Source organism: Coleofasciculus sp. H7-2 (genome assembly GCF_042747725.1).
In the GTDB taxonomy this organism is placed as follows: domain Bacteria; phylum Cyanobacteriota; class Cyanobacteriia; order Cyanobacteriales; family FACHB-T130; genus FACHB-T130.
Genome location: NZ_JBHZGO010000115.1, coordinates 1 through 81,798 on the forward strand (window position 1 = coordinate 1; position 81,798 = coordinate 81,798).

74 protein-coding genes and 1 pseudogene are annotated in these 81,798 nt (G+C 46.8%); 49 read left to right on the top strand and 26 right to left on the bottom strand.

Annotated features, from left to right (window positions below; translation table 11 throughout):
* Positions 1-104, top strand: a pseudogene (locus ACFW2W_RS27115) (IS1 family transposase); the annotation flags it as partial.
* 8 nt (positions 105-112) lie between these two features.
* On the opposite strand, the gene ACFW2W_RS27120 reads toward ACFW2W_RS27115, so the two are convergent.
* The 4 genes from ACFW2W_RS27120 to ACFW2W_RS27135 form a co-directional block, all read right to left on the bottom strand.
* Complete coding sequence (locus ACFW2W_RS27120; protein ID WP_378185159.1) at positions 113-805, bottom strand: tol-pal system YbgF family protein; 693 nt, start codon at positions 803-805, stop codon at positions 113-115.
* A 403-nt stretch (positions 806-1,208) separates the two neighbouring features.
* Positions 1,209-1,370 (bottom strand): hypothetical protein, encoded by a 162-nt coding sequence (locus tag ACFW2W_RS27125; RefSeq protein ID WP_378185161.1) that lies wholly within the window; start codon positions 1,368-1,370, stop codon positions 1,209-1,211.
* Positions 1,371-2,254: 884 nt separating this feature from the next.
* Entirely contained in the window at positions 2,255-4,483 is a 2,229-nt protein-coding gene (locus ACFW2W_RS27130) for a transglycosylase SLT domain-containing protein (RefSeq protein WP_378185163.1), read from the bottom strand.
* A 42-nt stretch (positions 4,484-4,525) separates the two neighbouring features.
* Positions 4,526-5,632, bottom strand: coding sequence for a class I SAM-dependent methyltransferase (locus tag ACFW2W_RS27135; protein ID WP_378185165.1), 1,107 nt, complete (start codon positions 5,630-5,632; stop codon positions 4,526-4,528).
* Positions 5,633-5,786: 154 nt separating this feature from the next.
* On the opposite strand from ACFW2W_RS27135, the gene ACFW2W_RS27140 reads away from it, so the two are divergent.
* Positions 5,787-7,262 carry a leucyl aminopeptidase gene (locus ACFW2W_RS27140; protein WP_378185167.1) on the top strand — a complete coding sequence of 492 codons (1,476 nt, stop codon included), beginning with the start codon at positions 5,787-5,789 and terminating at the stop codon, positions 7,260-7,262.
* A gap of 106 nt (positions 7,263-7,368) precedes the next feature.
* On the opposite strand, the gene ACFW2W_RS27145 is transcribed toward ACFW2W_RS27140, so the two are convergent.
* Entirely contained in the window at positions 7,369-7,557 is a 189-nt protein-coding gene (locus tag ACFW2W_RS27145; RefSeq protein ID WP_378185169.1) for a hypothetical protein, read from the bottom strand.
* An 893-nt stretch (positions 7,558-8,450) separates the two neighbouring features.
* Here ACFW2W_RS27145 and hpsE (ACFW2W_RS27150) point away from each other — a divergent pair.
* The 20 genes from hpsE (ACFW2W_RS27150) to ACFW2W_RS27245 all read left to right on the top strand — a co-directional run bounded on the left by hpsE (ACFW2W_RS27150) (position 8,451) and on the right by ACFW2W_RS27245 (position 29,392).
* Positions 8,451-9,497, top strand: a complete 1,047-nt coding sequence (hpsE, locus tag ACFW2W_RS27150) for a hormogonium polysaccharide biosynthesis glycosyltransferase HpsE (protein ID WP_378185171.1) — start codon at positions 8,451-8,453, stop codon at positions 9,495-9,497.
* Positions 9,498-9,602: 105 nt separating this feature from the next.
* Complete coding sequence (gene hpsE / locus ACFW2W_RS27155; RefSeq protein ID WP_378185173.1) at positions 9,603-10,580, top strand: hormogonium polysaccharide biosynthesis glycosyltransferase HpsE; 978 nt, start codon at positions 9,603-9,605, stop codon at positions 10,578-10,580.
* A 187-nt stretch (positions 10,581-10,767) separates the two neighbouring features.
* The gene (locus tag ACFW2W_RS27160; RefSeq protein WP_378185175.1) at positions 10,768-11,937 is read left to right on the top strand and encodes a glycosyltransferase; all 1,170 of its coding nucleotides are present in this window, start codon (positions 10,768-10,770) and stop codon (positions 11,935-11,937) included.
* Positions 11,938-12,012: 75 nt separating this feature from the next.
* Positions 12,013-12,879, top strand: a complete 867-nt coding sequence (locus ACFW2W_RS27165; protein WP_378185177.1) for a glycosyltransferase family 2 protein — start codon at positions 12,013-12,015, stop codon at positions 12,877-12,879.
* 40 nt (positions 12,880-12,919) lie between these two features.
* Positions 12,920-14,221, top strand: coding sequence for a hypothetical protein (locus ACFW2W_RS27170; RefSeq protein WP_378185179.1), 1,302 nt, complete (start codon positions 12,920-12,922; stop codon positions 14,219-14,221).
* A gap of 148 nt (positions 14,222-14,369) precedes the next feature.
* Positions 14,370-15,785: a glycosyltransferase family 87 protein gene (locus ACFW2W_RS27175; protein WP_378185181.1), complete on the top strand. Its 1,416-nt coding sequence runs from the start codon at positions 14,370-14,372 to the stop codon at positions 15,783-15,785.
* Positions 15,786-16,351: 566 nt separating this feature from the next.
* Positions 16,352-17,332 (top strand): decaprenyl-phosphate phosphoribosyltransferase, encoded by a 981-nt coding sequence (locus tag ACFW2W_RS27180; protein WP_378185183.1) that lies wholly within the window; start codon positions 16,352-16,354, stop codon positions 17,330-17,332.
* A gap of 53 nt (positions 17,333-17,385) precedes the next feature.
* Positions 17,386-17,970: a YqeG family HAD IIIA-type phosphatase gene (locus ACFW2W_RS27185; protein ID WP_378185185.1), complete on the top strand. Its 585-nt coding sequence runs from the start codon at positions 17,386-17,388 to the stop codon at positions 17,968-17,970.
* 49 nt (positions 17,971-18,019) lie between these two features.
* Positions 18,020-18,367 (top strand): SMR family transporter, encoded by a 348-nt coding sequence (locus ACFW2W_RS27190; protein WP_378185187.1) that lies wholly within the window; start codon positions 18,020-18,022, stop codon positions 18,365-18,367.
* A 293-nt stretch (positions 18,368-18,660) separates the two neighbouring features.
* Entirely contained in the window at positions 18,661-19,434 is a 774-nt protein-coding gene (gene rfbF, locus ACFW2W_RS27195; protein WP_378185189.1) for a glucose-1-phosphate cytidylyltransferase, read from the top strand.
* Positions 19,435-19,486: 52 nt separating this feature from the next.
* A complete protein-coding gene (gene lhgO / locus ACFW2W_RS27200) occupies positions 19,487-20,734 on the top strand; it encodes an L-2-hydroxyglutarate oxidase (protein WP_378185191.1) in 1,248 nt (415 codons plus the stop codon).
* Between the two features lie 99 nt (positions 20,735-20,833).
* Positions 20,834-21,865 (top strand): NAD-dependent epimerase/dehydratase family protein, encoded by a 1,032-nt coding sequence (locus ACFW2W_RS27205; RefSeq protein ID WP_378185193.1) that lies wholly within the window; start codon positions 20,834-20,836, stop codon positions 21,863-21,865.
* Positions 21,866-21,868: 3 nt separating this feature from the next.
* Positions 21,869-23,110, top strand: a complete 1,242-nt coding sequence (locus ACFW2W_RS27210; protein WP_378185195.1) for a methyltransferase domain-containing protein — start codon at positions 21,869-21,871, stop codon at positions 23,108-23,110.
* A complete protein-coding gene (gene rfbC / locus ACFW2W_RS27215; protein ID WP_378185197.1) occupies positions 23,107-23,655 on the top strand; it encodes a dTDP-4-dehydrorhamnose 3,5-epimerase in 549 nt (182 codons plus the stop codon). Before ACFW2W_RS27210 ends, rfbC begins: the two co-directional genes overlap by 4 nt.
* Positions 23,656-23,750: 95 nt before the next feature.
* Entirely contained in the window at positions 23,751-24,692 is a 942-nt protein-coding gene (locus tag ACFW2W_RS27220; protein WP_378185199.1) for a hypothetical protein, read from the top strand.
* A gap of 344 nt (positions 24,693-25,036) precedes the next feature.
* A complete protein-coding gene (locus ACFW2W_RS27225; RefSeq protein ID WP_378185299.1) occupies positions 25,037-26,314 on the top strand; it encodes a DUF4910 domain-containing protein in 1,278 nt (425 codons plus the stop codon).
* Positions 26,315-26,345: 31 nt separating this feature from the next.
* Complete coding sequence (locus tag ACFW2W_RS27230) at positions 26,346-27,068, top strand: SDR family oxidoreductase (RefSeq protein ID WP_378185201.1); 723 nt, start codon at positions 26,346-26,348, stop codon at positions 27,066-27,068.
* A gap of 163 nt (positions 27,069-27,231) precedes the next feature.
* The gene (locus tag ACFW2W_RS27235) at positions 27,232-28,533 is read left to right on the top strand and encodes a glycosyltransferase family 87 protein (protein ID WP_378185203.1); all 1,302 of its coding nucleotides are present in this window, start codon (positions 27,232-27,234) and stop codon (positions 28,531-28,533) included.
* 48 nt (positions 28,534-28,581) lie between these two features.
* On the top strand, positions 28,582-28,878 hold the full coding sequence (locus ACFW2W_RS27240) for a glycosyltransferase family A protein (protein WP_378185205.1): 297 nt from the start codon (positions 28,582-28,584) through the stop codon (positions 28,876-28,878).
* Positions 28,879-28,915: 37 nt separating this feature from the next.
* Positions 28,916-29,392 (top strand): hypothetical protein, encoded by a 477-nt coding sequence (locus ACFW2W_RS27245; protein WP_378185207.1) that lies wholly within the window; start codon positions 28,916-28,918, stop codon positions 29,390-29,392.
* 49 nt (positions 29,393-29,441) lie between these two features.
* On the opposite strand, the gene ACFW2W_RS27250 is transcribed toward ACFW2W_RS27245, so the two are convergent.
* A complete protein-coding gene (locus ACFW2W_RS27250) occupies positions 29,442-30,134 on the bottom strand; it encodes a hypothetical protein (protein ID WP_378185209.1) in 693 nt (230 codons plus the stop codon).
* Between the two features lie 405 nt (positions 30,135-30,539).
* On the opposite strand from ACFW2W_RS27250, the gene ACFW2W_RS27255 reads away from it, so the two are divergent.
* Genes ACFW2W_RS27255 through ACFW2W_RS27270 form a run of 4 tightly spaced genes read left to right on the top strand, consistent with a single transcriptional unit; the run spans position 30,540 to position 37,267 of the window.
* A complete protein-coding gene (locus tag ACFW2W_RS27255) occupies positions 30,540-31,340 on the top strand; it encodes an alpha/beta fold hydrolase (RefSeq protein WP_378185211.1) in 801 nt (266 codons plus the stop codon).
* Positions 31,325-32,347, top strand: a complete 1,023-nt coding sequence (locus tag ACFW2W_RS27260) for a hypothetical protein (protein WP_378185213.1) — start codon at positions 31,325-31,327, stop codon at positions 32,345-32,347. The genes ACFW2W_RS27255 and ACFW2W_RS27260 overlap by 16 nt, the downstream gene beginning before the upstream one ends.
* A complete protein-coding gene (locus ACFW2W_RS27265) occupies positions 32,313-34,877 on the top strand; it encodes a response regulator (RefSeq protein WP_378185215.1) in 2,565 nt (854 codons plus the stop codon). The genes ACFW2W_RS27260 and ACFW2W_RS27265 overlap by 35 nt, the downstream gene beginning before the upstream one ends.
* Before the next feature lie 2 nt (positions 34,878-34,879).
* Positions 34,880-37,267 carry a response regulator gene (locus tag ACFW2W_RS27270; RefSeq protein WP_378185217.1) on the top strand — a complete coding sequence of 796 codons (2,388 nt, stop codon included), beginning with the start codon at positions 34,880-34,882 and terminating at the stop codon, positions 37,265-37,267.
* A gap of 252 nt (positions 37,268-37,519) precedes the next feature.
* Here the strand turns inward: ACFW2W_RS27270 and ACFW2W_RS27275 are convergent, their stop codons facing one another.
* Positions 37,520-38,479, bottom strand: coding sequence for a glycosyltransferase family 2 protein (locus ACFW2W_RS27275; protein ID WP_378185220.1), 960 nt, complete (start codon positions 38,477-38,479; stop codon positions 37,520-37,522).
* A gap of 361 nt (positions 38,480-38,840) precedes the next feature.
* Between ACFW2W_RS27275 and ACFW2W_RS27280 the strand changes: the two genes are divergently transcribed.
* The 3 genes from ACFW2W_RS27280 (at position 38,841) to ACFW2W_RS27290 (ending at position 40,904) form a co-directional block, all read left to right on the top strand.
* Complete coding sequence (locus ACFW2W_RS27280; RefSeq protein ID WP_378185222.1) at positions 38,841-38,966, top strand: hypothetical protein; 126 nt, start codon at positions 38,841-38,843, stop codon at positions 38,964-38,966.
* A 136-nt stretch (positions 38,967-39,102) separates the two neighbouring features.
* A complete protein-coding gene (locus tag ACFW2W_RS27285) occupies positions 39,103-40,509 on the top strand; it encodes a pentapeptide repeat-containing protein (protein ID WP_378185224.1) in 1,407 nt (468 codons plus the stop codon).
* Positions 40,510-40,640: 131 nt separating this feature from the next.
* Positions 40,641-40,904: a hypothetical protein gene (locus ACFW2W_RS27290; RefSeq protein WP_378185226.1), complete on the top strand. Its 264-nt coding sequence runs from the start codon at positions 40,641-40,643 to the stop codon at positions 40,902-40,904.
* Between the two features lie 239 nt (positions 40,905-41,143).
* Here the strand turns inward: ACFW2W_RS27290 and ACFW2W_RS27295 are convergent, their stop codons facing one another.
* Positions 41,144-42,244, bottom strand: coding sequence for a RuBisCO accumulation factor 1 (locus tag ACFW2W_RS27295; protein WP_378185228.1), 1,101 nt, complete (start codon positions 42,242-42,244; stop codon positions 41,144-41,146).
* A gap of 245 nt (positions 42,245-42,489) precedes the next feature.
* On the opposite strand from ACFW2W_RS27295, the gene ACFW2W_RS27300 reads away from it, so the two are divergent.
* From ACFW2W_RS27300 to ACFW2W_RS27315, 4 genes are all read left to right on the top strand, one after another.
* A complete protein-coding gene (locus tag ACFW2W_RS27300) occupies positions 42,490-43,437 on the top strand; it encodes a response regulator (protein ID WP_378185230.1) in 948 nt (315 codons plus the stop codon).
* Between the two features lie 68 nt (positions 43,438-43,505).
* Entirely contained in the window at positions 43,506-44,207 is a 702-nt protein-coding gene (gene ubiE, locus ACFW2W_RS27305; RefSeq protein WP_378185302.1) for a bifunctional demethylmenaquinone methyltransferase/2-methoxy-6-polyprenyl-1,4-benzoquinol methylase UbiE, read from the top strand.
* Between the two features lie 126 nt (positions 44,208-44,333).
* Positions 44,334-45,563: a DUF445 domain-containing protein gene (locus tag ACFW2W_RS27310; RefSeq protein ID WP_378185232.1), complete on the top strand. Its 1,230-nt coding sequence runs from the start codon at positions 44,334-44,336 to the stop codon at positions 45,561-45,563.
* Positions 45,564-45,609: 46 nt separating this feature from the next.
* The gene (locus ACFW2W_RS27315) at positions 45,610-46,995 is read left to right on the top strand and encodes a GUN4 domain-containing protein (RefSeq protein ID WP_378185234.1); all 1,386 of its coding nucleotides are present in this window, start codon (positions 45,610-45,612) and stop codon (positions 46,993-46,995) included.
* A 68-nt stretch (positions 46,996-47,063) separates the two neighbouring features.
* On the opposite strand, the gene ACFW2W_RS27320 is transcribed toward ACFW2W_RS27315, so the two are convergent.
* Positions 47,064-47,477 (bottom strand): hypothetical protein, encoded by a 414-nt coding sequence (locus ACFW2W_RS27320; RefSeq protein WP_378185236.1) that lies wholly within the window; start codon positions 47,475-47,477, stop codon positions 47,064-47,066.
* Between the two features lie 160 nt (positions 47,478-47,637).
* On the opposite strand from ACFW2W_RS27320, the gene ACFW2W_RS27325 reads away from it, so the two are divergent.
* The 4 genes from ACFW2W_RS27325 (at position 47,638) to ACFW2W_RS27340 (ending at position 49,348) form a co-directional block, all read left to right on the top strand.
* A complete protein-coding gene (locus tag ACFW2W_RS27325; RefSeq protein WP_190413812.1) occupies positions 47,638-47,859 on the top strand; it encodes a helix-turn-helix transcriptional regulator in 222 nt (73 codons plus the stop codon).
* 122 nt (positions 47,860-47,981) lie between these two features.
* On the top strand, positions 47,982-48,113 hold the full coding sequence (locus ACFW2W_RS27330) for a DUF4258 domain-containing protein (RefSeq protein WP_378185304.1): 132 nt from the start codon (positions 47,982-47,984) through the stop codon (positions 48,111-48,113).
* Complete coding sequence (locus tag ACFW2W_RS27335; protein WP_378185239.1) at positions 48,082-48,321, top strand: YgiT-type zinc finger protein; 240 nt, start codon at positions 48,082-48,084, stop codon at positions 48,319-48,321. Before ACFW2W_RS27330 ends, ACFW2W_RS27335 begins: the two co-directional genes overlap by 32 nt.
* A gap of 127 nt (positions 48,322-48,448) precedes the next feature.
* The gene (locus ACFW2W_RS27340; RefSeq protein WP_378185241.1) at positions 48,449-49,348 is read left to right on the top strand and encodes a class I SAM-dependent methyltransferase; all 900 of its coding nucleotides are present in this window, start codon (positions 48,449-48,451) and stop codon (positions 49,346-49,348) included.
* A 227-nt stretch (positions 49,349-49,575) separates the two neighbouring features.
* Here the strand turns inward: ACFW2W_RS27340 and ACFW2W_RS27345 are convergent, their stop codons facing one another.
* The 8 genes from ACFW2W_RS27345 to grpE form a co-directional block, all read right to left on the bottom strand.
* The gene (locus ACFW2W_RS27345) at positions 49,576-50,481 is read right to left on the bottom strand and encodes a hypothetical protein (RefSeq protein WP_378185243.1); all 906 of its coding nucleotides are present in this window, start codon (positions 50,479-50,481) and stop codon (positions 49,576-49,578) included.
* Positions 50,482-50,849: 368 nt separating this feature from the next.
* Complete coding sequence (locus ACFW2W_RS27350) at positions 50,850-50,984, bottom strand: hypothetical protein (protein WP_378185245.1); 135 nt, start codon at positions 50,982-50,984, stop codon at positions 50,850-50,852.
* Positions 50,984-51,208, bottom strand: a complete 225-nt coding sequence (locus ACFW2W_RS27355) for a type II toxin-antitoxin system Phd/YefM family antitoxin (protein WP_378185247.1) — start codon at positions 51,206-51,208, stop codon at positions 50,984-50,986. The genes ACFW2W_RS27350 and ACFW2W_RS27355 overlap by 1 nt, the downstream gene beginning before the upstream one ends.
* A 17-nt stretch (positions 51,209-51,225) precedes the next feature.
* The gene (gene rsgA, locus ACFW2W_RS27360; protein WP_378185249.1) at positions 51,226-52,362 is read right to left on the bottom strand and encodes a small ribosomal subunit biogenesis GTPase RsgA; all 1,137 of its coding nucleotides are present in this window, start codon (positions 52,360-52,362) and stop codon (positions 51,226-51,228) included.
* On the bottom strand, positions 52,359-52,634 hold the full coding sequence (locus tag ACFW2W_RS27365; protein WP_378185306.1) for a sulfurtransferase TusA family protein: 276 nt from the start codon (positions 52,632-52,634) through the stop codon (positions 52,359-52,361). Before ACFW2W_RS27365 ends, rsgA begins: the two co-directional genes overlap by 4 nt.
* Entirely contained in the window at positions 52,634-53,758 is a 1,125-nt protein-coding gene (gene dnaJ / locus ACFW2W_RS27370; RefSeq protein WP_378185251.1) for a molecular chaperone DnaJ, read from the bottom strand. The genes ACFW2W_RS27365 and dnaJ overlap by 1 nt, the downstream gene beginning before the upstream one ends.
* 101 nt (positions 53,759-53,859) lie before the next feature.
* Positions 53,860-55,815: a molecular chaperone DnaK gene (dnaK, locus tag ACFW2W_RS27375; protein WP_378185253.1), complete on the bottom strand. Its 1,956-nt coding sequence runs from the start codon at positions 55,813-55,815 to the stop codon at positions 53,860-53,862.
* A gap of 145 nt (positions 55,816-55,960) precedes the next feature.
* Positions 55,961-56,740, bottom strand: a complete 780-nt coding sequence (gene grpE, locus ACFW2W_RS27380; protein WP_378185255.1) for a nucleotide exchange factor GrpE — start codon at positions 56,738-56,740, stop codon at positions 55,961-55,963.
* 829 nt (positions 56,741-57,569) lie between these two features.
* On the opposite strand from grpE, the gene ACFW2W_RS27385 reads away from it, so the two are divergent.
* The 4 genes from ACFW2W_RS27385 (at position 57,570) to ACFW2W_RS27400 (ending at position 62,911) form a co-directional block, all read left to right on the top strand.
* Positions 57,570-59,561: a GspE/PulE family protein gene (locus ACFW2W_RS27385; RefSeq protein WP_378185257.1), complete on the top strand. Its 1,992-nt coding sequence runs from the start codon at positions 57,570-57,572 to the stop codon at positions 59,559-59,561.
* A gap of 110 nt (positions 59,562-59,671) precedes the next feature.
* On the top strand, positions 59,672-60,778 hold the full coding sequence (locus ACFW2W_RS27390) for a type IV pilus twitching motility protein PilT (RefSeq protein WP_378185260.1): 1,107 nt from the start codon (positions 59,672-59,674) through the stop codon (positions 60,776-60,778).
* 192 nt (positions 60,779-60,970) lie between these two features.
* The gene (locus ACFW2W_RS27395) at positions 60,971-62,197 is read left to right on the top strand and encodes a type II secretion system F family protein (protein ID WP_378185262.1); all 1,227 of its coding nucleotides are present in this window, start codon (positions 60,971-60,973) and stop codon (positions 62,195-62,197) included.
* A gap of 126 nt (positions 62,198-62,323) precedes the next feature.
* A complete protein-coding gene (locus ACFW2W_RS27400) occupies positions 62,324-62,911 on the top strand; it encodes a hypothetical protein (protein WP_378185264.1) in 588 nt (195 codons plus the stop codon).
* A 52-nt stretch (positions 62,912-62,963) separates the two neighbouring features.
* Here the strand turns inward: ACFW2W_RS27400 and ACFW2W_RS27405 are convergent, their stop codons facing one another.
* Positions 62,964-63,986, bottom strand: a complete 1,023-nt coding sequence (locus ACFW2W_RS27405) for a saccharopine dehydrogenase-like oxidoreductase (RefSeq protein ID WP_378185267.1) — start codon at positions 63,984-63,986, stop codon at positions 62,964-62,966.
* Positions 63,987-64,357: 371 nt separating this feature from the next.
* Here ACFW2W_RS27405 and ACFW2W_RS27410 point away from each other — a divergent pair, with 371 nt between their 5' ends.
* The 3 genes from ACFW2W_RS27410 to ACFW2W_RS27420 are packed head-to-tail and all read left to right on the top strand — an operon-like array spanning position 64,358 to position 65,459.
* Complete coding sequence (locus tag ACFW2W_RS27410) at positions 64,358-64,573, top strand: DUF2997 domain-containing protein (RefSeq protein ID WP_378185269.1); 216 nt, start codon at positions 64,358-64,360, stop codon at positions 64,571-64,573.
* 41 nt (positions 64,574-64,614) lie between these two features.
* Positions 64,615-65,001: a DUF1257 domain-containing protein gene (locus ACFW2W_RS27415; RefSeq protein ID WP_378185271.1), complete on the top strand. Its 387-nt coding sequence runs from the start codon at positions 64,615-64,617 to the stop codon at positions 64,999-65,001.
* The gene (locus ACFW2W_RS27420) at positions 65,001-65,459 is read left to right on the top strand and encodes a ferredoxin (RefSeq protein ID WP_378185273.1); all 459 of its coding nucleotides are present in this window, start codon (positions 65,001-65,003) and stop codon (positions 65,457-65,459) included. The genes ACFW2W_RS27415 and ACFW2W_RS27420 overlap by 1 nt, the downstream gene beginning before the upstream one ends.
* 96 nt (positions 65,460-65,555) lie before the next feature.
* Here the strand turns inward: ACFW2W_RS27420 and ACFW2W_RS27425 are convergent, their stop codons facing one another.
* The 3 genes from ACFW2W_RS27425 to ACFW2W_RS27435 all read right to left on the bottom strand — a co-directional run bounded on the left by ACFW2W_RS27425 (position 65,556) and on the right by ACFW2W_RS27435 (position 68,954).
* Positions 65,556-68,138 (bottom strand): DUF3769 domain-containing protein, encoded by a 2,583-nt coding sequence (locus tag ACFW2W_RS27425; protein ID WP_378185275.1) that lies wholly within the window; start codon positions 68,136-68,138, stop codon positions 65,556-65,558.
* A 121-nt stretch (positions 68,139-68,259) separates the two neighbouring features.
* Positions 68,260-68,376 carry a photosystem II reaction center protein I gene (locus ACFW2W_RS27430; protein ID WP_190413836.1) on the bottom strand — a complete coding sequence of 39 codons (117 nt, stop codon included), beginning with the start codon at positions 68,374-68,376 and terminating at the stop codon, positions 68,260-68,262.
* A 455-nt stretch (positions 68,377-68,831) separates the two neighbouring features.
* The gene (locus ACFW2W_RS27435; protein ID WP_378185278.1) at positions 68,832-68,954 is read right to left on the bottom strand and encodes a hypothetical protein; all 123 of its coding nucleotides are present in this window, start codon (positions 68,952-68,954) and stop codon (positions 68,832-68,834) included.
* Between the two features lie 103 nt (positions 68,955-69,057).
* Here ACFW2W_RS27435 and glgP point away from each other — a divergent pair, with 103 nt between their 5' ends.
* The 4 genes from glgP (at position 69,058) to ACFW2W_RS27455 (ending at position 75,559) form a co-directional block, all read left to right on the top strand.
* Complete coding sequence (glgP, locus tag ACFW2W_RS27440) at positions 69,058-71,760, top strand: alpha-glucan family phosphorylase (protein ID WP_378185280.1); 2,703 nt, start codon at positions 69,058-69,060, stop codon at positions 71,758-71,760.
* A 724-nt stretch (positions 71,761-72,484) separates the two neighbouring features.
* Positions 72,485-73,492: a tryptophan--tRNA ligase gene (gene trpS / locus ACFW2W_RS27445; protein ID WP_378185282.1), complete on the top strand. Its 1,008-nt coding sequence runs from the start codon at positions 72,485-72,487 to the stop codon at positions 73,490-73,492.
* A 50-nt stretch (positions 73,493-73,542) separates the two neighbouring features.
* On the top strand, positions 73,543-74,550 hold the full coding sequence (locus tag ACFW2W_RS27450; protein WP_378185284.1) for a methylenetetrahydrofolate reductase: 1,008 nt from the start codon (positions 73,543-73,545) through the stop codon (positions 74,548-74,550).
* Entirely contained in the window at positions 74,504-75,559 is a 1,056-nt protein-coding gene (locus ACFW2W_RS27455; protein WP_378185286.1) for an isochorismatase, read from the top strand. The genes ACFW2W_RS27450 and ACFW2W_RS27455 overlap by 47 nt, the downstream gene beginning before the upstream one ends.
* A 78-nt stretch (positions 75,560-75,637) precedes the next feature.
* On the opposite strand, the gene ACFW2W_RS27460 is transcribed toward ACFW2W_RS27455, so the two are convergent.
* The 3 genes from ACFW2W_RS27460 to ACFW2W_RS27470 all read right to left on the bottom strand — a co-directional run bounded on the left by ACFW2W_RS27460 (position 75,638) and on the right by ACFW2W_RS27470 (position 77,289).
* Positions 75,638-75,820, bottom strand: coding sequence for a hypothetical protein (locus ACFW2W_RS27460; RefSeq protein WP_378185288.1), 183 nt, complete (start codon positions 75,818-75,820; stop codon positions 75,638-75,640).
* 103 nt (positions 75,821-75,923) lie between these two features.
* Complete coding sequence (locus tag ACFW2W_RS27465) at positions 75,924-76,694, bottom strand: anti-sigma factor domain-containing protein (protein ID WP_378185290.1); 771 nt, start codon at positions 76,692-76,694, stop codon at positions 75,924-75,926.
* Positions 76,695-76,701: 7 nt separating this feature from the next.
* Positions 76,702-77,289 (bottom strand): sigma-70 family RNA polymerase sigma factor, encoded by a 588-nt coding sequence (locus ACFW2W_RS27470; protein WP_378185292.1) that lies wholly within the window; start codon positions 77,287-77,289, stop codon positions 76,702-76,704.
* Positions 77,290-78,067: 778 nt separating this feature from the next.
* On the opposite strand from ACFW2W_RS27470, the gene ACFW2W_RS27475 reads away from it, so the two are divergent.
* The gene (locus ACFW2W_RS27475; RefSeq protein WP_378185294.1) at positions 78,068-78,259 is read left to right on the top strand and encodes a hypothetical protein; all 192 of its coding nucleotides are present in this window, start codon (positions 78,068-78,070) and stop codon (positions 78,257-78,259) included.
* Between the two features lie 46 nt (positions 78,260-78,305).
* On the opposite strand, the gene ACFW2W_RS27480 is transcribed toward ACFW2W_RS27475, so the two are convergent.
* Both ACFW2W_RS27480 and ACFW2W_RS27485 read right to left on the bottom strand, forming a co-directional pair.
* A complete protein-coding gene (locus ACFW2W_RS27480) occupies positions 78,306-79,559 on the bottom strand; it encodes a sensor histidine kinase (RefSeq protein ID WP_378185296.1) in 1,254 nt (417 codons plus the stop codon).
* Positions 79,560-80,076: 517 nt separating this feature from the next.
* The gene (locus ACFW2W_RS27485) at positions 80,077-81,609 is read right to left on the bottom strand and encodes an ABC transporter ATP-binding protein (protein ID WP_378185298.1); all 1,533 of its coding nucleotides are present in this window, start codon (positions 81,607-81,609) and stop codon (positions 80,077-80,079) included.
* Positions 81,610-81,798: the final 189 nt, after the last annotated feature.

The following is an 81,798-nucleotide window of genomic DNA, read 5'->3' on the forward strand; positions in this document are numbered from 1 at the left end:
ATCGAAAAACGTTGTGTTACTCGAAGTCAGAAGAAATGCTGAAACACTCTATTAGATTGCTACTTCACTACTTGAAACACCAATCGATACCAGCATTTGCGTAATTCATACTTCATTCAGCAACGCCCAATTTTGTTTGGTGGGGATTGTCTTTGAGTAGGGCGCGGGCGATTTCCAGGGTGCGGGGATGGCCCGGAAATTTCTCAACGGCTTCTTCCCAATATTTCGGTTCTGTCTTCCCCAGCACATATAAAGCTTCGACTGACGCAGTATCTTGAGAATGGTGTTTTAGCAAACCTTCCCAAGCTGCCTTGGCTTTCTTGGTGTTGCCGGTGAGTTCGTAAGCTTGCGCTCGCTTGAGAGCAATCTGTCCGTTTAGGACGCGATATTCAAACTCTAGTCCTTTTAACCGTTCCAGTGCCTTTTCTCCCTGCTTAGAGGCAATCAGATCGCTTGCCAGGAGATAACGGGCGCGGCTGCGGTCGAGGGATCTTGGCCCTGCGGCGATCGCTTCTAGCTGTGATGCTCGCTTTTGTGGGGGTAGCGAGATTAAAGACACAACCGCAGAGTTGTCGTTCTGATTTCCCGACATCAAGAAACTACCGTACCCATGCATCGGCACCCAGCCAACGACTTTTTCCAGCCAGACGCCATACTTAGTTGGCAACAAGGTTGCTCCCAACAGTATTGCGCTTAGTCCCACACTAGCAGCGATCGCTACTTTGTTTCTCCATCTCGATTGATGGGAGCGGGAAAAACTAAACTGTGACTTTCTCCGGGCAAAAATCGAACGTGACTTCCTCATGTAACCTCCTTGCGGCGGACATTGCTCTGTCCATCTAGCATTTCCGTAACGCCGATCTAGTTATTCGCTTTTTCCAGATGGAAGACCAAATCGGTCGTATTATTTACAAGCCATCCTTCTAGTAACCGACGGCTCGTTGACTCTCGATCGCTAATGGGTAAAAATACTTTAGAGAAAAAAGAATGGAAGGAGAGCGTGACAGACACGCCGCGTTTGCACTTGCGGGAGATCCCCTGGCAATTGGATGATTTAAGGAAGCGATGGAATTGACCAGCATTCTAAATTTGAGCGATGAGAAGCTCGCGAGTATTTTGCAGTCCCTGATTTGAGAGCCTAATTTTAAAGTTGGTAGCAGTGCCATCATGCGGGTGGGTTCTGGTAGCCCGATTCGCTGCCATCATGCTTATGGAACTAAACGATAAACGTTGAAATTAGACAGCTCGTACAAAGCGATCGCTGTTTGTGCCCGATTAATTAAGAAGCACAAGCGCAAAACTCTTTGAATTCGCTGGCGGTGTGCCATTTTGCTCCCGCGCTGACTGCTCCATTCAGCAGCCATTGACATGGAACTCTATTTAAACCAGGATAATCGATTTAAGCGAGCAGCCGAATATAAATGATCCCCGTCAGTAGGCGTCAGAAAGATTAATGAGGACTGAGGACTGAGGACTGAGGACTGAGGACTTGAGGACTGAGGACTGAGGACTGAGGACTGAGGACTGAGGACTGAGGACTGAGGACTGAGGACTGAGGACTGAGGACTGAGGACTGAGGACTGAGGACTGAGGACTGAGGACTGAGGACTGAGGAAGTGAGGACTGAGGAAGTGAGGACTGAGTAAAGCCCCTACTTAAAAGTATGGGCTTGAAACAAGGACATTTTAAGTCTCGCAGTGCGTGTCTCTACCTAATTTTTTTCTTTCTTCTCCATAGAATCAAGCCAGGGGCTTCAGATTTAGTGTGAATAATGATTAAATCTTTTGTCTACTCAGTCCTGACTCCTGACTCCTGACTCCTGACTCCTGACTCCTGACTCCTGACTCCTGACTCCTGACTTCCTCAGTCCTCAGCCCTCAGTCCTCACTCCTCAGCCCTCAGCCCTCACTCCTCAGCCCTCACTCCTCAGCCCTCAGTCCTCAGTCCTCAGCCCTCAGTCCTCTCTATGAGAACATCGGTGTTCAAAATTGATTAACACAAATTTCCGAAAAATTTATATTATCCCCCCACATCTGGGAGAAAATCCCCCAGCAGAGAGTAGACACGCGGCTGTCTAGGTAATAAATGGATAGCCGCATATATCACCTGCTAGAAGCTGCCGAGAAACTCTTAAAAATTCTTCAATTTTTTAGGATGCAGGAAACTTCTTGCAAAAATGGCAAAGCCTGACCAGAGCAGGCTAAAGAAGTTGTATTGCTACACTATTTAAAAGATTTTTGCAAGAAGTCTTTAGTTAATTTTTGAGTGCAGTCGGCTGACCATCCGAATATTTAGCGACCAACTGGGCAACCTGTGGATTGTACAACCTGAGGTAATTCCAGTAGTTTCCAAAAACCTGCCTGACGTAGCCTTTAGTTTCCTCAAAGGGAATTTCTTCGACAAATTCATCTGGATCGATAGACGGCCCTTTTTCTTTTAGCCATTTCGATACATTACCGGGACCCGCATTGTAACTGGCAACGGCTAACAAGGAATTATTGTTGTATTCCTTGTGGGTATAATCCAAAAACCAGGTGCCCAGCTTCACGTTATCGTTGGGATTTTCGGTGTTAAATTGCTTGACGCCAATTTTATCCGCCACCCATTTGCCGGTTCCGGGCATTACCTGCATTAAGCCAACTGCACCCGCAACCGAACGAATTTTTGGCTCAAATCGGGACTCTTGCCGAATCAGGGCGGTGACAAGCAGGGGATTGAGCTGGCGCTGTTGCGACCAGTTTTCGATAATTTCCAAGAACGGGAACGGATACAAGGTGTGCCAGTAAACGGGTTGTTTGCGGATTGTTTTGTATTCAGCTTGCTCTTCGGGTGTTTCTCGGTCTTCCAGAGTAGAAACCAGATTCATTCCTTTGAGGTGGTTGCCCAATCCCACCTGCATGATGCCGTTGGTAAATTGTTCGGCAACGGTTGGCTGCATCCGGTTCTGAAATTCTGCCTGCCAGAGCGTCCAAGCATCCCATTTTTGACCGAGCTGGTACAATTCCTTCAACGTTTCAGACCCGGCAGGTAGGATGGGATGCTCGACGGGTCGCACCACTTGCGGGGACAATTGACGCATGGTGGTAAAGTCTCCGACGTCCCAGCCCAACAAGACGGCAGATCGCCACGCATAGTAAGACTGGGGGTATTTCGCCAGGACGTGTTCGTAAGCGGCTTTCGCATCCTGCTGACGCCCTAGTTTGGCGGCCCATTTGCCGACCCAAAAGCCAGCTCTGGGAGCCAAAATATGATCGGGGTTTTGGTTGGCGATTGGCTGCGCCCATTGCCAAGCCCCTAAGAAATCCCCTAGCGTCGCTTTGGCTTGGGCGACTTTCCAGCGGTATTCTGCGGCGACATCGGAATTGCCATATTTAGTCAGTAGCAATTGACGAGCTTCAGCGGCTGATTTGTCGCTGTTGAGACGATCGAGGATTTCGGCTTTGGCGAGGAGTGCCTCACCGGCTTCGTCGGGAAATTTGCTGATGACGAGGTCGAGATAGGCGATCGCTTCTGGTGGCTGCGATGATAAAGAAGCCAGACGCCTCAAAGCTAGTCCGGTTTCTTTGGCATCGGGAAATTGCTTAATCATCTGTTGATAAGCAATTTTAGCTTCGGTTCGTTTGTCGCCGAGATGGAGTCCGCGCCCAATGCGGTAGGCGTGGAGGGAGGTGCGGGGGGCTTTGGCGTAGGCTTGTCCGGCTTTGCGGTACTGACGGTTTTCCCAGTAGCTATAAGCGATCGCTTGCCAATCTTCTGGCTTGAGCAGCGCTGTGCCTTTCTGCTTGAGTGCCGCTTCATGCAAAGTCACCAGCCGATCCAGAATTGGGAGAATGCCGGGGTCGTCTGGGGCGTTTTTGGCTAAATGTAAGAGCAATCTGGGTTGATTGGGATTCTTACTCAGGGAAGAACGCACAATTTCCAGGGTGCGGGGATGGCTTTTGAACTGAGCGATCGCTTGTTCTCTGTACTTGGGATTCTTTTGCCCCAGCACAAACAACGCTTCTGCAGCGACGGGATTATCAGGATAACTTTCGAGCAAATTCTGCCAAGCTGCTGTGGCTTTTGCTTTGTCCCCGGCAAGTTGGTAAGCTTGGGCGCGTTTCAGGGCAACGTAAGGAGCAAGAACCCGATAGTCTGCCTCCAATCCTTCCAAAGACCTGAGGGCAACTTTAGGCTGTTGTTGCATCAAATCTGTAGCCAACAGATAGCGGGCGCGGCTGCGTTCTGGGGATGGGGTGCCATTGGCGATCGCTTCTAGTTGTGCGACCCGCTGTGCCGCCGGTAGCGACGCCAATGGCAAAACAGAAGTCGTGGATTGACTCCCCTGGCTCAAGAGGGTTTTATCGGGGGACTGACTGTTCAGTGTTAATTTCTCCAGCCAACTGGTCAATTGCGGGACTGACAGCGTTGCCCCAGCGACTAGCGCCAGTAGCCCTGCTCCAACACTCAGCAAAATTTTATTTTTCTGTGCAAGCTTTAGCATCGATCCTTACCAACCCCAAAAGGGCAACAACCTTGTATTCCGTTAGCACCGTCTACAGAGAATCCAACGCAACTCCATCGGAGGGGTTTCTTGAATGGGAAACAAGTCACGTCCGCTCGTCCAGGATACAAACCAATTGGTCGGGGGCCATGCCTCTTGCGGAAGGTGAGTGCGCTCATAGTCAAGCACAGACTCATCCGACAGCATTTCCAGAGGTAAGTCCTCCATCGCTAGCTTCAGCTCCGATCGCGTCATGATATACGATCCTGCTACCTGTGACATTTCCCGCACCCGATCGTTCGGCTCATATCCATCCACAGCTAGAAAGACGTTGAACAACAACAGACCGCCACCTTGGATAACATCGCACATTTTCGCCAGGAGTAAGCGGACTTGATCGTTATCCCGAAAGTGAGAAACCACTTCCGCCACAATTACTAATTTGTAATGAGCGGGTCGCATTCTCACGAGGGGGTCGAGGATATCACCCTGAATGACTCGAATCGGTAAATTTTCCGCAATTGCCGCATTTAACAATTGTTCCGCCAAACCGGGAGTCAGTTCTAAGGCATCAACCGGATGACCTTTTTGAGCCAAGGGAAGGCTATTGCGACCCGTTCCCGCTCCCACATCAAGAATGGGGTTCCGAGCCGGATCTCCCAATTCAGCAGCCGTTGCCATTACTTTCGCGTCTGGGTGGCTGCCAAATAGGGGCGGCTCTCGGTTCTGAATCCACTGCTGGTACTGCTGGGCAACCGATAAAATCGTGGTTGAGACGTTACAGTTGAGGCTATTTGAGGAAGCGGGATCGGGTTCGTATTGAATGACTAATCGAGCATGAGGAGAAGCCAGAAAACCTTCTTGAATCTTAGATGCAATCAGATCGCGCAATTTTTGCAGCTCTTCGGGAGAGAGTTGGCGACCAATCGCCTCAAACAGCCGCTCCAGCCGATTGAGTGCATAATCTAGCATTGATGGCACGCATGGCATCGTCAGTTCGCCACGGGCAGAGGAATGATGATTAAACTGTCTCTGGAGATTCTTCTGTAGCAGGCTCGGATCGAGGCTTGCTGCCAACTGGTTGCTAGGAACTGGCGCATTGGATGGCGACGAAAGAGGTTGGGGTTCTCTCTTAGCTTTGGAAACCATCAATCCGCTCCTAAGTCCATTGGATGATTCGCAAAAAGTGCATTCCTATAAAGTGTATCTACAGGGGACAAGTTACGCGGGTGGGCGGACAGGTCTTGTTGATGATTTTTTGAGCAATACTGTTACAGGTAGTGCTTTAAGGTAAGAGCCGGGGATGGATATTCGAGCGATTGATACGCCACGTTTGGACTGGACTGGGGACGCTCTCGCCCTTGGGTTTTTTGAGGACGCGGTGGAGGTGACAGACGATTTAGCGGCGCTGGATGAGAAGTTTGCCGGTACGCTGAACGAACTGATTGCAGAAACTGAATTTAAGGGAAAAGAAGGGAGTAGTGCTGTCACCCGCGTGGGTGCGGGTAGCCCAGTTCGGAAAATTATTCTGGTAGGACTGGGGAAAGCAGACGCTTTTAAACCGGATACTCTGCGGCGAATCGGTGCAGCGATCGCTCGGTTAGCGAAGAAGGAAAAGAGCAAAACTCTGGGGATTAGTCTGCCGGTGTGGAATCATGCCCCCGATGCAACGACTGGGGCGATCGCGGAAGGGATACTGCTGGCTCTTCATCAGGATAATCGCTTTAAGTCAGAACCGGAGGATAAGGAGCCACAGCTAGAGCGGGTGGATTTACTGGGATTGGCAGGTCAGGAAGAAGCCATTACTCGCGCTCAATCCCTATGTTCGGGCGTGATTCTGGCGCGGGAACTGGTTGCTGCACCGCCGAATGAATGCACTCCCATGACGATGGCCGAAACTGCACAAGCGATCGCTTCTAACCACAACCTCCAGTTAGAAATTCTGGAACAAGAAGAGTGCGAAAAATTGGGCATGGGTGCGTTCTTGGGTGTTGCCAAAGCTTCCGAGATGCCGCCTAAGTTTATCCATCTCACCTACAAGCCGGAAGGCACTCCCCGCCGTAAATTGGCAATCATTGGTAAGGGTCTGACTTTCGATTCTGGCGGTCTAAACATTAAAGGCGCGGGTAGCGGCATCGAAACCATGAAGATGGACATGGGGGGTGCTGCGGCTACCCTAGGTGCGGCGAAGGCGATTGGTCAACTCAAACCAGATGTCGAAGTTCACTTTATCTCAGCGGTTACTGAGAATATGATCAGCGGTGGCGCTATGCACCCAGGCGACATCCTCAAGGCATCCAACGGCAAAACGATTGAAGTGAACAACACTGATGCGGAAGGTCGATTGACTTTAGCAGATGCGCTGGTATTTGCCGAAAAGCTCGGCGTTGATGCCATTGTCGATTTAGCCACGCTGACGGGTGCTTGCGTAATTGCCCTAGGCGATGATATTGCGGGGTTGTTTACCCCCAATGACACAGTTGCTCAAGAGTTGCTGCAAGCATCGGAAAAGGCAGGTGAAAAGCTATGGCGGATGCCGATGGAAGAGAAATACTTTGAAGGCATCAAGTCCCCCATTGCCGATCTGAAAAATACGGGACCTCGTCCGGGTGGTTCGATTACGGCTGCCCTCTTTTTGAAGCAGTTTATCCAAGAGACTCCTTGGGCGCACCTCGACATCGCCGGTCCCGTCTGGACGGATAAAGAGAACGGGGTCAACAATTCCGGTGCTACGGGTTACGGTGTCCGCACCCTAGTCAACTGGGTACTGAGCAACTGAATCTCAGATGCAAATTACCCATGATCAAGGGCTTTGTAATGGGTAATCGTCAGTCGTCTTAGGGACACAGACATTGCCTGTGTCCCGACTTTTCCTCAATCACCCATTAATTACCGTCTTTTGTTTTTTGCTTTTCACCCTCAACAGCTTGTTGAACGCCAGGGCTATCGAGAATCTCTTTTGCCATATTCATAAATTTTAGGCTGTCTGGATGAACAGTGCGCCTGAGCTGCGGCACTGGTTCTGGCGGTGACTGAGATTGTTCTGGTGTAAATTTGTGGTCTTCTGAATTCATCAAATACTTGCGCGACCTACACCCCAATTTGTTCGGGATTGAGAACTGAGTGAAGCATGAGAACGCTCAACACTCAGCACATTTTGAGGGGAGAAGCCGCACCCTCCAACTCAAAGACATTAAGCATTTGCTTTTCCAAATATTTTAACGGAACGAGCGTAATTTAGGTCGTGCCTCGCGCAAGTGTGAAGTAGACAAGTTGCCTTGTACCACGTCTAGGAATTCGCAAATTTCTGCCGCACGCTTGGGGTGATGCACATTACCTACTAAGCCCGATTGGAGCTAGCCCGCATCCTCACTGCCAAACTCCTCACTGCCAGACTATGGCTGCGGGCTAGCTCCAAAACCACGAGAATTTAGGCAATTTATCCGCCCTATTGCCATTGTGGAGTATACGAGTATCCCAAAACCCTCGATTGCCGAATCCTACTTATGTCCTATGACTGATGATATTATTTACCTATCTTTTTAAAATCTTGGGTGAAGATAAGAGACGTTTTTATAACCATTCTAATCTAACTTTATCTAAACTTCACAAAAGTTCCTGCAAAACCCGGCAATTTTAAAGATTAAGTAAAGATACTTGCCCTTGCATAGATGAGTTCGTAAGTATTGGGTAAAATTTTATGAATATTTAATAAAGTTCTCAGTAAAAATCTTGAGCAAATGCTGTAGATTTAACCAAGGAAACTGAGGTTGACTGCTGAGAGCGATCGCTCCGCTGTCAGTCTACTCAAGTAGGATGACGGAGAAGATTCAGAGGCATCCTAAGACGCTCGACGTACCCCCAAGCAATTCGGCGGCAAGCGCCAGGGCGGTAGGTAGAGTTACCAATCTGCATCATTACTAACACAACATCGGCATCTATCTACTCAAAAAACCGGTCAAAACTTATGGTTGACGTTACAGTAGCCATTCCCACCTTTAATAGTGAAAAGCGTTTACCCGAAGTTCTCGATCGACTCAGAGAGCAGATCAACACCGAACACTTTTCGTGGGAAATTCTTGTTGTTGATAACAACAGCACCGACAAGACAGCAAAAATTGTTCGAGAGTATCAAGCCAACTGGTCAGAAATTGCTCCGTTATACTACACGTTGGAAGTTGAGCAGGGAGCAGCATTTGCGCGACAACGGGCTGTTGAAGAAGCCAGAGGCACTTTAATTGGCTTTTTAGATGATGACAACCTACCTGACTCTAACTGGGTTGCCGCTGCTTATGCCTTCGGTCAAGCGCATCCAGAAGCGGGTGCATACGGTAGCCAAATCCACGGAAATTTTGAAGTCGAGCCACCTGAGAATTTTAAAAAAATCGCTTGTTTCTTGGCATTAGTGGATCGAGGCGCGGACGCCAGCCGCTACGAACCGCGCCAGAAGATCCTGCCTCCAGGGGCAGGATTAGTGGTTCGCAGACAAGCTTGGCTGGAGAACGTTCCCAAGCGCCTCGTCCTCAATCACAAGGGGAGAGAAGCTAAGTTAGCCAGTGAAGATTTGGAAGCCACATTGCATATTCAGCGGACGGGTTGGGAAATCTGGTATAATCCCGAAATGCGTGTTTACCATCAAATTCCCCGTTGGCGATTGGAAAAAGATTACCTGATTTCTGTCGTGCGTTGCGTGGGTTTAAGTCGGTATCACATTCGGATGCTCGGTCTTAAGAACTGGCAAAGACCTATAGCTTTTCCAGCTTACCTGCTCAACGATCTCCGCAGGCTGATGCTTCACCTGATTAAATATCGAGGAGAGAGCCAAATAGACTTGATTGCGGCTTGCGAGCGGGAACTACTGTTATCTAGCTTGATTAGTCCTTTTTTCCTTTTAAAAAATAAATACTTAGAAATTGGGCAAGCTAAAATATTTGGCTTGAGAGAAGACATTAATTCCTTGCCAGGACTTGGTAGATCAAAAAGTATCTACTGCCCCATAAGTAAGCAAGGTTAACCACTCAAAAATTCGACTGGATACAACATTTAGCCGTGGGGATTGATGATAGCTTACACGGCTACTGTGAAGGCAACTTCCGAATCCCAAGCAGGGCTTGTAAATATGTCTCAGGTGGACTTTACTGTAGCAATTCGCACTTACAATGGGGAAAAGCTTCTACCAGCAGTTTTGGAGCGATTGCGATCGCAGATGGGCACCGAGCAGATTTCTTGGGAAATTGTTGTCGTCGATAACAATAGCACTGACAACACCGCCAAAATCCTTCAAGAATATCAATCTAACTGGTCTCAAGCGTATCCGCTCATATATTACTTTGAGCCACAGCAAGGCGCAGTGTTTGCAAGACTACGCGCCATTAAGGAAGCAAGAGGTACTTTTATTGGTTTTTTGGATGATGATAATTTTCCGACCCCTAATTGGGTAGCAGCAGCCTATTCTTTCGGTAAATCTCATCCCAAAGCGGGTGCTTTTGGAGGTCAGATAAAAGGAGAATTTGAAGTTTATCCGCCAGAAAACTTTGAAAGAATACAATCTTTTTTGGCACTGAAAGAACGGGGTTCAAAACCTAACTTATATGACCCGGAAAATTTAAGCCTTCCTCCAGGAGCCGGATTAGTTGTCCAAAAACAAGTTTGGCTGGATAACGTTCCCGCTCAACTCGTTCTTCAGGGACCAGTTGGGTCATCTTTGGCAGCCAAAGGAGAAGATTTTGAAGCGCTACTATACATCGGACGCGCTGGTTGGGAAATTTGGTACAACCCCGAAATGTGTATTTATCATCAAATTCCCAAGTGGCGACTAGAGAAAGATTACTTAATAACCCTGATTCGGGGGGTAGGCTTAAGTATTTGTCAGCTCCGCATGATTAATGCTAGTAATTGGCAAAAGCCAATTATTATTACCAGAATCCTTTTAGGCAACCTGCGTAGAGCCATTCTTCAACTGATTAAATATAGAGGCAAGTTGAAAACTGACCTAGTTGCTGCCTGCGAAATGGAATTTTTCTTGAGCAGTTTAGCGAGTCCATTTTATTTGTTTAAAAAGAGTATGCAAATAAAATTTCTAACCTGGAAAAATTAGTAGGGATGTAACTCTCAGCAACTAAGTAGTTCGTGTAACTTTGGTGAAATAATTTTATTAAGCTCAGACTCGTTTACGTTTAACAATGTTCAATTAATCAAACGAACGCCTATTGAACTAAACTTGACATAAACGTGCCAGATTTTACCTGGTTGAACTGTTTTTAAGAAGGGTAGTCGCATCAACCATGTCAATTTTTAAGAAAAGAATTAAGGTTTTGCTCTATGGAAATGTACATGGAGCTTATCGCTGCGAAAATTTGATCAAGTTTTTGTTAGATTCTGGATACTATGTTTCCTTCGTCTATCCAGACTTTTACCTCCGAGGAAGAGGAAAACAAACCTTTTTTACTCAATTTATTCGCAAAATTTTCTCTAAATTTTATCTCATAGAGCTTTTTGTAAAAGCTGCTTTGGCAGACGTAATCTACGTATTGCCAATGAGTGCTAATTTTATTCAAAGTGCTTTGTGGGTATCAAAACTCTTTAAAAATAAACTGGTCATAGAACCATACATATCGATGTATGACACTTATGTAAGAAATAAGGATGACATCAAAGAAGGAAGTAAAGCAGCCAAAGAAATATTGAAGAAAGATATACTAGCGTTTACGAAAACAGATTATATTATTCACTTGTCCGCTTATGAACTTGCCTACTGGGCAAAAGTTTTAGAAATTGAACTCGATCCAAATAAAGTTTTTATTGCTCCTTTGTTTACAGAATCGAGACTTAGCCTTAAAAGACAATTTATGCAGGAGGGTCTCCTAAATATCTGTTGGTGGGGAACAATTCTTCCTCTACACGGCGTAGATAATATATTACAAGCTATGAAAATTTTGAAGGAAAAAGAGCTACTGTTTACCTGCAATTTATTTGGTGCCTATGGATCTGGATATGCAGAACGGTTTCATGCCTACGAAAACAAAATTAAGCAAGATGAACTAAGCGATCGCGTTTTTCTTAGAAAAGATTTAAAGTTTTCTGATCGATCTCTACCTAAATATCTAGTAGAAAACTGCGACGTAGCCTTGGGTGTATTTGGTAATAACGAAAGGGCGCGTAATAGTGCAACCCCCAACAAACTGGTCGAATCCCTGGCAATGGGAATACCAACCTTGAATATGAACTTTCCTGGGTTAAAAGAATTCTTTAACCCAGAAGTAGACTTTTGGACTTGCGAACCTACAGGTGAATCCATAGCTCAAACAATTCTGGCAATCGTCAATGGTACAGCCCCTGCCGTAGACTGGGAACAGACTCGCCAGAAGGCATTGAATACTTTTAGCCTAACTCGATATCAGGAGGTAGTAACTAAAGTCTTAGATAAAGTTGAAGATGACTTGCAAAAAGAATAAGTGTCAAATTATATTGAGTAGCCAGGATAGAAAATTACTGAATGTAACTACGGGTGCGAATGGGAAGATTGATTCATGAAATTAAGTGTGATTATTCCCTGTTTTAATGCAGCAGATACCCTTCCTATTCAACTTGAAGCATTGGCAAACCAAGACTACTTTGACTCATGGGAAGTAATTATCTCTGATAACGGCTCCACTGACGATTCAGTAGCAATTGTGGAACAATATAAAGAACGGTTACCCAATCTCCGCATCGTTGATTCATCTAAACAGCAGGGGCGTTCCTTTGCACGTAATACTGCTGCAAAAACGGCGACTGGGGACGCATTGGCGTTCTGCGATGCTGATGACGAAGTGGCTCCTGGATGGGTCGCTGCTATGGGCAAGGCGCTCTCGAAGTATGAATTCGTTGCGGGTCGCCTCGAATATAAAAAACTTAACGAACCTTGGGTACAAAAAGCTTATACACTTAAGCAGAAAAATGGGCTTCTTGAATACAAATATCCCCCTTATCTGCCTTTTGCAGGTAGCTGCAATCTTGGTCTTAAACGCTCGTTGCATGAATCTGTCGGCGGTTTTGATGAAAACATGATCCGGCTGCAAGATGTAGACTATTGTTGGCGGCTCCAACTTGCCGGAATAAAACTTCACTTTGTAAAAGACGCAGTCGTTCATTACCGGCTCCGCAGCACTCTGAACGGTATGTACGAGCAGGCACGCTTGTGGGGAGAGTACGATGTTTTTCTATATAAAAAGTATCAACCATTGGGTATGCCCCAGCTTTCATGGAAGACCAGTGGAAAAGCTTGGTTGCACTTGTTGAAGCGCCTTCCGAAGGAATTTTTTACTAAGGAAACCCGTAGTAAATGGGTAAAAGATTTGGCTTGGCGCATCGGACGGTTACAAGGTTGCGTCAAGTACCGGATTTTAGCCTTCTAAACGTTGCAATTATTCTCTGAGATGCAGGACAGGAGCTTTAATGTTTTCAAGAATTAGAGTTGTAACATTTGTAATTTTTTGGGTGCTTTACCTTTTCTCCAGCTTATCTCTTTTTTTTACGGGAGTATTTGGAATCAAGCGTTCCGACGTACTATTTCATTCAGATTATCATCGAGTTATTACTCAACTAACAACGTATAAAATAAGTTTTTGGCGCACTCATACTCATCCCTTATTCATTCTCATCTTTAATCCTTTAGGGTTTTTACTCAAAAAAATAATTGGTTCTGCGGAAATTGTTGGCATACTATTCAGTACCTTTTTTGGAGCTGTTTGCGTTGTTTTAGCTTTAGTTTTTTTCCAAAAATTGGGGTTTAAATCTTTTCACGCCATACTGTACTCGGCTATCTTAGGATTATCTACATCTCATATATTTTTCAGTTCGGTTCCCGATACGTTTATTTTTGCTGCATGTAGTCTAATTATTATTTATTTGTTGGCAGTTGCTTACCCAGGCAGCTTAATATACATGGTTCCAGCAACTATTTTTGCGCTCGGCATGGTAATAAGTAACGTAGTGCAGGGTATTCTTGTCTATTTTTTCAGCATCTATCAGAGTAGATTTAATAAAAAACTTTTTATAAAACTGATTACTTTCATCGGGTTAGTTTTATCTGGTGCCATTGCTTTAAATATCTTGCAGAAGTTGATATATCCAAGTGCCGATCTGTTTTTTATTCCAGGAAGCTATTATTCTAAAGAAGGGAATTATGTAAATTTGCCCGATCAATCTGGTCATATTTCTAGAATCCTAAAATTGTTAGGATATATTTTTATATTCAATTTTATTGCTCTTAAGCCGCATATATGGAGAACTGCTGAAGATAACCCACCTTCTTGGGTAAAACTTAATTCTGAACCTGCACCTTGGGTGAACTTCGATCCTCCATCTATTACAGCACTTTACATACCAGGCATTATCGCTTTTTTGCTTTGGACAATATTACTTCTTTGGAGTCTTTATGCCTTTATTAAGTTTCGCTCCGATAAAATACCGATAATGAGGAGTTTAGTTTTTTGTATATTATTTAATTTTTTACTACACAACATCTATGGAAAAGACTATGAGCTGTTCTTGTTTACACCCAACTGGACTTTTTTGGTATTGAGCTGGGTAGCTCTTTCTCTAAAATTCTACAGTCATGCAGAAGGGATTGCCCCTAAAGTATTGAATGCCTTATTATTGCTGTTTGTAATCAGCCAACTTTTGAACAATGCACAATTTGTTGAAACGTTAGTTTCATTATATCAACAATCAAATTTAAGCTTAAACAAAGCATAACAAGTTTCGTATCCAAGATAGAATACACTTAAGTATTGCCAAATTGCCGTAAGCTAGCTTGAACTGATTAAAGGAGTTGATACGGCTAAAAAAACTAACTAGCAAAAGTCTAAAATTAAAATTGAGTTAAGGACTACAGAAGAAGCCTATGTATTTTTCGCTTATTTTAGTCAATTTACTTAACTATTGGCGAAGATTAAATTCTTTAACCCGAAACCTCTTGCTCTTTACCTTTGCTAATATTGTCATCGTAAATTTTATATTAATAGTCCTATTTTTTACAGACTGGAAAGATTTAGGACTATCTAGAACTGAAATATTTTTGCGATATGGGCGAACCATCAATGACTCATGGGAACCCATGCTAGAAGCGTTCAACTATATTCAATCCGAGCATCAGGAATTATTGTATTCTAAAGTTTTTTTTGAAGGACAAACAAAGTTTCAGTATCCCCCTACCTCTCTGCTAGTCTTTTACTTTCTAAAAATAAATGTGGTTGAGAAATTCCTAGGAAGTATTGGATTATCTATATTTAATACTTTAAAATTAATTTCATGGAATTTTATCCTACTAACGATCTTCTTTGTTATCCAGATATTTAATTTAAGTTTAAAGAAGCACAAGGGTAAAGAAAACGGAGATATATCGAGATTCGAGCTGATTGCTATCAATGTTCTCCTGGTTTGTTTAACTTTGACTTTTTATCCGGTAGTGAAAGCCTATACATTAGGGCAAATTCAGTGTTGGCTCAATGCTCTGTTTGCTGTGCTTTTTTGGTGTTGGATGACAGATAGGAAAAAAATTGCAGGCATTTTAGGAGGGGTAATGTGCCTGATTAAGCCTCAGTATGCTCTAATTTTGATATGGGGAATTTTGCGTAAACAATGGAGCTTTACTCTCGGCTTTGTAGCCGCCAGTTTGCTGGGACTGATAGTTTCAATATCGCTAATCGGCTTTGCAGATCATGTTAACTACTTAAGTGTATTATCCTTTATTTCCAAGCACGGCGAAACTTTTTTTACAAACCAATCAATGAATGGGGTTTTAAATAGATTGCTATTTAACGATCCCATTCTTAATTTTAAGAATAATTCTTTTCCGCCTTATAACCCTTGGGTTTACTTGGGAACAATACTTAGTTCAATCGCTTTAATTTCAGCGGCTCTATTCTTGCCAATGCTAACGAGCGAGAAAGGAAGTATTACGGATTTCTCTATTATTGCATTAACCTCCACAATTGCTTCTCCAATTGCCTGGGAACATCATTATGGTATCCTTTTGCCAATTTATGCTTTCCTACTTCCTTATTTATTAAACAGAAAAATCTTTGGAAAATTTACGATTTGTTTCTTAGCTATAAGTTATTTATTAACCAGTAATTATTTGGCGATCGCTAAGTATTTAGCATACAAGAAAATAGCTTTTATCCCCTTAAACATTTTTCTATCTTATCTACTGGCTGGAGGTTTGATGGTTTTAGTATGCTTATACATTTTAAGAAGCACGAAATATGAGGTGAATGAGAGTAAGGATAAGCTTCAAAATAACGTGGTTAGTGATTAGCAATAATTAGTGGTATTATGTGCCGCAAATAGCCTTTTAAAGTATCAGAGCCTACTTGACATACTGGTTATCAACGATTGAGCAACTTACTTTCGTATTTTCCTCAGATACTCTCCCCAAACTGGGTATCTAGGTAAGAAATTGCCTTCTTTGCCAAGTCTTTATATAAAAAACTGTATATTTACGGAATCTTGATAGTCTGTTGACGCTTTTTCGACTAAAATCATTACGGAAGAAGCTATTAAACTTTTTCTTATCTAATCTCGCCTCAAACTGGTATACCCAGATAAAAAAGCTAGTTTCTGTGAGAATTATAAGGTTATTGCATGAAAGCAGTGCTGCTTGCTGGAGGACTTGGTACTGGGCTAAGTAGAGTGGGTATTTAGTTCTATCGGAAATCATTGACTACATTGCAGATGCATCCACAGCTTGGAGTAAGAGCCAACTTAAACAGTAGCGTTGTTGACTTTAGTATTCACTACAAGCCAGGATATTTTAAAGCTAAGTTTTGCAGTAAATCTGCCTTACAGGAATTGATTTTTATCATAAAAGAGGTTTAAAAGCAAATGAAAATCCCCCGATTTCCCAGTGGTAAACAAACTTCAACTGAGCTAGCTGCTAGTCCTATAAAATTTCCTTATATTAAAGCTTTAAGACCACGCCAGTGGACCAAAAATCTGATTGTTTTTGCAGCACCCTTGTTCGCTTTCAGTATTAATCTGGAATCCTTGCTAGGCTGTTTACTGGCGTTTGTTTTGTTCTGCTTGACTTCGAGTAGTTTCTATCTACTCAATGACATCGCAGATGTAGAATCTGACCGTCAACATCCAGTCAAGAGTAAGCGACCCATTGCCGCAGGTAAGGTCAGCGTGCCAGTGGCGATGGGAATGGCAGTATGTTTGTTGGGTACTGGTTTAATTGTCGGCTGGTGGCGATCGCCCTACTTGGGAGCAACCATCACAGCATACGCACTGCTGCAAATTGCCTATAACCTGCGGCTGAAGCGGACTGTGATTTTGGATATTATTGCGATCGCGATGGGTTTTGTCTTGCGAGCCTACGCAGGTGCTGCCGCCACAAACATTGTTTTATCCCCCTGGTTTCTCCTGTGTACTGCTATGCTGGCTTTGTTTTTGGGTGTGGAAAAGCGCAAAGCAGAACTGCGGCTATTGTCAATTAGAGGTGGCAAGACCCGGTCTGTACTCAAGCGCTACTCCTTGCCTCTACTCAGCCGCATGGAGAATACAGTGACAACTGGCGCAGTCATGACCTACGCCATTTGGAGTTCCGGGCCTCAAGTCCGTGGAGCATCAACACCTTGGATGTTACTCACATTACCCTTTGTTATATACGGGATTTTTCGCTATCAGCTACTGAGCGATCCGCAAGAAATCGCTCGGCGAAGCGATATAGATGAGCAAGGAGGACAGACTGAGCGTCCGGAGGAAATTTTATTAAAAGACTTGCCTATTCTCCTGACGGTGATCGCTTGGATCGTTACAAGCTTTGTCATTCTATTACTGAAACGTCAGGGGCTAATCGAGTAATTTTTTGGGTTGTAAGTCTCTGAACTTGTTGTGGCTGTGAGTGAAGTGACCAAATGTTAAACCGAGTGGCTCTGTTTTTTTCCCGCCCTGTTAAACAGAAATCCAAAAAATCAGTTATCAACGAGGGACTTTACAGTTTTCCGCGAGAAGAGTACAGCTTGGCATCTATAGAGCTTGACTGGCTGAAGCTTTGCGGCATACAAGGTGTTATTCTCGATTTAGACAACACCATTGTTTCTGAAGACGATCGCTACTTGTCTCCCGGTGCCGAAGCTTGGATCGAACAGGCAAAATTACAAGGATTTCAATTTTTCATTCTCTCTAATGGCAAGCGCCGGTATCGGGTAAAGGCTTGGTCACATCGTCTAGATATTCCAGCTATAAATCCAGCCAAGAAACCCTTTCCTTTCGCCTTCCGTAAAGCCATCAAATATATGCGGCTGAAACCAAAACAAGTTGTCGTTATTGGTGATAGCCGCCATACAGATGTGTTAGGGGCATGGCTAAGCGGCTGTGCTAGCATCCAAGTTGCCACGCTCCCTCATCCCTTTCGATGGTGGGAAAAACTCCTGGGAAAACGAGTCCAAACGCCGTGGCCTAACGACCGCGAACTTTGGGATTTTGATTCTTTTTATTAAGCTGATTCTGGCTTAAGCAAGCTGAATATCCAAGAAAGTGTAGTTGTTTATGTTAGCTAATCTTTTGTTTCCTTTTTTAATCGTGCTGACCGTTGGCTTAAATACTCTCGCACAAACATTTTTGAAATTGGGAGCCGGTCAAAATCCCTTAAATGTTTACTTGCTGGGTGGGATTTTAGTTTACGGTCTCAGTACAGTTTTCTATATTTTGGTTTTGGGCAAGTTTAACTTATCAGTTGCTTATCCAGTTGTGATTGGCTTAACGGTGGTGGCAACGACGATTGCCGGAGCAGTTATTCTCAAAGAGAAAGTTTCCCCGGTTGATTGGGTGGGAGTGGGATTGATGCTCAGTGGAATTTGCGCGATCGCTTTTGGCAGATTGTCTTCAATAACATAGTTAGTATTCTATCGGAAGCCCTCTGGGTAACTGCTCTAATCGCAAAATTAGTCAATTTTGCGAGTTTTTTGCCCTTTTATGAGTTTAAAGTCTAAAACTACTAGAGACTCAATTTTTTAAAGTTTTAATAAAGCTCCTATATTTGTTTATCGTATCTTTACAGATATCTCAGTATTTTCCGCTTAGAATATTTACTTAGAGAAAATAGATTTTGCAGATTAATAATACATCCCAATTATACATGAATCTATCTAAAGATATAGATTATTTTTCATAAAAAACGAGGTAATCGCATGAAAGCAGTGATACTGGCTGGAGGGCTTGGAACTCGACTCACGGAAGAAACCACAATCAAACCAAAGCCGATGGTGGAAATTGGTGGACGACCCGTGCTGTGGCATATTATGAAAATTTACTCAGCTCATGGAATAAACGATTTCATTATCTGCTGTGGTTATAAAGGCTACGTAATTAAGGAGTATTTTGCCAACTACTTCTTACATATGTCTGATGTCACATTTGATATGCGGTTTAACCAAATGAATGTGCATTGTGGCTATGCCGAACCCTGGCGAGTCACGTTGGTAGATACCGGAGATCAAACGATGACCGGAGGACGCTTGAAGCGAGTCAGAGAGCATATTGGGAATCAAACCTTTTGCTTTACCTATGGAGATGGCGTAGCGAATGTCAATATTCAAGAGCTAATAGACTTTCATCGAGAGCAAAAGTGTTTGGCAACATTGACTGCAACTCAGCCACCGGGACGATTTGGGGCGATTTCTTTAGAACCCGATCAACATAAAATTACCACTTTTCGGGAAAAGCCGGAAGGGGATGGTGCTTGGATTAATGGGGGTTACTTTGTTCTAGAGCCGGAAGTGATTGATTATATTGACGATGACTCCACAATTTGGGAGCAAGAACCCCTGAAAAAATTATCTCAAAATGAGCAGTTGGCTGCTTACAGACATCCTGGATTTTGGCAACCGATGGATACTTTACGAGATAAAAATTACCTGGAAGAACTTTGGAAGAGTGGGAATGCTCCTTGGAAAGTTTGGTGACAAATTTCAGGAGTAACACTCATCCATTTCAGTTTCAGGGGCAAGAAAATTTATGTATGATTTTGCAATTATCGGCGGCGGAATTATTGGGCTTTCTACGGCAATGGCTTTGGGAAAACGCTATCCCTCTGCCCGTATAGTAGTGCTGGAAAAAGAAAGCCAGTGGGCTTATCATCAAACAGGCAATAATAGTGGCGTGATTCACGCTGGCATTTATTACAAGCCAGGAAGTTTCAAAGCGAAATTTTGCCGGGAAGGAAGTCGCTCAATGGTGGAATTCTGCCGGGAGCATGGCATTGCACATGAAGTCTGCGGCAAAGTAATTGTGGCAACTGAGGAAAAAGAGCTGTCACGATTAGAAAGCCTTTATCAACGCGGCTGGGAAAATGGTTTAAAGACTAGCAAGATTAGTGCAGAGGAAGTCAAAGAAATTGAACCTCATGTCGCCTGTCTAGCCGGAATTCGGGTGTACGGAACTGGGATTGCCGATTACAAGCAGGTGGCTCGAAAATATGCCGAGCTAATTGAAGCACAAGGTGGAGAGCTTCGCCTCAATACCAAAGTTGAGAAAATTGTTGGAACGGGTGAGAATCAGGTACTTGAGACAAATAACGGCACGTTTGAAACGCGCTTTGTCATCAATTGTGCCGGACTGCATAGCGATCGCGTTGCCAAATTAGGAAACGTCGATCCGAAAGCGAAAATTGTCCCATTCCGGGGAGAATACTACGAACTCACGCCAGAAAAACGCTATCTCGTCAAAACCCTGATTTATCCGGTTCCTAATCCAGATTTTCCCTTCTTGGGCGTTCACTTCACCCGGATGATTGATGGAAGCGTTCATGCAGGGCCAAATGCCGTTCTCAGCCTCAAGCGGGAAGGTTACAAAAAGACAGACTTTAATCTACGTGATTTTGCTGAGGTGATGACTTATCCCGGTTTTTGGAAACTAGCAGCAAAACACGCCGACGAAGGCATTCAGGAAATCATTCGTTCCTTCAGTAAAGCCGCCTTTGTGCGTAGCTTGCAAAGGCTGATTCCGGAAGTGCAATCGGACGATCTAATTCCCACTCACGCCGGGGTTCGCGCTCAAGCTTTGATGAATGATGGCAAGTTAGTGGACGACTTTTTAATTGTTAAAGGCAATAACTCCGTCCACGTTTGCAACGCGCCTTCCCCCGCTGCTACATCTTCCCTGGAAATTGGCAAAGCAATCGTAGAGCAAATTCCGGAAAGAACCCTGGCGACTACAAGTCGCGGCTACACAAACAAAACCCGACTACACGGGTTTCAAGATTAATATGTTTTTAGTCCGCGTAGGCGAACTTTATCTGTGTAGTTGCGAATTCTATTCGCCCGGTACTTTCAAACACAAAATTAGTGTATAAAAAGTGAACAAATGAAAGTATTAGTAACAGGAACAGAAGGCTATCTCGGCTCGTTACTCGCCCCCATTTTGATGAAACGCGGACACGAAGTGATTGGGGTGGACACCGGCTTCTACAAAGTGGGTTGGCTGTATAACGCCACCGATTTAACTGCCAAAACCCTCAACAAAGATTTGCGGCACATCACAGCAGAAGACTTAGAGGGTGTCGAGGCAATTGTTCACATGGCAGAACTTTCTAACGATCCCGCCGGACAACTCTCACCCAATATCACCTACGACATTAACCATAAAGGTTCAGTTCGCCTTGCCAATCTAGCTAAGGCAGCGGGTGTGCGGCGCTTCGTTTATATGTCTTCTTGCAGCGTCTACGGCGTAGCAACAAAGGATGATGTGACTGAAGAATCTCCCGTCAATCCTCAAACCGCTTATGCAGAATGTAAAACCTTCGTAGAACGAGATGTCAAGCCACTCGCCGATGACAATTTTTCTCCTACCTTTCTGCGAAATGCCACCGCTTTTGGGGCATCTCCCAGAATGCGTTTTGATATTGTTTTAAATAACTTGGCGGGCTTAGCTTGGACAACGAAAGAAATCAAGATGATCAGCGACGGAACTCCTTGGCGTCCGTTGGTTCACGCCCTTGATATCTGTAAGGCAATTATCTGCACCCTAGAAGCACCCCGCGACATTGTTCACAACCAAATTTTCAACGTAGGGGACACTTCTCATAACTATCGAGTCAAAGAAATTGCTGAAATTATTGCCTCAGTCTTCCAAGGATGTCAGCTAACCTTTGGAGAAAATGGCTCAGACAACCGCAGTTATCGAGTTTCTTTTGAGAAGATTAACAAAACTCTACCGGGATTTAAGTGTGAATGGGATGCCCAGCGGGGTGCCCAGCAGTTATTCGATTTGTTCAAGCAAATTGATATGACTGAAGACATCTTTTTGTTTAGAGGGTTCACTCGTTTGAAGCAGCTAGAGTACCTGATTCGCACCCAACAAATCGATCAAAACTTTTTCTGGAGTAAGGAGTTATAAATCATGGCGATCGCTAAGTGTCGTTTTTGTAGCAAATCCCTTCAGCACACCTTTGCCGATCTAGGGATGTCACCCATTGCAAATGACTACCTAACGCCAGAACAGCTGCGTCGGGCAGAAAAAAGTTACCCACTTCATGCCTATGTTTGCGAAAGTTGTCTTTTAGTGCAGCTAGAAGAGTTTGAATCTCCCGATCATATCTTTGGGGATGGTGACTACGCTTACTTTTCTTCTTACTCAGAAAGTTGGTTGCGTCATGCCAAACTTTACACGGATTTGATGGTAGAAAGGTTTGGGTTTAACAAAAATCATCAAGTCATTGAAATTGCTAGTAATGACGGCTACCTGTTGCAGTATTTCCATGAAAAGGGAATCCCCGTTTTAGGAATAGAACCAGCGGCAAATGTAGCAAAAGTTGCAGAGGAAAAAGGAATTCCCAGCTTAGTTAAGTTCTTTGGGGTTGAAACTGCTAAGGAACTGGCAGCAGCGGAGAAACAAGCCGATCTGTTGTTGGGCAACAACGTCCTCGCTCACGTTCCGGATGTGAATGATTTTGTAGCGGGAATGAAGATAGCCCTGAAGCCAGATGGCATCTTGACAATGGAATTTCCCCATTTGTTACAGCTGATGCAGCAAAATCAGTTTGACACGATTTATCACGAGCATTTTTCCTACTTTTCCTTCTTAACCGTTGAAAAAATCTTTGCGGCTCACGGTTTGACCTTATTTGATGTCGAAGAAATCCCGACTCACGGCGGTTCGCTCCGAATTTACGGCAAGCATGACAATGCGGCTGAGCCAGCCATGAGCGATCGCGTTAATCAGTTAAAATCCCAGGAAATCCAAGCTGGCTTAGATAAGATAGACACTTACCTGACCTTTGGAGAAAAAGTCAAAGAAACCAAGCGCAAGCTACTGAGTTTTTTGATTGAGGCGAAAGAACAGGGGAAAGCGATCGCCGGTTATGGTGCCCCAGCCAAAGGAAACACCCTCCTAAATTATTGTGGAGTTCGCACAGATTTTATCGATTTTACCGTAGATCGCAGTCCTCACAAGCAAGGAACCTTTCTACCAGGAACTCATATCCCCGTCCTCAACCCCGACGAAATCCGCGAAAGACAGCCTGACTACCTGCTAATTTTGCCTTGGAACCTCAAAGAGGAAATTATGCAGCAAATGGCATTTATTCGAGAGTGGGGAGGCAAGTTTGTAGTCCCAATTCCAGAGGTGCAAGTTTATCCATGATCTTTACTGAAACCAAGCTCAAAGGTGCCTTTATTATTGACATAGAGCAACGAGAAGATAATCGAGGATTATTCGCTCGGACTTTCTGTGCCAATGAATTTGCCGAGCGCGGATTAAAGCCAAACGTTGCCCAATGCAACCTATCCGTGAACTACAAAAAAGGGACGTTGCGAGGTATGCATTATCAAGCAACCCCCGCCAGCGAAACAAAATTGGTTCGTTGTACCCGTGGTGCTATCTACGATGTCATCATCGATATGCGTCCTAAATCTCCCACGTATCTGTGCCATATTGGCGTCGAGCTAACCGCTGAAAACCGGCGTGCCCTGTATATCCCTGAAATGTTTGCCCACGGCTTCCAAACCCTAACCGATGACGCCGAAGTGGTATATCAGATGAGTGAGTTCTACACACCAGGGTATGAGCGGGGGCTACACTATGACGACCCTATCCTAGGGATTGAATGGCCCCTACCAGCCAGTGAAATTTCCGAAAAAGATGTATCCTGGCCTTTGTTCAGCTCTTATGTTCTTGTCGGGGCATAATTTTTATCTAGATCGATGAACCAAATACAAAACTGCCCGCTTGATGTGGGGACGATGTAGAGTGCCTGAATCGTTGCAACCCATAAAGAAACAACATGAACACAATCTTTTTCGATTCTGATGTTAACGATGAGGTGAGGCGAAAACATCTCTTCAACGGACAGATTTTCGTCTTTTCACCCCGCCCAAGTGCGATCGCGTTGTGCGAATTAGCTCGCGAACTCACCCAAGAAGCGTTTGGTTCTCTAGATCCAACAGAGGCACAATTTAGCCTCCCCGTCGAGAAGTTTGTGGAGATTGTCGCTCCACTCAAGCCTAGATTTATCCATCACCCCAAGTCAAAGCAGCTGATTCGGGAACTACTAGAGGATCTTGGCTGCGAGATGAACAAAACCTATTTCGACGTTCCGCGTATGAGGATCGTGTGTGATGGCACCTACCTCAACGCAGGGGTTGCTTATCCGCTGCACCCGCATCGTGACACCTGGTACGCGGCTCCCCTCTGCCAGATGAACTGGTGGCTTCCCCTCTACGACTATGAATCCGAGAGTTCGATGGCATTTCAGCCCCGCTACTGGAGCCAGCCGATAAATAATGGCTCTAGCGAGTACAACCACTATGAGTGGAACCGGGAGGGTCGGAAAAACGCCGCCCAGCATATCAAGAAAGATACCCGCAAGCAGCCCCGCCCATTAGAACACGTCGATCTCGATCCGCAGCTCCGAGTCGTTACCAAACCAGGCGGAATCATCCTCTTCTCTGGCGCACAGCTGCATTGGACAGTGCCCAACACCTCCGGACGCACGCGCTTTAGCATCGACTTCAGAACCGTACACCTCGACGATGTCATCTCCAAGGGCGGCGCACCGAATCTCGACTCCGCTCCTCAAGGAACTACACTCAGAGAACTCATGCGGGGCAGCGATCTCGCCCGCATTCCTGATGACATCATTGCCCTCTATGAGAATGAGCCACCACCCAGTGAGGAGGGGCTTTTGTTCCAACCTCCGGCGGAAGTCTTAAACTCTGTTCGTTAGGAATTAACGAGCATTTAACTAACACTTCCATTTGATGCTAGCCGTCAGCAACCCCGTAAAACTTGCCAAAATTTGGTACTAATTTTACGGGTGCTGAAGCTAGTAAGTAGATGGATATAGTTATTTGTAGGATGGGTAGAGCGACTAAGTGTTACCTCATCAAACCCATATCAATGTTGGGTTTCGTTCCTCAACCCAACCTACCTCAGATGCGCGAGTTTAATTATGTCTACCTACTTATTAAGGACGTTCAAGTTGCCCTTGACTTTTTGTAAAAGAGGCTTAAAGCTGTGAACCTCACCGATCTGAAGAGAGTTCTTAACCCTAATGATATTGGCAACGAGATGTACCAGATTATCTCAAAGCTATATCCGATTTGCCGCAGTATTACGGGCAATGGCTTTCGAGAAACTCTCAAGATTATTCAAGAACTCATTCCCTTAGAAATTCACGAGGTACCGACGGGAACGGAAGTGTTCGACTGGACGGTTCCGAAGGAGTGGAATATTAAGGATGCCTACATCAAAAATTCTCAGGGTGAGCGAGTCGTAGACTTCCAAAAATCTAACTTGCACGTTGTCAATTACAGCGTGCCGGTTCGGAAAAAAATGCCTTTTCAGGAACTGAAAGAACACCTATTTACCCTACCAGATACTCCTGAGTGGATTCCTTATCGGACTTCTTATTACAAAGAAACTTGGGGCTTTTGTTTGAGTCACAAGCAATTTTTAGAACTGAAAGATGGCGAATATGAAGTCTGCATTGATTCCTCTTTAGAATCAGGAAGCCTGACTTACGGCGAGTATTACATCAAAGGAGAAAGCCCAGACGAAGTTTTAATCTCTTGCCATGCTTGTCACCCATCTCTGTGTGACGATAATCTATCGGGCATCGCTCTCAGTACCTATTTGGCAAAACATCTCAGCTCGATTTCTCGGAGATACTCTTACCGATTTCTATTTATTCCGGGAACGATTGGTTCCATTACTTGGCTGTGTTTAAATGAAGCCCAAGCCCAGAAAATTAAACACGGATTGGTAGTAACGTGTGTGGGAGATCCAGGCAAAGTTACTTATAAGAGAAGCCGCCAAGGTGATGCAGAAATCGATAGAGCCAGCCTTCACGTTTTAAAGCATTCGGGGCAAGAGCATGAAATTATTGATTTCTTCCCCTATGGCTACGATGAGCGGCAGTATTGCTCTCCGGGGTTCAATCTGGCTGTGGGTTGTTTTATGCGATCGCAGCACGGTGAGTTTCCCGAATACCACACATCGGCAGATAATCTAGATTTTGTGCAACCTGAATATCTGGCTGACTCCTTCTCTAAATGTTTGTCAATTTTCCACGTTTTGGAAGGCGATCGGACTTACTTAAATCAAAATCCTAAATGCGAGCCGAGACTGGGGAAAAGGGGTCTTTATAAAGGAATTGGCGGGCAGAAAGAGGGGGCACTTAATGAAATGGCAATCCTGTGGGTGTTAAATTTGTCGGATGGCAATCATACCCTTCTAGACATTGCCGATAGGTCGGGTTTAGCATTTGATGAGATTAAAAGAGCAGCAGATGCTTTAGTAGAACATGATTTATTGAAAGAGTGTTTGAAATCAGCAACCGTCAGCTAAGATTAATCCAAATCCTTGCAACCAAAATTGAATGTCAGCCTTAAAAGACCAAATTGCAGTTGTAACGGGAGCTAGTAGCGGGATTGGCAAAGCGATCGCGCTCGGTTTGGCAGAGCAAGGAGTCACGCTTTGTCTGGTGGGACGTAATTTAGAAGCGCTAGAGACAGTCGCCGAAACTGCCACCACTGCATCCAAAGTTCTGCTTTATCAAGTTGATCTCACGCTAGACGAAGACATTGAGCAGCTAAAAACTCGTCTTGAGCAAGATGTAGGAAATGTTGATCTGCTCGTTCATAGTGCTGGTGTCATCACCTTAGGGGACATGAAAACCGCCTCCCTGGAAGACTTTGACTGGCAGTACCGCGTCAATGTTCGCGCTCCTTATGCGCTGACACAAGCCTTGTTACCGGCGATCGCACTCCGTCAGGGTCAGATCGCGTTCATCAACTCGACGGTGGGTTTGAATGCTAGAGGCGGTGTGGGACAATATGCTGCAACCAAGCACGCACTGAAGGCGATCGCTGACAGTCTGCGAGAGGAAGTCAACGCAGATGGCGTGCGCGTTCTCAGCATCTATCCCGGACGCACTGCTAGTCCCATGCAAGCATCGGTTCAAGAGATAGAAGGTAAGACATATCATCCAGAACGACTTCTGCAACCAGAAGACGTAGCCGCAGTGGTACTCAATGCCCTCAGTTTGCCCCGAACCGCCGAAGTGACTGACATTAATATTAGACCTTTAAAGAAAACTTAAATTCAGTTGAAGCTTAGATTCTCCAAGCTACATTCAGAAAATGACTAGATGCTCAATAAGCGCACTATCATAAAACTTGATATTTTCACGCTTTGAGCTGTAATCCGTAAGTCTTTAGGTTCATAATTTTTAATAGCATTTTTAGGAGTTGAAGCATATTTTTATGGAAGTTTACTTTTTTTTCATTTGTTTTATTTTAGTGACAGTTGGGCTAAATATCTTAGCTAAAAAATTTCTAAAGCAGCGATGGAATTTATGGTTAGGCTATGGATTGCCTGCCTTGCTGTTCATCTTATTTATGTGGAATGTTTCCGCTCCACACAATCTATTTAGTGACTTTAATAAAGCCTATTATCCGGCTGGTCGTCAAGTGATAGAAAATCCATCCAGCTTGTATGACAAAAATTGTGCTGATAATACTATTTGCTTTGTCAACATTCCAATTATTGCCTATTTGTTTACTCCTTTTTCTCCATTTCCTCTACATAGAGCGCAATATTTACTTGCTGTTTTGAGTGTTTTAGCTGTTGTTGCATCTTGCTATTTTACAGTTAAGCTAACGAAAGTTAGTGGGGACAAACGAATAGCTATAATTGGACTATTTGCAATAAATGGACCTTTGTATTACAGCTTTCGATATGGAAACGCTACTCATTTTGTATTTCTATTGCTGATAGGGGCATTTTTTTGTATTCAGAATAAGCGTGAGGTTTTTCTAGGAATTTTAGTAGCGATCGCGGCTCTAATGAAAATCCCTCTAGTTCTTTTTGGCGTTTATTTCGTATTAAGAAGACGATGGCAAGTGGTAGCGGGTTTTAGTGCAGCACTGTTGGTAATTGGGGGTGCATCTCTACTTTTATTTGGGGTGGATTTACATTTAACTTGGTTTCGGGAATGTATCCAATCTTTTGCTGGTAAACCACTTGCTGCCTACAACGTTCAGTCAGTAGATGGTTTTTTAGCTCGCCTGCTGACCGATGGCAATCTCAAAAACTGGCTACCCCTTGAAGTAGGTTGGGATTTTAAAGTGATGCGGTACGCATTATTATCACTTCTGTTTGGTACAACTTTCTGGGTTTTTTGGCGCTCAAAATCACCCACCACACTAGAAGAAGAAAACTTGGAATTTTCTATTGTTCTTTGTTTAGCACTGGTAACAAGTCCTATTTCTTGGACACATTACTATTTATTTCTACTGCTACCTTTATCCCTCTATGTTGGCAACAAATTAGTAGTTCCTAATCAGCGGCTATGGTTTAGCCTTATGATACCGAGCATCCTGTTAATATCCTTTCCTGTAACATCGATTCTGGTTGACTTTAAACCTCTCACATTTTTTACATCCAAGTTGCTCATCTCCCATTACTTCTTTGGTGGTGTGTTACTACTGGGAGTCTTGTTGGCAGCTCAATGGCATAATTCAAAACGCTTTCAGCAATCTCAAAGTGGTGTTGGTTCTTTGTGACAGTGCTTTGTGATTATGCTTTGTGGCATTAATCCTTAAGGTGTCAGTATGATTGTTTTTGTTGTACCACTCAGAAGTCAGCAATCCTCAAATTCTTGGGATCGCGTTCTTAAGTTATTTGAAAGATGTATCAAGGCAATCTGCAATCAAACTTCACCAGATTTTAGGGTGATTGTTATTTGTCACAAAAACCCACATATTGAGTTTAATCATTCTCACATCACCTACATTGAAGTAGATTTACCACCGCCAGCTCCAGCTTTAAAAACTGCGGCTTTGAAGAAATGGGAAGATCCAGATTTTGCATTTAAGTATCTAGACAAGTTGCAAAAGGTGCTGACGTGATTCATGTATGCTCAACAGCTAAAGCCGTCTTAATATAATGATTGTTGATGTCGATGACTGTGTAAGTAAGCATTTGGCAGAATTTGTCAGTCAGCATTCACAATCTAATGGATGGTATGTGGATAAGGGGTATGTATATCAGGATGGCAATCGATTCATATATTACAAAAAATACGCTTTTAATAGATCGTGCGGAACCTGCCGAATTGTTCGGTACAATTTGTATGACTTGCCTGAAAAGATGGAAGATGCCAATCTAACTTCTCTTATTCATCTTGATTATCATAAATTAACTGAGATAAAGCAAGGAGTAAGACTCAAGCAATTGCCTTTTGAAGGTGCTGTTTATATTATTGGAAATGGAGAAAATATTTATCAGGCAGGTTTCGACACGTTTTTTGGTGCTAAGGTGGGAATCACGTTAAGCATTCGTTCTCGGATAAGAGAAGCCTTTAATTATCGACTTCTAACGAAATCAATTCGTCGTGAATTTGGCTTGTATAACATCAACTAACCATTTGAATTTTGCGACCAAGGCTGGTAAAGCTAGTTTTTGATTGAAGTCAATAGCTGCGCGATCGCGTTATCTCTCCTTGGCATACAGACCAAAAATAGAGAATAATATTTATTAAACCTAAGAACTTGGTTCCATCTTCTAAAATTAATGGAGTTCCTATTCCTTTTAGATCCAATAAGTCCGTCATCCCTGAAACTACAAACAGAGCAATAGCTATTAGTAGCAGAATATAGGGTGTTGACCGGATTCTGCGCCAAAATAAAAAACTATAGCTAACAGCAGCAATCCCGTATATTGAATACATCAGTACTTTGGGAACACCAGCCGATAAGGTTAGCTCCAGGGTAAAGCGAAATATATCATCAACTAGCAAAACTGCCAGTCCAATTGCAGAAAATAGGATAAATAAATCACCTTTGCGCCTAGGGTGAAGACTTTTTAACAAGCCAAAGCTAAACAAACAGATTGCGAATGATATGCACCACAATATTTCAGAAAGCTGAGTAAAAAAGCCTACGTGGAGTTGTCCTTTAAGGAAAGGTGGTTCGGAAAATAAAACTGTTAGTAACCCTACTCTTGCAAAATAGTCTGAGCCGTAGTAACTACCTGCAAGTTTGACATAGACTGCCATTGTAATAAACAGTAGGAGAATCAGACCATTGAGAATAAGAACAAAACGGTCTTTTATTATTTGATTTTTGATATCTTGTAAGATTTTTTTAATCAGATAAGCTGGCATTTTAATTCAAATTTATTTGATCCTAGGAAAAAGCTAGAAAAACAGTCTCATGCGCTACAAAATTTGGACGTTTCTTTCGATTCCGATCCGTTATTTGTCGAGTATAAGTCAGTCTAGCTAAATAAGTCCAGACAACAGGTGAAAATATATATAGCATTCCTAACTGAAGGCGAGATCCCCAACTTCTCTAAGAAGTCGGAGATATAAACTGCTGGCATCTCACAGCAGGCGTCTCGCCTGCGCTAAAACCAAAAAAATATTTCATAACTTCCTATATGACTGCTGTTACCTGCCTGGGCTTTTAGGGAACGCTAAAATATAACCTCATTGAGGTGAGTCTTTTATTTAGATTCTGTTACAGTTCTTATCTTGTATTAAGGCAATGGAGAGAAGGAGTAACTACCTATGGGAACTAGCATCATACAACGTAATAATGTCCAGATGCTGGGTAATGGCAGCCAGACAATTATCTTTGCCCACGGTTTCGGCTCGGATCAGACGGCTTGGCGACATCAGGTAGCAGCCTTCGCACCTGATTTTCGCATTATACTGTTCGACCATGTAGGGGGGGGAAAGTCAGATTTTTCTGCTTATAGTCCGCGCCGCTACAGCAGCTTATACAGCTACGCAGAAGATTTGCTGGATTTATGTGCCGAGTTAAAGTTAACCAAGAGCATCTTGGTGGGTCACTCGGTCAGCGGGATGGTTAGTTTATTGGCAGCATTAGTCGAGCCTGATTGCTTCAGCCAACTAATCTTTCTGGATGCGTCCCCCCGTTATCTCAACGATGTGGGATATGTGGGTGGCTTCGAGCAGTCTGACCTAGATGCGCTCTATGCAGCCATGTCAACCAACTATTATGCTTGGGCCAGCGGTTTTGCTCCCATCGCAATGGCTACTCAGGATAAACCGGAATTGGCAGCCGAGTTTGCCAATACGCTAGCAGCTATCCGTCCGGATATCGCGCAAGCGATCGCTAAAGTGATTTTCCAGTCAGACCATCGAGATGAGTTACCGCGATTGAATGTACCGACTGTGATTTTACAGGCAAGCGATGATATTGCCGTACCGCCTCAGGTCGGTCAGTACATGGCAGAAAAAATTCCTCAAGGTAAGCTGATGAATATCGCCGCTAGAGGGCACTTACCGCATATCAGCGCCCCCGACGTGGTAACGAATGCGATCGCCCAATGTCTCGTCGCCTAAACTTAAACTTAAATCTTCGACCGTCACGGTTGCTCCTTTGTCCTCCTGACCGACTACCGACATTTAGACCCTTCCTACTAGGGCTAACCCTCTTTTTCGGAGGACTGGGCGTGCTGGATGGATGGACGCCTATGCAGATCGTCGCCCCAGTCATCTTGACAATATGTACGCTTTTGCCCCTACCAGCGGTGCAAGTCGCACCCGCCGTAGGGCTTTGCATTCTGTTCTTGGGACTGCTGCATGGCGATTGGCGGCTAACACGCCAGTCACTTGAGCTGGGTAGTGTGGCTGTGTTCGGCACGCTTGTAGGCTCTTTTCTGCGGGGAATCGAGTGGCGGTTGGCGTCTCAATCGGTGCTGAGTACTCTTACCAATGCCGACACCAGAAATTCTCCCAATACACCGATCCGGCAAGCCCTGATCTTACTACGGGACTCGGTTTGTGCCGACGCGGCGATCGCGCTGCGCCAACTTGATGATGTCACCGCTGAAGCCTTGGTGTGCATTCCCCAGCAGGCGCTGCCAGATCAACTGACGACACCCGCCTTGTTTGAGGAAGCGATCGCTCAAAATCGCTGTCTCTACTATCCAAACTACCCCGCTACCCCCGGTGCTTCTCATGTCTTGCTCGCCAAAGGTACTCAATCCCTCGCCATCCTTCCATTTCAGTATCCCGGTAAAGGCACGATGCCAGCACCCCATAGCGGTGCAATTTTGCTGATCTGGCATCGCCAGACAAACATCTCCTCACGTCTGCGCCAATTTATCGAGTCGCTACTTGCCGAATTACGCACCCTTTTACAGTTCTGCGATACCACCCTACGGATGGAGAATCTGCAAGCACGCTTTGGTGCCATGTTAGAGACAATCCATCAGGGAGTGGTATTTGTAGATGAAAGTGGCGAACAAGGCTGGATCAATCAAGCCGCTGCCGAGCAACTGGGACTCACCCCTGGGGCTGTAGAAACCCCCCATGCTGGCTCAGGCGATGGCATTGCTACGCACTAGCGCTGATAATCAACAGGAAATCGTGGCGCAGGCAGCAACGTTTTTTTCCCAACCTCAAGCAGTCATTCGCAACTGGATCTGGGTGTTCAAAGGCGACACGCCAAAAACGCTGAGTATCTCTAGCACGGCGACGCGGGTACACGACGTGCCCGGTCGCCTCTGGATATTCGATGATATTACCGAGCGATATTTCGCGCAATTGGCGCTTGTCGAGCGTACTCAAGAATTATCTCAGACGAATCTGGAACTGGAAAAGGCAAAAGCAACTGCTGAAGCAGCAACTCGCATCAAGAGTCAATTCCTCGCCAATATGAGCCACGAAATCCGCACCCCGATGAATGCGATTATCGGCATGACGGGACTGCTACTCAACACTGAGCTAACCCCCCAGCAGCGGGATTTTGTTGAAACAACCCAAAGTAGTGGCGATGCATTGCTAACGCTGATCAACGACATTCTTGACCTTTCTAAAATTGAGTCAGGCAAGCTGGAGTTAGAAAAGTATTCTTTTAATCTGCGAGTTTGTGTTGAAGAAGCCCTCGATTTATTAGCTTTCAAAGCAGCCGAAAAAAATCTGGAATTAGCATATTTAATTCATCCAGAAACCCCAATAGCGATTGTGGGAGATGCCAATAGGTTGCGCCAAATTTTAGTCAATTTGCTCAGTAATGCGGTCAAGTTCACCCAAGCTGGAGAAGTGATTGTATCGGTAAGTGCAAAAGAGGCGATCGCTCATGAAGAATCGGGAATCGGTGATCAGCAAACCAACCGATTACCGATTACCCATTACCAAATCCAATTTGCTGTTAAAGACACAGGCATTGGGATTGCCCCAAACCGTATAGATCGCCTGTTCAAATCTTTCAGTCAGGTCGATGCTTCTACGACTCGGCAGCATGGGGGAACCGGGTTAGGACTAGCGATTAGCAATCATCTCAGCGAAATGATGGGCGGTCAGATGTGGGTCGAGAGCATGGGAGCGATCGCCCGAAATCCTCCTTCTGACTGGGAACCTACCCTAAAAAAAGATCCGGGCGCAAGCAGCAACCATGAATTTCATTCTCCACTTCCTCCCCCCCTTCAAGAAGGCGAAAGCATTGCGGCGGCAAAGCAGCTAGCGCCTACATCCCGTGCTACGCTCTCGGTAGCTAACAGCCCTCATCCAGACGTAGGCTCTACTTTTTATTTCACCATTGTTGCGGCATCAGCTCCCAATGTATCTGCGATCGCTTCTCAAAATCCTCAACCTCAGTTAGATGAAAAGCGACTCCTGATAGTAGATGATAACGCTACAAATCGCCAAATATTGACGCTGCAAGCCCAATCTTGGGGAATGCTGACTTGGGCAGCTGAATCTGGTTCTGAAGCCCTCGACTGGCTGAACTTAGGGGAACCGTTTGATATCGCCATTCTGGATATGCAGATGCCACACATGGATGGTCTGACTTTAGCGGCTAAAATCCGCCAGCTGCCTAACTACGAAAAATTACCCTTAATCGTGTTGACCTCCATCGACAGACCAGAAAGGAGTCATCATGTCCTAGCAGTATTCGCGGCATTCCTCACCAAACCAGTTAAACAATCCCATCTCTATAATGTCTTGAGCCATGTCCTGGGTGGACCGATCCAGGTGAAGCCTTCGCGCACCGATACACCTCCAATAAATCCGCAACAAGCAGCACAATTCCCCCTGCGGATTCTGTTAGCAGAAGACAATGTGGTGAATCAAAAGGTAGCCTTGTACTTACTATCACAGATGGGCTATCGAGCAGATATCGCCAGTAATGGATTAGAAGTGCTAGAAGCTCTACATCGCCAATCCTATGACGTGGTGCTAATGGATGTGCAAATGCCAGAAATGGATGGATTGACAGCGACTCGCCACATAGTTAGGGAATGGTCGCCAGCTTCTCGTCCCCGCATCATTGCCATGACAGCGAATGCGATGCAAGGAGATCGGGAAGAATGTCTGAATGCAGGCATGGATGACTACCTGAGCAAACCGATCCGCATAGAGGAACTTATCCAAGCTTTGAGCAAGTGTCAGCCCTCCCTCCTCAGTCCTCAGCCCTCCGTCCTCAGTCCTCCTATTGATGCATCCACTCACCCCTCCCTTCCTACTCCCCAACTCAGTCCACCCTTCGGGAAGGCGAAGCGCCTACAGCCCTCAGTCCTCAGTCCTCCTATTGATGCCAAAGTGTTGCAATCATTTCGCAAAATGGTCGGTGAAGATGCCGAGGTGATTTTAGGGGAGATGATCGATTGCTACCTCGAAGATGCGCCAAAACTCATGATCGCGATCGCGATCGCAGTTGCACAAGAAAATCCACCCCAGTTGCAACGCCCCGCTCACACGCTCAAGTCAAGCAGTGCCACCCTGGGTGCCACAACCCTCGCCCAACTCTGTAAAGAGTTAGAAATCATGGCTCGTACTGGAAATATTCAAAATGCATTAGACAAATTGCCGCAGCTTGAAGCTGAGTATGAACGTGTTAAGGCGGATTTGCACTCTCAACGCCAGCCAAATTAGCTATGAACACCACCGACGCTCATCAACATACTCCCCTCATCCTCGTCGTAGATGACGACAAATTCATGCGGCTTCAACTTCGCCGAGCGATGGAACAAGCCGGATACCAGGTAGCAGAAGCAAGCGACGGAGAAGAGGGTTTAGCCGCCTACACGCGGCTAAACCCAGATATTGTGCTGCTGGATGCCATGATGCCAGTGATGGATGGCTTTACCTGCTGTCATCTATTGCGTACACTTCCAGAGGGCGATTCTCATGGAGAGACGTTTGGCGATTCGGCTACAGCGACGCGAACTGCTGAAAAAAATCGCCCCCTAGGAGGATCGCGAAACACACCCGTATTGATGATTACGGCTCTTGAAGATCAAGAATCGGTCGATCAAGCATTTGAGGCGGGTGCCATCGATTACATTACCAAACCGATTCACTGGGCTGTCCTGCGTCAGCGCGTGCGTCGTGTCCTCCAAGCTAGTCAGGCAACAGAGGAATTGCGACAGCAAACTGAGCGGGCGCAACTGAGCGAGGAGCGACTGAGGTTAGCCCTAGAAGCTGCCCACATGGGCACCTGGGACTGGAATATCCAAAGCGGCAGAGTTGTTTTCTGTGGGACTACGGAAGCGAATTTTGGTCTTACTCCAGGCTCCTTTGACGGCACCTATCAAAGCTTTCTCACCAGAATCCATCCTCAAGACCTCGAATTAGTCACTCAAGCTTTGGTACGCACCGTGGAAGAAGGGGCGGACTATGACATCGAATACCGCATTATTTGGCCTGATGGTAGCGTTCATTGGATAGCAAGCAAAGGTCAAGTTTATTACGACCAAACCGGCAAAGCCATCCGTGTGAATGGCATCAACATGGACATCACCGAACGCAAGCACTCGGAACAAAAAATTGGCGAACAAGCTGCCCTACTGGATATCGCCACAGACGCAATTCTGGTTCAAAATCTAGACAATCAAATCTTATTTTGGAACCAAGGTGCGGAACGTCTCTATGGCTGGAAGCAAGAAGAAGCCCTCGGCAAGAACACCGCTCAGCTTTTGCATAAGCAAATTTCACTAAAATTTCAAGCAGCCCAAAAAACTCTCATCGAGGAAGGAGAGTGGTATGGGGAGTTGTATCAAATCACCAAATCCGGTCGGGAAATCATTGTTGAAAGTCGCTGGACGCTAGTGCGCGATGAGGCGGAAAACCCAAAAGCAATTCTGATTGTCAACACAAATATTACCGAAAAAAAACAACTAGAAAGGCAGTTTCTCCGCGCTCAGCGCATGGAGAGCTTAGGAACGCTGGCTAGCGGCATTGCCCACGATTTAAACAATGTGCTAGCGCCTATTTTGATGTCAGTTCAACTTCTGCAAATCAAGATCCAGGATCGTCAGAGTCAACAGCTGCTTTCTATCCTCGAAACCAATGCCAAACGCGGAGCTGATTTGGTTAAACAAGTGCTTTCATTTGCGCGGGGCATGGAAGGCGAACGGACAAATCTCCAAGTCGGGCACCTGATTTTTGAAATTGCGAAGATCGCAAATGAAACTTTTCCTAAATCAATCGAGATTCATACTGATATCCAGACGAGAGAACTTTGGGCTGTTTCTGGCGATGCCACACAACTACATCAGGTACTCATAAATCTTTGCGTCAATGCTCGTGATGCCATGCCAGATGGCGGGACGTTGAAGATTTCTGCCGACAATATAGTAATTGATGAAAACTATGCCAGGATGAACACAGGTGCAAAAGTGGGTTCCCATGTTCTTATTAGTGTCTCTGATACTGGAATGGGGATGTCTCCTGAGATGCTTGATAGAATCTTTGAGCCATTTTTTACCACTAAAGAAATTGGCAAAGGTACGGGTCTGGGTCTTTCAACTGTGCTTGGCATCATCAAAAGCCACGGCGGTTTTTTGAATGTATATAGCGAAGTGGGAAAAGGCACCGAATTTAAGGTTTACTTGCCAGCAGTCCAGGGGAAATCAACACCGCAAGTTATAGAAAATCAATCTAATCTGCTAACTGGGAACGGCGAGTGGATTCTGGTTGTTGATGACGAAGCTTCAATTTCTCAAGTGACTCAAGCATCTCTAGAAACCTATGGTTATAGAGTTTTAACTGCTAGCGATGGGATTGAGGCAGTCGTACTGTATGCCCAGCAGAAAAAAGAAATTAGTGTTGTACTCCTCGATATGATGATGCCGTCTATGGACGGACCAACAACGATTCGCACGCTACAAAAAATTAACCCGCAAGTTAAAATTATTGCGGTTAGCGGACTCTTATCTAACGATAGGGTGAATGAACTGGCTCGCGCTGGGGTCAAAACCTTTTTGTCAAAACCCTACACTACAGAAGAGTTGTTGAAAACTCTACATGAGGTAATTATCTAATGCAAGAGTTACAGCAGCCGCTCAACTCAGGACTCGCCGCACATCACCACATCTGCCACCGCAACTACAGGGGGATTGCCCCTACAAAACGCTATATGTATAAGCTTTGCATAAGTCCTGAACTGATGTCATACTTCATCTGCATGATTTCCTGACGACAAACGTGCCAAAAGTAAAATGCGATATTGAGGATTCCCAATAACTTCGTTCCATCTTTTAGCATTGCCGGAGTACCATGACCCCGGCTACAGTTTAGGTAGAAGCCGTCCTGTAGGTGGCATTTTCTTGGGGAACGGAGGGAGCCTGAGAATTAATTTTTCTGGAATAAGTAACTCTGGCTAAAGAACTCCAGGCGGCAGGTGAAAACATGGCTGGATATGCCATCTTCAGTGCCATTAGGATTTTTCCTTGCTTCAGTCCTACTAAACTCCAATGCAGCTTGAGAAACGCCTTGATTTCCTCAAGTTTCGGAATAGATGAGCGATATTTTTCATGCACTAACGGGTAGATTCTTTCCTTGATTAAGATATTTGTTTCTAACCGTTTTTGCAGTGAAAACTTCTGATTGCATCCACCAGGCCATAATGTCCGGAAGGTAAGATACTGATTAACAAATGCAGCATCCCCATATTGGGCAATTTTCACCCAAGAGTCGATGTCGTCGCAGTTGCCATCTAAAGCCGAATCCCAACCGCCTGACTTGATAAAGGCATCTTTTTTGAAGGCAACTTGAACGGGTGTACCAAAAGGAACCACTTCCATCAACATCCCGTAGTGGATATCCTCTTGTTTCACGTAAAATATTTTGCCAGGACCGCTTGGCTTGGTGCGGGTAACTTCTTCACCGTTGACATCAACTTGAACGGCTTGACACGAACAAATCGCTGCTTGGGGACGTTGAGCGATCGCTTTTACCATTTCCCAGATGCAGTTGGGTGCCAGATAGTCATCATCATCCAGCGGTTTGATCCAGTCTCCCGTTGCCACGGCAACCCCAGCATTTACGGTCGCAGAGTGACCGCTATTGACTGGGTTGCGGTAATAAACCACGCGCTCGTCGCCCAAGCTGCGGACGTATTCTTCTGTACCGTCCGAGGAACAGTCATCTGCTACTACCACTTCGCAGGGCAAAGTTTGCGCTAGCGCCGATTCAATAGCCCGCCGCAGTAGCGGTAAACGATTATAAGTTGTAATTACGATGCTAAATTTCATTATTCAGCGCCTCTCCTGAGTTGTTATAAAGCGATTTGATATTCAGCGATTATTCTACGATGCAGTTTTCTGTCTAAACCATGAGCCTATTCTATAGTTTGTCAATCCGTTGTTCTACTTTTTTCAGTCCTTAGGAAGATGAACCAACTGCTTCTTGCTTACGTATATATACAAGGATCAGTTCGTAGATAGAGGAATTGACGGTAAAATTTTTCCGTGTAAACACTTATCTTAAACATTTTTGTTAAAGAAATCATCAAGCTAAGTTAAAGATAATGTAGAATCCGGAGACTTTTCTTAAAGTTTTCGTGAAGATTCAGAGCAACCATTATAAACTCGGATTTTTGTATCACTTGATACAGTGAAGTTTCCAAAAGAGGCGAGCGATCGGGAACCCGATTCTACAGCATCAACCATGTTTTTACGGACGATAGTCTCGGCAGGTGTCCGGGAACTCAGCCAAGGAAAGAAGTTTCTATTGCTTTAGAGACGCTGCCGCCAGTTAGTCGGAGCGATGTCCCATCATCTGCTTTTCTAGGCAGCTATAGTGGGATGCAAATGCCTACAGCACGCTGCGCTTACCGCGTAGCGATACTTGTAGCGGTTATCGCCGCCTAACCATCATGAGCGAATTCCCAGATTTTTCCGATTTAGGCTATCAAGTCGAAAGGGAGCTAGGGCACAACCCTTGCGGGGGTCGAGTCACTTACCTAGCAAGCCGTACCAATACACAGCAGCGCGTCGTTATCAAGCAATTTCAGTTTGCCCATTCCGGTGCCCGCTGGTCAGACTACCAAGCTTACGAGCAAGAAATTAAGGTGCTACAGCAGCTGAACTCACCCAGCATTCCCCACTACCTCGATTCCTTTGAAACCCCAAGCGGCTTTTGCCTGGTTCAAGAATATAAACCTGCTTCCTCTGTCTCTACATCGCGTCACTTTACCCCAGAGCAAGTTAAGCAAATTGCCGTTGCCTTGTTAGAAGTTTTAGTCTACTTACAACAGCAAAATCCTCCGATTATCCATCGAGATATTAAGCCGGAAAATATCTTAGTGGATGAACAACTGAAAGTTTACCTGGTAGATTTTGGCTTGGCTCGCATCGGAAGTGGGGAAGTCGCCGCCAGCAGCACCATTAAAGGCACGTTGGGATTTATGCCGCCAGAACAGGTATTCAATCGCCAACTGACCCAAGCATCCGACTTATATAGTCTCGGTGCAACGCTGATTTGCTTGCTCACCCAAACCAAATCCACTGAAATTGGCAATTTAGTTGATGAAGCTTATCGGATCAATTTTAAGCAAATGGTGCCGCATCTGAGTCGGCAATTTGTGGACTGGCTCTCAAAAATGACGGCACCCAACTGCAAAAATCGCTATCCCAATGCTGTCACTGCCATAGAAGCACTCAAGCCGATTGATGTTCGCCGCCGCGTCCTGGTGCCAATTGATATTGTCCGCTATGCTACGTCATTCGGAACTCTAGACCGTCCCACAAAAACCAAGATTCTCGCCGCCGGATTAGTGCTAACATCCCTGGGGTTTGCCACGATCAAGGACAGACCCAGTTTAGTCAAAGCGGATCTCGTCAGGCAGTTGTTGGAAACTAACCACTGTGACAGATGCGACTTAAGCAGTGCCAACTTGGGTCGAGCCGATTTGAGTAACGCCTATCTAACGGGTGCCAACCTTCGGGATGCCTATCTCAGGGGTGCCAACCTCATCGGTGCCGACTTGACGGGTGCCGACCTCAGGAATGCTTACCTGGCAGTTGCCGATTTAACCATTGTTGACTTCAGGGGTGCCAATCTCAGAGGTGCTGACCTCCAAGATGCGTACTTGGGGAGTGCCGACCTCAGAGGTGTCAAACTCAGGGATGCCAATTTAGAAGGCGCTGACCTGGAGGGTGCCGACCTAACGGGTGCCGACCTCAGGGGTGCGAACCTCAAAGATGCCAACTTAGAGGGTGTCAATATAACTGGAGCCAAGCTGACAGATACCATCATGCCCGATGGCTCGATTCATCGATAGCTCAATGCAAGTGGGTTTTCCAACTAGCGGTATGGATGCGCTGATAGTAAGAATAGAGCGATCGCATCCGCTACTTTTACAGCCATCTGTTATAAAAAGCTCACCCCCTACATCTATCTATAGGTAGGATTATGGGGAATTTAGCAGACTTTTCCAGCCAAGGCTATCAAGTAGAGCCAGAGCTAGGACAAAACCGCGCCGGGGGTCGAGTCACCTATCTGGCAACGAGTACAAAAACCCAGCAGCACGTTGTGATTAAGCAGTTTCAGTTTGCCCAATCCGGTGCCAGCTGGTCTGATGATGATGCTTCAGGACTTACGCAACTTGCGCGACATCTGGGGGCACCCACAAGGGGATTGCCCCTACAAAACGCTATGTGTATAAGCTTTGCGTAAGTCCTGTGCTTGCGAGCAAGAAATTCAACTACTGCGCTGTCTGAATCATTCCAGCATTCCCCAGTACCTCGATTCCTTTAACTCCATTCTTTTGTAGTTGTAGTTTGAAAACACGCCCTAGCCCTCTTCCTTACGAGGGAAGGGGAATCTTCAAACCCCTCCCGTGGTTGGGGAGGGGTCAGATCGGGACTTGACCAACAGCATCAATAACTAATGACTAATGACCACTAAAAGAATGACTATTCTTCAATTTGCCATAAATCCTTGGTCATGTCTTCATCGACAATTTTCTTCGGACGCAACACTAGGAGGATTTGTCCCAGGATGGGGACGGTAGGAGCATCGGGGAACCAGTGAAGTTGCAGGTGTCCTGACTGGTCAACTACAAAATAGCTGCTGGCATTCCATTCCTGTCGAGACCTATCAATAAGAACCAGAATTTCTTCCGGGTTGTTGGTATGTTGACTGGGCAACTGGCTGCTGTTGCAGAGAATGACGACGGGATCTTGTGCTTTCAAGACGACTTGCCAACCGGGTAGAGACACCCAAGATCCACTCCAAGAAGTCTGTACTAGCCGGAATGGCTCAATTTGTTCCACTGGGGGAACTAATTGTAAGTCTGCGGGTGTCAAGGGCAGGGCACCGGCGACTGGTATCGTGCGAGGTAGTTGTTCTTCCTCGTCCAGTCGGTACAGGGGTAAAGCAGGGGCGCGACGAGGGGTAGCGCCTGCGACTCCTTCGGTTAGCATCTGTTCGATCTGATTTCGGGCAGTTTGGCTGTGAGCAAACATTAAGCCGCGAGCAACAAAACGCGATCGCTCTTGCACATTACTTAATTGTTTTGCCCGTCTCCAATACTGATAAGCAACCGCGTCTCCAGGATGGTCGGTAAATCCCTGCGGCAGAGTCCGCATCCGGGACAATTCTTTCACATCTTTGGCGACTTCACGGGCAACATCGGCGTCGAGGTTTCTGGATCGGATAAAGTCTGCTGTTGCTACCCGTTCTGGCTCAGTGAGAATCCGCAATTCGTATAAAATATCACTACCAGTGCGAGAATAGTGCGATCGCACTTCTTCCGATGCCCCACCATTGACTAGAGATGTGTATACCTGTGCGCCCACAATTACTTGATTCTGATGCACTGGCTCAAAGCCGGTTGCCTCAAAAATCGCTTGGGTATTGTAACCGGCTTTTTGCAATTTGGCACAGGCTTGTCCCCAGTCAACCCAGGTTCCTTGTTTGCGGCGGAGCAAGAACAGTAAATCTTCAACATTCACGTTCGCTGACTCTGGTTGAAGGCTACGATCGGGAGTGTCTGAGGAAGGTGTTTCAGTCATAATGACCCCAAAAAGCTTTTCATCGCTATCAAGCGACCAGGAACGTTTTTAAATGTATCGCGTTCGGGTCACGAATATATTTACATGGCAAGTTTAGTTTGGATGTCTGGTCTGTTTGACGCAAACCGGGAATTCCTGGTTACGTCATTTGTTCCGAAAGTGCTACTGAACAATCGGTCTTAAGATAGATGTTTTTCGCATCTAAATTTGCATTAACAAGTTGACCAAGAGTTTGTTGTATCGTTATGGACAATGCTATTCCAGAGCTTGATAGTATCAGCCGTCAGTTAATGAGTCTAGAACGCCCCAAGAAGCCCAAAATGTTGGTGGTAGACGATGAGCCAGATAATTTAGACTTGCTCTACCGCACTTTTCGACGAGATTTCAATGTGCTGAGAGCCGAAAGCGGTATTCACGCCCTGGAAGTGCTGGCGACAGAAGGGGAAGTAGCCGTGATTATCTCCGATCAGCGGATGCCAGAAATGAAGGGAACGGAATTTTTGAGCAGAACCGTGCCCAAGTTCCCGGATACGGTACGAATCATCCTCACGGGTTTTACCGATGTGGAAGATTTGGTAGAGGCGATTAATTCAGGACAAGTCTACAAGTACATCACCAAGCCTTGGGACCCCAACGAATTGAAGGCGGTAGTCCAGCGGGCAGCAGACACCTATGAATTGCTGAAGCAACGCACGGAGGAACTGCATCGCGCTCAAGCACAAACGGCACTGCTGGCAACGATTGTGCAAGTGGCTCAGGAGTCTCCCAATGTGGAAGCAACCCTGGAACCAATCGCCAGTGCCTTTGGCAATAATTTCTCAGCAGATGGCTGTATTTTGCAGCAGGTAGAGGGCAATCAGCTGGTGGCGGCAAAAGGAACCTATAATGCCGTAGGCGACACGGAAAACTGGCTGGAAAAAGACCCTCTAGTAGAGGATGCGATCGCATCTGGGAAACTTCAGGTTTGGGTGAATACTCCGGGAAATCCTCCTCCCACAGATATCGGACAATACCAAAGTTCCGGTCTCCAGGCGCATCTGATTATCCCCGTCATCTACCGAGGTAACGTGCTGGCGGTGCTGTCGCTCCAGTGGAAACGACCCTGTAAACTGCGCGAAGATGAGTTGAAATTCATTCACTTATCCGCCCAGCAGGTGGCTCTGGTTCTGACCATGACCCGCACTCATCAGTAATCGTTAATGGAAGAATGGTAATTCCCCAATTAGCGATTCTTCCATTAGCCGTTAGCAACTGTAACATCATGACCTCTGAGCATATCCAAGCCATCTTTGACCGCATTGCACCCGTTTACGACCAGCTTAACGATCGCTTAAGTCTCGGACAGCACCGCGTATGGAAGCTGATGACGGTGAAGTGGAGTCATGCGAGTCGGGGAGATATTTGCTTAGATGTCTGCTGTGGTAGTGGTGACATTGCGACTCTACTGGCGCGACAGGTGGGAGAAAAGGGTCAGGTATTTGGGTTAGATTTTTCACCCGCGCAATTAGCGATCGCTCGTCAGCGATGCGAAAATAGGGACAGCCAAAAGGAATGCCCCATCACCTGGATAGAAGGAGATGCCCTGAATCTCCCCTTCCCCGACAACTATTTCGACTGCGCCACAATGGGTTACGGACTTCGCAACGTCACCAATATTCCCCGCTGTCTTGAGGAATTGCACCGCGTCCTCAAGCCGGGTGCCAAAGCCGCTATCCTAGACTTCCATCGTCCCAGCAATCCTCAAATGCGAAGCTTTCAGCAGTGGTATCTCGATACCATCGTCGTCCCAACCGCCAACCAAATGGGATTGACTGAAGAATATGCCTACATTAGCCCCAGCTTAGATAAATTTCCCACGGGCAGCGAACAAATGGATTTAGCCAGGAAAGCGGGATTTACCGCCGCTATCCACTATCAGATTGCGGGTGGGGTCATGGGCGTATTGGTAGTAACCAAAGCCTAAGATGGTAGTAGAGGGTAGCAGATGAGTTTTGAGTTTTGAGTTATGAATTGACCCTAACTCAACACTCAACATTCAACATTCATAACTTCCCTTAAAACGTAACCTCTGCCTAATTGGATCGCCGCCTTGAATTGGTCTAACCTCTGGCTTTACGTCAGTCCCCCGATTGTTGGTGCAATTATTGGCTATTTCACCAACGATATCGCCATTAAAATGTTATTCCGCCCCTATCGGACTCTTTACATCGGTAGGCGGCGCGTCCCTTTCACGCCTGGATTGATTCCCCGAAATCAGGAACGCCTAGCCAACCGGGTTTCCGACACGATCATGGGGTCGCTGCTGACGCCAGAGGAATTGCAAAAGCTGGCGCGACGGCTGCTGCATACAGAACGGGTGCAAGGGGCGATTCTTTGGTTACTGCGACTGGCGCTAGAGCAGGTCAAACCCGATGCCGAGCAGAAAACCGCTAAAATTATGGCGGGAATTCTGCGGGATTTGCTGGGTGAATCGTTTCCCCGCCTGCTGAAAGTTTTAGCCCGCCGCGAGGATTTTCTGGAAGTCCAACTCAACCAAATTTTTGATAAGGTTTTGCTGGAATTTCAGCTGAGTGACGATCAGGCAAAGAAGCTTTCTGACTGGATATTGCAAGTGGTGCTACCACCAGATATGGTGCGGCAAGCTTTGGTGGATTTCCTGACTGACCGCAATATTCAAGTCATTGATGAAGGCTTTCGGGCAAAGACGAGTGGCACTTACTGGGTGGTGGCGAATTTGTTTGGTCTTCGCAACACTCTGACGCGCCTGCGGACGTTTTGCTTGGACGAAAAAGAGGAAACAAATCAACGTTTGACAGAGTTGATTGTCTCGTTAGGAATTCGAGAACGTTTGCAGGAATGGCTGCAAAATCTCTCTTTACAAAATTTGCCGGTTTCGACGGTGCGCCAGTTGCGTAAAACGATGCGCGACAGCGTCCGCAGTTATATTCAAGAGCATGGCGCTGACTTGTTGCAGGGATTGAGTGACTCTGTGGACTGGGAAAATATTGCCAAGTTAATCCTGGCTCGGCTGCGAACATCGCCTGCTGTGAATGCTTCTTTAGAAGTGGTTAGCAAAGAATTGGCTTTAATTTTAGAGCGCTATTTGGAGCGGGATCTGGAAAAAATTGTGGCTCAAGTGATTCCGATTTTGTCGATCGATCAGGTGATTATTGACCGAGTGAAGGGAACATCGGCGGCGGAATTGGAAATGGCAATTCAAGGCATCGTCAAAAATGAGCTGCAAGCAATTGTCAATTTGGGGGGCATCTTAGGGTTTGTCGTGGGTTTGTTGCAGGGGGTTTTGCTGTTGCTGCGTTAAGGTGTGCAAAAATTAACACGGTTCGTCTCGGAGTCGTTGGTAAGCTATGGCTTGGGCAGCTGGGCAGAGGTTATACGGCGATCGCTATATCATCGAAAGACCGCTCGGTCAGGGTGGTGTTGGGATTACCTATCTTGCTAAAGACAGAAAAGGCAATCAAGTTGTCATCAAGACGCTGAAAGAGGATGTCCTCAACAACCCAGAACTCGCTTCGTTCCGGGACAAATTTCAGCGGGATTTTCGAGATGAGGCGCTACGTCTCGCTTTGTGTCGTCACCCTCATATCGTGCAGATTGAAAACGCTTTTCAGGAAGGCTCGCTTCCCTGTATGGCGATGGAATATGTGGAAGGGGAAGATTTATGGAAGCGGGTGAACAAGTGGGGACTCCTGTCGGAAACAGAAGCACTGCGCTACATTCAGCAGATTGGCGAAGCGCTTACCGTCGTTCACGATAAAGGTTTGCTGCATCGGGATGTCAAGCCGCACAACATCATGCTGCGTTCTGGGAAATTAGAGGCGGTTTTGATTGATTTTGGGATTGCACGGGAGTTTATCCGGGATACTACCCAAGCTCATACTCAAGCCTTAACTCACGGTTTTGCACCCATTGAGCAATATGCTGAGGAAGCGAGACGAGGCGAGTATACGGATGTCTACGCCCTAGCCGCAACCCTGTATTATTTACTCACGGGAAAGCGTCCGACTCCGGCTTTTGCCAGGGCTGCGAAAGTTCCCTTAGAGGCACCGAGGCAAATTAATTCTAGTATTAGCGATCGCGTTGAGCTGGCAATTCTCCTGGGGATGGAGTTTGAACCCGAAAATCGCCCTGCTTCAGTGCAAGCTTGGTTGGATTTATGCAATTTCAGCAGCCTGAATCAAGATGCGGCGACGTTACCGATACGAAACGTTGAATCAGTCATCACTATGCCTGATACCACGCTTTCCACGACAATGTTTGTCCCTTTGGACGCTTTCCACAACAATCTGAGTCCGGAGGCGGGGGAAAATTACCGTCAATTGCGAGATTTATTGGCAGCAGGGAAGTGGAGAGAAGCCGATTTGGAAACGGCGGCGATTATGCTGAAGGTAGCCCATCGGGACGAAGAAGAGTGGCTGGATTACGAACACATCGAATCGTTTCCAGGGCAAGATTTACGTACTATCGATACTCTTTGGGTAAATTACAGCAACGGACGCTTTGGCTTGAGTGTCCAGAAGCGCATTTACCAAGAGTGTGGAAATAATTTTGTCACGTTTGGCGATCGCGTGGGTTGGCACATTAACGAAACTTGGTTGTGGTGGAATGACCTCAATTTCACTTCGGATGCTCTCCCCGGACATCTTCCGGGGTGGCGAGTCGGGGGTTCGGGGGGTGTCTGGGGTTGTTTTGTAACGGTTGGCGAGTCGCTGCTGGCGCGTCCCGATTTGTAAGCCGATAAACAAAGAGCGATCGCTTTGTTTTGAAGAAGCTGGCTAGCAATATATCTAGAAATGAATTCTTAAACAAGTTGAGTTTGAAACTTTTCCATTGCTTGTTTTTTCTGAGAATAGACACTCCGCAACCTCCGCAATTGAGCCTCTGACAGCACAGATTTAATGACGCCCAGCAATTCACCCCATCTGTACATTTCTGCCAAGGAAGGGACTGTCTGTAGTTTCTGCTCGTAAAATTTTACCCAAAAGCCGGGGGCTTTATATTGATTCTTTCGCCAACGCTTGCGCCATCTGAGGAAATCTTTGGCAGTGGGTGTCTCGACGTTTAAAATCGGTGGCAGATCCGCATAGCTGACAAACGTACTCACGCCTTTGCCAACAACGTGGATAACATATTGCCAGCAGTCGATCCGATATATCTGTTCGGGGTTGAGATTGAGGAGGAGGGCGATCGCTTCTTTCGTAACAAACCGAGCCAATTGATGAACAACCCTTGATCCTGGCTGTGAGCTTGATATCATAAGAATTAACTCCAATATCATGGAGTTTTTGTGGAATTAGCGATCGCTCTTCAGTTTCCGACGCCAAAGGGCGATCGCTTTTTACTGGATAAAATATTTTAGTCGAAATTTAAACTCTATGTCAAGAACAGAATTAATAAAGTTGCGGATTAGGGAGTTTGCCGCCAAAGAGGGCTGGACGCTGAAGGAAGTTTCCGAACGTTCCGGAGTGTCGTACAGCACAATCAAAACTTATGCAGTGTCGCCGGGAATGGTGATGGCTGACTTAGCTGCTTTACGAAAGTTAGCGCGAACCTTTGATGTGTTGATTGAAGATTTGTTGGAAGTGGTGCAGGAATAAGCGATCGCATCGGCAAGTTAAAAGGATTAAATGCGATCGCTTCTAACTACCAATTGTGGACAATAATGCAATGAATTAACATCAACGACATCATTGCAGCAATCCTAGCGAATCGGGTTCGGATTACAGATCATGCTGATGAAGAAGCAGAGGATGACCAACTCTTATTTGATGAAATCTACTTTTCCGTCCTTTATGGCGAAATCATAGAACACTACCCAAATGATGCTATTAGAAAATTGCCCGGTTTGTAGTGGTATGGTCAAAAAAGAAGTAGAGAAAATACTGCGTGGGGGCAACCACACGGCTGTTTTAAAAGTATCGGCAGAAGTTTGTCTAAGCTGCGGGGAAAGATTGTATTCTGTGGAAACGGTTAGGCGATTTGAAAACATTAGAGCCAAACTGAAGCGTCAAGAGACAGAAGATTTTCAACCGATAGGGCAATCTTTTCGAGTCAGGTAAGGAGGCGAGAAGCCGAATCATCGCGGCATAAGCTTTGCGATCGCTCTCTCCAAATCTAAGTGTTCACAAGCGATCGCTTCTGGCAAGATAAGGAGAAACGTCACATTCACAAAGGTGATCAGATGCTATGCGCTTGAAGCGAATCCTTGGCTTTTTAGTGTTGTGTGTGGGGGTTAGCAGCCTCTTCATCTGGCGAGAAGGGCGATCGCTACCTGTCTCCCAAGCTCAACCTCCACCTCTGCCGGAGGGGGTGCGATCGCAGACTGATGTGCCCTATGTGCCAACGCCTAACCAGGTGGTGACAGCGATGCTGAAGATGGCAGGCGTCACAAAAGATGATGTCGTCTACGATCTGGGTTCTGGCGATGGAAGGCTGGTTATCGCAGCAGCGAAGCAATTCGGCGCGAAGGGTGTCGGTTTCGAGATTAACCCCCGACTGATTCAGGAAAGTAACGAAAAAGCTAGATTAGCAGGTGTGAGCGATCGCGTGAAGTTTGTCGAGCAAGATTTGTTCCAAACTGACCTTAGTGACGCTACCGTAGTGACGCTTTACCTGCTGCCTAAAGTTAACATCCAATTGCGACCGAAACTGCTGCGCGAACTCAAACCGGGAACGCCCGTTGTCTCTCACCAATTCGACATGAAGGAATGGAAACCTGACCGCACTGAAGTGTTGCGGGTCGGTTCTCGCATTCACAGAGTTTTCTACTGGGTGATTCCAGCACAGGTAACAGGAACCTGGCAATGGAATATGCAATCCGTCGGGAGCAAAAATCCCTACACGCTGCAACTACGTCAACAGTTTCAAGAAGTTACGGGAACGGTGAGAATGAGCAATGGGGAAATACCGATTACTGAGGCAAAATTAACAGGCGACCAACTTAGCTTTAAAGTTACACAGCCGAAGCAAGGGAAGCTAGTAACAATGCAGTTTAATGGGCGCATTTCTGACAACACCATTATTGGAAGCGTGGATATTTTAGGCGGTGCGAAAGTAGACAGACGCAACTGGGCAGCCCGACGCTAATGCTAAATTGGTCAAATTCCTTTGGTGCAAGGGTTTTACATTCTACTGTAACCAGAGTAACAAACATCCCGATAATTACCCGAATTAGGGGAGTTAGAAAGATTGTGTCAGTCTAAGTCTAAATAATAGTTAACCTGCTTCGTCTCTCGGTGGGCGCGTACCCTAAGATTGCCTGTAGGGTGTCATCATTATTATTCGTGAGGGCATAACTTTTATTTACCGAGAAACTAATATACTTGATCCTTCACGTCCTGTTCTTCTTTCAGATATCTGTAGTGTTCCACAAGAGGACTCGTAATTAACTGGTTTAATTCTCCCCTATTCCTCACAGATTCAATCATTCTGTAAGCATTTCTAATGTTTTTTCTAAAAATCTCAATTTCACTTTGGTGAACTTCGGAATCATCTATTTTAAAAATATCTTCTAGACCAACGAATGAGCCTACAACGTGAACTGTAATTGCCTCATCCAAATAAAAACTATGTTCATCTGTTAACATAGCGACTTCTAGACCTACAAAATATGCAATTCTTTGCTTCTCCTTAATTGAGAAATTTTCTAATTCAAGTAGTTCTTCGATGACGCCAACAGCTAGTTTGATTTTATAAAAAAGAGTTTCATAACTTTCCAAACGATGGTTAGATAATTTATGATTATTTTTGAATTTATCTTCGTTTGAAATTGGCAATAAAGCTGGTGGGAAAATTTGAGGATATTCAAATTTAATTGCAGGATGCTTTACATCTAGAAGAAGCCTAAGCCATTCAATTCCATATATTTTAAGTTTCCAACTGTATTGATTACAAATATCAGCAATAGCTTTATCTCTTTCACCTGCTGTTGGTTGAGAAGTCGTAATAAAAACAAGCTCATGACAGGTGTGACTATGACCAGCAATTTTTGCAGCATCGGTTGCGAGCTTATACTTCCAATCGTCACGTACACTGTAAGCAAATATTGTGACTTCTTGAGATTTGTTAACGTGTATGGCGTCTCTTCCTTTGTCCTTGAAACCACCAAGCGGCTCAACAGATGAATATCCTTCTAAAAACATCAGGTCGTGACAAAGACGCTCAAACTCAGAATAGTCTGTCAGCTTTTCGAGACAGTAAATAGTTAGGTTAGCAGCCATCCAAGTACTCGTGGTTAAGATACGTTAGTACTAAAATATTTTAGCAACGTTATTGGTAAAGTTGAGAGTATAGCAGTCCTAAATGATTCGTGAAGGCGAGATCCCCGACTTCTCCAAGAAGTCGGGGATCTGAGGCGCTGGCATCTCACGACTCAAATAGGATTGCTATAGTTGCATTGCAGCATGCTAACACGGCAGTGCAGCGGACGGTCGAAAGCCACTGGTGCCTAGTTCGGTATTATCTGCCGCAGCTGGCTTTAGCCGTTAGTGTAAAACTTTGTTTTTGCTCAGATGAAGAACGTTATTTTCTAGCACTCAGAAACTTCATACATAAACTCAGTAGTTACCAGCACTTCTGATTTACAAGTTTATTTTTTGAGGACATCTGTACTGAGCAAAATTTCGTTATTTTCATCGTCAATTAGCGATCGCACTCTGGTGCTAAGTTTAGGGCTGTCTATGACGTACCAAATAAATGTATGAGTGTCCAGCAGTTGCCTCATTACATATAATCCTTGAAGTCTTCTAGCGTCTCGTCAAAGTCATCAGATATTGTAACTAACCCTTTAGCACTCCCAGCTTGGCGGCGACGCTTAACTGGCGACACTGGCACTAATTTGACAACAGGTTGGTTGTCTTTCGAGATCGTGACTTCTTCACCACGAAGTGCCGCCTCGATTAAGTTGGGCAGATATTTAGATGCCTCAGCGAGATCGATTTGTTGCATAACTGTTACCCTCTTTTTTATTCATCTTCCATCTTTTCTGAAAAATCCGTGTCTTGATACACTTGGTCAAGCGCCTGCTGTTGAGTACGACGAGAAGGACGACGGTATTTTTTGGCTTCTAACCTGGGTTCGTATTGACTGTGCCCTTTACCCTTGGTTTTCATTTTCAGGGTGGCGTCGGGATCGGCTTGTTGGTTTAGGTGAGTAGAAAGAGCGATCGCATCTTTCAGAAAATCTAGATAATGCTCGTAACGTTCCCAATCCCCCCGCACCGCACAATTCGGCTCATCCCGATGCAGGCAATCACTAAATTGACATCGGGCAACGGCTAAGCGCTGCCGTGCTTCTGGGAAATAATGCACCAACTCTTCCGGAGTCGCATCCAAGTCTGGTTGGTTGAAGCCTGGGGTATCTGCAATGAATCCGCCTGTCGGTAATTCAAACAGTTCAACGTGTCGCGTAGTATGACGCCCTCGGCTGAGTTTGCCGGAAACTTCCCCGACGCGCAGATTGATACTGGGAATGAGATAGTTGACGATGCTCGATTTCCCAACGCCAGAAAGACCAGCAAAGATAGTAATTTTATGATTCAGCTGATGCTGGAATTCTTCAAGACCTGTGCCTGTGTGGACGCTGATAAATATCGGTTGGTAGCCCCACCCTTGCAAGCGATCGCGCCATTGGTTGAGTTGGTCAGTTGTCACCAAATCGCTTTTATTTAAGCAAAGGCAGACATCTAAGCCAGTAGTCTCTCCCTTTACCAGGAAACGACTCAATTGATAGGCATCCAACGTGGGTTCTTCCAGGGCAAAAACCAGAATAATTTGCTGGGCATTTGCCACTGGAGGACGATCCAGTTCAGTTTTGCGGGGTAAAACTTCGGCGATCGCACCCCGTCCACCTGCCCAGTCGGCTTCCTCAATCAGAACGCGATCGCCTACCATCACCTTCTGACCTATTTTTTTCAGTCTTGCCCGACGAGTACACAACAGAAAGGGAGTTATGGGTGGGGTGTGAACTCCCAACTCCGGACTGCTGAAATCTAGCCGCACTTGGTAGAAATTCGCCTGCACAGCCAGCACCGTCCCAATTAACTCTGAAAATTGCTCCTCCGTCTTCTCTCTCGGCGGCAGCGAAGGGGGTACAGAACTCATAGGGAAGCTGGACGCCGCACCCTCAGGGCAAAAAAGCCTGTGCGGTCTTCAGACGCAATGAATCGCGTCTCTACAATTGTGTAGCCTGCCATCGCTAAACTATCAGGAACCTGCTCAATTGGCTCACCCGGATCTAGCCACACTTCTAATAAGGTGCCGGGTGCCATTTGTTCCAGGCGGAGTTTAGTCCGAACGAAGTTAATCGGGCAAGGCGTCCCCCGCAAGTCCAGCTGAGCGTCCGGCACATCCGTTGCAGTCGCTGGATTGTTTATCACTTGAACAATCCTCCCAAAAATCCTTCTAAACCGCCTTTCCCAGTGCGATCGCCTTTGATTTTAGCCAACTTCTCTAGCAGTTCCCGTTCTTCAGCCGTAATCCGATTGGGAATATCAATTCCTACATTAATCAGGTGATCGCCCCGGCTGACTGGGTTCCCTAGTTTGGGTACGCCATGATTTTCTAGCGTCAGCACCGTATTCGGTTGCGTTCCCGCCGGAATTGTTAACTCTACCGGCCCATCAACTGTATTCACTTCCAGACGGCATCCTAAGATCGCCTGCAAGTAGCTAATCTTAATCTCTGACAGGACGTTAATCCCATCCCGCTGAAACTCTGCGTCTTCCTCGACAAACAAATAGACGTACAAATCTCCCGGAGGGCCACCGCGCAGACCGGCGTCTCCTTCTTTAGAAACGCGCAGGCGGGTTCCATTGTCTACCCCTGGAGGGATAGTAATTTTAAGCTTTTTCGTCTCCTGTTTGCGACCGACGCCTCCGCAAGTTTCACACTTGTCCTCAATTACCTGCCCTTCACCGTTACAGGTGGGACAGACTGAGACTTGGGTAAAGCTACCAAACGGAGTCCGTGTCGCGCGACGCACTTGACCGGAACCACTGCAAGTCGGACAGGCTCGCGGTCGCGTTCCCGGCTTGGCACCCGCACCGTTGCAGGTAGCACAGGTTTCTAGATGGGGAATCCTGATTTCTTTTTCGCCCCCAAACACGGCTTCCCGAAATTCCAACTTTAAATCTAACCGCAGGTCGTCACCGCGAACCGGGCCGCTACGTCGGCGAGCAGCAGTTTGACCCACGCCACCCCCAAACCCACTGAAGAAGCTTTCAAAAATATCGGCAAAGTTCCCGATATCGCCTAAGTCTGGGCCAGCTCCGACACCAGAAGCCACCCCGGCTTCCCCATAGCGATCGTAGCGAGTCCGGGTTTCTGGTTCCGAAAGGACTTCGTAGGCGCGATTAATTTCTTTGAAGCGTTCTTCCGCCCCTGGCTCTTTATTGACATCCGGGTGATATTTCCGGGCCAGACGGCGATAGGCACGCTTCATTTCCTCTTTGTCTGAGTCACGGGAGACCCCGAGAATTTCATAGTAGTCGCGGGCCATAGAACACTGCTTCTTTAGGGGTTAAGGGTTAGGAGAAATGAAAAATTAAAAATTTAGAGATTCTTCAATTTTTCATTTTTAATTATTCATTTTTAATTGATTTAGTCAACTGGCTCGTAGTCAGCCTGAACGGTATTATCGTCATCAAACTTAAAGTCGTCGTCATCGGGTGTGGAGTCAGGCTCACTAAACTCTTGGGATATGCCACTTTCCAGGCTTTCGTAATCATCCTGTGACTCCCGTCCGCTGGCTTGCTGGTACACGGCGGCACCAATCGCAAACAGTGTCTGTTGAAAATCGTCAATCTGTTGTTTGATCTCCTCAACACTGATTGAGGGGTTAGCCAGCGCCGCTCGCACCGCTATAGCCTTCTTATTTGCCTGCGTCTTGAGATCCTCGCCAACCTGAGCCCCGTTGTCATTCAACGTTGATTCATAGCTGTAGAACAAGCTATCAGCTTGATTTTTCAGCTCCACTACTTGTATCCGACGCCGGTCTTCTTCGGCATAGGTTTCAGCTTCGTGCCGCATCCGTTCGACTTCGCTGGCATTCAAGCCGCCGGTATTGCTAATCCGGATACTCTGCTCTCTCCCAGTGCCTTTGTCTTGAGCCAATACTTTGAGAATTCCATCAACGCCGATTTCAAAGGACACTTCAATTTGAGGGACGCCTCTGGGAGCGGGGGGAATTCCTGCTAGTAGGAATTTGCCAAGACTTTTGTTGTCTTTCGCCATCGCCCGCTCACCCTGCAAGACGTGAATTTCCACGCTTGTTTGTCCGTCAGTGGCGGTGGAAAAAACTTGAGATTTCGTGGTGGGAATTGTGGTGTTGCGCTCAATAATTTTTGTGAACACTTCTCCCAAGGTTTCAATGCCCAAGCTCAGGGGAGCAACATCCAATAGCAGCAGATCCTCGACTTCGCCGCTTAAGACGCCACCTTGGATCGCCGCTCCCAGCGCCACTGCTTCATCCGGGTTGATCGACCGATCGGGTGCTTTACCGCCAAAAAACTTCTTAATCGCATCTTGAACGGCAGGAATTCGGGTTGAACCTCCTACCAGGATAATCCGGTCAATCTCATTGGTCGTCAAACCGCTGTCTTTGATCGCCTGAGCCACTGGCTCAATGGTACCTTCCACCAACTGGTTGACGAGTTCTTCAAACTGGGCACGGGAAAGTTCCATCTCCAAATGTTTAGGTCCGGTTTCATCGGCGGTGATGAATGGCAAATTGATGGAGGTGCTGCCCATGTTGGAAAGTTCTATTTTGGCTTTCTCCGCTGCCTCCCGCAGCCGCTGGAGAGCCATTTTGTCGGTTCCCAGGTCGATGGAATCTTGCTGTTTGAAGTTTTCGATCATCCAGCGGACAATGCTGTTGTCAAAGTCATCTCCGCCTAGGTGGTTGTTTCCAGAGGTAGCTTTGACTTCAAAAACGCCGTCACCCAATTGGAGTACGGAAACGTCGAAGGTGCCGCCGCCTAAGTCAAACACCAGAATGCACTGCTCTTCATCTTGTTTATCCAAGCCGTAGGCAAGAGCGGCTGCCGTGGGTTCGTTGATGATCCGTAAAACTTCCAGTCCGGCAATGGTACCGGCGTCTTTTGTCGCCTGCCGTTGGGCGTCTGTGAAGTAGGCAGGTACGGTGATTACTGCCTGGTCTACCTGTTCGCCGAGAAAGTTTTCTGCATCCTGCTTTAGCTTTTGCAGGATCATCGCTGAGATTTCTTGGGGGGTGTAGTTGCGTCCCCGAATTTGGACATCGACGGTATCATCGCGACCTTTGATACAGGTGTAGGGCACGCGCGATCGCTCTATTTCGGTGTCATCCCAGCGGCGACCGATAAAGCGTTTAATGCTGTAAACCGTATTTTCGGCATTGGTGACAGCTTGCCGTTTCGCCAGTTGACCGACCAAGCGATCGCCTCCCTTGCCAAATCCCACGATACTTGGGGTCGTTCTCCCGCCTTCTGTGTTAGAGATGACAATGGGTTGACCCCCCTCTAAAACAGCCACGCAACTATTGGTCGTGCCCAAGTCGATGCCAATGACTTTTCCCATAGCTAGCTGTAGTAAAGGTGTGCAGGATTTGTTGAGTAGCCGTTGAATTGTTTGCCTGGTATGGTTCGGACCAGGCACCAAATTTCCATCAACTTGATTGTAATTTCTGACGCCTCCAACCGTCGATGCAGTGCGTCAAACTCCATTAACTTTCGCCAGAAAGCGGATGACCTTCCTCTGAGGGTACCACGGGCTCCATAGCCGCAGCAACTTTGACTAGGGCGTGGCGCAAGACGCGATCGCCCAAGAAATAGCCCCGCACTAGCTGTTCGCTCACGGTGCCTTCTGGATACTCATTCGTTGGCTCCCGCATTACGGCTTCGTGGAGATTGGGATCGAATTCTTGACCCTCCGGACGCATGGGAGATACTCCAATGCGCTTGAGAGCGTCCGCCAGCTGTTTGTAGACACTCTGGTAGCTTTTGTGGATGCTCCATTCGCTATCAGTTTGCGGCTTGATCTGCGATCGCGCCCGCTCAAAATTATCCACTACGGGCAGTAACTCAGTAATGGTGGCGCACTTGATCTGCACCTCCGAGTCTTCCTTCTCTTTGAGAGTCCGCTTGCGGAAATTTTCAAAATCTGCGGCTATCCTCATGTACTGAGTTTTGAAAGAATCACACTGTTGCGTGCGTTCTTCCACTTGCGCTTTTAAAGCCTCCACTTCCCGCGTCAATGCTTCTATAGCCGCTGAGTTGCTGGCTGCTTCTGCGTTACTTTCTTCTCCTCCGATTGCTCTGGATGTTGCAGCGGCTTCTGATACCGCATCAGTTTGGCTTGTTCCATACACTGACGCATCAGATGAAGGTTCTCCATTCACGGTTCCCGTTTCCGATAATGGTTCATCCCCCATTCCCTGTGCCACCGCCTGGTCATCAACCATTGGAGGTAAAGTATTGTCTTGCTGATTTTCTTCCTCGTTCATTGGGCTCTCATCCCAGTTAAGAGACTGCTCGCGCTCATTTTATTGGTAGTCCTGTCTATGTCGCCAGTACCACCTCCCCTTCTGTATCAGGTTGGTGTCTCACCGCTCCCTAACTTAGGGATGGAGAGAACAGGCGCATCGCCACAAAACTTTCCCCTTTTTAGAATCATAGTGTGCCCAGGCATCCTGCCAATACTATTTACGGCTTTTAGCTTAATTTTATAACCAGGCTTGGGTGGGAAAACCGTATAAACACGCCAACCCTACATTGTGCCAAGCTATGCCATCTGCTAGCATTTGCACAAAATTTTCTTTATAGAAGCGATTGCCTACTTTCAGATTGTAACGTCATCTTCACGAATTTCCGGACACCCCTTGAGCGAGTGGGCGTGCCAGACACCAGAATCCAGACACTAGACTATATATGAATCGCAAAATAAATTAAGACAATCCTGCGCCTAAGACTTGCTTAAGGCTATTATCGTGAATGTTCCATACCATGTTCAGCCTTACACGCTCTTTGTCATTAACCAAGTCATGCCAGAGTCTTCCAATGCTCCGGCAGGTCTTACATCTTATAAACTTACAGCATCGTTGTACGGATATTACTGCTTGCGGCTAGTGAGGAGCAACATTGGCCAGTAGCGTCAGCTTTGCCCCCAAATGCGCCGCAACGACTCAGAATAAATGATGAAACGGTTTGGGGATACGGCGGGGGTGCCAGCCCAAGTCGGTTGTCTAAACCGTAAAAATTTGGTTTTTGGCTGAAGATAGCAATTTTGACTCATGGTTTTGGGAACAATTTGTAAAGAGGTATTCTCACGGATCTATGACTCAATCCTCACCACGAAATCGCGCCCTTGCTGTCCGCAATGAGTTTTCGCCCTTCGGCAACCAGCTGATTCAGGCAGGCTATGTTGACACCGACCAAATGCGGCAGGCTATGGTCGAAAGCCGCAAGTCTGGTAGACCCTTAACCGAGGTTCTAGAAACGATTACTGGGCGATCGCTTCCTCCAGATTTGCTACGTCAGTATAAAAAACAACAGCTTTTTGAACTCAAAATTCTTTACGGAGTTGAATCTCTAGATCCGGAAATCAGCCAAATTCCCACTCCTCAAATTGGGTCTTTGATTGAAACCCTGATTCCGATTGATATCTGTAGTCGCTATAAACTGGTACCCTTAACGAAAAATGACACCCAGCCCCCTTCGGTGCTGGTGGCAATGGTCGATCCGGATAATTTAGCGGCTCAAGACGATCTCAACCGCATCTTGCGACCCCAGGGCATCGCCTTGCAGCGAATGGTGATCACTCTGGAAGACTGTTTGAATCTGATTAACCAATACAAAGATGAGCAAACAAGGAAAGAGGAAGTAGCGCGAATCCAAAAGTCTGTAGATGTCTCAGACGTTCTGGATAATTTGAACGACTTAGGAGATGCGCCTCCGGAAGTTGAAGATGACCTGAATGTAGCGGATGCACAGGGCGCTCCCGTCATCAACCTGGTCAATAGAATCCTCCTCAAGGGGCTGCAAGAGAATGTTTCAGACATTCATATTGAACCCCAAGAAGAATTCTTGCGCGTTCGCTTTCGCAAGGATGGGGTGCTACAACAAGCCTTCGAGCCGTTCCCGAAAAAAATCATCCCAGCCGTCACAGCTCGCTTCAAAATCATGGCTGAGCTAGACATTGCCGAGCGGCGGATGCCTCAAGATGGGAAGATACGGCGGGTGTTTGAAGGGCGCAAGGTTGACTTTCGGGTGAATACCTTACCCAGCCGCTACGGCGAAAAGGTGGTGTTGCGAATTCTCGATAACTCTGCCACCCAGCTAGGTTTGGACAAGTTAATTTCCGATGCAGAATCGCTAGCAATTGTCAGAGAAATGGCAAGCCGTCCCTTTGGCTTGATTTTGGTAACTGGCCCAACCGGGTCTGGTAAATCTACCACCTTATACTCGGTGCTGTCAGAACGGAACGATCCGGGGATTAATATCAGTACGGCAGAAGATCCGATTGAGTATGCCTTACCTGGGATTACTCAGGTGCAGGTGATTCGAGAGAAGGGGATGGATTTTTCCTCGATCTTAAGAGCCTTCATGCGCCAAGACCCGGATGTGATTCTGGTGGGTGAAACGCGGGACAAAGAAACGGCAAAAACCGCAATTGAAGCAGCACTAACCGGACACTTGGTGCTGACAACCCTGCACACCAACGATGCCGCTGGTGCGATCGCCCGTTTAGACGAAATGGGCATTGAGCCATTTATGGTATCGGGTTCGCTGATTGGCGTCCTGGCGCAACGCTTGATGCGGCGTGTTTGTACCGATTGTCGCCTTTCCTATCCACCCACTTCACAAGAACTCGCTCGATTTGGTTTATCGGTTTCTGGAGACGGGGATATTACCTTCTACAAAGCCAATACTTTACAACCCGATGAAGCGAAAGAAGCCAAAAGCAGAAATGCTCTGTGCCAAAAATGTAATGGCATTGGCTATAAGGGACGTGTGGGTGTTTATGAGGTCATGCGCGTGACCGAACGGTTGCAAGGTTTAATCAGCCAAGGTGCCCCCACCGAGCGCATTAAAGAAGCAGCCGTGGAAGAAGGGATGAAGACATTGCTGGCCTACAGCTTAGACCTGGTACGCCAAGGTTATACCACTCTCGAAGAAGTAGAACGGGTGACATTTACAGATTCTGGTCTAGAGGCAGAACTCAAAGCCAAGCGCAAGAGCGGTCTAGAATGTCTAACTTGCACTGCTGAGTTAAAACCAGAGTGGCTAGATTGTCCTTACTGCATGACGCCTCGCTTTTCCGAATAAATGTCAATCGTCATATCGCTAATGGCGAATGGCACGTCCCCTAAGCTACGCCCTTAGTCAAGGAAAAATTAGCAACTGAGAAATCAAGAATCACCCCAGGAGACAGCCTCATGGAATTAATGATTGAAGACTTGATGGAGCAACTCATTGAAATGGGCGGCTCAGATATGCACATTCAAGCAGGAGCGCCGGTTTACTTCCGCATCAGCGGGAAACTCAACCCCATCGGTGACGAACCGCTTCCTCCCCAGGAGTGTCAGAAACTCATCTTCAGTATGCTGAACAATACGCAGCGTAAGGAATTAGAGCAAAACTGGGAACTAGACTGCTCTTATGGAGTTAAGGGATTGGCTCGCTTCCGCGTCAATGTGTACAAAGAGCGGGGTTACTATGCGGCGTGCTTAAGAGCGTTGTCTTCTAAAATTCCGAACTTTGACCAGTTGGGTCTGCCAGATGTCGTGCGGGAATTGACTCACAGACCGAGAGGAATGGTGTTGGTGACTGGACAAACGGGTTCTGGTAAAACTACCACCCTTGCTGCCATGCTCGACTTGATCAACCGGACGCGGGCAGAACACATTCTAACGGTGGAAGACCCGATTGAATATGTTTACCCGAACATCAAGAGCTTGTTTCACCAGCGTCAAAAAGGCGAAGATACCAAGAGCTTTGCAAATGCCTTGAGAGCCGCGCTCCGGGAAGACCCGGATATTATCCTGGTGGGGGAAATGCGCGACCTGGAAACGATTGGTCTGGCGGTGTCAGCGGCTGAAACTGGTCACTTGGTGTTCGGCACCCTGCACACCAGCTCCGCAGCAGGCACTATCGACCGGATCTTGGACGTGTTCCCCCCAGAGCAACAGCCCCAAATCCGCGCTCAGTTGTCTGGTTCGTTATTGGCAGTTTTCAGCCAATGCTTGGTGCCCAAACACAACCCGAAACCCGGTGAATATGGTCGGGTGATGGCTCAGGAAATCATGCTGGTAACGCCAGCGATCGCTAACTTGGTTCGAGAAGGAAAATCTGCTCAAATTTACTCTGCTATCCAGACTGGAGCAAAATTGGGAATGCAGACGATGGAACAGTCTCTAGCTGGCTATGTCAAAGCTGGCTCCATCTCCTTTGAGGCGGCGATGAGCAAATCATCTAGACCTGAAGAATTACAGCGTATCCTGGGAACATCGCCAGCGACGGGGGCAAAAGCTGGCGCTCGGTAGGTTCGAGGCGGTGTAAAACCTATTGCACTAAGCTTGTGTGATGCCGGTTGACAGACCGAAACATATTCGGTCTGTCTGGACTACCTGGCAGCGCTCAGCAGAAATTGTCAAAAACCTCCCCGGAAGACACCCTCCAATTACAAAAAATTTCCTTTGAAAAGCCATTCTTCTTCTTTCATTTAGAGGTGATTGATGCCTACCTATATTGCTGATGTTCGGGACTCTAAAGGAGCCGCTAAGAAAGACAAAATTGTTGCCGACTCCCTTGGCAATGCCCGCGACGCCCTGCGCGAAAAATGGGTTTCTGTTGCAAATATCAAAGAAACTCAAAGCTTTGACCTGAGCAAATTAAACCTAAAAGACTTCCAAACGTCTTTATCGAAGGTTACAGTCAAGGATAAAGCCGTCTTTTCTCGTCAATTTGCCGCGATGGTCAACGCGGGTGTGCCGATTGTTAGATGCTTGGGTGTGCTTTCCGAACAATGTACCAATCCCAAGCTCAAAAAAGCGCTTGTGGAAATTAGCTCTGAGGTTCAACAAGGTGTGAATCTCTCGGATGCTATGCGTAAACATCCGGATTGTTTCGATAATCTCTACGTCAGTATGGTGCAAGCCGGTGAGGTCGGCGGTGTCCTTGATGAGGTACTCAACCGATTAGCCAAAGTCCTAGAGGATATGGCACGCCTGCAAAACCAAGTCAAAGGGGCAATGGCATACCCCGTGGCGGTGGGAATCTTGGCCATCATTGTGTTTATTTGTATGACGGTGTTTTTGATCCCGATCTTTGCTGGCATCTTCAAAGATTTGGGGACAGAATTGCCTGCGCTGACCCTGTTCATGCTGTGGATCAGCGAAATCCTCAGAAGTTGGAAGATCATCATTCCTATCATCACTGTCATCGTTGCCTCTTTTCTTTACAGGCAGTATTACAAGACGCCGGTTGGTCGTGTGACGATGGATCGCTTTTTCTTGAAAATGCCGCTATTGGGTGACTTGAATGAGAAATCATGCATTGCTCGCTTTTGCCGCATTTTTGGAACCTTGACTCGTTCTGGAGTGCCCATTCTCACTTGCATGGATATTGTGAGAGATACGGCGGGGAACCAGGTAATTGCCAACGCGGTGGATGCAGCCAAGCTAGACATTCAACAGGGTGGGATGATGAGCTTAGCTTTGCAAAAAGAGCAAGTTTTCCCAATACTGGCAATTCAGATGATTAGTATTGGGGAAGAGACAGGTCAGTTAGATGGCATGATGATGAAAGTGGCAGATTTCTATGAAGATGAGGTTGAGCAAGCGGTGAAAGCACTCACCAGTGTTCTGGAACCCATCATGATGGTGGTATTAGCGGGGATGGTAGCGGTGATTTTGCTTTCGATGTATCTCCCCATGTTTGCAGTGTTTGACAAACTAGGCTAATCAATTTCAGGTTTTGGATTTTTCTCATTCCTAGTTTTGTCTGGGAATGAGATTTGGGATGGAGGGCTGATGGTACTTAACGATGACCTAATCTCCAATCTAAGATTGAAAATTTAAAATCAAAATATGTTTGTTAAGCAATCCTATTACGAAGCTAGCTTGGCGGAGTACAGTAACCTGTCTGGAGCGATCGCACTGCTCAAGCAGCACCGACCTTATCTGGAGATGATTCCCAGTATGCGCCGGTCTGAGGAGAGCGCGATCGCCATTCCTTTGCCGGTGGTGCGGATTCGCCATGCCATATCTAAAGCAGAAAGCGGTGGCGTTGTCACATCTAGAGGGGAAGCGATTCGCTTGCCCTGTGATGTGGCAATTTTAATGTGTGACCCCGAATGGAAAATCAAAATGGGGGTGGAGATTTTTGTCTTCATCCACCGTCCCCAAGAAGACTTCTCCGAGTTGTTGAGTCGTTGGCGGCAGACGCAGGTGTGGCTGGACAAAGAATATGAGTGGTTGATGCCGCCTCGCCATCAACACATTTTCAGCGAGGGCGCTGACAAGCTATATCCCTTGTTTGTGGGATTTCCAGAGACGCCAGAACGAATTAAGCGAGGCTTAATGGGAGCCTGTCTCCCCTTTGTCATCCAGACACCAATGTTAGATGTTGAGGAGCAGGCACAGGAATCTTTTTTGCCTGAAAGTCCAAACCTTTGAAGGTTGAAGCAGGTTGATGTGAGCTTCAACCTGCCCACTTTCAACCTGTTAACTACTTGACAAACTGCGGCATGACTTCGGCGGCGGTAAACAAACCGTAGATGCCTCGACGATGGAGTGCTACTCCAGCTTTGAGATAACCGAAGGCAGGGCCGCAGACATTGGCTGCCATACTGGTTTCATCGCCAAGCGTGAAGGTATGGGTAGAAATCTTGCCTTCAAAGGTGCGACCCGTCACTTGGACATTTGTGCTGAGTGGTTTTTTGGGATTGCGGGTATCGACGACGCCGCCGACCGTAACGCGATCGCGCGGACAAATCCCAGCCAGCTCCAGCATCACATCATCAGCGTGTTCCATATTCTCCAGAGCCAGGATGCCGTTGGTTTGATCCAGCAATGCTTCCACCTCGGCATCACTCATGGCTCTGGCGCGTTCCACATCGTAGCCTGGTAGATGGGCAATATCTTCCCGAATCGTCGCTCGGTAAGCTTCCCAATTTGCAATTCCTACCCCAAACGTAATCTTGACGCTGTGGATTTCGGCGTAACTTTGGGCGGCAAGAGCTGCTGCTGCTGTCAACAATCCAGGCGTCGCCCCACAGCCAGTCAGATAAGTAATTCCTGCTGCAAGAAGTTCCTCTTGCAGCTCCAGTAGCTGCTCGACAGCGCTGGTACGCTTCAGGGCGTCTACCAGAACACCCTGCCAGCCGGATTGAATAAATTGCCGCGCAATGGACGCCATAAAGGTGTTGGGCAGATTGGGTAGCGCCAGGAAATATCCATCCACCGGCTTTGCTCGTTCCATTAAGTCCTGAATGCTCTGGCTGCTGAGGGTGCCTGTAGGCTCTAAATAGCCAAGCGTTCCTTGTGTCTGGTAAATCGCAATGCTGGCATCTGGATCTAACCCTTGGGCGGCGTAGGCATAACCTTTCTGGTCAGCCGCTGCCACCCAGATCATCTCGCGTTTTGGTGCCAGCACTCTGGCGGCAGCCTGCCCCAGTCCACCGAAGCCTAAGACGCCCACTCGAAGGGGGGTTGGGGAGTTGATTGAACCTGTGATTTGCTCTGCACTCATAGCGTCTTCTTGCAATTGAACAAACTTTAATTATCCTGGCTTCTGGACGCGCCGTTTCGTTCACTTAGATGAGCCAGCGCGATCGCATCTTTGCCAGAAGTATGTTGGCTTTTTTGCCCGATTCCAGACAATTTCTCTATCTTGACGCAGATGGAAAGTTAAGCGACACTGACAAATAATCAAAGTACAACTCGCTTTATTAATTAAGTTTTGTTACCTTTTAACTCGTTGTGACTCAATTGCTCAACACTTAAGCAACATTAATTTATTAATACCCCAGCGAGTCAGTTCTTAGAAAGATGTCTTATACGGCGGCATCAGCAGTACGGTTCGTGCCGTCGCCTAACTTGAGCAATCCCTAACAAATGAGCATGGAAACGCTAGAGTTTATCATTTATCCGGATGGTCGGGTGCAGGAGAAAGTCACCGGAATTACTGGAAAATCCTGTGCCGAAGTGACTGCTGCTATTGAAGCCCAGCTGGGTCTGGTACTAAATCAAGACCCGACTTCTGAATTTTTTGCCTCAGCCTCAGCCATTCATCAGACTGCGGCGGCGACAGCCGGGGCAACATATAGCGAGTGGTAAGTTTTTTTTGAGTCCAGCTTAATTCATTTGAAAAAATCGCCATGTCACACTTTAGCAACATCAAAACTCAAATCCGTAACCTTGTTTCTTTAGAAGCTGCTTTAACAGACCTGGGAATTGACTGGAAATCTGGCCCGCAAACAGTGCGCGGCTATCGCGGTCAAACCCGTACTGCTGAAGTTGCCATTGAGCAAGAAAATGGTTATGACATCGGCTTTAGTTGGAATGGTCAGGAATACGAACTCGTTGCCGACCTACAATATTGGCAGCAAGCGGGTTCTGTAGAGCGTTTTCTGAACCGAGTGACTCAGCGTTATGCTTACCACACGGTTGTCAAGGAATCGGCGATGCAGGGCTTCCAAGTTGCCGAGCAAAAACAAAATGAAGATGGTTCAATCCGCCTAGTTGTACAGCGCTGGAGTGCCTAATGTCTGATTCCCCAACTCCTGGACAGCCAACTCCCGAACGTTCTGGCCTGGAGCCTGAGTTAGGTGGTATTTGGCGGGATGCGCCGGAGCGTTCGGGTCTGGAGCCGGAGTTGGGTGGCACCCTGCGGCAAAAAGGTGTATATGTTGATGAAATAACCTGTATTGGCTGCAAGCACTGTGCCCATGTCGCTCGCAATACTTTTTATATTGAGCCAGATTATGGGCGATCGCGTGTAGTTCGGCAGGATGGAGACTCGCAAGAAGTCATTCAAGAAGCCATTGATACCTGTCCGGTCGATTGTATCCACTGGATCGATTACACGGAGCTGAAAAAGCTCGAACAAGAGCGGCAATATCAGGTGATTCCATTAATCGGATTCCCGACTGACCATGCGATTACTGCTGTGAAGAAGCGGCAACAGAAGTTTAAGAAAAAGCAACAGAAACCCGTAGACTAAAGGTTTGCTGGTATAAAAAAGCCTGTTTGCACGGGCTAAATAAATAAAACCCCCAACAGCACGCAGCTGTTGGGGGTTTTATTTAAAACTCAGTTTCTAACGAGAAACCCCTTGCACGACTGGACGGACGCCAGAGCCAGGGAACGGTTCTGGAGTACCCAACCAGTTAAAGTCATTAATCCGAAAACTGATGGAACCCAGCTCCAAAACCGGGTTGTAACGCAGGACAATGTTGTAGGTGCGGCGGCTGTATTCCAGAAAGTAGTCGGTACTGATGCGTTCGCTAGTATTTAAATTGACCGAAGTTTGAAAACCAAGGCGAAACGGACCATAAATCTGTTGGGTAATCCCAGCGGAAAGGACGCTGGTATCCACGAGGCGGTCAAATAAGAAAGGTGATGTGCCACCACGAGCAACTTGAGAGTAAGTAACATTAAACCCGGTGTAATCTAAAAAAGGTCGGGAGAAATGACCGAATTGCCCTTGCAGCCCAATGTTCCCGCTCAGGGAGTCCTGGCTATCCCCACTGCTGTAACCACTATAAACGCCGGTGACGCCCGTCGTTAATTGCAGGTAGGGAACAACTGGCACGGGTGTGTAGCGCAATCCTTCGGTGGGGGTGGCAGGCAAAGCTTTACCCTGCCAAAGTAAAAAGTTGCGGTTGAGGGAGGCACTCGCTTGATAGCGACTGAGACTGACGCGATTGTTGGTTCGCACGGGATCGAGCAAGTCTAAACGGTCTGTATCTGCATTAATGAACTGGGCACCAGCTTGATAAGTGAGGCTGACGCCAGTATTTCCTAAGGGAATGACCGGAGAAGTCAGAACTGCGCCTAAACTACTCTGAACGGTTTGAAAGCCGAGGGAGCCGTTGAACAGGCGATCGCGGTAGCTATATTCTAAATTCAGAGTGTGGGGGTAACGGGTGCCGATAATCTGGCGCAGCCGCAGGCTCGCTCGTAGCTGGTCTTCTGCGATCTCGTCCGGATCTAGACTGGTGAAAACAGCCGACCCTCTCAGGGTCGTAGTGGGACTGAGGGTGGCATCCAGTCTAGACCTGAGACCAAACACGGAGGGATCGAGGAAACTCCCCTCAGAAACGGCTTTTTGAAGAAAATATTGCGGTGTCACGCGCAATCGCACGCGGTTATTAGAAATCAGTTGAAAGGTGCGTTCCGCAAACACACCACCTCGGTCTTCAGCATCATAGCCGAAGGTGACGAGACCCGGTTCGCTCTCGCTCCGGTCAATCACTCTGCGATCTTGAAAAATGGGGATCGAAAAACCCTGGTCAAAAACGGCGCGAGAGCGAGTGGTGGTAATTTCATCTACCAGGGGCGAAATCCGCCTGAATCTGGCTGTATCTGCCCGTACCTCAAGTTCTGGTGGCGAAAAGGGGTCGTTGGTTAGCCGAACATTGGTGGCAAACGCTCCTTCGGAGTCGAAATCTACCCGATCGGCTTGAAAGCGCAGTCGGTTAATTGCGCCCCCTTGCTGAAAGGACTGCTGGTTTTGGATGTTCCGGTTAGTCCCAAAGACCAGTCCATAGCCGCCGGGACTGGTGATATTCGAGACGGGTTGGTTAGCGGTAATGCGATCGCTTAACGGTCGCACTGAGGCAGCAGCAGCACTGGCATCATTGGGTAAAGGGCTAGAAAAATCTGCCCCCGCTGAAGGCTGGTAAATCTCGCCACTGGCATTTAAGAGGAAGCCGCTATCCTGGGCAAAATAATACTCAAAGCGATCGCCCCGCAGCACTTGTTCGCCTCTCGTCAAGGCGACATTCCCGTCGCCCACCACAATGCGATTCGGCAAGTTCACTTGTAGCCGATCGGCATCTACTACAGCACCCTGGTAGCGCAAGAGAACATCGCCTTCTGCCGTAACGACTTGTCGATCTACGTCGTATTCTTGCTGGTCAGAAGTTAATTCCACAACGCCTCCCGTACCGCCAGAAGTCGTAGGTGGCGTCGTACCGGGTGCGGGTGCTGGTTGATTTTCTGGCGTAGGAGGTGCCGGTGCTGATGCCGGTGCGGGTGCCAATTCCTCTTCAGGCCAAGGCTCACCCTCCGACACGGGCGCTGGAGGAGCAGATTCTATCGGAGTTTCACTCGGCAGAGATTCCGGAGATTCTGGGGGTTCTGGGGGTTCTGGAGGCTGTTGATTGACACTCGGTAGCTGAGATACTGGCAGCTGCTTCTGCAACACAGGAGTTGCCGTGCGTTCTTTTGCTATTGCAGCCTTACTTCCATTGCGATCGCTAGGTTCTGACTCTTGACTTTCTACCGACGAAGCATCAAATTCAGCAACGGTCGGCAAATCCTGGTCTGGGTATGCGTAAGGGCGAAGCCGTTGTGCTGACAATGCAGGGTCATCATTCTGGTCTTTCTGCACAGATGCTTCTTCCCTACCACCCCGATTCCTGACAATCGGATGCCCCACTGAAATTGGGGCACCAAGCGGGGCAGCATTCCTGGTAGGGATAGAAATAACAGAGATAGAAGAAGACTCCGGCGCAAACGTTTCCGGCTGCGTCGGGGCAGCAAGGGTCTCAGGTTGCAGGGTTCGGCTTGAATCCGATGCAATCGTTTGAGCGGAGGCAGCTAGAGGAGTGACATCCTCAGGCGGCAACGTGTTGATAATCGCAGGCGGTGGGGGCGGCGGGACTGGTTGGGGCATCTTCTAGCAACAGGAGTTGAGCGGACAGCACCAATGCCTATCCTCAACTGCACTCTGAGTAGGGTGCCTCGCAGTGGACTGCTGCCCCGACATCGGCTGCGAGGCATAAAGCGATCGCTGTCTATTCGAGATCCCGGCGTTTTGGGTTACGGGAAGGATCGCTGGACAAAAATCCAAACACAAAGAGCAGGCTGAAGAAGGCAACGACTATATAAACAACAATTTTGAGAGTCACCATACCGATATCTACTCCAGACGGGAAAGGCTGAATGTTGCTGCCTTAAAGGCAGAACAACTTTCTCATAATACCGAAATATTGCTTCATTTTTGCCTTGAGCCTGGAGTGATTGTTGACCTCAAGCGGTGAGTTTAGCCGTCGTTTGAGCTGCTTAAACTGCTCTGACGATTGCCAGAGCGCGAAGTTTCCCTCGCGATCGCTTTGTTGTTATACCACGAGATCGCACCCGGTTCATGCCTTTTGACTTTACCTATAGCTCAAAATCGAGTAAATTGCAGAACTTGGAAATACTGGGATATTTTCTAGGGTCTGATCCCAGCTTGCTAAGGTGTTTGGGAAGCGCCAGGAGGATAAACACGCGACGATTCTGCCCAATGAGTTAGTCACAGTCGTGGCGATTCAGAGCATTATGCTACTGGTGGTGCCGAAGGGCAGCTAGCTCGTGAGAAGCTATGTTAACCGCTTTTAGGCGATCGCTCCCGCGCTAGGAGAACTTCTCCAAATAAATCTTCGCAATTTTCCTGAAAAAACCAGGATTCTGTATTAAAAGCGGCAGCTTGCTCAGGACAACCAGACAAAGGGATAAATATTGGCAGTGGTAAAAAAGAGTATAAAGAGCATCCAACTTGCAGCGGAAGTGAGTACACAATAGCTCTATGAAAACTTTAGAGGTCTTTGTCAATGCAGCCGATTCGGACGTTTAACGTTTCCCCCGCCTTGCCGTCAAGACTAGAACCCTTACGAAAACTGGCATACAATCTGCATTGGGATTGGAACTTTGAAACTAAAGAGTTATTTCGCCGCCTAGACCGCGATTTGTGGGAATCCAGCCGCCACAATCCGGTGCTAATGCTGGGAACCATTTCTCAAGCCCGGCTACAAGAAGTTGCTGAAGATGAAGGCTTTGTTGCCCACATGGAACGAGCCAGCCGCCAGCTAGACGACTACCTGCAAGAGCGGACGTGGTATCGCAAACACAGGACTGAGGTGAAAGGACTGAGGAGTGAGAGAAAAGAAGAAAATTCTTCTTCCTCTTCCTCACTCAATCCTCAGTCCTCGGTGAAGGGACTGAGGACTGAGAGAAAAGAAGAAAATTCCTCTTCCTCACTCACTCCTCAGTCCTCCGTCCTCAGCACTAAGGAGTGTTACGCCTATTTCTGCGCGGAATTTGGTCTAACCGACTGCCTACCCATTTACTCTGGTGGCTTGGGCGTTCTCGCTGGAGACCACCTGAAATCAGCCAGTGACTTAGGCTTACCGCTCGTTGCCGTCGGCTTACTCTACCAGGAAGGGTATTTTGCCCAGTACCTCAATGCCGATGGTTGGCAGCAGGAACGCTATCCGACTAACGATTTCTACAATATGCCGTTGCACCCGGAGCGCCATCCTGACGGTTCGGAACTGCGGATTTCTGTAGAGTATCCAGGGCGCACCGTCTATGCACGTGTCTGGCGCGTGCAAGTGGGAACCGTGCCCCTATACCTGCTCGATACCAACATTGAGCCGAACAATCCCTACGACCACGACATCACCGACGAGCTGTATGGTGGTGACTTGGATATGCGGATTCACCAGGAGATGATGTTGGGCATCGGAGGCTTCCGGATGCTGAAGGCGCTGGGATACAAACCCACCGTTTATCACCTGAATGAAGGTCACTCAGCGTTTCTGATTCTGGAACGCATCCGGATGCTGATGCAAGAAGAGAAACTCAGCTTTGCCGACGCCAAACAGGTGGCGCAAGCGAGTCAGGTTTTCACTACTCACACGCCTGTATCCGCTGGGTTCGATTTGTTCCCCCCGGACAAGGCTCTTTATTACGTGGGACACTATGCCGATATTTACGGACTTTCCCACGAAGAATTTCTCGGCTTAGGACGGGAGGACACTGGGGATTTGGCGTCGCCGTTTAGCATGGCAGCACTGGCGATGAAGACATCGAGCTTTGTCAATGGGGTTGCTCAGTTGCACGGGTTAGTGTCGCGGAAGATGTTTCACAGTCTCTGGAAAGATTTTCCACTGGATGAGGTGCCGATTACCGCGATTACGAATGGAGTACACGCCCGCACTTGTGTGGCGAAGTCAACTCAGGAGCTATATGATCGCTACCTTGGCCCCCAGTGGTCTGACGCGCCAGTAGACGATCCGTTGTGGGAGCGGGTGCAGTCGATTCCGGATGAGGAGTTGTGGCGCAATCACGAGCGTCAGCGGTCAGAACTGGTGGTGTTTGTGCGCGATCGCCTAGTGAGAAAGTTGCGCGATCGCGGTGCTTCTCCATCTGAGATTGACCAAGCTCAAGAAGTGTTAGACCCAACGGTGCTGACGATTGGGTTTGCGCGTCGTTTTGCGACTTATAAGCGGGCAACTCTGTTTTTGCGGAACATAGACCGGATCAAGAAAATCTTGCTGGGCGATCCAAATCGGCGGGTGCAGTTCGTGATTGCTGGAAAAGCTCATCCCAAGGATATGCCTGGGAAGGAACTGATCCGCGATATCATTCATTTCTCGCGGGATGAAGGGATGAATGCCAGTGTAGTGTTTATCCCGGACTACGACACTTATGTTGCCCGATTAATGGTGGCAGGTTGTGATGTTTGGCTGAACACCCCCAGGCGTCCGCGAGAGGCATCTGGCACCAGTGGAATGAAGGCGGCGATGAATGGTTTGCCGAATCTGAGCGTGCTGGATGGCTGGTGGGATGAGGCAGATTATGTCCGCACTGGCTGGCCCATCGGTCACGGGGAAGACTATGAAGACATCAATTATCAAGATGATGTGGAAGCGAATGCTTTGTACGACTTGCTAGAACAGGAAGTCGTGCCGCTGTTCTATAACCGGGATGGATCTGGAATTCCCCGCAAGTGGACTGCCAAAATGAAGGATGCGATTCGGTTAAATTGTCCGTTCTTCAATACGTCGCGGATGGTGCGGGAGTATGCGGTGCGGGGATATTTCCCGGCGAGCGATCGCTACTCTACGATGACCGCAGACAACTACGCTCCCGCCAAGGACGTAGCCGCCTGGAAGCAACGGATCTTCGAGCAATGGTACAACATCAAAATCGAAGCAGTTGATGTTTCAGAACCCGCTGGGATTATGGTCAATCAAACGGTTGCTGTCAAAGCGCGGGTCAACCTTGGGCAACTCGGCTCCGATGATGTTCAAGTCGAACTTTATCAGGGTGCAGTTGGTGTCGATGGCGAGATTGTCAACGGCATTCCCGTAGTAATGGATTACGAAGGCAAAGATCAACAAGGGTGTAGTATTTACACCGTTGATATTCTCTATACCTCCAGTGGTTTGCAGGGTTTCTCTTTACGGGTTTTGCCTAAACACGACAATCTATCAAGTCCCTACGAATTGGGACTGATTCTCTGGGCATAACAATTAAAAATGCAAAATTAAAAATTAAAAAACGAAGAGGAAATCTTCAATTTTTAATTTTTAATTTCTGCGTGCGGCTGCCCAGGTATCAACCCAGTTGAGGATATCTTCTATTGTTTTGAGTCTATCTAAATCCAGCAGATACAACTGCCCCTCTTCCCAAGCGAGGCAGCATCAACCGCTGGGTTGCGATCGCCATCATAAATCAATGCCTAAAAATTTCATCATGCTGAAATCTTATAATCTCTAGCAATCCTAAAAAATTTGTGAAACCTCTGCTTTCTCTTTCTTTGCGTCCTATAGCGCTAACGCGCATGGCTTCGCTAAGGCGTCCTTGGCGGTTCGTCAAAAAAATATCTTACAAATGAAAGCGAATTCATCCCCGAAGATGTAAATATTTTAGCTAGCTACGTTGTGCAGCCAGAACCTCTAGATACAGTTCTAGAATTTAGAGAAATAATTTGCAAGTAGATTCATCAGCAAAACAGATGAAAAGCGCGATCGCATTCTGAGCATGGGTGTTTATTTTCCATCCCAGCAGAAAATTGATTATGGGTAAAATTGAGAGTTTAGGTAAGGAATGATGGCAAAAGACGCGATCGCTCCTTTGCCTCTGGACTGTTACAATAACGCCGCGCTGATGCCAGAAAATGTCAAACTAGATAGATAAGTTTTGTTAACGCAGGCATCAAAGCTGCGCTTCTAGATAGCTAAATTGAAATTTATGGTTAAGCAACGCATTCTCTCTGGGGTTCAACCAACTGGTAATCTGCATCTGGGTAACTACTTGGGAGCAATCCGCAACTGGGTAGAAGGGCAGAGTCAGTACGAAAATTTCTTCTGTGTGGTGGATTTGCACGCGATTACCGCGCCCCACGACCCAAGCACGTTAGCTGAAAATACTTATAAAATTGCGGCTTTGTATTTGGCTTGTGGGATCGATTTGCAGTATTCCAGTATTTTCGTGCAATCCCACATCCCGGCACATAGCGAACTGACTTGGCTGCTTAATTGCATCACCCCCCTCAACTGGCTGGAAGATATGATCCAGTTTAAGGAAAAGGCAGTTAAGCAGGGGGAAAATGTCAATACTGGGTTGCTAGACTATCCGGTGTTGATGGCGGCAGATATTTTGCTGTATCAGGCGGATAAAGTGCCGGTGGGAGAAGACCAGAAGCAGCACTTAGAATTGACCCGCGATATTGCGAATCGGTTTAATTACCAATTTTGCCGGGAAAATCCGGTGCTGAAACTGCCAGAGCCGCTGATTCGGGCTGAAGGTGCTAGAGTGATGAGTCTGACCGATGGCACTCGGAAGATGTCGAAATCCGATCCTTCAGACATGAGTCGGATTAACCTGCTCGATACGCCAGATCAAATCCAAAATAAGATTAAACGCTGTAAAACTGACTCAGTGCGCGGTCTAACTTTTGACGATTCGGAACGACCCGAAGCCCGAAATTTGCTGACGCTATACATGGTGCTTTCGGGTAAGACGAAGGAAGAAGTCGCAGCACAGTGTCAGGATATGGGCTGGGGACAATTCAAGCCGTTGCTGACAGAAACCACGATTAACGCCCTGAAACCGATTCAAGAAAAGTATCAAGCGGTGATGGATGACAAAGGCTATTTGGAGTCGGTGTTGCGCGATGGCAGGCAGAAAGCGGAAGCGATCGCTTCGGTAACTCTCGCCCAAGTGAAAGCTGCCCTCGGTTATTCGGTTCCCCTTTAAGCAGATATAAGCTATCAAGGATGGAAGCGATTAGTTATTGATGCTTAAGAATGAGTTATTTAATTCAAAATTCAGCAGGGACGGGGCAACCTCGCCCCTACAAGACCAATTTGCGTGCTGCTGCCGAATCGGGTGAATTTTTAATTACCGCCGAGGTTGCCCCCCCCAAAGGCGGCGATCCCTCCCAGATGCTGAAAATGGCGCAAACCCTCGAAGGTCGGGTTCATGCGGTCAATATTACCGATGGCAGTCGGGCGGTGTTGCGGATGTGTTCGATGGCGGCTTCGGTGATATTGCTACAGCATGGAATCGAGCCGATTTGTCAGATTGCTTGTCGCGATCGCAACCGCATCGGATTGCAAGCTGACTTGATGGGTGCCCATGCCTTGGGAATTCGCAATATCTTAGCTTTGACCGGCGATCCCGTGAAAGCTGGGGATCATGCCGATGCCAAGAGTGTATTTGACCTAGAATCCGTGCGGTTGCTGGGATTAATTAAAAAAATGAATCTCGGCTGCGACTGGAACGACAAACCCTTAGGTGATGGGGCAACGGACTTATTCGTGGGTGCTGCTATCGATCCGCAATTAGCAAGCTGGTCGAGCTTGCAAAGTCGATTTGAGCGAAAATTAGCAGCAGGGGCGCAGTTTTTCCAAAGTCAGCTGATTTGCGATTTTGATCGGCTAGAAAAATTTATGGATCAAATCGCGGCTGGCTGTGGAAAGCCAATTTTGGCGGGAATTTTTCTGCTCAAATCCGCTAAAAATGCTCAATTTATCAATCGATGCGTGCCTGGAGTGAATATTCCCGACCACATCATTGATAGACTCGCCGCTGCTTCAGATCCCCTGCAAGAAGGGATGCTAATTGCCGCAGAACAAGTCAAATTGGCTCGTCAACTCTGCCAAGGGGTTCATATGATGGCAGTGAAACGAGAAGATTTGATTTCGCCAATCCTCGATTTAGCGGGAATTCCACCGCTGACTCAGGTGGTAACAGCAGGAGGAAATAATGAACGCACAAACAACAAAGCAGTTACCGATTCCGCCTCACTTTGATGCCAAGGTCGGGGAAGTCTGGCGGGTGCCGTATCAGCAACGGGCAGCGGATGCGAGGGAGTGGGCGAAAAAGCACCAGATTTCAGCGGCGGCTGAGGATAAAACTCGCATTTGTCTGTTGTTAATCGATGTCCAGAATACGTTTTGCATCCCCGATTTTGAATTATTTGTGGGTGGGAGAACGGGCACGGGTGCGGTAGATGATAATCTGCGGCTGTGTGAATTTATTTATCGGAATTTGGGAGTCATCAGCGCGATCGCTCCCACAATGGATACTCACACGGCAATGCAAATTTTCCATCCCATCTTCTGGATTAACGACGCCGGGGAACATCCCACCGCCGCCGTCACGATGATTACACCGGAGGATGTTCACCAAGGCGTCTGGAAGGTGAATCCAGCCGTTGCTGGGATTGTCGGTGTCGATTACGCCGAACTTGCCTCACACGCTTTGCATTATGTCAAGCATTTGAGTGAAGCTGGTAAATATCCGCTGACGGTGTGGCCTTATCATTCCATGCTGGGTGGAATTGGTCACGCTTTGGTGTCAGCGGTGGAAGAGGCACTATTTTTCCACTGTATTGCCCGGAATAGCCAAACGCAGTTTGAAATTAAAGGCGACAATCCTTTAACTGAAAATTATTCTGTCCTCCGGGCGGAAGTTTTGGAAAGCGTGAATGGACGCCCGATTGCCCAGAAAAATACTAGCTTGATTCAGCAGTTGCTCGCGTTTGATGCGGTCATTATTGCCGGTCAAGCAAAGAGTCACTGCGTCGCCTGGACAATTGACGATTTGTTAACAGAAATAAACCACACAGACGCTAATCTTGCCAAAAAGGTGTATTTGCTGGAAGATTGCACATCAGCTGTTGTCGTTCCTGGAGTGGTGGATTATACGGATCAAGCAGAAGAAGCTTTTGCCAGATTTGCAGCGGCGGGAATGCATCTAATTAAGTCAACTGAACCTCTAGAAACCTGCCCTGACTTTCCTAAAATTGGTAATGGGTAATGAGAGTTATAAGTAGGGGCAGTGCCTTGTGCCTGCCCTGAGTTTTGAGTTTTGAGTTTTGCTTTAGGTCGAGGAGTGTCAAGACAGCAGGCTCTCGTTAGCGCATAGACTATTCAGCGCTACATTGAAGATCCACATCACTAATAAGCTAGCGATTAAAGTCGCCACTCGTCTTCCTCCACCGACTGAAGTACGGTGGCTTCCGACATCTAAGTATTCTGTGAGTGAGAGCATCTTAAGTATGCTTTCTTTACTTGACATCCTCTCTCGAAGGTATTCCAGATAGGTTTTTAGAGCGGTTAAAAATTTGCTCAACACTTCTAAAACACCTCCCAGTATTCCAGCGCTAGGCGCTTCTTCTGTGCTACAAACTACTTTCTACCATGACTGCGGGACCGACTGGCTGCGGGGGTAGGGTAGAGGGTTCTAAGGTGACGGCTAAGGTTGAGGTTGTAGCACCGCAAGCACCGACAGGAATGGAAATTTGCTCTAAAACAGTTCCCCGCTGACTTGCCCCAAAATTTGCACAAGGTATCTTTTTATCGTCAACAATTGCCCAAAGCCGATAAATTTGACCAGATGGGACAGCCGGAAGATTTTGAAAGGCGATTACTGCTTTTTGTTCATCCAGATTGACGAGAATGCTTCCAGAAGCCGTATTTGCTTTTTCTGTACCTGTAAGTGTGTATAAGCGGGTATTCCGCTGTTGTAGGACCTCAAGGGCATCTTTCTGAGCCTGCACAGTTTGCAGTTCCTGCCGCAGACGAGACTGCACTATCTTTAGATTCTGTCGCAGACGATAATTGTCAAAAGCGAAAGCTAGCGCTAACAGTGCTGCCAAACTGGCAAAAAGTTTGCTCCAAGGGAAAGAAAACTGTTTTGGTGTGGGTTCGCGGTTGATTGCGCGTTCGGCAGCTTCCAGAATCGCCGAACGCAGATGTGGAGGAGGGGTGACTTCAGGAAGGGCGTAGGGCAAGAGTTCTAGTGCTTCCTGCAAACGACTCACTTCAGTCGCCTGTTGCGGATTTTTTTCGAGAATTTGCCTAAATTCTTCCGCTTCTTCAGCGCTAAGGTCGCCGAGGACATAACCTGCCATTAATTCTTCTAAGTTTTCCGGATTTAAAGGTTCGGTCATGGTGCAACTATTTTAGAAAATCTTGTAACGTTTGCCTCAATTTCAGTAGTCCCTGACGAGTGCGAGTTTTGACCGTCCCTAAGGGGATATTTAGTTGAGCGGCAATTTCCGATTGAGTGAGACCTTGGTAGTAGGACATTTCTAAGATTTGACGCTGGTTTTCTGAAAGTTGCGCCAAGGCATTCCGAACCTGCTGCGATCGCTCGCCTAATGAAGCCTGTTCAAAAGGGCTTGAACTGATTTCAGTCGTCATTGTTTGACGCCAACGCTCAAGAAATTTGTGGGTGGTGCCACGGGAGCGAAGTTTGTCAATCGCACGCGATCGCGTCATAACACTTAGAAAGCTGCTTAGAGAACCACGAGCGGGATTGTAACTATTGCTACGCCACAGATGCAGAAAAATCTCTTGAGTGAGGTCTTCTGCTTCTTGGGGGTTTTGCAAAATTTTCAATGCTAACCCGTATACCAGAGTGCCATAGCGGTCGTAGAGAGTGCCCAGAGCAGAGGATTGACCGGCTTTAAGTGCTTGAAATAGCTCTGTATCCATCCGGGGCGTTGCGTTTGTTGATTTGCCATCGAGAGAGTCAGGATGCATGCGTTCTGGAGAGTAGGTCTAAGCCAATCACTCTTCAGAGTCAATTGCAGTAGTTGAGTCCTCTGCATCTCTCACAGGAGAGAAATTCCCTTTTTCTTTAATACGATCTAAAACGCGAATTGGATCTTTTTCCATAAAATCGTTAAATGCCTCCGTAATTCTACGGGTGGTGGGAATCCAAAATGTCAGTAAAATCGTAAGATTTAAAAATGCTATTGATTTGTCAATAATATTTCCACTTAATTATGTCGCTGATTAAGCTTCCAGTTTTTGAGGAGCATCGAATGAAACGGTTCTAGACAAGCCCTTTGGTGCTTACTGCGCTCTTGGTGGCGATCGCATCGAAGGATTTCCCAAGAGAAACTGCCTTGGTTTCTGGGCTTTTTTGAGTGGGTGCATCATGTCAGAAAACTAGGCAAAGCCTTACTAGCAGTTTTACTTCAACCTCTTACAGACAGCTATGATGCAGTCGGGTGCATAGCCAGGAGAACAACAGGAGTCTAGCGCTGGTAAAAAGGACTGTCAATTTTTCACGAGCAGGACTTACGCAAAGCTTATACACATAGCGTTTTGTTAGCGTTCTTGTCGGTTCAATCCCCCTGTGGTTGCCCCTAGATGTGGTGATGTTGCGTAAGTCCTAACGAGCTAGCTGCAATTCGGTGCTTCGGGCTTTCCTTGTATCGATTACTGTGTGCTGTCTGCGGTGTTCTTGTCGCCGCGTCGGAGCAGGGTGCGAGTAGCGGCAATAACTTCAGGCGCTGCCAAGAGTTAGGAGCTAATGACTTCAGGACTTACGCAACATCACCACATAGTAAGGGCAACCACAAGGGGATTGAACCGACAAGAACGCTATATGTATAAGCTTTGCGTAAGTCCTGACTTCATTCGGAAGCCGATTTATTTTGATGAATTAATGGCAAGAATCCAAGCATCTTTGCGATTAAAAGGTATCGTTAATTCGGCTCAATAATTTCAAGAATTATACAAGTTAGGGAAAAGACGGATAAAACCGAAATTCAACAAATTGATTCAAGGGTTTTAACTTCTAGGGGTAAGATGACGGTGAAGGTGGAGCCAACTCCAATCTGGGATACCAGCTCTATTTTGCCTTGCATTAGGTTTACCAGTTGTGCGACAATTGTCAAACCTAAGCCAGTGCTACCGGGTATGCGATCGCTACTATTGCCAGCTTGAAAGAAGGGATCAAAAACACGCGCCTGGTCTTCTGCAGCAATCCCAACTCCGGTGTCGCTCACTGCAATAGACCATTGGTTATCAGATAACATCTGACACCTTAAATGGACGATTCCCGATTCTGTGTAGCGAATCGCATTGCTTAGAAGATTTGTGACAATTTGCTGTAATCGCAAAGAATCTGTCAGCACTTTTTCAGGAGCGCGTTTTGGGCGTAGCCCTTCTCGAAGAGTAGCAGAGTTATCGGCGCTAGCTGAATCGCAATCAACCACCATTTGTAGCTCTTTCGCAGCAGCCAAAGGCTCCAACATTTCAACCACATTGTTGATTAAAGAGGCTACATCTATTAGTTCTGGGTGCAGTTCTATTTTCCCTGCCGAATACCGGGAGATTTCCAGTGTATCGTTGATCAGGCGAAGTAAGTGTCTGCCATTGCGTAGCACTCGCTCAATGTGTTCCAGATTGGGAAAGGTGTCCCGAACTTCAACATTCTTTCGTGAAGAGCGTAAAATCAGCTCCGAGTAGCCAATAATCGAATTTAGAGGGTTTTTCAGTTCGTGGGCTAGTTGAGAGAGATTGTCCTGATTCGCTTTTACCAAGCGAGTTAGTTCTTGATTGGTTAGTTCTACCTGACTTTGCACCTGTTGTAGTTCTTGCAATCGCTCCTCTACATAACTTTTGAAGCATTGGGCAATAGCTTCGTCGAGCGTCGCGTCAATCGCATTGTAAGCTCGCATCACTTCCCGAACCGTACCCTCTAATAAATCTGCCTCTAAAGTGGAAAAGATCGTCTGGCGCAGTAGACGATATTCTCGCGCAATTTCTGTGGGAGCAAAACCTTGTTTAGCACGCAGAACGCCATGATACAAACTGTTCTGGACGATGGACTGAATATCGTTTTCCTGCGACTGGGAAATCACAGTTGCCATCGCCTTTAGCACATCGGGAATATGATCCCGTATAGCTGAGCGTGGTAAATCGTCAGTGCTGGAAATCTGCCTATCCAAGCGGACTGCTTCAACCCAGTTTTTGGCAATCGCGTCTATTTTTCCAACAAGCAATTGACTAAAATCCATTGTGACAAGAGGCGTGGAGAGCAGTAGGTCAAAAACCTTCTTGGTATCATTCTACTTGAGCGATCGCGCAGTTTACTTGTCGGTCGAGTGGCAGTACAGTTCGGTTAGAGCGAAAAACACCAAAGTTCGCAAGTTCGCGTAGGGAATGGTTGAGGCAACGTTAGCCAACAAAACATAAGCATTGGTTGGGTTTCGTTTTTGATGCTCAGGACTCGCCGCACATCACCACATAGTAAGGGCTTTTCCCAGGGGGATTGAACCCGAAAAAACGCTATATGTATAAGCTTTGCGTAAGTCCTGTGGGTGTTCTTTTAGCTTCTCCAACAGATATGGAGACACTTGCTTAAATTCTGCCTCTATACCCATATCTGGCTACACTCTAAGAAATTAGCTAGTGATTTTGTACTATATTAACCGATAGCGATCGCTACCAGCAGCGATAAAATTGGCAACACAAAGGGTTGAATCCCATTAGTTTTTGTCATAGTTTTTCCTTAATCGTACATAACAGCGATCGCTACCCTTCAACACCCGCCGAAATACCACCAGTCATCAAATAACCAACTTGTTCCACCGTGGCAGTGGTAGCATCTAAGATATCAACGAATTGTCCTTCGTACATTACAGCAATGCGATCGCTCATTGCCATAATCTCTTCTAATTCAGTTGAAATATATATAATTGCTGCACCTCGTTCTCGTTCAGCTAATAAGCGTTGCTGTACATATTCTGTCGCACCAACATCTAAACCGCGTGTCGGTTGCATTGCCACAATTAAAGTTGGGTTGCCAGAAAGTTCTCGTGCCAATATTACTTTTTGTTGATTACCGCCGGACAATTGGCTAACTTTAATTGATGGATTATCGGCGCGAATATCAAAGTTTTGCATTGCCTCAGCCGCATGATGATTAATCACCTCATTCTGGAGAAACCAGCGGCGGCAAAATGGCAGAAAGTTAAAAACTTTGAGAATCAGATTTCTAGCAATGCTAAATCCCATCACCAAACCCATTTTCTGCCTATCCTCTGGAATATAAGCTGTAATTATTTCTTCCCCTCTTTCCTTTGCATTCTTTGCGTCTTTGCGGTTCATTATTCTACCGGAAGTAATAGTACGCAAACCAGCGATAGCTTCGCTTGCGCCAAAGGCGATCGCATCTGCCAACTCTCGCTGTCCATTGCCATCAACACCCGCAACTCCCAGTATTTCGCCTGCGTGGAGTTGAAAGGATACATCTTTCACAACCGGCAAATTCCGCTGATCCTGCACCTGTAAATTCTGTACTTCTAACACCACTTCACCAGAGGAACGAGCAGATTTACTTAGATGAAATAAGACTTCTCTACCTACCATCAACCGTGCTAATTCTTGAGTGTTAGTATCGGCGGTTGTGGTTGTCGTCACCACCGCACCCCGCCGCAACACAGTGACAGTATTGCAAAGATTCATCACCTCTTCTAGCTTGTGGCTGATAAAAATAATTGTGTGTCCATCTTTAGCAAGTTGGCGCAAGATAGCCGCTAAAATCTTCACCTCTGGCGGCGTCAGCACCGCTGTCGGTTCATCCAATATCAGCAACTTGGCGTTGCGGTAAAGTGCTTTGAGAATCTCTACCCGTTGCTGAACTCCTACAGGTAAATCTCCCACTTTTGCTAATGGATTTACTTCTATATTGTAGTAGCGAGAAATTTGCGCGATCGCCTGCGCTTTCTCTTTTATATCTAACCGTAAATCGAAGCTGGTTCCAAGAATAATATTTTCGGTTACTGACAGTTGCGGCACCAACATAAAATGCTGGTGAATCATGCCAATTCCGTGCGCGATCGCGTCACTCGCTGAAGAAATTTGTACTGGCTTATCTTGCAGGTAAATTTGACCGGAATCTGGCTGATAAAGTCCGCAGAGGATATTCATCAAAGTAGTTTTACCGGCTCCATTTTCGCCCAGCAAAGCATGAATAGAGCCGCAACTAACGCTCAGGTTGATATTGTCATTAGCGAGAAAACTGCCAAAGCGTTTGCTAATGCCTTCAAGACGTAGATAGGTCATTTTTAATAGTTTTTGGTAATTGGCTACCCAGCATCCCGCCGTGAACTTAAGTTCACGGCTAATAAGCTGTTATGCATTTAAACTGTGATAAGAGCATTGCCCTTGTTTTTGAGCTTTCGTTCCCATTTGATAATCAACTCTCCTTCATTTAAAAGCTTATGTAATACATACTCTAGCTCTTCAATTGAT

What these genes read in the sequence shown, in the direction of transcription:
- ACFW2W_RS27130 (WP_378185163.1), bottom strand. Translation starts at nt 4,483, where the DNA reads ATGCTAAAGCTTGCACAGAAAAATAAAATTTTGCTGAGTGTTGGAGCA.
- ACFW2W_RS27465 (WP_378185290.1), bottom strand. Translation starts at nt 76,694, where the DNA reads ATGACCGAACCTTTAAATCCGGAAAACTTAGAAGAATTAATGGCAGGT.
- glgP (WP_378185280.1), top strand. Translation starts at nt 69,058, where the DNA reads ATGCAGCCGATTCGGACGTTTAACGTTTCCCCCGCCTTGCCGTCAAGA.
- dnaK (WP_378185253.1), bottom strand. Translation starts at nt 55,815, where the DNA reads ATGGGAAAAGTCATTGGCATCGACTTGGGCACGACCAATAGTTGCGTG.
- ACFW2W_RS27425 (WP_378185275.1), bottom strand. Translation starts at nt 68,138, where the DNA reads ATGCCCCAACCAGTCCCGCCGCCCCCACCGCCTGCGATTATCAACACG.
- ACFW2W_RS27205 (WP_378185193.1), top strand. Translation starts at nt 20,834, where the DNA reads ATGAAAGTATTAGTAACAGGAACAGAAGGCTATCTCGGCTCGTTACTC.
- ACFW2W_RS27410 (WP_378185269.1), top strand. Translation starts at nt 64,358, where the DNA reads ATGGAAACGCTAGAGTTTATCATTTATCCGGATGGTCGGGTGCAGGAG.
- hpsE (WP_378185173.1), top strand. Translation starts at nt 9,603, where the DNA reads ATGTCTCAGGTGGACTTTACTGTAGCAATTCGCACTTACAATGGGGAA.
- ACFW2W_RS27315 (WP_378185234.1), top strand. Translation starts at nt 45,610, where the DNA reads ATGGCTTGGGCAGCTGGGCAGAGGTTATACGGCGATCGCTATATCATC.
- ACFW2W_RS27400 (WP_378185264.1), top strand. Translation starts at nt 62,324, where the DNA reads ATGTTTGTTAAGCAATCCTATTACGAAGCTAGCTTGGCGGAGTACAGT.
- ACFW2W_RS27475 (WP_378185294.1), top strand. Translation starts at nt 78,068, where the DNA reads ATGACTTCAGGACTTACGCAACATCACCACATAGTAAGGGCAACCACA.
- ACFW2W_RS27140 (WP_378185167.1), top strand. Translation starts at nt 5,787, where the DNA reads ATGGATATTCGAGCGATTGATACGCCACGTTTGGACTGGACTGGGGAC.
- ACFW2W_RS27415 (WP_378185271.1), top strand. Translation starts at nt 64,615, where the DNA reads ATGTCACACTTTAGCAACATCAAAACTCAAATCCGTAACCTTGTTTCT.
- dnaJ (WP_378185251.1), bottom strand. Translation starts at nt 53,758, where the DNA reads ATGGCCCGCGACTACTATGAAATTCTCGGGGTCTCCCGTGACTCAGAC.
- ACFW2W_RS27405 (WP_378185267.1), bottom strand. Translation starts at nt 63,986, where the DNA reads ATGAGTGCAGAGCAAATCACAGGTTCAATCAACTCCCCAACCCCCCTT.
- ACFW2W_RS27210 (WP_378185195.1), top strand. Translation starts at nt 21,869, where the DNA reads ATGGCGATCGCTAAGTGTCGTTTTTGTAGCAAATCCCTTCAGCACACC.
- ACFW2W_RS27335 (WP_378185239.1), top strand. Translation starts at nt 48,082, where the DNA reads ATGATGCTATTAGAAAATTGCCCGGTTTGTAGTGGTATGGTCAAAAAA.
- ACFW2W_RS27395 (WP_378185262.1), top strand. Translation starts at nt 60,971, where the DNA reads ATGCCTACCTATATTGCTGATGTTCGGGACTCTAAAGGAGCCGCTAAG.
- ACFW2W_RS27300 (WP_378185230.1), top strand. Translation starts at nt 42,490, where the DNA reads ATGGACAATGCTATTCCAGAGCTTGATAGTATCAGCCGTCAGTTAATG.
- ACFW2W_RS27260 (WP_378185213.1), top strand. Translation starts at nt 31,325, where the DNA reads ATGTCTCGTCGCCTAAACTTAAACTTAAATCTTCGACCGTCACGGTTG.
- ACFW2W_RS27275 (WP_378185220.1), bottom strand. Translation starts at nt 38,479, where the DNA reads ATGAAATTTAGCATCGTAATTACAACTTATAATCGTTTACCGCTACTG.
- ubiE (WP_378185302.1), top strand. Translation starts at nt 43,506, where the DNA reads ATGACCTCTGAGCATATCCAAGCCATCTTTGACCGCATTGCACCCGTT.
- ACFW2W_RS27220 (WP_378185199.1), top strand. Translation starts at nt 23,751, where the DNA reads ATGAACACAATCTTTTTCGATTCTGATGTTAACGATGAGGTGAGGCGA.
- ACFW2W_RS27250 (WP_378185209.1), bottom strand. Translation starts at nt 30,134, where the DNA reads ATGCCAGCTTATCTGATTAAAAAAATCTTACAAGATATCAAAAATCAA.
- ACFW2W_RS27480 (WP_378185296.1), bottom strand. Translation starts at nt 79,559, where the DNA reads ATGGATTTTAGTCAATTGCTTGTTGGAAAAATAGACGCGATTGCCAAA.
- ACFW2W_RS27485 (WP_378185298.1), bottom strand. Translation starts at nt 81,609, where the DNA reads ATGACCTATCTACGTCTTGAAGGCATTAGCAAACGCTTTGGCAGTTTT.
- ACFW2W_RS27240 (WP_378185205.1), top strand. Translation starts at nt 28,582, where the DNA reads ATGATTGTTTTTGTTGTACCACTCAGAAGTCAGCAATCCTCAAATTCT.
- ACFW2W_RS27120 (WP_378185159.1), bottom strand. Translation starts at nt 805, where the DNA reads ATGAGGAAGTCACGTTCGATTTTTGCCCGGAGAAAGTCACAGTTTAGT.
- trpS (WP_378185282.1), top strand. Translation starts at nt 72,485, where the DNA reads ATGGTTAAGCAACGCATTCTCTCTGGGGTTCAACCAACTGGTAATCTG.
- ACFW2W_RS27345 (WP_378185243.1), bottom strand. Translation starts at nt 50,481, where the DNA reads ATGGCTGCTAACCTAACTATTTACTGTCTCGAAAAGCTGACAGACTAT.
- ACFW2W_RS27455 (WP_378185286.1), top strand. Translation starts at nt 74,504, where the DNA reads ATGAACGCACAAACAACAAAGCAGTTACCGATTCCGCCTCACTTTGAT.
- ACFW2W_RS27450 (WP_378185284.1), top strand. Translation starts at nt 73,543, where the DNA reads ATGAGTTATTTAATTCAAAATTCAGCAGGGACGGGGCAACCTCGCCCC.
- ACFW2W_RS27430 (WP_190413836.1), bottom strand. Translation starts at nt 68,376, where the DNA reads ATGGTGACTCTCAAAATTGTTGTTTATATAGTCGTTGCCTTCTTCAGC.
- ACFW2W_RS27230 (WP_378185201.1), top strand. Translation starts at nt 26,346, where the DNA reads ATGTCAGCCTTAAAAGACCAAATTGCAGTTGTAACGGGAGCTAGTAGC.
- ACFW2W_RS27160 (WP_378185175.1), top strand. Translation starts at nt 10,768, where the DNA reads ATGTCAATTTTTAAGAAAAGAATTAAGGTTTTGCTCTATGGAAATGTA.
- ACFW2W_RS27270 (WP_378185217.1), top strand. Translation starts at nt 34,880, where the DNA reads ATGAACACCACCGACGCTCATCAACATACTCCCCTCATCCTCGTCGTA.
- rsgA (WP_378185249.1), bottom strand. Translation starts at nt 52,362, where the DNA reads ATGAGTTCTGTACCCCCTTCGCTGCCGCCGAGAGAGAAGACGGAGGAG.
- hpsE (WP_378185171.1), top strand. Translation starts at nt 8,451, where the DNA reads ATGGTTGACGTTACAGTAGCCATTCCCACCTTTAATAGTGAAAAGCGT.
- ACFW2W_RS27125 (WP_378185161.1), bottom strand. Translation starts at nt 1,370, where the DNA reads ATGTCAATGGCTGCTGAATGGAGCAGTCAGCGCGGGAGCAAAATGGCA.
- ACFW2W_RS27390 (WP_378185260.1), top strand. Translation starts at nt 59,672, where the DNA reads ATGGAATTAATGATTGAAGACTTGATGGAGCAACTCATTGAAATGGGC.
- ACFW2W_RS27340 (WP_378185241.1), top strand. Translation starts at nt 48,449, where the DNA reads ATGCGCTTGAAGCGAATCCTTGGCTTTTTAGTGTTGTGTGTGGGGGTT.
- ACFW2W_RS27170 (WP_378185179.1), top strand. Translation starts at nt 12,920, where the DNA reads ATGTTTTCAAGAATTAGAGTTGTAACATTTGTAATTTTTTGGGTGCTT.
- ACFW2W_RS27235 (WP_378185203.1), top strand. Translation starts at nt 27,232, where the DNA reads ATGGAAGTTTACTTTTTTTTCATTTGTTTTATTTTAGTGACAGTTGGG.
- ACFW2W_RS27295 (WP_378185228.1), bottom strand. Translation starts at nt 42,244, where the DNA reads ATGACTGAAACACCTTCCTCAGACACTCCCGATCGTAGCCTTCAACCA.
- ACFW2W_RS27420 (WP_378185273.1), top strand. Translation starts at nt 65,001, where the DNA reads ATGTCTGATTCCCCAACTCCTGGACAGCCAACTCCCGAACGTTCTGGC.
- ACFW2W_RS27255 (WP_378185211.1), top strand. Translation starts at nt 30,540, where the DNA reads ATGGGAACTAGCATCATACAACGTAATAATGTCCAGATGCTGGGTAAT.
- ACFW2W_RS27285 (WP_378185224.1), top strand. Translation starts at nt 39,103, where the DNA reads ATGAGCGAATTCCCAGATTTTTCCGATTTAGGCTATCAAGTCGAAAGG.
- ACFW2W_RS27180 (WP_378185183.1), top strand. Translation starts at nt 16,352, where the DNA reads ATGAAAATCCCCCGATTTCCCAGTGGTAAACAAACTTCAACTGAGCTA.
- rfbC (WP_378185197.1), top strand. Translation starts at nt 23,107, where the DNA reads ATGATCTTTACTGAAACCAAGCTCAAAGGTGCCTTTATTATTGACATA.
- ACFW2W_RS27290 (WP_378185226.1), top strand. Translation starts at nt 40,641, where the DNA reads ATGGGGAATTTAGCAGACTTTTCCAGCCAAGGCTATCAAGTAGAGCCA.
- ACFW2W_RS27135 (WP_378185165.1), bottom strand. Translation starts at nt 5,632, where the DNA reads ATGGTTTCCAAAGCTAAGAGAGAACCCCAACCTCTTTCGTCGCCATCC.
- ACFW2W_RS27145 (WP_378185169.1), bottom strand. Translation starts at nt 7,557, where the DNA reads ATGAATTCAGAAGACCACAAATTTACACCAGAACAATCTCAGTCACCG.
- ACFW2W_RS27355 (WP_378185247.1), bottom strand. Translation starts at nt 51,208, where the DNA reads ATGCAACAAATCGATCTCGCTGAGGCATCTAAATATCTGCCCAACTTA.
- lhgO (WP_378185191.1), top strand. Translation starts at nt 19,487, where the DNA reads ATGTATGATTTTGCAATTATCGGCGGCGGAATTATTGGGCTTTCTACG.
- ACFW2W_RS27185 (WP_378185185.1), top strand. Translation starts at nt 17,386, where the DNA reads ATGTTAAACCGAGTGGCTCTGTTTTTTTCCCGCCCTGTTAAACAGAAA.
- ACFW2W_RS27175 (WP_378185181.1), top strand. Translation starts at nt 14,370, where the DNA reads ATGTATTTTTCGCTTATTTTAGTCAATTTACTTAACTATTGGCGAAGA.
- ACFW2W_RS27265 (WP_378185215.1), top strand. Translation starts at nt 32,313, where the DNA reads ATGCTGGCTCAGGCGATGGCATTGCTACGCACTAGCGCTGATAATCAA.
- ACFW2W_RS27165 (WP_378185177.1), top strand. Translation starts at nt 12,013, where the DNA reads ATGAAATTAAGTGTGATTATTCCCTGTTTTAATGCAGCAGATACCCTT.
- ACFW2W_RS27350 (WP_378185245.1), bottom strand. Translation starts at nt 50,984, where the DNA reads ATGAGGCAACTGCTGGACACTCATACATTTATTTGGTACGTCATAGAC.
- ACFW2W_RS27460 (WP_378185288.1), bottom strand. Translation starts at nt 75,820, where the DNA reads ATGTCAAGTAAAGAAAGCATACTTAAGATGCTCTCACTCACAGAATAC.
- ACFW2W_RS27190 (WP_378185187.1), top strand. Translation starts at nt 18,020, where the DNA reads ATGTTAGCTAATCTTTTGTTTCCTTTTTTAATCGTGCTGACCGTTGGC.
- ACFW2W_RS27385 (WP_378185257.1), top strand. Translation starts at nt 57,570, where the DNA reads ATGACTCAATCCTCACCACGAAATCGCGCCCTTGCTGTCCGCAATGAG.
- rfbF (WP_378185189.1), top strand. Translation starts at nt 18,661, where the DNA reads ATGAAAGCAGTGATACTGGCTGGAGGGCTTGGAACTCGACTCACGGAA.
- ACFW2W_RS27245 (WP_378185207.1), top strand. Translation starts at nt 28,916, where the DNA reads ATGATTGTTGATGTCGATGACTGTGTAAGTAAGCATTTGGCAGAATTT.
- ACFW2W_RS27470 (WP_378185292.1), bottom strand. Translation starts at nt 77,289, where the DNA reads ATGCATCCTGACTCTCTCGATGGCAAATCAACAAACGCAACGCCCCGG.
- ACFW2W_RS27325 (WP_190413812.1), top strand. Translation starts at nt 47,638, where the DNA reads ATGTCAAGAACAGAATTAATAAAGTTGCGGATTAGGGAGTTTGCCGCC.
- ACFW2W_RS27225 (WP_378185299.1), top strand. Translation starts at nt 25,037, where the DNA reads ATGTACCAGATTATCTCAAAGCTATATCCGATTTGCCGCAGTATTACG.
- grpE (WP_378185255.1), bottom strand. Translation starts at nt 56,740, where the DNA reads ATGAACGAGGAAGAAAATCAGCAAGACAATACTTTACCTCCAATGGTT.